The sequence below is a fragment of the Streptomyces sp. BHT-5-2 genome, assembly GCF_019774615.1.
Classification (GTDB): Bacteria; Actinomycetota; Actinomycetes; order Streptomycetales; family Streptomycetaceae; genus Streptomyces.
This window is the reverse complement of record NZ_CP081496.1, coordinates 688,512-803,854: the sequence shown is the minus strand read 5'-3', so window position 1 is coordinate 803,854 and position 115,343 is coordinate 688,512. Positions and strand designations below refer to the sequence as shown.

Genomic DNA, 115,343 nt, shown 5'->3' with positions numbered 1-115,343 from the left:
GCTCATGGTGGTGCTTCCCTCCCTGCAATCCCCCGGTTTGCGGAGGTCAGATTGCCAAATGTGCTGGGTGTTGCGGTAGTCGGACGCGCTGTCGGGGATGTCACTGGGGTGTGACGGTTCGTCGGTTGTCCGGTAACGGGGCTGGTGGGCGGGGTGCGGCCGGGTGGTGCCGGGGGGTGCCGGGCGGAGGGTGACGCGGGGGTGGCGTGGGGCTGACGGTGCGGTGCGGGCACAGGACGGGAGGTGTCGTCGCGGAGCGGTGACGGTGGGGGTTGTGTGGTCGGGCGACGGGCGGGCAGGGGGCTGTTGCGGCACCGCATAGGCTGTGCCCCAAAGCCAGCTTCAGCCAGGGGGCAACCGCGATGACGACAGGTCGGCAAGGACTGGGGACGCACCCCGGCCTCCAGGCCGGAGGACGTCCCGTGCCACCGAACTCGGCCTATGCCGGGCAGGTCGTGCATTTCCCGGATCCGGTGCGTGCCGCGCGGTATCCGGCCGGGGTGCGGATGGACGGGAACGGCTTCCCGGACTTCTCACCGTACGCCCGGGCGGCGGCCGAGATCGCGGAGCCGCCGGAGGGTTTCGGCGTCGACGAGTTGCGGCTGACGGACTTCGTGTCGGCGAACGCGGCGCTGCACGCGCAGGGGCACGAGCTGTGGATAGATGTGCCGGCGGTGGCGACGCCGCACGGCTGGACGTGGCACCACGTGGCGGGGACGCGGCGGATGGAGCTGGTCCCGGTCGAGGTGAAGGCGCTGCTGCGGCACCACGCGGGGCTGGCGACGACGGCGGTGGCGCACGACAAGCGGGGCACCCGGCCGTTGCAGGAGACGCGTCCGGTGCATTTCGGGCTGCCGCGGCGGGAGCTGGCGGTGGGCGAGGAGCAGGTGACGCAGGCCGAGGAGGCGCTGGGGTACCGGCTGCCGGGGGCGTACCGGTCGTTCCTGAAGGCGGCGGGCGGGTGCGCGCCGGTGGGGGCGGCGCTTGACGCGGAGCTGGGGCTTCTGGTGGACCAGCCGTTCTTCGCGGTGCGCGACGACGCCGCGGTCAATGATCTGGTCTATGTGAACAAGTGCCTGCGCGACCATTTCACCAAGGACTACCTGGGGGTGGCGTTCGTGCAGGGCGGTGTGGTCGCGGTGAAGGTGCGCGGTGAGGCGTTGGGCTCGGTGTGGTTCTGTCCGTACGACGACGCCCGGGACCGGGACGGATGGTCGGTGCAGGAGCGGGTGGAGCGGCTGATGTTGCCGTGCGGTGCGGATTTCGATGACTTCCTGCTGCGGCTGGCGGGCGATCCGCCGGAGTTGGAGACGGTGGCGAACCTGATGGTGGACGGCGGTTTCGCGTACGCCGTGCCGGTGGAGGGCTGATCGCGGTGGTGACGTTCGCGCAGGCGCAGGAGCGCGCGGAGCGGTGGGTGAACGGCGAGGTGCCGTCGGAGCTCCACCGCGAGGTGCGGGTACGGGAGTTCACGCTGGGTTTCGTGGCCTGGGCGGAGGACCGTGAGGGCGGTCCGGTCGGTGAGGGCGGCCGCAGCCGGCTGGTGATCGCCCGGGACAGCGGTGAGACGACGCTGTGGCCGGGGCTGCCGGTGGGCGAGGTGATCCGCCGCTACGAGGAGGAGTACGGCGCGCCGGCGGACGGCGGCCAAGGGGCGGCGGAGCCGCCGCAGCGGATCGACCTGGAGGCCACGTCGTTCCTGCTGACGCCGCCGGAGTGGTTGCAGGAGGCGGCGGACGCGATGGGGATCGGCGCGGGGAAGGGGGGCACCGGGGCCGGGGCGGATTCCGGCGCGGCTGCGGCGGCTGCGGCGTCCGGTGGTGCTGCCGGGGGCGGTGCGGTGGACGACACGTCGTGGGCGGCCGCGGACACCACCGCGGGCGGGGACGGCGAGGACCGTTCGGTGGCGCCGCCGCAGACGGTGTTCGCACCGCCGCTCGCCGGTTCCGACGACGAGGACGCCCCGGCGGCGCCGCGGGTGCGGCCCGACGCCAAGACCGAACTGCTACGGGGCGGCAGCCAGTTGCCGCGTACCCGTATCTCGCCCGAGGTGCCGCCGCCGGTCGGCGACGGGGCCGGCCAGTCGGGTGCGGGCGTTCCCGGGGGGCTGCCGCCGATGCCGCCCGCGCCGCCGCCGATGCCGCCCGCGCCGCCCGTTGTGCCACCGGCTCCGCCCGCGTCGTCCGCGTCTTCCGGGGCGCCGGGGGCGCCGGGGGCGACGTCGGGTGCGCTGCGCGACCTGCCGCCGCCGACCGGGGCGCCGATCGCCGATGTGCCGCCACCGCCGGACGCGCGTCCTGGCGACGGCCCGGCGGCTTCGGGTCCGGCGGCTGGTCCGGCGTCGTCCGGGCCGGGTGCGGCCGGCACGCCGGCCGGCGGTTACGTACCGACGCAGCTGGTGTCCCAACTGGACGCTGCCGAGCTGGACTTGAGTGCGGTGGACGGAACCGGTGCGGGGGCGGCCGATGGCTCCGGTGCTGCCGGTTCAGGTTCCGGTTCGACTTCCGGTCCTGGTTCCGCTTCCGGTTCCGGTTCCGGCGCCGGTGGCGCTGAGGGAGCCGGGGCCGCTGGTGGCGCGGGTGGCGCCCGCGGTGGGGTGCACGCTGCCGCGACGATGCTCGCGGACGGTGCGGCGCTTCGGTCGGCCGCGCCCGGGCCGGGCGGAGCGGCGGGGCACCCCGGCACTTCCGGTGGCCCTGGCGGGCCCGGTGGTGCCGGCCCCGGTATGCCTCCGCCGCCTCCTCCTGGGCCGATCGGTGCGCCCAAGCCGCCGGGGGCGTCCGGCAAGCCCGGCGCGGCCGCGGGCGGTCACGGTCCCGGCGGGCAGGACGGGCCGCCTCCGCCGCCCGCGCCGCCGCCGGGTGCTGCCGGCCCCGGCCCCGGGGGCGGGGTGCATGCCGCGGCGACGATGCTCGCGGAGGGTGCCGCGATGTCCGGTGGCCCGGGCGGCCCCGGTGGTCCCGGCATGCCGCCGGCTGCCGGTCCGGGGATGCCGCCCGCGTCGCCGATGGCTCCGCCGGCGCAGGCCGGTCCGCCGCCGGCCCCGGGCCCGATTCCGGCTCCGGGTCCGCCTCCGGCTCCGTCTCCGGGTCCGGCCCCGCAAGGTGCGCCGGCCCCCGGCGCACCCGGGCCGGGCGGTGGCCCGGGCACCCCCGGTGCGTACGGCTATCCGCCGGCGCCCAGTGGTCAGCCGACCGTCGGCCCCGGCTACATGGCCGTCCTGAGCTACCGCGCGCCGGACGGCAGCGAGCAGAAGATCGTGCGCCGGTCGGCGCCGGGCACGCCGCATCCGGAGTGGCAGCTGCTGCACGAACTGCGGGCGATGAACGTGCCGCCGCAGCAGGTGGTGGAGCTGCACACCGAGCTGGAATGCTGCGAGCTGCCCGGCGGCTACTGCGCCCGGATGGTCCGGGAGAACTGGCCGCAGGTGCGGATCAGCCACACCGCCGCCTACGGCACGGACCACGCCTCGCGGCAGCAGGGCGTACGGCACCTGATCGAGCATCAGGGCGAGCTGCACCAGGTCGCCGACGGGCCGGCGCGGCCCGCGCCGGTGCGGGCGCCGCTGCCGCATCCGTCGCAGGTGCAGCCGGCGCCTCCGGTGCCGCCGCAGGCGATCGGACACGAGCTGGAGCAGGCGTTCGGGCCGCAGGGGATCTTCCGCTTCGACCAGCGGGCGGTCTCCCGGCAGGGCGTGCCGGACGTCGTCGCGCAGACGCTGGTGTGGGCCGGGCTGCCGGTCGACTTCGGGCCGTTCTTCTGGGCGCAGGCGCAGCCGGGGCGTCCGGTGCCGACGCTGGCGGAGCTGGCGGCGGAGCGGATGGTCCAGCCGGCGCCGGATGCGGGTTCGTATCTGGTGATGGGCAACGACTTCGGCCGTCAGCTGTGTGTCCAGTACGGGACCGCGAACATCGTGGCGGTGCCGTTGGAGGCAGGGCCGGGCGGGCAGTCCGTCGCGCCGCAGTTCGTGAACACCGGGCTGCCGGAGTTCGTGCGGTGTCTGGCGATGCTGGGGCGGATGTGGCGCCTGCGGTACGGGCTGACGCCCGAGCAGGCCGGTCGCTGGACGGTGGACTTCCAGGCGCAGCTGGTGGCGTTGGATCCGGCGGCGTTGGGGTCGCCGGAGACGTGGTGGGCGGTGTTGCTGGAACAGATGTGGGACGGGCTTTTGTAGGCGTTCCACGCTGAGGTTGCGGCGGGTTCCCTTCCGCCGGACCCGGGCGGTTGGGGGTTGCTCGCCGTGGCGGCGGGGGGTGTGTTCGCGGCCGCCCCGCGCCGTCGGCTTTTTCGCCGTCCCGATGACGGGCGGTCGTGCGGGGCGGCGCGCTCGTAGGGCTCGTGACGCCCTCGTGGGATTCGTGACGCCCTCGTGGTTGGCGTGCCGTTCGTGTGGTTTTTGTGATGCCCCGTTCCCCGGTTGCGGCCTCGCTCGGTGTACGTGGCGGTGAGCGGGGCCGCCGGGGTCGTGGTGCGGGTCCGCCCCCGGTGTTACGGGGGCCGGCAACGTCGGGGTGGGCAAAACCCTCGGGCGGGCGAAGATCCAATTCCGGCTTCTGGTGGCAAATGACGCATCCTTGGGGGAGGGAATGGGCGGAGTGTCGTGTTGGAGCCGCTTCGGGCCGATCCAGAAAGATGTGCGCGGGACTGTGCGGAGGTTTACGGGTCCGCGCGACTGCTGTGCGCAGGGAGAGGGGCTTGAGGGATGAGTACTTCGGTTTCGCCTCACGGATTCGAGACCGTACGGGGGCGCGGCTATCGCCCGGAGGACGTGGACCGGCGCGTCGAGGGGCTCTCGATCGACCGTGACTCCTGCTGGGAGCGGGCCGCCCGGCTGACCGTCCTGTGCAACGAGATGGAGGACGAGCTCACGGAACTGCGTGCCTATGTGGCGCAGTTGCCGGAGCAGACGTACGAGTCGCTCGGTGAGCAGGCCCGGCTGATCCTGACGACGGCGGAGTCGGAGGCGGTGCGGCTGCGGTCGGGGGCCGAAGGGTACGCGGAGCAGGCGCACGACGATGCGGCCGAGTACGCGCAGAAGGTGCAGGGCGCGGCGGACAAGGCGGCGCAGCGGCTCCGGGTGGAGGCGGCGGAGGACGCGCGGCGTACCGGGAAGGCGGCGGCCGAGGAGGCGGCGGGGCTGGTGAAGACGGCCTGCCAGGAGGCCGAGGAGGTCCGGGCGGAGGCGGCGGAGGAGCTGGCGGAGACCCGGCGCCGGGCCGAGAAGCTGCTGAAGGACCAGGAGACCCGGCACACCGAGGAGTGGGACTCCCTGGAGCGGGAACTGGCGCGCCTGGAAACCGAGATGGAACAGCGGGTCGCCGAGCTGGACGCCCATGGTGAGGCGGTGATGGCGGAGCGGCGGCGGCTGACGGCGGAGGTCGAGGAGTCGGCGCGGCACCGGCTGGAGGACGCCGAGGCGCAGGCGGCGGAGCTGCTGGCGCAGGCCCGGGTCGAGGTGGAGCGGATCGAGCGGGCCACCGAGCGGGTGGTGCGGGAGCACGACGAGGCGCGGGAGGAGGTCCGGATCCATATGACGCATGTGCGCAACAGCCTGGCGGCGTTGACGGGGAAGGACCCGGCGGAGTTCTCCGGTTCCGGTCCGGCCTCCGGTCCGACCTCTGGTCCGGCCTCCGGTTCTGCTCCCGGTGCGGCCTCCGGTCCGGCTTCCGGTGCCGGTGGGGAGCCGGAGGCGCAGGGGGACCCGGACAGTGAGCAGACGGTGGAGACGGAGCTGCCGCGGGTGGACCGGGGCGGTCCCGGGGGGCGGCGGCAGACCGGGCGGTGAGCGGGCGGGTCAGCCGGTGGGGCGGTGGTCGGCCGGCGGCTGGGCGTCCGCGCTGTCGGCCGTTCCGGCGGTGCTCCGTCCGGCGGTGTTCCGCGCGGTGGGTGCGGCGTCGGTCGGGGCGGGGTCCGTCTCGGCCCCGGCCGGGCCGGCGTCGGTGTGGACGGGGAAGCGGCGGGGGGCGAGGAGCAGGACGGTGAGGAAGGCGAGCGCGGCGGCGGTCGCGGCGCCCAGGTAGACGTGTTCGACGGTGGTGTCGACGGCGCGGCGCAGGTAGTCGGCGACGCGGGCGGTGAGGGCGCCGGCGTGCTGGAGGGCGCGGGAGACGGCGTCGAGGTCGTGCGGCAGGCCGGTGCGGATGGCGGCGGGGGCGTGGGTGAGGCGGTCGTTGAGGGTGGCGTTGGCGACGGCGCCGAAGAGGGCCGCGCCGAGGGACTGGCCGACCTGGCGGCAGAAGAGGATCGAGGCGGTGGCGGTGCCGCGTTCGGCGTAGCCGACGGAGGACTGGACGCCGATGATCAGCGGGAGTTGGAAGAGGCCGAGCGCGGCGCCGAGGGCGAGCATGAGCAGGGCGGGCTGCCAGGCGGCGCCGGGGTAGGGGAGCAGGGGGAAGGCGAGCAGGACGAGGGCGGCGGCGCCGATGCCGAGGAGGGCGCAGTTGCGGATGCCGACGCGGTTGTAGACGCGGCTGCTGAAGGCGGCGGATATCGGCCAGCTCAGCGTCATGACGGAGAGGACGAAGCCGGCGGCGATCGGGCCGAGGCCGAGGACGGACTGGGCGTAGGTGGGCAGGAAGACGGTCGGGGCGACCATCAGCAGGCCCAGGGCGCCCAGGGCGAGGTTGACGGCGGAGATGGTGCGGCGGCGCCAGACCCAGCCGGGGATGATCGGCTCGGCGGCGCGGCGTTCGATCAGGACGGTGGCCGCGGCGGCCAGGGCGCTGCCGGCGAGCAGGAGCAGGGACGGGGCGGAGAGCCAGGGCCAGGCGGTGCCGCCCTGGACGAGGGCGGTGAGCAGCAGGCCGCCGGTGGCGAAGACGGCGAGGGCGCCGGGCCAGTCGACGCGGGCGCGTCCGGTGGTGGCGGGGCGGTCGCGGTGGGTGTCGTGGAAGTGGCGGAGGATCAGCCAGAGCGCGACGGCGCCGACGGGCAGGTTGACCAGGAAGATCCAGCGCCAGTCGCCGTAGCTGGTCAGGAGGCCGCCCAGGCCGGGGCCGGCGACGGAGGAGGCGGCCCAGACGCTGGAGAGCTTGGACTGGATCTTGGGGCGTTCCTTCATCGGGTAGAGGTCGGCGGCGATGGTCTGGACGGTGCCCTGGAGGGCGCCGCCGCCCAGGCCCTGGAGGACGCGGAAGGCGATCAGCGAGGCCATGTTCCAGGCGCCGGCGCAGGCCAGGGAGCCGAGGAGGAAGAGGGCGATGCCGGTGACGAGGATGGGCTTGCGGCCGTAGGTGTCGGAGAGCTTGCCGTAGACGGGGAGGGTGACGGTGACGGCGAGGAGGTAGCCGGAGAAGAGCCAGGAGAAGACGGCGAAGCCGCCGAGGTCGCCGACGATCTGGGGGACGGCGGTGGCGATGATCGTCGAGTCGAGGGCGGCCAGCGCCATGCCGAGCATGAGGGCGGCGACGACGGGGCCGCGGCGGGCGGCGGGGCCGTCGGGTGGCTGGTTCGTGGTGCCGTTCCGGTCGGTGCTGTTGCTGTGCTGCGTGCTGCGGCTCACCGGGCCCCCTCCTGCGGTGCTGCGCTGCTGCCGACTCCCAGGACGCTGCTGACGGGTATACGTGTAGTCGGCACGGTTCCGGGTCCACCCTTGCACGGGCGGTGGCCCGGCGGAATGGGGTTTCTCGCAGCGTGGGACGGCGGCGGCGCGGCCGTCGGGCGGTCGGTTGTCGGTGGTCCGGCGTAAGGTGGGCAGCCCTGGTCCGTGTGCGCCGTCGGCGCTGCCGAGGGGGCGACGGGCCGGTCGCGTTGTTCGCCTCGCTGGGACGGAACCTTTTCATGAGCCTGAGTGGTCTGCTCGACGCCGTCGTACGGGACCCGGCGCTCGCCGAAGCGGTCAAGGCCGCGGCCGACGGGCACCGGCCGCATGTCGATCTGGTCGGGCCGCCGGCCGCCCGCCCGTTCGCGGTGGCGGCGCTGGCGCGGCGGGCCGGCCGCCCGGTGCTGGCGGTGACGGCCACCGGCCGGGAGGCCGAGGACCTGGCCGCCGCGCTGCGTTCGCTGATGCCGGCCGGCGAGGAGAACTCCGTCGTGGAGTTCCCGTCCTGGGAGACGCTGCCGCACGAGCGCCTCTCGCCGCGGTCGGACACCGTCGGCCGGCGCCTCGCGGTGCTGCGCCGGCTGGCCCACCCGAGCGCCGACGACCCGACGGCGGGCCCGGTGTCGGTGGTCGTCGCGCCGATCCGCTCGGTGCTCCAGCCGCAGGTCAAGGGGCTGGGCGAGCTGGTGCCGGTGAGCCTGCGGACGGGCCAGTCGGCCGATCTCGAGGAGGTCGTCGACGGGCTGGCGGCGGCCGCCTACGCACGCGTCGAACTCGTCGAGAAGCGCGGCGAGTTCGCGGTCCGCGGCGGCATCCTGGACGTCTTCCCGCCCACGGAGGAGCACCCGCTGCGGGTGGAGTTCTGGGGCGACGACGTCGAGGAGATCCGGTACTTCAAGGTCGCCGACCAGCGTTCCCTGGAGGTGGCCGAGCACGGGCTGTGGGCGCCGCCCTGCCGTGAGCTGCTGCTGACCGATCAGGTGCGGGCGCGGGCCGCGGAGCTGGCCGAGCGGCACCCGGAGCTGGGCGAGCTGCTGGGGAAGATCGCCGAGGGGATCGCCGTCGAGGGCATGGAGTCGCTGGCCCCGGTGCTGGTCGACGACATGGAGCTGCTGCTGGACGTGCTGCCGAAGGGCAGCATGGCGGTGGTCTGCGACCCGGAGCGGGTGCGGACCCGGGCGGCGGACCTGGTGGCGACGAGCCAGGAGTTCCTGCAGGCGTCGTGGGCGGCCAGCGCCGGTGGGGGAGCGGCCCCGATCGACGTGGGCGCCGCGTCCCTGTGGGGCATCGCGGACGTCCGGGATCGGGCCCGCGAACTGGGCATGATGTGGTGGTCGGTGTCGCAGTTCACCTCTGGTGGCAGTGGACTCAGCACCTCTGGTGACAGTGGACTCAGCACCTCTGGTGACAGCGGGCACAGCGCCGCCGGCGGGGAGGACGACGCCGACGGGGACACCCTCAAGCTGGGCATGCACGCCCCGGAGACGTACCGCGGGGACACCCAGCGGGCGCTGGCCGACACCAAGGGGTGGCTGGCGGACGGCTGGCGCACGGTGTTCGTCACCGAGGGCCACGGCCCGGCGGCGCGCACCGTCGAGGTGCTGGGCGGCGAGGGCATCGCCGCGCGCCTGGAGGGCGACCTCGGCGAGATCGCGCCGTCGGTGGTGCATGTGGCCTGTGGGTCGATCGACAACGGCTTCGTCGACCCGGGCCTGAAGGTCGCCGTACTGACGGAGACGGACCTTTCGGGGCAGAAGGCCGCGGGCAAGGACGCCGCCCGGATGCCGGCCCGCCGCCGCAAGCAGATCGACCCGCTCACCCTCCAGGCCGGCGACTTCATCGTCCACGAACAGCACGGTGTGGGCCGGTACATCGAGATGGTGCAGCGCACCGTCCAGGGCGCCACCCGCGAGTACCTCCTCGTCGAGTACGCGCCCGCCAAGCGCGGTCAGCCCGGCGACCGCCTCTACATCCCCACCGACCAGCTGGAGCAGGTCACCAAGTACGTGGGCGGCGAGGCGCCGACGCTGCACCGGCTCGGCGGCGCGGACTGGACGAAGACCAAGGCGCGCGCCAAGAAGGCGGTCAAGGAGATCGCCGCCGACCTCATCAAGCTGTACTCCGCGCGGATGGCGGCGCCCGGCCACGCCTTCGGCCCGGACACCCCCTGGCAGCGCGAACTGGAGGACGCCTTCCCGTACGCGGAGACGCCCGACCAGCTCACCACCATCGCCGAGGTCAAGGAGGACATGGAGAAGTCCGTCCCCATGGACCGCCTGATCTGCGGCGACGTCGGCTACGGCAAGACCGAGATCGCGGTCCGCGCGGCCTTCAAGTCCGTCCAGGACGGCAAGCAGGTGGCGGTGCTGGTGCCCACCACCCTCCTCGTCCAGCAGCACTACGGCACCTTCACCGAGCGCTACGGCCAGTTCCCGGTCAACGTCCGGGCGCTGTCCCGCTTCCAGACCGACACCGAGGCGAAGGCGACGCTGGAGGGCCTGCGGGACGGCTCCGTCGACATCGTCATCGGCACCCACCGCCTCTTCTCCTCCGAGACGAAGTTCAAGGACCTCGGCCTGGTCATCGTCGACGAGGAGCAGCGGTTCGGCGTCGAGCACAAGGAGCAGCTGAAGAAGCTCCGCGCCAACGTCGACGTCCTGACGATGTCCGCGACCCCGATCCCCCGGACCCTCGAAATGGCGGTCACCGGCATCCGCGAGATGTCCACGATCACCACCCCGCCCGAGGAGCGGCACCCGGTCCTGACCTTCGTCGGCCCCTACGAGCAGAAGCAGATCGGCGCCGCGATCCGCCGCGAACTGCTCCGCGAGGGCCAGGTCTTCTACATCCACAACCGCGTCGAGTCCATCGACCGCGCCGCCGCCCGGCTGCGCGAGATCGTGCCCGAGGCCCGCATCCAGACCGCGCACGGCCAGATGGGCGAGTCCCAACTGGAGCAGGTCGTCGTCGACTTCTGGGAGAAGAAGTTCGACGTCCTGGTCTCCACGACGATCGTCGAGTCGGGCATCGACATCTCCAACGCCAACACCCTGATCGTCGAGCGCGGCGACAACTTCGGCCTCTCGCAGCTCCATCAGCTGCGCGGCCGGGTGGGCCGCGGCCGCGAGCGCGGCTACGCCTACTTCCTCTACCCGCCCGAGAAGCCGCTGACGGAGACCGCGCACGAACGCCTGGCGACCATCGCCCAGCACACCGAGATGGGCGCGGGCATGTACGTGGCCATGAAGGACCTGGAGATCCGGGGAGCCGGAAACCTCCTCGGCGGCGAGCAGTCCGGCCACATCGCGGGCGTCGGCTTCGACCTGTACGTCCGGATGGTCGGCGAGGCGGTGGCGGACTACCGGGCGTCCCTGGAGGGCGGCGTGGAGGAGCCGCCGCTGGAGGTCAAGATCGAGCTGCCGGTGGACGCGCACGTTCCGCACGACTACGCGCCGGGCGAGCAGCTGCGCCTCCAGGCGTACCGGGCGATCGCCTCGGCCGCCACGGAGGAGGACATCGCGGCGGTCCGCGAGGAACTCACCGACCGCTACGGCAAGCTGCCCGAGCCGGTGGAGAACCTCCTCCTGGTCGCCGGTCTGCGGATGCTGGCCCGCTCCTGCGGTGTCTCCGACATCACCCTCCAGGGCTCCAACATCCGCTTCGGCCCGGTGGAGTTGCGGGAGTCCCAGGAACTCCGCCTCAAGCGGCTGCACCCGCGGACGGTCCTCAAGCCGGCCACCCGCCAGATCCTGGTCCCCCGCCCGACGACCGGCCGCATCGGCGGCAAGCCGCTGGTTGGCCGCGAGCTGCTCGCGTGGGTCGGCGAGTTCCTCACCACGATCTTGTCCTGACCGTACGTTGTCGGCTTTCCCGCCGTGGGGGTTCGCCTGCGGCGGGGCGTCTGTTGGGCGGGGGCGCCCCGGTTTGTCGGTGGTGGGTGCGGGTGCCTGTGGGGTGGTCCTCCGGGGGTGGGTTGTCGGACTGCTGCGCTTTACGTCCGACAACCCACCCCCTACGGCCCACCCCACAGGCACCCTCCCGTAGGTAAGGGGCTCCCGCCCGGTGGGGTGGGGGAAAGACGGGGCCGTTGTGGTGGCCCCGAGACCAGAAGCTCTGCTCATGCGCGAGCACCCCTGACCTTTCCTTCACCCTCCAGGGGCGGGGATCGCCGCCGTCGGACGGGAGGGTGTGGGGCCGCAGGGGTGGGTGTTCGGACGTAAAGCGCAGCAGTCCGAACACCCACCCCGGAGGCCCCGCACCCGCCACCCACCACACAACAGAGGCGGGCCCCGCCCCACGCACACCCCTCCGCCGCAGGCGGAAATCCACCACGGCGGGAAAGCCGACGACGTGGGGGCAACGGCCCTAGAGGGGCCTTACGCGGACGCCGACCCAGAGGACCTCCAGGCCGTCGAGGGCGGTCCGCCACTGTTCCTGGCCGGTGGCGCCGCCGAGGAAGACGTCGTCGATGATGACGCCGGTGCCGGTGCGGGCGATCGCGGCGACGCCGTGGCGCCAGGCGGCTTCCAGGCGGCGGAAGACGGGGCCGACGGTGACCGTGCCGTCGGGGGCCACGTCCAGGCCGTCCGGTGCGGAGGTCAGGGCCGGCGGCAGGGTCTCGACGAAGGCGTCCACGCCGAAGGTGAGCCAGGGGCGGGGGAGGACGTCCTGGAGGGCGCGGGCGAGGGAGGTGACGCCGGCGCTGGAACCGCCGTTGAGGACGATGGCTTGGGTGGTCATCGCGCCACCCTAGGCGGGCCGTTGGCCGCGGGGCCCGGGAATTCTCCGGGCCGTCCCGGCCCGGTCGGCCCGGTCAGCGGGCCGAGGTGCGGCGGAGGACGACGAGGTCCGCGGCGGTGCCGAGCACCACGTACGTGGACCGCGGATGCCGGGCCTCCGCATCGGCCAGCGCCTGCTCGGCCGAGTGGTCGTCATGGAGCTGTGCCGCGATGTAGCCGGGCGCCAGCCCACCGGTGTCGCCGGTCCAGTAGACGCGGGTGCGGCCGGTGAGGCGGCTGAGCGGGCGGATGTCGGACTCGACCGTCGCGCCGTCGGGTATCCGGTCCAGCAGCCGTTCGGCGGCGGGTATTTCCGGGGGCGTGCGGTAGGTGGCGGCCTCGGTCAGCCGGGCCAGCGGCAGCGTGGTGGTCAGTGCGAGCGCGGCGGCCAGTACGGCGGCGGGCAGGTGATGGGCGTAGGAGCGCATCCAGGGCCGGGCGGAGGCGAGGGCCCGCGGCAGGGCGTCGACGAGGGCGAGGAAGACGATGGGCATCAGGACGGCGCTGTAGTGCCAGTCGGTGCCCCAGTAGTGGGGTTCGTGGGAGAGGAAGCGCCAGCCGAGGGTGGGCACGGCCACGAGGAGGAGCGGGGAGCGCAGGGCGAGCAGGCCGGTGGTGGGCAGCAGCGTCCACAGCAGGGTGCGGAGGGCGACGTCGACGGGTATGGCGGGGGCGGCGGCGCCGTGGCCGCCGAGCTTGCTCCAGTAGTCGTAGGAGCCGGAGCCGTTGAAGGCGGGGATGACCAGGCCGAGGGTGACGGCGGTGGCGGTGACGCCGAGGGCGACGAGGGCGAGCGGCAGGGGGCCGGGGCGGCGGGTGCGGAGCAGGGAGAGCGCGCCGATGGCGGCGGCGGTGACGCCGAGGTCCTCCTTGACCAGGACGAGGGGGGCGGCCCAGCACGCCGCGGTGTTCCAGCGGCCGCGCAGGGCGGCTTCGAGGGCGAAGGCGATCAGCGGGACCGCGAAGGCTATTTCGTGGAAGTCGAAGTCGACGGCGCGCTGGATGCCCCAGGACAGGCCGTAGGCGAGGCCGAGGGCGAGCCCGCGCCGGCGGCCGAGGTGGCGGGCGGCGGCGCGGGTGACGGGTATCGCGGAGAGCGCGAACAGCGCGGCCTGCGCGACGAGCAGGGTCAGGGGGGAGGGGAACAGCCGGTAGAGGGGGGCGAGCAGCACCAGGACGGGGCTGAAGTGGTCGCCGAGGATGTTGGTGCCGGGCCCCTTGAGGTCGACTGTCGGCGCCCCTAGGTGGGCGTAGCCGCGGATCGCCTGCTCGAAGATGCCCAGGTCCCAGGAGATGGTGGACATCGTGCGGTAGCGCCAGTACGAGAGCACGGCGTACGCGACGAAGAAGAGGCCGGCGGTCCAGTACGGGTCGAGGCGCGGGGCGCGGAGCGCGGCCCGGAGCGCGGCGGGCCGGGACGGCGCCGGCGCGGTGGTGGCGGGCCCGGCCGACGGGTCGGCGGCGGCGCCGGGGGAGGGCCCGGTGCGGCCGTCCGCCGCCGTTGCTGCGGCCGTGTCCATGGGCGTCCTCACTCTCGATTTCCGAAAAGATATCCGAACCGGGGTGCGGGTCCGTCCGGCATTGCGCCGGCGGGCCCGTCTCCTTGTTCACCTGTCCCGCAACGCTGTTGCCACGCTTTTCGGATCGGACGCCCCACGTGGTACGGATCGCCGCCTCCGCCCGCCCGGCCCCGAGTGCCGTCGGTGCCGGCGGTGCCGCCGGGCAGCGCCCGGAGCGCGCTGGACTCGCTGGCCGTCAAGCGGCCGGGTACGAAGGACGGTTACGCGCGGGACCGCTTCGGTTCGGCCTGGGCGGACACCGACGGCAACGCTGCGGCACCCGGGACGACATCCTCAAGCGGGATCTGCGCGGGACCGCGTTCCGGGACGCGAAGAAGTGCGTGGTGGTGTCCGGGACGCTGCCGAAGGACCCGTACACCGGGAAGTCGCTGCGCTACCAACGGGGCCGCAGCACCGTCGACATCGACCATGTGGTGGCGTTGTCGGACGCCTGGCGGACGGGCGCGCGGCAGTGGCCGGCCCGTAAGGGGGTGGCGCTGGCGAACGATCCTCCCCCATTGCCTCAAGGACATGGGAGGTGCCCCCTTTGCCGGGCGGGGGGGGACCCCTACGGAGGCGCCGGCGAGGTTCACGGCGAAGTAGCCGCGCGCTCGAGGGGGAACGGCCCCGGGCCCGGAGCCGCGGTGGTCGCGGTCCGGGCCCGGGGCCGTCGTGCGGTGGGGTGGGGTCAGCTGGTCGGCAGCTTCCAGAAGACGCCCTGCATGTCGATGTCCGGGGCGACCTCGACGTCGAGTTCCTTGGCGGTGGGCGGGGCGTCGAAGGCGACGTCCACGGTGGCGGCGGAGCCCGGGGCGATGGAGCCGTCGAAGCCGATGCCGATCTTGCCGTCGATGATCTGCTCCGCCTTGCGGCCGTCGGCGCCGGTCTTGGCCTTGATCTGGGTCAGGGCCGGGTTGAAGGCGGCCTTGCCCTTGTTCTTGATCTGCACGGTGACCTTGTACGCCTTGTTGCCCGCGGTGTGGCCGGAGGCGATGTCGCCGACGGTGTACGGGGCGAGCTTGGCGACGCTCACCTCCAGGCCCTTGTCCGGGTAGGTGGCCACGGCGCCCGGACCGTAGCTCCTGTTGCCCTTGCTGCCGTCCTTGGGCTGCGCCTGTGAGCCGTTGACCTGCTTGTTGATCTCGTCGACGGCCTTGTTGACGGCGAGCACGGTGACGATGACGCCGATGACCGCCAGGATCATCGCGAGGGCGCCGAGGACGGTGCCGGTCACCGCCACGCCCTTGTTGGTGGCCTGGCCCTTCTTCACCCGGCTCAGGCCCACGAAGCCGAAGATCAGCGACAGCAGACCGAGCGGGCCGGCCAGCCAGAACAGGACCATCGGGATGCCGCTGAGCGCGCCGATGATGCCGAGGACCAGGGCGGTGATGCCGAGGCCGTTGCGGGCCGCCTGGTGGTGACCGGGGGTCGGCATGCCGGGCGCCCCCTCCGGGACGGGCTGGTACTGCATCTGCTGGGACATGCGAAGGGGCCCCTTCCGGGCGCTGGAGTCGTTCCGTCGAATCGGTGGGTCAATAAGAACAGAGGCTGTGAACTGAGTCAACACGGATTCACGAAACGCAGAGGTTCACGCCGTGAAGGGGTTCGTTCGCAGTGCATGGGTATGCTCCTCGACACAGGAGTCACACAACGGTCACGGGGTCATCGGGACGGGAGCCACACAGGTGCCGGAGAAGGCGACGGACGACAGCGCGGGTCGTGATGTGGCGGGAAGCCGCCCGACCGAGGTGACCGCCGCCGGTATCGCCCGGCTCGCCGGCGTGGGCCGGGCCGCGGTCAGCAACTGGCGGCGCCGCCACGCCGACTTCCCCAAGCCCGTCGGCGGCACCGAGACCAGCCCCGCCTTCGCCCTCCGCGACGTCGAGCAATGGCTCCGCGACCAGGGCAAGCTCGCCGAGGTGCCGGCCCGTGAACGGGTCTGGCAGCAGCTCGTCGGCCACCCCGCCGGCGCCGCCGCCGCGCTCCGCCAGGCCGGCGCCGTCCTGCTGCTCGTCCAGGAGCGCCCCGCCGCCTGGCGCCGGCTCCGCGCCGCCGCCGACGACACCGAACTGACCGGCGTACTGCCCGCCCTGCTGGAATCCGTCCTCACCGGCCGGCTCGGCCCCGAGCACCCGGTGCGCGGTCTGACCCGCGCCGCCCTCGCCCACTCCGCCGCCCTGGTCCGCGCCGCCGGCGACCTCGCCGCCACCGACGGCGCCGCCGAGGCGTACGGCTTCCTGCTCGGCCGCCACCTGGACGCCAATCCCCGCCAGTACACCCCCACCCCGCCGGGGCCGGCCGCCCTGATGGCCGAACTCGCCGCCGCCGCAGGCCCGTTGGGCACCGTCCTGGACCCGGCCTGCGGCGCCGGCGCGCTCCTCACCGCCGTCCGCGACCAGGCCCACCCGTCACCCCCCGGCCACCGCCCCTCAACGGCGCCGCTGCGCGGCGAGCGCCCCTCTGGGGACACCGCTCCCGCCCTCCACGGCCAGGACGTCGACCCCGACCTCGCCGCCCTCGCCGCGCTCCGGCTCGCCCTCCGGGCCCCCGGCGCCGAGGTCCGCGTCCGGGCCGCCGACACCCTGCGCGCCGACGCCTTCCCGCAGCTCGCCGCCGACGCCGTCCTCGCCCACCCGCCGTTCAACGAACGCAACTGGGGCCACGACGAACTCGCCTACGACCCCCGCTGGGAGTACGGCTTCCCGGCCCGCACCGAATCCGAACTGGCCTGGGTCCAGCACGCGTTGGCCCGGCTGCGGCCCGGCGGCACCGCCGTCCTCCTCATGCCGCCCGCCGCCGCCTCCCGCCGCTCCGGCCGCCGGATCCGCGCCGACCTGCTGCGCCGCGGCGCCCTGCGCGCGGTCATCGCCCTGCCCGCCGGCGCCGCCCCGCCCAACAACATCCCGCTGCACCTGTGGGTGCTGCGCAAGCCCGGCGGCCGGACCCCGCCGGTCCCGCAGCTGCTCGTCGTCGACACCGCGGCCCCCGCCGGACCGGGCCGCGACAAGCTCGACTGGCAGTCCGTACGGGCCACCGCCCTGGACGCCTGGCGGGACTTCGACCGCGACGGCGGGATCGAGGAGGTGCCCGGCGTCCGCCGCTCGCTGGCCGCCATCGACCTCCTCGGCGACGACGTCGACCTCGCCCCCGCCCGGCACCTGCCGCCGCCCGCCGCGGCCGGCGGCCCCGCCGAACTCGCCCGCGTCCACGACCGCCTCACCGCGACCCTGGCCCGCACCGCCGAACTCACCCCGCTCCCGGGCACCGACACCACCGCCCCCGGGGCGGCCACCGCCCGCTGGCCGCAGACCACCGTCGGCGAACTCGCCCGCTCCGGCGCCCTCGTGCTGCGCGCCGGCGGCGCCGGCACCGCCGGGCCCGAGCCGGCCCCCGCCGTCCTCACCGACCACGACGTCCTCGGCGGCCTCGCCCCCTCCGGCACGCTCCCCGAAACCCCCGCCGGCACGCCCCCCGAGGAGCCCGTCCTCGTCCAGGAGGGCGACGTGGTCGTCCCGGTCCTGGGCGGCGGCGCCACCGCCCGGGTCGTCGACGAGGCCACCGCCGGCGCCGCCCTCGGCCGCAACCTCACCCTGCTGCGCCCCGACACCGCCGCCCTCGACCCCTGGTTCCTGGCCGGCTTCCTGCGCGGCACCGCCAACAACCGCCAGGCCAGCAGCTACGCCTCCACCGCCACCCGGCTCGACGTCCGCCGCCTCCAGCTGCCCCGCCTGCCGCTGGCCGAACAGCGCCGCTACGGCCGCCGCTTCGCCGACCTCGCCGCCTTCGAAAGCGCCCTGCGACTGGCCTCCCGGCTCGGCGAGCAGCTCGTCCAAGGACTCCACGACGGCCTCACGGACGGCACGGTCGAGCCCGGCTGAGCCCCGGTCGGCACTGGGGACCGGTGGATCGCGGACACATTCCGTACAACCCTGCACGCGGGCGCGGCGTCGTATATACGCTCGCAGACACGTGCGCGCACCGGCCCGGCCGCCGCGGCGCGCAGGCGGCCGCCGAGGCCCGGTCCCCGGCCACGAACGATCCATCAGGAGCAGTGATGCACGGCCCAGTCCCGGCCCCGCCGGTGCACCGTCCCCCGGCGCGCGGGACGGTCCTCGCCCTGCGGGTGGTCTTCGTGGCCGCCACGGTGCTCAGCCTGGGCTTCCTGTCCTGGGCCGCGATGCTGCGGGCCGCGCTCGTGCAGCGCCGGCCGCTGGGCTGGTGGCTGTTCGCCGCCGACCTGGGGCTGTTCCTCGGCACCTCCGTACTGATCGTCAGCTTCCCGGAGGACGACTGGCGCACCAACGTGGGCGTCGCCCTCCTGCTGCTCCAGATAGCCGCCGTCGTGGCGTACTACCTCGTCGTCGACCTCCGCGCCGAACGGGCGCACGCCGCAGGCCCGGTCCTCCCGCCGCCCTACCCGGCAGGGGCCTTCCCCCACCCCTACGCCCCGCCGCCCGTGCACCACCCGCACCCGCCCCTGCACCTCCAGGAGACCCGGCCGCCCTACGCGGCCCCGGGTACCGGGCCCATGGCCGCGCCCCCGGTGAACCCGTACGCCACGACCGCCGGCGCCCGGGCCCACCAGCCGCATCAGCCGCCGCAGCCCCAGCAGCCGTCGCAGCCCCACCCGTCACCCGGACACCGCCCCTCGTCGCCCCAGCGCATCGACCAGGTCCGCGCCGAACTCGACGAACTGAGCGACTACCTCCGCAAGGAGGGCCGGTGAACGGCCGGGTCATCGCCGACCGCTACGAACTCTCCGTCCTGCTCGGCCAGGGCGGCATGGGCCAGGTCTGGATCGGCTACGACCGCCGCCTGGACCGCCGGGTCGGCGTCAAGCTGCTCCGCCCCGACCGGGTCGCCGGCACCCCCGACGGCGAGGAGATGCGCCGCCGCTTCGTCCGCGAGTGCCGGGTCACTGCGCAGGTCGACCACCCCGGACTCGTCACCGTCCACGACGCCGGCAGCGACGACGAGGACCTCTACCTCGTCATGCAGTACGTCGACGGCGCCGACCTCTCCGACCACCTCGCCGAGCACGACCCCTACCCCTGGCCGTGGGCGGTCTCCGTCGCCGCCCAACTGTGCGCCGTACTGGCCGCGGTGCACGCGGTGCCGATCGTCCACCGGGACCTCAAGCCCCGCAACGTCATGATCCGGCCGGACGGCTCCCTGGTCGTCCTGGACCTGGGCATCGCCTCCGCCCTGGACACCGACACCACCCGCCTCACCCACACCGGCTCGCCCATCGGCAGCCCCGCCTACATGGCGCCCGAACAGGCCATGGGCGGCGCCGTCGGCCCGTACACCGACCTCTACGCCCTCGGGGTGCTGCTGCACGAACTCCTCAGCGGCCAGGTCCCGTTCGCCGGTTCCACCGCCCTGGGCGTCCTGCACCGGCACCTCCACGAGGAGCCGGTCCCGGTCCGCCGGCTCCGCCCCGACGTCCCCGAGGCCCTCGAAGCGCTCGTCCTGCACCTGCTCCGCAAGGACCCCCGGGCCCGCCCCGCCGACGCCCAGGAGGTCTACGCGGCCCTCGCCCCCCTCCTGCCCACGTCCTCCGGCGGCCCGCGCGCCCCGTTGGCACCGATGGACCCCACCCGCCCGTTCTGCCAGCCGCACGCCCCCTGGCCGGCCCGTGCCGCCGGCTCCCCGGCGCCCGCGCCCACCCCGACGGTGTTGGCCACCCCACGCGTCCCCGAGCCGGCCCCCGCCCCGGCCGCCCAGGACCCCCGCGCCTCCCTCGCCGGCAACGCCCCCTGGGCCTCCCCGCCGTCCGCACCCCGGCCCCCGGCCCCGCCCGAGCCGGGCGCCGCCCCCGCCGACCCGCGTCCGTCCGCCTCCTCCGGCCCGGACGTCGCCGCCGCCGTCGACGAGGTCAAACTCCTCCTCGACCAGGGCCGCATCACCCGCGCCGTGGACATCCTCGGCGGCATCCTCCCGGCCGCCGCCGAACGCCACGGCCCGCACTCCCCGGTCGTCCGCACCCTCCGCAAGCAGTACGCGGCGACCCTCATGGACGACGGCCAGTACCGCCGCGCCCTGCCCGAACTCCGCATCCTGGCCGAGCAGTACGCCAAGGAGTCCGGGGCCGGCGCCACCCGCCAGGCCCTCCAGTTCCACCACGACGCCGCCCAGTGCCTGGAACAGCTCGGCGAGGTCGCCCAGGCCCTGGAGGAGTACCGCGCCCTCCTCCCGTATTTCGAGCACTACGCCGACGACCCCGTCCGCCCGCTCGAAATCCGCCGCTCCATCGGTCACCTGCTGCTGGCCCAGGGCGAACACGGCGCCGCCAAGGAGACCCTCTCCCGCCTCCTCCACGACGCCGAGCGCCTGCACGGCCCGCACCACGCCTTCCCCACGGAGATCCGCCGGACCCTGTACTGGCTGGCGCAGATGCAGGGTTGACGGGTGCGCGGCGCGGCGGTGCGCCATCCGGGCGGGCCACGCCGGAACCGAGCCCCGTGCGGCTCGTTGCCCGAAGCAGTGGCCCGCGCCACGCCGACTCCCTAGCATCGATCACCGAAGGTCGTACCTAGGTCATCACTCCGTCGCACGATCTGCATCCGCCGGGAGGCCAAGTGTTCCGCCGAAGGACCGCGCTCTCCGTTTCCGCCGCCGCGCTGCTGGCCGCGACCCCGCTGCTCACCGCCTGCGGCACCGACGCCCACCCGGGCGCCGCCGCCATCGTGGACGGCAAGCGGATCACCGTCGCCGCGCTCCAGGGCCGGGTCAAGGACATCCGCGCCGCCCAGGCCGCGTCCCCGCAGGGCAAGGAACTGATCACGAACACCGGCCGGCTCGGCCCCTCCACCCTCAACGGCATGATCTTCGACGAGGTGCTGGCCCGCGCCGCCCGCGACGCCGGGGTCACGGTCACCCGCGCCGACATCCAGAAGGCCCGGGCGGAGGCGGAGGAACGGGCCGGCGGCGCCGCCCGGTTGCGGACGATGTGGCTCCAGCAGGGCACCGCCCCCGACCAGATCGACCAGGTGGTCCGCAACCAGCTCCTCATCGACGGCCTCGCCGAGCACCTGCACGCCGACCGCGGCCGCCCCGACGGCCAGCGCAAACTCGTCGAGGCGCTGTCCAGGACCTCCCGCGCCATGGGCGTCGACGTCAACCCCCGCTACGGCACCTGGGACGACCGGCAGGTGATCCTCGGCGAGACCAGGACGCCGTGGCTGGCGCCGGCGGCGCCGCCGCAGCAGGACGCGTGACCCCCGGCCCCTCGGAGCGGGCGGGGCGGGGAGCGGGCCGCCGGAGCACTGTCGGTGCCGTGCGTTACGTTCATTTACGTGAACGCTGACGCCGCTGACGCCACCCCTGCTGCCGCCGCCCCCCGCCCCGAGGGCGCCGGCACGGACACCGGCCGCCTGGTCCTGCTCACGACCAGCCACCGGGTCGCCCCCGGCCTGCTCTCCTGGCCCGCCTGGCAGGCCCTGCGCACCGCCGACCGCGTACTGTGCGCCGACGCCGACCACCCCCAGCTGCCCTACCTCCGCGAGGCCGGCGTCACGGTGGAGGTCGCCGCCCCGACCGCCCGCGAACTGGTCGACGACATCGTCCCCGGCGCCCGCACCGCCGTCGTCCTCACCTCCGCCGACGGCGAGAGCGCCCTCACCGACGGCCTGGCCCGGCTCGCCGGCTCCGGCCGCGAGACCATGCCCGACCTGGAACTGCTGCCCGGCTCCTACGACCTCCCCGGCGCCCGCCTGCTCGACCTCGTCCAGGTCATGGACCAGATCCGCGCCGAGTGCCCCTGGAGCAGCATCCGCACCCACCGCGACCTCGCCAAGTACGGCATCGAGGAGGCGTACGAGCTGGTCGAGGCCATCGAGGAGGGCGACCGCGACGCGCTCCGCGAGGAGCTGGGCGACGTCCTCCTCCAGGTCGTCTTCCACGCCCGGATCGCCCAGGACGACCCCGACGCCCCGTTCTCCGTCGACGACGTGGCCGGCACCCTCGTCGAGAAGCTGCTCCACCGCCACCCCCACGTCTTCGGCGACGAGGCCGCCGAGACTCCCGAGGACGTCAAGGCCCACTGGCTCCGCACCAAGGCCGAGGAAAAGCAGCGCGACTCGGTCACCGAGGGCATCCCGCTGGCCCAGCCCGGCCTCGCCCTGGCCGCCAAGCTCGCCTCCCGCGCCCGCACGGCGGGCCTGGACGTGCCCATGCCTTCCGGCCCGGGCATCGGCTACGAACTCCTCTCCCTGGCCGTCCGTGCCGAGTCCGAGGGCGTGGACCCGGAGGCGGCCCTGCGCGCCGCGGCCCGCGCCTATCGGGACGCGGTGGTGGCGGCCGAGAGAGGAACCGGTTAGTACCGTTGGGGGGACGGGAGTTGAGGGGGAGGGGCTTGGGTGGACGAGGAGTTGGTGAAGCGGGCGGCGGCGCATTTCGCGGACCCGGCCGGCGGGCCGACCGCGAGGACGGCAGCCGCCCGGCTGGGGCTGGTGGGAAGCCCGCCCGAAGAACCGTCGCAGGCCCGTGGCTGGTGGCTTGTCGTCCTGCGCAGCCGGCTGGAGCGCGACCCTTCGGCCGCCGCTGAACTTCGCTCCCTTGTAGACACGTTGCCCGCGCCCGCTCCAGTTTCCGTGTCCGCAGAGCCTCACGCCCCCACCGGGCGCCCCGCCGCCGTCCGCAACATCGTCTCCGGCGGCACCACCCACGGCCCCGTGATCCAGGCGGACGCCATCAGCGGCATCACCATCACGCATTCCGGCTTCGCCGGCACCCTCCCCGACCCGGAGAGCTGGCCCACGGCAGCGGACCTGGACCCGGTCGCCTTCGGTGTCCGGCCCGCCCACCGTGTTCATGGGCACGCACCCCTTCCTCGCTATGTCCTCCGCGACCGTGATCACGAACTCGACACGGCGCTGGGACAGGCACGGGTGGGCGGCGGCCTGGTGCTGCTGCTCGGCGAGCCGTTCACCGGCAAGTCGCGCGCGGCGCTGGTGGCGATGGCCAGAGGTCCGGCCGGCCGCAGGGTTTTCGCGCCACCCCGCGGCACGGACCTGCGCGGCCTGCCCGCACTGCTGCAAGGCCGCCCGGAGCGCTACCTCATCTGGCTCGACGACCTCGACGAGCACCTCGGCGACGGCGGACTGGAACCGCGCCTGCTCGCCCAGTTGACGGCCCTGAAGGTCGTCGTGGTCGCCACCATGCGGGAGGACGCCTACGACGCCTGCCGCGCCCAGCCCGGCGGCCGGGTCCTCGACTTGGCCCACATCGTCGAACTGGCCCGGGAGTGGAGCCCGGCGGAGCGGGAGCGGGTGGCGAGGGAGGCCGCACGTACTGGGGATCCGCGCCTGATAGGTGCCGTCTCGTCCAGTGGGTCGGAGGGCGTCGCCGCGTACCTCGCCCTGGGCCCCCTCCTCTGGGACGAGTGGTGGCGCGCCCGTCGCGCCGACCGCCACCCGCGCGGCCATGCCCTGGTTCGCGCCGCCCTCGACCTCGCCCGCTGCGGCCTCACCGGCGCCCTTCCCATGGACCTCCTCCTCAAGGTCCACGAGGGGTACGCGGATGTGACCGGCATGGAGCGGGAGTCCGCCGAGGACGCCCTCGCCTGGGCGGTCGAGCGGCGTCACGGCCTGCTGCCGCTTCTCGTCCGCGTCACGGGAGATACCTGGCGGGCCGCGCCCTTTTGCGTGGAGACGGTGTCTCCAGCCCAGGAACTGCCGGACGTCCCCGGCCCGGTATGGGGCTGTGCCCTGGAGGCGGCCCGGTCGGACGCGGCTTACGAATACGCCGACGTCGCGGCGAAGGCACGGGTCGCCTTCCAACGCGCCGCCGACGCCGGAGACACCTCCGCCCTGCACAACCTCGGCCTGCTCGCCGATTCGCTGGGGGAGGGGGACGAAGCCGAACGCTGGTTCCGCCGGGCGGCCGAGGCCGGGGAGCCGCAGTCGGCGGGCCGGCTCGGCCGGATGCTCGCCGAGCGGGGCGAGGGGAAGGCCGCCGAGCCGTTCCTGGAGACCGCCGCCGAAGCGGGCGACGCGGAGGCGGCGACGCTGCTGGGGAAGCTGCTGCGGGCCCGGGCCGAGCACTGGTTCACGGCGGGGGCGAAGGCCGGGAATCCGGAGGCGGCACATCTGCTCGGCGACCTGCTGCTCGGCAAGGGTGACGTCCACGGCGCCTTCGACAGCTACCTGGAGGCCGCCGCCGCCTGCTACGAACCCGTGGCGCGGAACATGGGCGTCATCCACCTGCTGTGGCACGAGGGCAAGGTCGCCGATGTCTGGATGCGCCGAGCGGCCGCGTCGGGCGATGAGTGCGCCGCCGGGTACCTCGACCCCCTCACCGTCGACAATGTCGAGCGTGCTGTGAACTTCTTCCAGGACGAAGCCGAGCGGGGCCGCGGCTTCGACGCGGCCAACCTCGGCACGCTCCTCGAAAAGCACGGCCGCCCCGTCGCAGCGCGCACCTGGTACCTCAAGGGCTACAAGGACGGCGACGCCTATGGCGCGTTCCGCCTCGCCGAGCTGTGCCAGAAGGCCGGCGACGACGCCGAGGCCACGGCCTGGTACCGCAAGGCCGCGGCCCTGGGCCACCCCGGGGCCAGGCGCGCCCTCGGGGAGGCCCCGGCCGCGGAGCCGCGCGGGCCCGGCGATCAGAGCAGGTGATCCGCCTTGCCCGCCTTGATATCCCGAACGAGCGTGCGTAGGGCCTCTATGGAGTCGGTGAGGTAGTGGCCTTCGTTGCCGTTGACGGCGATGTAGGCGTTGCCGTCGGCGTCGGTGCCGAGGCGGAAGCAGGAGTTGCCTTCCGCGCAGAAGGGCTCTTCCCAGGTGATCTTGGACGTCATGGTCGTCTCCTCATAGGTGGTGCGCGATCTCGCCGATGAAGTCACGCGATTGGTCCGGCGGCAGAGCCAACTCTTCCAACCAGTCGAGTTGAGTCCGGTATTTCGCCAACTGCCCCTCGGCGTAGAGGAAATCGGGACCATGCGTGCTGTCCACCTGGACGGTGTCGAGCTGCGGCACGGGGCCTTCGACGTACACGGCGTTCTGTCCGGCGCCAGGGAAGGCGCCGTGAGAGAACGGGATGACGAGGAGAAGGATGTTCTGCCGTTCCGACATGGCGAGCAGGTGCTCAAGTTGCTTGCGTGCGACCGTGCGGCCACCGAACTGCATCCTCAGAGCCGCCTCGTGGATGATGGCAACGAAGGAGGCCGGGGCGTCGCGGGTGATCACTTGTTGGCGCTCGGAACGGTGAGCGAGGCGAAGCCCAACTTCGTGCTCAGGCAGGGCGGGCACGGCGACGCGGAAGACAGCCAGCGCATGGTCGGGAGTCTGGAGCAGCCCTGGGATATGCGCCGTGTTGGCCACGCGCATGCGTACTGCCTGGTCCTCCAACTCCGCGATGTCGAGTAGCCCTTGCGGCAGGCTGCCCCTATATCGCTCCCACCAGCCGTCGCCGTCGGGCTGCGCCATCGCGACCAACGCCTCGATGTACTTCTCGTCGGTGCAACCACAGTTGCACGCGAGCGTCCGCAGGCGCTCGGCGCTGATGCCGCGCACGCCCGACTCCATGTTGGAGATCTTGCCTCGGTCCACGCCCAGCAGGCCGGCTGCGTGCTCAGCGGACATGCCAGCTGCGGTGCGGAGCCGTCGCAGCTCACTTCCCAAGCGCTTCTGTCGTTCCGTCGGGATCGTCCTGGGCGGCATGCCATCCCCTCCAAGCAACGTCGCCCCAGTCCGGTTCCCGGGGAGGCGAGTTCATCAATCCGTGGTGCATTTGCCGACTCAGGTGGCAAATTTACCACCGACTGCTCTACGGTCGGTGTTGCGCAAGATACACACCGCAACTGCCGGAAGCGCACCGCGTGAGCATGCCCGCCTGCCCTGGGGTGGGTGTGCCCGCGCCCAGGGAGGCAGGCCACCGGCGCCGGTGAGAGCGCATACGTAGCAACTCTCCGACGCAAGTGAGGGGTTCCGCCATGCCCGTTATCCCGTTTCCGTCGCCGCCCACACCGCCCGCACCGCCCTCGCCGACCCTGACCGGGCCTCCGGTCCCCGCCGTCCCCTCCCGTTGGGTGTTCCCTGCCACCACCGCCGCCGTGCGGCGCGCCCGGTGGGCCGTGGCTGGGGCGTTGCCCGCCGACTGCTCTCCTCAACTGGCCGACGACCTCGCCCTGTTGACCTCGGAGCTGGTCACCAACGCCGTACGGCACGGGACCCTCCAAGGCGACGACCCAGAGGATCAACGGGTCGAGCTGTTCCTCTGGTCGGCCGATGGGCACTACTGGCTGGCGGTGTCCGACGCGGGAGACGGATGCCCGGTCATCAGTGCATCCGTCCCGGACGACGGTTGCGGTGGTCGCGGGCTGGTCCTCGTGGACGCGATCTCCGCGGTCTGGGTGGTGGTGCCGCGGCGCCCGCGCGGGAAGTCCGTCGTCGCCGGTATGCCGCTGAACAGCAACGGGAGGCCGCCACACGAGAAAGAGAAAGAGGGGCAAGGACTCTAGGGAGAGGGCAGGGAGGGGGGAGGGGCGCGCGGCCGTTCAGCCCCGCGAACCGGCGGGGGCGGCCGCCGCCCGCACCGCCCGCGACCGTCGCGCCCACTCCGCGAACCAGACCACCACCACAGCCCCCGCAATCCCCGCCCCCAGCGCGCACACCCCGCCCCAACCGCCCGCGCCCCAGACCACCGACGTCAGGGCGGAGCCCGCCGCACCTCCCGCGAAGTAGCTGGTCATGTAGGCGGAGTTGAGGCGGTTGCGGGCCTCGGGGCGGACGGCGTAGATCAGGTTCTGGTTGGTGACGTGGACGGCGTGCGCGGCGAGGTCCAGGACGATCACCCCGGCCAGCAGGGCCGCCAGCGACCGGGCGCCGCCCGTGCCGCCGGCCGCCAACAGGCCCCAGGAGACGAGGAGCAGGCCCGCGCCGACGCCGGTGACGCGGTGGGCCAGTCCGCGGTCCGCCAGCCGCCCGGCCGTCGTGGCCGCGAACGAACCGGCCGCGCCGACCAGCCCCAGCAGCCCGATCGTCGATTCCTGCCAGCCGTACGCGGGCCCGGACAGCAGGAAGACCACCGCCGTCCACAGGACGCTGAAGGCGGCGAAGGTCAGGGCGCCGAGGGCCGCGCGCCAGCGCAGTACCGGCTCGTGGGCGAACAGCGCCAGGGTCGAGCGGAGGAGGGCCGGGTAGCGCAGCCCCGCGTTGCTTCGCAGGGTGGGCAGGCGCAGCCGCAGCAGTACGGCGATCAGCAGCATCAGGGCCGCGTTGGCCCAGTAGACCGTGCGCCAGCCGCCGAGTTCGGCCAGCAGGCCGGCGGCCGTGCGGGCGAGCAGGATGCCCAGCAGGAGGCCGGTCATCACCGTCCCGATGGTCCGGCCGCGTTCGGCGGGTGCGGACAGCGTCGCCGCGAACGGCATGACGACCTGGGCGGCGACGGACGTCAGGCCGGTCAGAGCCGTGCCGACGAGCAGCAGCGCGCCGTTCGGGGCGCTTGCCGTCACGGTCAGGAAGGCGGCGGTCAGGGCGCAGAGGACGACCGCGAGCCGGCGGCGTTCCAGGAGGTCGCCGAGGGGGACGAGGAGCAGCAGCCCGAGTCCGTAACCGGTCTGGGCGACGGTGACGACCAGCGCGGCGGTGCCGGCGGAGAGGTGGAGGTCGCGGCCTATGACGTCCAGGAGGGGCTGGGCGAAGTAGTTGCCGGCGACCGAGAGGCCGGCGGCGACGGACATCAGGAGCAGGGTGCCGCGGCCGAGACGGCGCGCCGGCGCCTCGGCTCCGGGGGCGGCGTCGCCTCCGGGGTCCGTCTCCGGGCCGGTCGGTTCTTCCACGCCCGTGCTGGTGGTCGTTCTCGTGCCGGTGGTCGTTCTTGTGCTCGTGCTCGTGTTCGCGCTCGTCCTCATGGGCACAAGGGTCCGGCCTGTGGCATCCATCGGTCCAACACATAGTTTTCATCGCATCGATCGTGATGTGAGATGGAGGCTCCAGGGGCGGGAGGTGCCTACGATCGCGCGCATGGAGCTCCAGCAGATGCGGTACGTCGTCGCGGTCGCCGAGACCGGTGGGTTCACCCGGGCCGCGGAGCGCTGCCATGTGGTGCAGTCCGCGCTCAGCCACCAGATCGCGCGGCTGGAGAAGGAGTTGGGGGCGCGGCTCTTCGACCGGACGAGCCGTAGCGTGCGGCTGACCGCCGCCGGGGAAGCGTTCGTTCCGGTCGCCCGGCAGACGCTCCAGGCCGCCGAACGGGCCCGCGCCGAGGTGGAGGCGGTGACCGGCGAGGTGCGCGGGCGGCTGGCGGTGGGGGCGATCTCCACCGTCGGCGCCGTCGACCTCGCCCGCGAGCTGGGGGCGTTCCGCGCCGCGTACCCCAAGGTGCGGATCAGTCTCCAGATGGACATGAGCGACGCGCTGATCGAGCGGGTGCGGGAGGGTGTGCTGGACGTGGCGTTCGTCGGGCTGGTGCCCACGGCGCGGACAGTCGGTGTACGGGAGAAGGTGCTGGCACGCGGGGAACTGGTGGCGGTGGTGCCGCCGGAGCATCCGCTGGCCGGGCGGGAGTGGACGACGCTTGCGCGGGTGGCCCGGGAGACCTTCGTCGACTACGCGGAGGGCTCGGCGGCCCGCCGGCAGCGCGAGGAGGCGTTCCGGGCCGCTGGGCTGACCTCGGAGGTGGCGTTCGAGGTGACCACGGTGGATTTCCTGGTGAAGCTGGTCGGGGCCGGGCTCGGCATCGGCATGGTGCCGGAGTCGTTCGCCCGGCAGCTGACCGGGCTGCGGAGGGTGCGGGTGCGGCCGGCGCCGGCGCGGACCGAGCGGGTGGTGTGGAGCGGGCTGGGCCCGTCACCGGCCGCGGCGGCCTTCCTGGCGGAGCTGGGGGTGGAGACCGGGTGACCGGATGACGCTCTGGATGTCCTCGGTGGAGGCGGAGGCGGGGTGAGACCTACGGGCCCGGCGGGGCGTGCGCGTCACCGGTTACGGTCGATACGTGCAGCACCACAAGCCCGACGCCCGCCCGGAGACCAGGCCCGACCCCCGCCCGGAGGGCACCCCCGCTCCGCACGCCGGCTGCCCCGTGGCCCCGGCAGGGCCCGTCTCCGCCCCCACCCCCGCCCTCTTCTCCTGGGAGTTCGCCGCCGACCCGTATCCGGCGTACGCCTGGCTGCGCGAGCACGCGCCGGTGCACCGGACCCGGCTGCCCAGCGGCGTCGAGGCATGGCTGGTCACCCGTTACGTCGACGCCCGGCAGGCGCTCGCGGACGCGCGCCTGTCGAAGAACCCGGTGCACCACTCCGAGAGCGCCCACGGCAAGGGCAAGACCGGCATTCCGGGCGAGCGCGGCGCCAACCTCATGACGCACCTGCTCAACATCGACCCCCCGGACCACACCCGGCTGCGCCGCCTGGTCTCCAAGGCGTTCACCCCGCGCCGGGTCGCCGCCTTCGCGCCGCGCATACAGGAGCTGACCGACCGACTCATCGACGCCATGATCGAAAAACAGCACGGCGCGGAGCGGGGGAGCGCGGACCTCATCCACGAGTTCGCGTTCCCGCTGCCGATCTACGCGATCTGCGACCTGCTCGGCGTCCCGCCCGAGGACCAGGACGACTTCCGCGACTGGGCGGGGATGATGATCCGGCACGGCGGCGGGCCGCGCGGCGGAGTCGCCCGTTCCGTGAAGAAGATGCGGGCGTATCTGGCCGAGCTGATCCACCGCAAGCGCGCCGCGCTCCAGGACGGCGCCCCCGGCGACGACCTGATCTCCGGCCTGATCCGGGCCTCCGACCACGGCGAGCACCTCACCGAGAACGAGGCGGCCGCTATGTGCTTTGTATTGCTGTTTGCCGGATTTGAGACCACGGTCAACCTCATTGGCAACGGCACCTACGCGCTGCTCCGCCACCCCGCCCAGCGCGAACTGCTCCAGAAGTCGATCGCGGCCGGCGACGACGAGCTGCTCGCCACCGCCGTCGAGGAACTGCTCCGCTACGACGGTCCCGTGGAGCTGGCCACCTGGCGGTACGCGACCCGGGAGCTGACGCTGGGCGGGCAGCGGATCGCCGAGGGGGACCCGGTCCTGGTGGTGCTGGCCGCCGCCGACCGCGACCCGGCGCGGTTCGACGAGCCGGACGTGCTCGACCTCACGCGGCGTGACAACCCGCATCTGGGATACGGGCACGGCATCCACTACTGCCTCGGCGCACCCCTGGCCCGCCTCGAAGGGCAGACCGCGCTGGCGACGCTGCTGACCCGCCTCCCGGACCTCCGACTTGCGGCGGAACCTGACGATTTGCGCTGGCGCGGCGGGCTCATCATGCGCGGACTGCGCACCCTGCCGGTCGAGTTCACCGTCGAGCCGCCCCGGGCGGGGGTCTGACCAGCGGCGGCCCCGGAATTGACACTTCGTCACATACGTGACCATTGCGTGATCTCCGCTACACCGGCTTGTGACTGCCGGTGACCCCGGCTACCTTTCCTCCGACGATCGGGGGCGGTCCCGGGGTCGCCGCACGGCACCCCTCGCCACCGCCGATCCGACAACTCAACCGCCGCTCGAAAGGCAACCGCATGCGTTCCGGGAACGGTCGGCACCGTCGCCCCCGACAGGCACCGGCCATCTTTGTCACGGCCGGAGTGACCGGCGCGGGCCTGGCCCTGCCGCTGTTCACCGCGGGCGGTGCGCACGCCGCCGACGCCTCGACCTGGGACCGCGTCGCACAGTGCGAGAGCGGCGGGGTCTGGAGCGCCGCCACCGGCAACGGCTTCTACGGCGGCCTCCAGCTCACCCAGGAGATGTGGGACGACTACGGCGGCTCCGCCTACGCCTCCCGCCCCGACCTCGCCAGCCGCGCCCAGCAGATAGCCGTGGCCGAGGCGATACTCCACGACCGCGGCCCGGACGCGTTCCCCAGCTGCGCGCTGCACGCCGGACTGACCAAGGGCGGCCCCGCGCCCAGCGTGGACCCGGGCGCCACCAGCCGCCCGTCGCCGCGCCCGACGCACGGCGGCTCCGACGGCCGCCACTCCGGCACGAAGGGGGACGCGGACGGCGCGGGCCCGGGCACCCCGACCCCCGGGCCGTCCGACGGCGACTCCGGTGCCCCGGCCGACCCGTCGGCCACACCGGACCCGTCCGGCTCGTCCTCCGCCGCCCCCTCGCCGTCCGACTCGGCGTCCCCGTCCGACTCCGGGACCCCGAGCCCCTCCGGCTCCGCGTCGCCGTCGGACCCGGCCCCCGGTACGCCGTCGGCCTCCCCGTCCGACGACCCGTCCGCCCCGGCCGACCCATCGGGCTCGTCCGATCCCACGGACCCGGCGCAGCAGCCGACGCGGCACCCGGCGCACCCCACGGACCCCGCCTCCCCGTCCCCCTCGGACTCCGCCGACCCCACCGGTCCCACCGACACCGACGGCCCCGACAGCCCCTCCCTGCCTCCCGCCACCGGCAAGCACCGCGGTGCGCCGGGCGACGGTGCGGACGACGGGGACTCCCGGGACGGCGGCAGCGGCCGGCACGCCTCGCGCGGCGGGCAGACGCACCGGACGCCCCCGGCGGACGCCGGCAGCTACCGCGTTCGCCCGGGTGACAACCTGTCAGCGATCGCCTCGAGCCATGACCTGCCGGGCGGCTGGCCCGCGCTCTACCACCGCAACCAGGGCGTCATCGGCTCCGACGCCGATCTGATCCACCCGGGCCAGCTGCTCGATCTCGGGCGGAAGCAGGGGTAGTTACCGGCAGTTCGCCGGATTTCCCGCCGTTTCGTAAAAGTGAGATATGGCTCTCGTTGCGGGGGGCGGGGTGCACCCCGCCCCCCGCTCCCATAACGGGGTCTACCTGCGGAAACAGTCCGTGCATTGATCAAAAACGGTCAACTTGGTTCAGAAGATGGGGTTTGAACACCAACAGGGTTACTGCTTACGGTCAGGACCGCTCGCCAAAGCGGGCCCTTCGATCGCACGCCGAGTCCTGCCGGCGGTCGGAGTCGACGACGCGCAAGCGCCGAAGGCAGGAGCGGGGGACCCAAGGTAAGTGCCGGCCCCGCCCGTGAGAACGGGTCGACCGGCTTGGGGTGAAGTCGCGTGTGCAGCACACGCGGCCGGGCAGCTCACACGGCCCGAACCCGACAGCTCACCTCGTAGGCGTCGGTGAGGAAACGAACGCACGATGCTGATCAACAAGGGCAAGCACCGCCGCAGCTCCAAGGCCGTCCGCGTCGCCACCCTGGCCGGTGTCGCCGGCGCCGCCGTGGCCGTCCCGCTGATGGGCGCCACCTCCGCCTCCGCCGCCTCGGTCGCCACCTGGGACAAGGTCGCCCAGTGCGAGTCCGGCGGCAACTGGTCGATCAACACCGGCAACGGCTACTACGGTGGCCTGCAGTTCTCGAACTCCAGCTGGGCCGCCGCCGGCGGTACCAAGTACGCGGCCCGCGCCGACCTGGCCACCAAGTCCCAGCAGATCGCCGTCGCCGAGAAGCTGCTCGCCATGCAGGGCCCGGGCGCCTGGACCTGCGCCCCCGCCGGCGGCCTCACCGCGGGCGGCCCGTCCCCCGACCTCGACACCTCCGGCTCCACCGCCAAGAAGAGCCAGGGCACCGAGACCACCAAGAAGAGCCAGGGCACCACCAAGAAGTCCGCCCCGGCCCGCGAGAAGGTCGAGAAGGCCCAGCCGGCCCCGCAGCACCGCTCCGGCGACACCTACACCGTCAAGGCCGGCGACACCCTCGCCAAGATCGCCAAGGCGCACGGCACCAACTGGAAGGCGCTCTACGCCGCCAACAAGTCCGTCGTCGGCGGCAACCCCAACCTGATCTTCCCGGGTCAGAAGCTCAGCGTCTGAGCCGTACCGGCCACCTGAGAGACCCGCGAGAGCTGCCCCGCCGCGGCGCGTACCCCCGAGCGCGCCACGGCGGGGCTTCTCCGTTCCCGGGCCCGGCCGGCGGCCCGGCGCAGCGTTCCCCGCATAGCGAACATTGCGCGGAAACCTCCCGTGAACTGGGCTTTCGACGCGCTTGTTGGGGTTTTTCGTCCCACGGAGCGGGCCACGGGCGAGCGGATCACGCCAGGGCCGTTAGGCTCATGCCGAGAACTCCAGACACCCATGAAGGAGACAACGTGCCGTCCATCGACGTCGTCGTAGCCCGCGAAATTCTCGACTCGCGAGGTAATCCCACGGTCGAGGTCGAGGTCGGCCTCGACGACGGCAGCACCGGCCGTGCCGCCGTGCCGTCGGGTGCCTCCACCGGCGCCTTCGAGGCCGTCGAGCTGCGGGACGGCGACCCCAACCGCTACCTCGGCAAGGGCGTGGAGAAGGCCGTCCTCGCCGTCATCGAGCAGATCGGCCCGGAGCTGGTCGGCTACGACGCGACCGAGCAGCGGCTGATCGACCAGGCGATGTTCGACCTGGACGCCACCGACAACAAGGGCTCGCTGGGCGCCAACGCCATCCTCGGCGTCTCCCTCGCCGTCGCGCACGCCGCCTCCGAGGCCAGCGACCTGCCGCTGTTCCGCTACCTCGGTGGCCCGAACGCGCACGTCCTGCCGGTCCCGATGATGAACATCCTGAACGGCGGCTCGCACGCCGACTCCAACGTGGACATCCAGGAGTTCATGATCGCCCCGATCGGCGCGGAGTCCTTCTCCGAGGCGCTGCGCTGGGGCGCCGAGGTCTACCACACCCTCAAGAAGGTCCTGAAGAACAAGGGGCTGGCCACCGGCCTGGGCGACGAGGGCGGCTTCGCCCCGAACCTCGGCTCCAACCGCGAGGCCCTCGACCTCATCCTGGAGGCCATCAAGGAGGCCGGCTACGCTCCCGGCCAGGACATCGCGCTGGCCCTGGACGTCGCCGCCTCCGAGTTCTACAAGGACGGCAAGTACCAGTTCGAGGGCAAGGAGCGCTCGGCCGCCGAGATGACCGAGTACTACGAGGAGCTGGTCTCCGCGTACCCGCTCGTCTCCATCGAGGACCCGCTGTTCGAGGACGACTGGGCCGGCTGGAAGGTCATCACCGACAAGCTCGGCACCAAGGTGCAGCTGGTCGGCGACGACCTCTTCGTCACCAACCCCGAGCGCCTGGCCCGCGGCATCGAGGAGGGCTCGGCCAACGCCCTCCTGGTGAAGGTCAACCAGATCGGTTCGCTGACCGAGACCCTGGACGCCGTCGAGCTGGCCCAGCGCAACGGCTTCAAGTGCATGATGTCGCACCGCTCCGGCGAGACCGAGGACGTCACCATCGCCGACCTGGCCGTCGCCACCAACTGCGGCCAGATCAAGACCGGTGCCCCGGCCCGCTCCGAGCGCGTCGCCAAGTACAACCAGCTGCTGCGCATCGAGGAGATCCTCGACGACGCCGCGGTGTACGCCGGCCGCAGCGCCTTCCCGCGCTTCCGCTCCGCGGAATAACGAGCACAGTCGCTCCGCGGAGCAACAGACACAGCCGCTCCGCGGAGCAACGAGCACAGCTGCTCCGCGAACCAGTAAGCACCGCGGGGGCCGACGCCACAGGCCCCTAAGTGCCGCGTCCCCGGCGCCGGTCCCGTACCGTTGCCGGGGACGTACGTCATGACGCCCGCCGTGACGACGTCAGGACGGAAGCTGAAGGGGAGGCGAGACGACGTGCCCGCGGACCGGTCCTCCACCGCGACCCGGCTCAAGGCGCTCGGCGAACAGGCCGCCGCCCGCGTCAACCGCGCCCGGCGGCGGCCCCGCCGCAACCGCCTCACCGGCCGCGCCGCCCTGCTGGCGCTGGTGATGTGCTCGCTGGTGGTCGCCCTGGCCTACCCGATAAGGCAGTACATCACCCAGCGCTCGGACATCGCCGACCAGCGCCGCAAGGCCCAGGAAGCGGCCGCCGCGCTCGACCGGCTGCGCGACGAGAAGGCCCGCTGGCAGGATCCGGCCTACGTCCGGCAGCAGGCCCGCCGCCATCTCCACTACGTCATGCCGGGCGAGACCGGGTACATCGTCCAGGACGGCTCCGGCGTCCGCGCCGCGCCCAAGGGGGCGGACACCACCCAGCGCCCCTGGTACGACAAGCTCTGGGACGATGTCGACCGCACGGACCGGGCCGACGCCGTCCACACCACCCCGGCCGCCGCCGGCGGGCGGTAGCCCGCACCGGCCGGCAGCGGCGAGACTGTACGGGCGGGGCCGCCCCGGCGGTACGGGACGCCACCGGCCCGCCGGCCACCCGGCCCCGTTCGTCCCCCGTCACCGGCCTTCACGAAAGCGCACATGGACACGCCTCCGCCCCAGACCGAGCCCACCGAGCCCACCGCCGCGGACATCGCCGCCTTCAAGGAGCAGCTCGGCCGCCCGCCGCGCGGCCTGCGCACCATCGCGCACCGCTGCCCCTGCGGGCAGCCGGACGTCGTCGAGACCGCGCCGCGCCTGGAGGACGGCACCCCCTTCCCCACGCTCTACTACCTGACCTGCCCGCGCGCCGCCTCCGCGATCGGCACGCTGGAGGCCAACGGCGTGATGAAGGAGATGACCGAGCGGCTGGCGAACGACCCCGAGCTGGCCGCCGCCTACCGCGCGGCCCACGAGGACTACATCCGCCGGCGGGACGCCGTCGAGGTGCTGCAGGGCTTCCCGAGCGCCGGCGGGATGCCCGACCGGGTCAAGTGCCTGCACGTCCTCGTCGGCCACTCGCTGGCCGCCGGTCCGGGCGTCAACCCGCTCGGCGACGAGGCGCTCGCGATGCTGCCGGAGTGGTGGCGCAAGGGCCCGTGCGTGACCCCGTGCGCCGAGGACGGCGGCCGGACCGACGAAGGAGAGTCCGAGTGAAGCGTGTCGCCGCCGTCGACTGCGGTACGAACTCCATCCGCCTGCTGGTCGCGGACGTCGATCCGGCCACCGGCGAGCTGAAGGAGCTCGACCGCCGGATGCAGATCGTCCGGCTGGGCCAGGGCGTGGACCGCACCGGGCGGCTGGCGCCCGAGGCGCTGGAGCGCACCTTCGCCGCCTGCCGGGAGTACGCCGCGGTGATCAAGGGGCTGGGCGCGGAGCACGTCCGCTTCGTGGCGACCTCGGCCTCCCGGGACGCGGAGAACCGCGACGACTTCGTCCGCGGTGTGGTGGACATCCTGGGCGTCGAGCCCGAGGTGATCACCGGCGACCAGGAGGCGGAGTTCTCCTTCAACGGCGCCACCAAGGAGCTGACCGGCCACCCGCACATCGAACTCCCCTACCTCGTCGTGGACATCGGAGGCGGCTCCACGGAGTTCGTGCTCGGCGGTGAGACGGTCCGGGCGGCCCGCTCGGTCGACGTCGGCTGCGTCCGGATGACCGAGCGCCACCTCCTGCACGACGGGCAGATCACCGACCCGCCCACCGTGACCCAGGTCGCCGCGATCAGGGCCGACATCGCCGCGGCCCTGGATCGCGCCGAGGAGACCGTCCCGCTGACCGAGGCCGCCACCCTCGTCGGCCTGGCCGGCTCGGTGACCACCGTCGCCGCCATCTCCCAGGGCCTGGACCACTACGACTCCGCCGCCATTCACCACTCGCGGATCTCCCGGGCCGCGGTCCGCGAGATCACCGAGCGGCTGCTGGCCTCCACCCACGCCGAGCGGGCCGCGATCCCGGTCCTCCACCCCGGCCGGGTCGACGTCATCGCCGCCGGTGCCCTGGTCCTGCTGGAGATCATGGAGCGGATCGACGCCGACGAGGTCGTGGTCAGCGAACACGACATTCTGGACGGCATTGCTTGGCACGCGGCACTCGATGACGAGTGACACTTTGCGGGCGATGCTGGACGGAATCGCCTGGAGCCTCGCCTGACGGCAGGGCCCGCGCACCGCTCGGGACGGTGCCGCAACCTCCGCTCAGAACGGGCGTTTTGAGCGGACGCGGCGCCGTCCGAGCGGGCTTCGGGGGCGCTGGAGGGGTTCCGGAAGGGCCGCCGGAAAAAAGGTTCGTGAAATCCTTCACATGAAAAACCCGCCTCCCGGGCGAACTCGGGGGCCATCCGACCCTCATTCGAAGGTCCTAGGACTCATCTGCCCGAGGACTGCCGGGTCTACGGTGGGTCTCCACCGCGTGACGAGAGTGTCCGCGAGGGGTGTGACAGAGCCGCTCACGAGCGGACAAGCCCTGATCAACAGGGGTGTCCAACGTGTCGCGTTATACCGTGGTTCCCGGAACGCGCTATGGCGTCGGTCACGAAGCCGGCGGAGTGTAGCAGATGCCCTCGTCATTCTTGTGAAGGGGCTCACGAGCGACCCCCCATGTGGGGGTGGATACTCGATTGCATGAGCACCACGGAGCGTCCCAGGATCCTCGTTGTAGGCGGTGGGTACGTAGGTTTGTACGCGGCGCGTCGCATCCTGAAGAAGATGCGGTACGGCGAGGCGACCGTCACGGTCGTCGACCCGCGCTCGTACATGACGTACCAGCCCTTCCTCCCTGAAGCTGCGGCCGGCAGCATCTCCCCTCGCCACGTTGTGGTCCCGCTGCGGCGCGTGCTGCCCAAGGCGGAGGTCCTCACCGGCCGGGTGACCACCATCGACCAGGACCGCAAGGTCGCCACGATCGCCCCGCTGGTGGGCGATGCGTACGAGCTGCCCTTCGACTACCTGGTCGTCGCCATGGGCGCGGTCTCCCGTACCTTCCCGATCCCCGGCCTGGCCGAGAACGGCATCGGCATGAAGGGCGTCGAGGAGGCCATCGGCCTGCGCAACCACGTTCTGGAGCAGCTGGACAAGGCCGACTCCACGACCGACGAGGAGGTCCGCCGCAAGGCGCTGACCTTCGTCTTCATCGGCGGTGGCTTCGCCGGTGCGGAGACCGTCGGCGAGGTCGAGGACATGGCCCGCGACGCCGCGAAGTACTACAAGAACGTCAAGCGCGAGGACATGCGCTTCCTGCTGGTCGACGTCGCGGACAAGATCCTCCCCGAGGTCGGTCCCAAGCTCGGCGCCTACGGCAAGGAGCACCTGGAGTCCCGCGGCGTCGAGGTCTACCTCAAGACCGGCATGAAGTCCTGCGTCGACGGCCAGGTCGTCCTCGACAACGGCCTCGAGGTGCTCTCCAACACCATCGTGTGGACCGCCGGCGTCAAGCCGAACCCGGCGCTGTCCCGCTTCGGCCTGCCGCTGGGCCCGCGCGGTCACATCGACACCGCCGCCACCCTCCAGGTGCAGGGCACCGACTACATCTGGGCCGCGGGCGACAACGCCCAGGTCCCGGACATGGTCGGCCGCCGGAACGGCAACGAGAACGCCTGGTGCCCGCCGAACGCGCAGCACGCGCTGCGGCAGGCCAAGGTCCTCGGCGACAACGTGGTCTCCGGCATGCGGGGCTTCCCGCAGAAGGAGTACAGCCACGCCAACAAGGGTGCGGTCGCCGGTCTCGGCCTGCACAAGGGCGTCGCGATGATCGTCATGGGCAAGATGAAGATCAAGCTCAAGGGTCGTCTCGCCTGGTACATGCACCGCGCGTACCACGGCATGGCGATGCCGACGTACAACCGCAAGATCCGGGTCTTCGCCGACTGGACGCTGGCCACCTTCCTCAAGCGCGAGGTGGTCTCGCTCGGCGCCATGGAGAACCCCCGCGAGGAGTTCTACGAGGCCGCCAAGCCCGCGCCCGCCCCGGCCGCCGCGGCCGACGGGAACAAGCCGAAGGCCAAGGCTTCCTGAGTCACCGGTCGGGTACTCCGACCAGCCCGAAGGGCGTCCGCCATCCGTGGGGCGGGCGCCCTTCGGCGTGCCCGGGGTGTGGCCGAAACCGGACTGCATGTTGTTCTCTTGCTGGCGAACGGGACTATGTGGGCGCCCACTTGACGTTTAGGTGGTGGGTGAAACTTCTTTGCCCGACTCGTCACGACGGAGGTGTGCGACATGGCCGGTGCCGCTGGACGGCTCACCGAGCTCGCCGAGGAGGTGCTGGGGGCCCCGCTCCCGGTGCGGATCCGCGCCTGGGACCACAGTGAGTCCGGCCCCCCGGGGGCCCCTGTGCTCGTCATCCGAAACCGCCGTGCGCTGCGCCGACTCCTGTTCAAACCAGGTGAGTTGGGGCTGGCCCGGGCCTGGGTGGCCGGCGACATCGACGTCGAAGGCGACCTCTACACGGCGCTGGACCTGCTCGCCGGACTGATCTGGGAGCGGGGCGGCGCCGATGCCCCGAAGGCGCCGCGGATCGCCGCGCTGCGTGCCCTGGCCCGACCCGAGATCCGGTCCGCCGCCAGGGAACTGCTGTCCCTGGCCGGCCTTCCCGTCCCGCCCGCGCCGCCCGCCGAGGAGGCCCGCCCGCGCCGCGGGGCCCTGCACTCCCTGCTCCGCGACCGGCAGGCGATCAGCCATCACTACGACGTCGGCAACGACTTCTACGAGCTGGTGCTCGGCCCGTCCATGGTCTACTCCTGCGCCTACTGGCGGCCCGACGGGGAGGCGCCCGGCGGCGTCGCCACCCTGGAGGACGCCCAGCGCGCCAAGCTCGACCTGATCTGCCGCAAGCTCGGCCTGGGGGAGGGGCAGCGGCTGCTGGACGTGGGCTGCGGCTGGGGTTCGATGGTGCTGCACGCGGCCCGCGAGTACGGCGTCCGGGCGGTCGGCATCACCCTCTCCGAGGAGCAGGCCGGCTACGCCCGCAAGCGGATCGCCGAGGCCGGGCTCACCGACCGGATCGAGATCCGGGTGCAGGACTACCGCGAGATCGACGACGGGCCGTTCGACGCGATCTCCTCGATCGGGATGGCCGAGCACGTCGGCCGGGCCCGGTACGCGGAGTACGCGGGACTGCTGCACGATCTGCTGAAGCCCGGCGGGCGGCTGCTGAACCACCAGATCGCCCGGCGGCCACTGGCCGACGAGGAGAGCTACCGCGTCGACGAGTTCATCGACCGCTACGTCTTCCCCGACGGCGAGCTGGCGCCGGTGGGGCGGACGGTCGGCCAGCTGGAGGAGGCCGGCTTCGAGGTGCGGGACGTGGAGGCGATCCGGGAGCACTACGCGCTGACGCTGCGTCAGTGGGTGGCCAATCTGGAGGCCCACTGGGCCGCGGCGGTGCGGCTCACGTCCCCGGGCCGGGCCCGGGTCTGGCGGCTCTACATGGCCGCCTCGGCGCTGTCGTTCGAGCGCAACCGCATAGGGGTCAACCAGGTGCTGGCGGTCCGCACGCCGGCCTCCGGCGCCTCCGGCCTGCCGCTGCGGGCCCGCGACTGGCGGGGCTGAGCCGCCGGGCGCCCATCGCCGAGGGCCCCGTTCCCCCGCCCTGATGCGGGGGAACGGGGCCCTCGGGCCGTCCGGGTGCCGGGCTACTCCGCCTTGATGGCCTGGAGCATGTTGAGCTTCGCCGCCCGGCGGGCCGGCCACAGTGCCGCCAGGACGCCCACCAGCGCGGCCATCGCGAGGAAGACGGCCATCCGGCCCCACGGCATCACCAGCTCGTAGGTCGGCAGCGAACCGCTGATCACCTCACCGGCCGCCCAGCCGAAGAACACACCCAGGCCGACGCCGAGCACCCCGCCGAAGAGCGAGATCACCAGCGACTCCAGCCGCACCATCCGCTTGATGCCGCGCCGGTCCAGGCCGATGGCGCGCAGCATGCCGATCTCCTGGGAGCGCTCGAAGACCGACATCGCCAGGGTGTTGATGACGCCGAGCACCGCCACGATGACCGCCATGGCCAGCAGGCCGTAGAGCATGTTCAGCATCAGCGTGAACATCTTGGCGATGCCGTCGGAGACGTCCTTCTTGTCCGCGACGGTGATCGCCGGGTTCTTGCCGAGGGCCTTGACCAGGGAGTCCTTGGCCTCGGCGGTCGCGCCGTGCGCCGTCTTGACCAGCACCTGCATATCGGTGGCGTGCTTCTGGTGCGGGGCGAGCGTGCCGTTGTCCAGGATGATGCCCCGGATCACCTGGTTGCCCTGATAGACCCCGTCGATGGTCAGCGTGCCCTTCTTGCCGTCCTCGAAGGTCACCGGCAGGCGGGAGCCGGGATGCCAGCCCTGCTCCTTGGCGAGGGTGTCGTCCACGACGGCCCGGTCGCCGGCGAGGGTGCCGAGGGAGCCCTCGGTGAAGTCGAGCCGGGTGAGCTTGCCGAAGTCCTTGCCGTTGACGCCGGTGAGGTACTGGGTGTCGGTGCCGATGCGGGAGGGGGAGTTGCGCAGCGGGCTGGAGGCGGTGACCTCGTCCACGGACGCCAGTTTCTTCGCGACGTCGGGGGAGAGCGGCGTACGGCTCGCCATCGAGACCACGTAGTCGGCCTTCAGCGCGTCGGTGGCCATCTTGTCGATGCCCTTCTGAACGCTGCCCGCGGTCACGGTCATGCCGGTGATCAGGGTCAGCCCGATCATCAGCGCGGAGGCCGTGGCGGCCGTACGGCGCGGATTGCGGACCGCGTTCTGCCGGGCGAGGGCGCCCGAGATCCCGAAGAGCCGCAGCACCGGGGCGGCCACCGCGATCAGCGGACGGGACAGCAGCGGCGCCAGCACGAACACACCGATCATCAGCAGCGCCCCGCCGGTGAACATGAGGGCTTTGCCGTCGGGCATTCCGGTCGCGACCAGCACCGCGGCCGTACCGGAGCCCGCGAGGAGCGCGCCTATGGTGTTGCGGACCACCAGCGACTTGGTGGTGGCGGTGGCGTGCACGCTGTTCATCGCGGCGACCGGCGGGATCTTCGCGGCCCGGCGGCCGGGCAGCCAGGCGGCCAGGACCGTGACGACGATGCCGACCAGCAGCGATATCAGGATCGTGGCCGGCGAGACCACCAGCGGGCCGTCGGGCATCTTGGCCCCGGTGACGCCCATCAGGGCACGCAGTCCGGCGCCGATGCCTATGCCGCCCAGCAGGCCCGTCACCGCCGCCACCGTGCCGACCACGAACGCCTCGGTCAGTACCGAGCGGGTGACCTGGCGGCGGCTGGCGCCGACCGCGCGCAGCAGCGCCAGCTCCTTGGTGCGCTGGGCGACCAGCATGGTGAAGGTGTTGGCGATGATGAACACGCCGACGAAGAGGGCGATACCGGCGAAGGCCAGCAGGCCGGTCTTCATGCCGTCCATGCTCTGGGCGATGAACTTGGCCTGCTCGTCGGCGAGTTCGGTGCCGGTCGTGGCCGTGGCGCCTTCCTTGGGCAGGATCTTCTCGACCGCGCCCTTCAGGGCCGTCTGGGACGTGCCCGGCGCGGCCTTGATGTCGATCTCGCTGAACTCGCCGGGCGCCGCGAACAGTTTCTGGGCGGTGGCGGTGTCGAACAGGGCCAGGCTGCCGCCGGCGCCGACCGCACCGTCATCGGTGGTGAAGGTGCCGGTCAGTTTCTGCTCCCGGACCGGGCCGTCGACGGATATCCGGACGGTGTCACCGACCTTGTAGCCGGCCCGGTCGGCGGTGCGGGCGTCCAGCGCGAACTGGTCCGGGCCCTTGGGGGCGGCGCCGTCCCGCATCGGATAGCGCGCGTCGCTGCCGTCCTTGCCGGGGAAGTAGTTGCTGCCGCTGGTGGAGAAGCCGTCGCCGATCAGCTTGCCGCTCTTGTCGGCGATGGCGGTGAAGCCGGAGACGGTGCCGGTGGCGGAGGCGGCGCCGGGCAGGTGGGCGGCCTTCTCCAGCAGTTCCCGGTCGAGCGCGGAGCGCGCTCTGGGGGCGCCGTCGGTGCGGTCGGAGCCACCGCGCTGGATGGCCACGTCGACATTGTCGAAGCCCTTGCGGGAGGCTGCCTGGGTGGCGTCGGAGAGGGTCGAGGTGAAGACCAGGGTGCCGGAGACGAAGGCCACGCCGAGCATCACGGCGAGCACGGTCATCAGCAGCCGGGCCTTGTGCGCGAGCACATTGCGCAAGGCGGTACGGAACATGGGTGGGTCAGTCCTGGAGGAGTGGTCCGGGGCCGGGGTGTCCGGGTGTCCGGAAGGGGAGGTGGCTGCTGATGGTCAGCTGATGCGGCCCTTGGCGTCGAAGCCCTTCATGCGCTCCAGCACCATGTCGGCGGTGGGGTCGGGCATGTCGTCGACGACCCGGCCGTCGGCGAGGAATATGACGCGGTCCGCGTACGACGCCGCGACCGGGTCGTGGGTCACCATCACCACCGTCTGGCCCAGCTCGCGCACGGAGTTGCGCAGGAAGCCCAGGACCTCGGCGCCGGAGCGGGAGTCGAGGTTGCCGGTGGGCTCGTCGGCGAAGATGATCTCGGGGCGGGAGGCCAGGGCGCGGGCCACCGCGACGCGCTGCTGCTGACCGCCGGAGAGCTGGCTCGGGCGGTGCTTGAGCCGGCCGGACAGGCCGACGGTCTCCACCACCTGCTCCAGCCAGCCGCGGTCCGGTTTCCGGCCGGCGATGTCCATGGGCAGGGTGATGTTCTCCAGCGCTGTGAGCGTCGGGAGGAGGTTGAACGCCTGGAAGACGAAGCCGATCTTGTCGCGCCGGAGCTGGGTGAGCTTCTTCTCCTTCAGCCCGGTCAGCTCGACGTCGCCGATCCGCGCGGACCCGCCGGAGATGGCGTCCAGGCCGGCCATGCAGTGCATGAGGGTGGACTTGCCGGACCCGGAGGGGCCCATGATCGCGGTGAAGTGGGCCTGGTGGAAGTCGACGGAGACCGCGTCCAGGGCGACCACCTGGGTCTCGCCGGTCCCGTAGACCTTGGTGAGGTCCGTGGCCCGGGCGGCCACCGCGGTGCTGCGGCCGGCGACGGTGACGCCGGAGTGGGTGGTGGTCACGGGAAGGGTCTCCTGTCGGACGAGGAACGGGCCGCCTTCGCCGCCGGCTCGGCGGCCGCGGCGGGCGGTGGAACATCGGTTTCCATCGTCGGCCAGCGCACCGTTCCGGACGTCAACCCGTGTGACCGTCCTCGGACCACCCCCAGGGATTAGCTCTCCCCCCTCCCTCATCCCTGGGTATGACGCCGTCCCTGAGACCGGTGCGGCCGCCGGAAGTGCCCGGTGGGCGCCGGCGGAGGCGCCGGGAAGGGCGCGGCGGGGCGGTCGCGGGGGCGTCGAGTTTTCGTCAATTCGGGGTCGAATTCCGTCCGCGCGACCACCGGCGAACATGGGCTCCAGGCATGTGCCGGGGGCCCTGGCGACCACTGATGCACCCTCAGTTGCCAATAAAATAAGACAACCTCGGGATGAGCGGCCGATCTGCTACGTGCCCTGCGGGCTACGCTCGTGCTGCCTTCTAGGAGGCGGCATGGGGGACCCCAAGCCCGGATGGTGGAATGCAGACACGGCGAGCTTAAACCTCGCTGGCCTACGGGCCGTGCCGGTTCAAGTCCGGCTCCGGGCACTTCCCGCGGGCAGCGGGACAAAGACCCGTAAATACCTGAATATTCAACATGCTTGTCGAGGCGCTTGTCGAGCCCGACGAGGAGGGGCCGCCGGGAAAACCCGGCGGCCCCCTCCTCGGTATTGCGCGGTGCCGGCTCAGCGCTCCACGAGCGCGAACAGCGCCTCCCAGCGGCCGACAATCTCGTCGGTGGAGAACCGCTGGATGTTCTCCCGGGCCGTCTCGCCCATCCGGTTCCGCAGTTCCTCGTCCGACATCAGCGTGCCGAGGTGGCGGGCGAATTCGGTGACGTTGCCGGGCGGGGCCAGGAAGCCGTCGGTGCCGTCCGTGATGATCTCGCGGACGCCCGGGGCCACGTCGAAGGCCACACACGGCACCGCGGTGGCCATCGCCTCCATGGGCGCGAGCGGGAAGCCCTCGCCGCGCGAACTCAGCGCGAAGACCGCGCTCTCCCGCAGCGCCCCGGCGACATCGCTGGTCCGGCCCATCCACTCGACCGAATTCGTCACCCCCAGCTCGGCCGCCTGCTTGCGCAGCGCCTCGGCCTCCTCACCGGAGCCGTAGATCCGCAGCGTCCAGTCCGGGTGCTGCGGCGCGACCCTCGCCCACGCCTCCAGGAGCAGGTCGACGCCCTTCTCCTCGTGCAGTCGGCCAATGCTCGCCACGACCTTGCGGGAGCGGTCCGAGGGGACGTCGGGGAAGAACGGCAGCGGGTTCGGCATGAAGCCGACGTTGTCCATCCGCTGCCGGATCCACTTGTCCGCGTCCTCGCGGGTGAGCGGCAGCATCCGGTCGACGTCCTGGTAAAACCGCTTGACGCGGGCGAACCGGGACGACTTGCGGCAGGTCTCGAACGACTCGTGGCTCATTCCGATGACCGCCAGCCCGGCGGTGTCGGCCAGCGCCACCCACTCCATCGCCCACACCTGCGTGACGATCACCACGCCACCCGGACGAGCCGCCCGGAACAGCGCGCTCATCTTGGCCGCCTGCTCGTGCATCCCGGCCTCGCGGGCCGCCCGGCGGCGCTGCTCGACGACGTTCAGCCGGTCCTTCAGGCCGCGCACCGGGCGGACGCTCGGCGGGTGCACGTCATAGAGCGTGGTGGTCTCGTACGGCAGGTCCGGGCCGAGCTCGTGGACCCGGCCCTCGGGGGGCGGCACGATGCCGACGACGTGCACCCGGTGGCCGCGCTCGGCGAACAGGCGCGCCATCTGGTGCGACCAACTGGTGATGCCGCCCAGCTCGTTGACGCTGTTGGAGACGAAGAAGATGTCCCGCGGCTCGGCTGCGTTCGACTTGGTCATCAACGGCTCCACTGCGCAAAGAACTGGTCGACGATGCTCTGTGCGGCGTCGCCCTGGTCGTATTCCCCGAACTTGGCGACGAATTCCTTGCGGTCCTTGGCGTATTCCAGCTGCTGGGACTCGAAAGACTGCATGGCCTCGAAGAAATCTTCCTCGGTGCGCACCACCGGCCCCGGGGCGTGTTCCAGCAGATCGAAGTACGTTCCGCGGCCCTCGTGCACATATTCGTCGTAGTCGTAGGTGAAGAACATCAGCGGCCGGTCGAGCAGCGCGTAGTCGAACATCACCGACGAATAGTCCGTGACCAGGCCGTCGGCCAGCTCCAGGATCGGGGTGATGTCGTGCCGTGCCGAGACGTCGATCACCCGGCCCTGCACGGTCGGCGGCAGCACCACGTGGTTGAGGTAGTGCGAGCGGACCAACAGGACGTAGCGGTCGCCGAACTCGTCGGCGAAGCGCTCCACGTCGAAGGGGAGCGCGAACCGGCCGTGCCGGCCGCCCGCCTTGCGGAACGTCGGCGCGTACAACAGCACCTTCTTGTCCGCGGGGATGCCCAGCTCCGCCGCGAGTGCACCGCGCTCCCGGTGGCCCAGCTCGGTCTCCCTCAGCCGGGCCTTGACCAGCGCGTCGTTGCGCGGGTAGCCCACCCGCAGCAGGGTCTTCTCCTTCAGCCGGAACGCCTTGGCCAGCGTCCGCGCGTCGTGCTCGGTGCGGCACAGGAAGCGGTCGAAGCGGTCCAGCGACGCCTGCTGCTCGGCCTGCTGCTGGCGGGTCTGCGCCTTGAGCGTGGGCTGGTCGAAGCCCATGTTCTTCAGCGCCGAGCCGTGCCAGGTCTGGATGTAGGTGGTCTCGGGGCGCTTGGTCAGCTTCAGCGGGTAGCTCTGGTTGTCCACCCAGTACTCCGCCTGCGCCAGCGCCTTGAGGTACTGCAGCGACCAGCGCTTGACCAGGGTGGCGTCCTTGGGGAAGTCCTTCGGGGACCCGGCGTACGACCAGATCGCCTCGAACTCCAGGCCCTGCCGGCGCATCTCCTCGTAGATGGCGCGCGGGCTGTCGCTGTACTGCTTGCCGAGGTGGCTCTCGAAGACCACCGTCCGCTTCTTGATCGGCAGCCGGCTGAACACCTCGTGGTACGCCCGCAGCTTGGTGTCCCCGGAGGTGAGCGTCTTGCGCAGCGCCTTGGCCTTGCGGTAGCCGGACTTGGCCAGCGCGCCCGGCTTGCCGTGCATGCCCTTGGTGATCAGGTCCTGCACGCGCTCGGCGCCAGGGCTCTCGCTGATCAGCCGGAACGCCAGGTGCCCCTTGGAGGAGACGTGCGGCTCGATGTGGTCGGCGACCATCCGGGTCAGCCGCGGCCGGATCGGCAGCGGGCCGCCGGCCAGCTCGGTGTCGGCCACCGTCAGCCGGGAGGTGGTGGACACCCCGTCGACGTCCAGGCGCAGCCGGACGTCCCAGATGGTGTCGACGATGCCCAGCGGGCGCAGCCGCGCGGTGAGGTCGGCGGCGGTCTCCCACACCACGGTGTCGCCCTCGTGGCGCACCGTCTGCACCGGGAAGGTGAACGACTGCAGGCTGCGGCGGCGGGCGCTGAACTCCAGCTCGGCGCGGAGCGTGGCGCCCTCGGGGATCACGCCGAGCGGGTTGGTGATCCGGCCGGCCAGCGAGACGGTGCTGCCCTCCTCGGAGAACCGGGTGAGCTGGTTGCGCAGGAACAGCTGGTTGACCGGCTTCTCGTGGTAGCCGAGATCAGTGACGTCCAGCACCTCGCGGCCGAACGCGTCGTCGAAGTGGCCCTCGCACCAGTAGATCCGGCCGTCGTGCTGGGCGAGCGGCGAGGAGAGCTTGGCGCGGTTGATGAGGCTGTCGACCGCCGGGATGAGGTTGTCCCAGTCGCCCTTCTGCAGCAGGTAGGCGCAGATGGCCTGGATCGGCTGGACCCGCTCGTACGCCTCGGGCGCGAGGCCGGCGAGGTACTCCTTGGAGAGGGCGGCGAACTCCTGGCGGTACGCCTCGTCGCGGAACGGCAGGTCCCGCAGGTGGAGCACCAGGTCGTGCTTGAGGAACTTGACGTCCTTGGCGAGCTTCATCCCGGTGAGGCCGCGCTCGGCCAGTGCGGCGTCGATCCGCCGGTGGACCTCCAGCCGGTGGATGTAATTCGTCATCTCGTGCCGCCGGTTCGTCACCGACTTCACGGCGGCCTTCTCGAAGACGTTCCAGAAGTAGACCTGATTGGGAATCAGGGTGATGCGGTTCGCCGCGAGATAAGCGTCGGCGATGAACATCAGGTCCTCGTAGAACATCCCCTTGGGGAAGCGGAGTTCATTCTCGATGAGGAATTCGCGGCGGTAGCACTTGTTGGTGGAAAGGGTGTCCCACACAAAAAGGTCCGGCAATTCCGTGACCGATTCGAGGGTGCGGGTCGTGGAATAGAGCCAGGCGTACCACTCGTCCCGCTTCTGGTTCCGGGTGTCCCTGTGGATTCGGACACACAGACCCGAGACGATGTCCGCCTCGGTTTCCTCCGCGGCCTCCAGCAAATTGCGGCAGGCGTTGTGCTCCAGGACGTCGTCGCTGTCCAGGAACATGACGTACTGTCCGCGCGTGTGCTGAATGCCGAGGTTCCGCGGCTCGCCGCCGGCACCGCTGTTCTCCGGCAGCTGGAAGGCTCTGACCCGCTCCGGGTGGGTGGCCGCGAGCGCCTGTGCGACCTCGAAAGAACGGTCGGTGCTGCAGTCGTCGACGATCACCACCTCGACGTCCCGCAGTGTCTGATCCAGTACGGACTGGACCGCGGTCGGCAACCGGTCGGCGTCGTTGTAGACAATGACGACTACTGAGACGTCAGGCACAGGCACCTCAACCCTCTTTCGCTGCTGTTTCCGGCCAGAATAGCCCCATCTGCACAGGGGGTTTACGACCACCCGCACCGGGACCGCTACACCTGGTGACGGGGCACTGTCCGTTGAAGGGCAGGTACCGGCTAGCCAGTATGACGACGCCTCCGGTCAATCGGTTGCGCGGGTGCGGCTCGATCAGACATTTATCGGATTCGGATCATGCCGGTGACCCCGGGGTCCCGGAGTTGACGGGGTGGGGAAATGGCCGTTCGATGGCGGCGGGAAAAGATCGATTACCCGGATTTTGTCCGGACTATCTGGCGGCCCGAACCGTCCGCGGATCGGCCCGCGGAGTGGCACATGACACAGCGGCAGGTGTGACGAACACGGCGCGATCCGACTCCCGGACCGTCCGGCGGGCACCTCCGCACTCCCTCGAACGTCCTCCTTCCAGAGGATGTGTCCGCCCCTGGACGGGGGAAGATCCTGCCCAAGGACGAGAGACGTGTCTTTGCCAAGCCATTACGCTTGCGTCAAGGCCGCGCAGGGCGGCCATGGAGGAGTGAGATGAGGAGCAGCAACCCGGTCTTCTCGCGACGGGGGTTCAGCCGCGGTGCCGGCTATGCGGACTTCAATGCGCCGCCGCAGGCCGGGGGCCCCGCAGCCGCGTACGCCGGAGCCAACCCGTACGCCGGAGCCAACCCGTACGCCACCGAGACGCCGCAGTACGCACCCCAGTACACCCCGCAGACCCGACCCATGACGATGGACGACGTCGTCACGCGCACGGGCCTGACGCTCGGTACGGTCATCGCCGGCGCCACCGTCGGCTGGCTGTTCCTGACCGGCCACCTCGCCTTCGCCCTCGGCGCCGGCCTGGCCGCGACGGTGCTCGGCTTCGTCCAGTCCTTCAAGCGCAAGCCGGTCCCGGCGCTGATCCTGGGCTACGCGGCGCTGGAGGGCGTCTTCCTCGGCGCGCTCAGCGGCTTCATCAACGACCTGCCGAAGATGAACGGCGCCCCCATGCAGGCGGTGCTGGGCACGATGGCGGTGTTCGTCGCCATGCTCGTCGCCTACAAGACCCGCATCGTGCGGGTCACCGAACGCTTCACCCGCTTCGTGATGATCGCGGCGCTGGGCTTCGTCCTGCTGTCGCTGGTGAACCTGCTGTTCATGGTGTTCGGCGGCGGTGACGGCCTCGGCTTCCGCAGCGGCGGCCTGGGCATCGTCTTCGGCATCGTGGGCGTGGTGCTCGGCGCGCTCTTCCTCGCCATGGACTTCAAGCAGGTCGAGGACGGCGTCGCCTACGGCGCGCCGCGCGAGGAGTCCTGGCTGGCCGCCTTCGGCCTGACCACGACCCTGGTGTGGATCTACTGGGAGATGCTGCGGCTGATCTCGATCCTGCGCGACTGACGCGCGAGGACACCCCGCACAGCTGACGAGGGGCCCGTGGGCGACCGCCCGCGGGCCCCTCGCGTGCGTTGGGACTCCTTCTGGTCCGGTCAGAACTTGCGGGCGGCGCGCCGGAGACCGTGTTCGTGGACGATCGCCTTGGCGTGGCCGTAGGAGAGGTTGTGCGCGCCGCGCAGCCAGCTGACCTTTTCGTCGAAGCGGACGAGGGCGGGGCCCTCGTCGACGGTGCGGAGCCAGTCGGAGATGTCCCGGCCGGTGCAGTGCGGGATACGGGAGAGAAGGTTCCGGTGGGTTTCTTCCGAGAAGGACAAGGACATCGGCGCCTCCGGACGCGGTCGATGCTGGTTCTTCCGTTCTTCCGCTCACCGTGCCTGAGGCTTTCGCCGTTGGCAACCACCCGTGTGTTGCCCTTAGGCTCGCGCCGTGCTTGACGTGACGCCTTTGCAGACCGCCGTGGACGCGCTCGCCGACCGCCTCAGGGCCCTGCCGCAGAGCGCCCTGCGCCGCGGCGCCGCGGCCGAAGGGCTGGCGCTGGCACGGGAGTTGGCGGCCCGCGCGCAGCTGATCGAACGGCCCGGGGAGCCGCCCCGGGAGATCCCGGACGCCGGTATCTTCGCGGTCGGCGACCAGCTCGCGGTGGCCGGGCACGACCTCGTCGAGGCGCTCCGGTCCGCCGCCGCGGGCGGGACCGCGGCCGGTGCGGCCGGTGTGGAAGCTGACGTGAAAGCGGCCCCCGCCGAGGAACTGGCGGAGGCCGTGCGCCGGGTCCGGGAGGCGGCTCAGAGCGAGGCGATGACCCGGTCGGCGAGGATGTAGACGCTCTCGTCGCGGCGCTCGCCCCAGGAGAACGTCAGCGCGTAGGCGCCGGAGATGCCCGAGCCGCCCAGCAGCACCGGCGCGTGACCGTCGCGCAGCGCGCCGGCCAGGCTCTCGGCGGTCTCCCGGTGGCCCGGCGTCAGGCAGAGCGTGGTGCCGTCGGCGAAGACGTACACGTCGAGGGTGCCCAGCGGGCCCGGGCGGACGTCGGACAGCGGGGTGGCCTCGCGGGCCAGCTCCGACAGGCGCGCCACGGTGCGCTCGTGGTCGGCGACGGCCGGGGCGGGGGAGAAGTCCGGGTGCGAGGGGTGGCGCCGGCGGGCGGCGGCCAGCTCGGCGGACTCGGCGGGCTCGTTGGGCTCCGCCGGCTCGAACTCCGGCGTGTCCAGGGCCTCCAGTGCCTCGACGGACTCCAGCGCGGGCAGCGGCTCCAGGGCCTCCGGGCCCAGCAGCGACTCCAGTCCGGCCAGGTCCGCCTGGCGCGGCACGAACGGCTGGCTGTCGAACCGATCCAGCTCCAGCCGCTCGGTGGGCTCCCGACGCCCCTCGCGGCCGTCGAGCGGGCCGTCGTCGCCCAGGCCGGGCAGCGGGCCGGGAAGCGACGGGGCGTCCGTCCCGTTGAGGGAGTCCCGGGCCTCCTGCGCGGCCCAGAAGGCGCGCGCCTCGGCCAGCTCCCGCTCCCGCTCCTCGGCGAGCGCCTCCGCGACGGCGGCGCGTATGTCCGCGAGCGGGGTCGCCTCGACGGCCGGGACCCCACGGGCGGCGGGGACCGTAGCGGCGGCCGCCTGCGTGGCCTCGGCGCGGGCCGTGGCGTCGGCACGGGCGGCGACGAGTTCGTCGTGCAGCGCGGCGATCTGGCGGCGCAGCGCACGGGCGGTGCACAGGGCGACGGCGCCCAGCACCACGGCGACCGCCGCGGTCAGCAGCAGGACGAGGGTGGTGACAGTCATGCCGAAACCTCGCTTCGCTCGGCCTCGCGGACACGAGGCGCGCACCTCTCGGTGGTTCGCTCACTTCCGGGCATACGCACACACTGTCGCGGACCGTTCACCGGCGTACTCCCGTTAGCAGATTGTTCTCCGACTTCCTACAACAGCGTGACCGACGTCGGCGACCGTCCGCAGGGTGGTATGTCCTGAAATGGGGTGCACCTGGGGCCTCCTGGGGTGGGGTGGCCCCGGGTTGAGCTGCAAGAACGCTGCTTCCCCGGGATGTTGGTCACAATCCTGGGGGTGATTGGGTCGCGATCTTGTCACCGAGTGGCCCAGGTCACGCGCCGTCGCGTTCGGTGGTCGAACGGCAGCGAAGGGTGCGCGGGGAACGGGAGTTGCCCCGTTTTGTCCCCGCGCACCCTACGTGCCGCGCGTCGCGCGCCGAGCGTCGGCTCCGCTGCGGCTCAGCTCAGCCGCTCGTGCCTGTGGTCGCGCTGAGCGTCGCCTCCGCTGCGGGCGGGTGCCGGACCCTCGTCCCTCGGGCCCGACCCCCACCCTCCGCTGCGGCTCAGCTCAGCCGCTCGATGACCATCGCCATGCCCTGGCCGCCGCCCACGCACATGGTCTCCAGGCCGAACTGCTTGTCGTGCCACTGGAGGGAGTTGATCAGGGTGGTGGTGATCCGGGCGCCGGTCATGCCGAAGGGGTGGCCCACCGCGATCGCGCCGCCGTTGACGTTCAGCCGGTCCAGGTCGATGCCCAGGTCGCGGTAGGAGGGGATCACCTGGGCGGCGAACGCCTCGTTGATCTCGACCAGGTCGATGTCGGAGATCGACAGCCCGGCGCGCTTGAGCGCCTGCTTGCTGGCCTCCACCGGGCCGTAGCCCATGATCTCGGGGGAGAGGCCGGAGACGCCGGTCGCGACGACCCGTGCCAGCGGGGTCAGGCCCAGCTCGCGGGCCTTGGTGTCGGACATGATCACGAGCGCCGCGGCGCCGTCGTTGAGCGGGCAGCAGTTGCCTGCGGTGACCAGGCCGTCGGGGCGGAACACAGGCTTCAGGCCCTGCACGCCCTCCAGGGTGACGCCGGCGCGCGGGCCGTCGTCCTTGGCGACGACCGTGCCGTCGGGCAGCGTGACCGGGGTGATCTCCCGCTCCCAGAAGCCGTTCTTGATCGCCTGCTCGGCGAGGTTCTGGGACCGGACGCCGAACTCGTCCATGTCCTGGCGGGTGACGCCCTTGAGGCGGGCGAGGTTCTCCGCGGTCTGGCCCATCGCGATGTACGCGTCCGGGACCAGGCCGTCCTCGCGCGGGTCGTGCCAGTCGGTGCCCTCCTGCTCGGCGCGGGCCGCGGTGCGCGCCTCGGCGTCCGCGAAGAGCGGGTTGTGGGTCTCCGGCAGGCCGTCGGAGGTGCCCTTGACGCTGCGCGAGACGGTCTCGACGCCCGCCGAGATGAAGACGTCGCCCTCGCCGGCCTTGATGGCGTGCAGCGCCATCCGGGTCGTCTGGAGCGAGGAGGAGCAGTAACGGGTGATGGTGCAGCCCGGGAGGTGGTCCATCCCCATCTGGACGGCCACGATGCGGCCGAGGTTGTGGCCCTGCTCACCGCCGGGCAGACCGCAGCCGAGCATCAGGTCGTCGATCTCGGTCGGGTCCAGCTCGGGGACCTTGGCGAGGGCCGCCTGGATGATCGACGCGGTGAGGTCGTCGGGGCGCAGGTCCTTCAGGGAGCCCTTGAAGGCGCGGCCGATCGGGGAGCGGGCGGCTGAGACGATCACGGCTTCGGGCATCACGGCTCCAAGGGATGAGTAGGTGCGGCGTCCCGACGGTCCCTCGCGTGGTGGTGACCGGGCGGTGGGCGGCGGAACAGGGCGGACCGTCTGGGAAGTTACCTGCACGTAGTGCGAGAGGTCACGGGGTGCGCGCTGTGATGCGGGCCTCTTTTCTAAGCGGGCGCTTATCGCGGCAACGGAAGGGGCGGGGCGGGTATTCCCGCAGGGGCGGCCTCCGCGCACCCTAGGGCCTGTCGTCAAACTCCCGCCCGCCTCGCGACGCCTGGCACGCGCTCCCCCACGCCTTGAGGGCGCGGGGGAACCCCCATCCTGCGTTGTCGGGCTCATCCCGGTACGCCCAGTACCGGGATGACCCTCCGCCTTGAGAGCGCACGCACCAGACGCCGCGAGGCCCGCCCTCCGGGCGGACGACGGAAGTTTGGCGACAGCACACCTAGCCCGTGACCGACGGCCGGTTCGCCGGGGCCTCCTCCACGGTGGGCAGCTGGCGACGGCGGCGGTGCTTGAGGAGGGCCCACGGGGCGCGGGAGGCGGCGACCTCCGTGCCGCCCTCGGAGGCGGCCCGGGCCGCGGCCTGCTCGACGGGGAGCAGGCCCTCGCGCCGGGCGGGCTCCGGCCGCTCCTCCTCGGGCCACAGCCCCAGCGCCGCGCACAGCGTCGGGAACACCGCCATCGCGGCGGTGGCGTACCCCTCCGCCGACGGGTGGTAGTTGTCCGGGCCGAACAGCTCCCGCGGCCGGGCCTCGAACTCCGGGCCGAGCAGCGCGCCCAGCGACACCGTCCGGCCGCCGTTCTCGACCACGCCGATGGTCTGCGCGGCGGCCAGCTGCCGGGAGAGCCGGCGGGCCACCCAGCGCAGCGGCTGGTAGACCGGCTCGATGGTGCCCAGGTCGGGGCAGGTGCCGACGATGACCTCGCAGCCCGCTGTGCGCAGCACCCGTACCGCCTCGGACAGGTGCCGCACCGACTCCGCGGGCGGCAGCCGCCGGGTGACGTCGTTGGCGCCGATCATGATGACGCACAGGTCGGGGGTCTCGCCGTCCCCCAGCAGCAGCTCGACCTGGCGGGGCAGGTCGTCGGAGCGGGCGCCGGGCAGCGCCACGTTGTGCAGGTCGACGGGGAGTTCGGCGAGCGCGGCCAGGCCGGAGGCGAGCAGCGCGCCGGGCGTCTGGGAGGGGCGGTGGACGCCCTGGCCGGCGGCGGTGGAGTCGCCGAGGAAGCCGAGCCGCAGCGGGGGCCGGTCGGTGCGGTGGCCGAAGGCGGCGCCGTAGCGGCCGTCGGCGCAGGGCGGGATGTCGCTGGAGCCGCCGACCGTGCGGCGGGCCAGCCGGACCTCGGTCAGCAGCAGCCCGACCCCGGCCACGCCCAGCAGCCCGATCCCGCCGCCGCCGAACGCGGCCGCCGTCGCGATCCGCCGTGCCACTCGCGCCCTGGACCCCGTCGTCACCGTCGTCGCCATCGGCCGGCACCTCCCCGTGCAGCGCGGACGCGCCGCGGCCCGGGGGCCGGACGCGCTCGTGCGAGGCAAGAACTCCTTCACCGGTTAGGTGCCCGTTCCGGGCCGCCGCGCAACGCACCGGCCCCCCGACGGAGTCCTGCGAACGCACGCGCGAGCCCTCGGCCCGGCAGGGCAATAGGCTGGCCGTACGGGCGCAGGAGAGCGTGCCCCCGACCGCGGAGACCACCGTGCAGTTTTACGAATCGATGATTGAGCTCGTCGGCAACACCCCGCTCGTGCGGCTCAACAACGTCACTCAAGGGATCCAGGCGACCGTCCTGGTGAAGGTCGAGTACTTCAACCCCGGCGGATCGGTCAAGGACCGGATCGCGGTGCGGATGATCGAGGCCGCCGAGGAGTCGGGCGAGTTGCAGCCGGGCGGCACCATCGTGGAGCCGACGTCCGGCAACACGGGTGTCGGATTGGCGATCGTGGCCCAGCAGAAGGGCTACAAGTGCATCTTCGTCTGCCCCGACAAGGTGTCGACGGACAAGATCAATGTGCTGCGGGCGTACGGCGCGGAGGTGGTGGTCTGCCCGACGGCGGTCGATCCCGAGCACCCCGACTCGTACTACAACGTCTCCGACCGCCTGGTGCGCGAGACGCCCGGGGCCTGGAAGCCCGACCAGTACAGCAACCCCAACAACCCGCGCTCGCACTACGAGACCACCGGTCCGGAGCTGTGGGAGCAGACCGACGGGCGGATCACCCACTTCGTGGCCGGCGTCGGCACCGGCGGCACCATCAGCGGCACCGGCCGCTATCTGAAGGACGCCAGCGAGGGCCGGGTCAAGGTCGTCGGCGCCGACCCGGAGGGCTCCGTCTACAGCGGCGGCTCCGGCCGGCCGTACCTGATCGAGGGCGTCGGCGAGGACTTCTGGCCGACCGCCTACGACCGCACGGTCGCCGACGAGATCGTGGCGGTCTCCGACAAGGACGCCTTCCAGATGACCCGGCGGCTGGCCAAGGAGGAGGGGCTGCTGGTCGGCGGCTCCTGCGGAATGGCCGTGGTGGCCGGTCTGCGGGTCGCCGAGCGGCTCGGGCCGGACGACGTGGTGGTCATCCTGCTCCCGGACAGCGGCCGCGGCTACCTCTCGAAGATCTTCAACGACGAGTGGATGGCCGACTACGGCTTCCTGGAGGAGAGCGGTACCGCCGCCCGGGTCGGCGAGGTCCTCCAGTACAAGGAGGGCGGCGCGCTGCCGTCGCTCGTCCACATGCACCCGGAGGAGACCGTCGGCGAGGCCATCGAGGTGCTGCGCGAGTACGGCGTCTCGCAGATGCCGATCGTCAAGCCGGGCGCCGGGCACCCCGACGTGATGGCCGCCGAGGTCGTCGGCTCGGTCGTCGAACGGGAGCTGCTGGACGCGCTGTTCACCCAGCGCGCCTCGCTGTCCGACCCGCTGGAGAAGCACATGTGCCCGCCGCTGCCGCAGGTCGGCTCGGGCGAACCGGTCTCCGACCTGATGGCGGTGCTGGAGAGCGCCGACGCGGCGATCGTGCTCGTCGAGGGCAAGCCCAAGGGCGTGGTGAGCCGTCAGGACCTGCTGGCGTACCTGGCGCACGGGGCCGGGAAGTAGCCGCCGCGTCGGGCGCCGCGCCCGGGGCCGGGGCCGGGAAGCGGCCGTCGCCCTCCGGGCGCCGCGTCCGAGCGGGTGTCAAGTGTCCGTCAGGAAACGGCCCGTCGCCGCAAGATGTACGTATGCGTCACGTGCGCGCAGCACGGGCTTAACACTTCTCCGGCACATTGGTGTGCAGGCGATACGGAACTCCGGAGCGGCTCCCGGACCTCCACGATCGCCAGGATGCGACGGCCGGCCCTGACCCGGCTCGCGTCTCGTGCGGGGACCGCCGTCGTCCCGCCCCCGGCTCCGGCCGGGGTGCGGCGGTCCCCGCGATCATCTTTCCCCGGGGCCGCAGGGCATTTCTACGGGCGCTGACCGCCGGAAGGGCCCTGGTCCCAGTGCTCCTCGCGCCGTGCGAAGCGGTCCGCCAGCAGTCGCTGCAACCCCAGGCCGTGCATGGCGTTGACCCCGACGACGCCGGCCCAGCACACCGCCAGGCCGACCAGTCCGGCGCTGCCGACGGCTATCGCGGACAGCGGGACGGCCAGCACCAGCGAGACCACGGCGACCGCGAACCGCTGCCAGAACTCGCTGCCGCCGTCCGCCCGGCGCGGCGGCAGCGTCCCGCGCGCCACCTGCATCTGCTGCTCGGCCAGTTGACGGCGCAGCCGCCGGTCGACGTTCTCGTCGAGCTTCTCCAGGAAGGACTCCACCAGTTCCGACTCGTACTCCGGCCCCAGCTCCTTGCGGGTCTGGAGGGTGGCGTCGAGTTCCTTCTTCAGGTCAGGGTCGTGTGTCGCCATGGCGCCGAGAGTACGGCGGGGCCGGCGCCGGCGCGGTAGTGCTAGCCCCCGAATCCGGCAACTGCCCGGCCCTCCCCTCCCCGGCCTGCGCTGCCGGTTCCGCCGGGGGCACGGGGGCGGGGCGGGCGGTGAGCCGGTAGAGGACGGCGGGCACCGCCAGCCCGATCAGCCAGGAGACGTCGGCGCCGCCGAGCGGGGCGACCAGCGGTCCGGTGTAGAACGCGGTGGCCAGGAACGGGATCTGGGCGAGGACACCGACCGCGTAGACGGTCAGCGTGCGGACGTTCCAGGCGCCGTACCGGCCCGCCGGGTCGCTGAGCGCCGGGAGGTCGTAGCGCTCCTTGGAGACCAGGTAGTAGTCGACGAGGTTGATCGCCGACCAGGGCGTGAAGAACGTCAGCAGGAAGAGCAGGAAGTCCTTGAAGGAGGTCAGGAAGGAGTCCTTGCCCAGCAGGGCGACGGCGGTGCCGGCCACCATGATCCCGGCGATGTACGCGGACCGGCCGCGCGCCGAGAGGGTCCGTCCCCCGTCCTCGGCCGGACGCGCCCCCGCCCCGCGGAAGCCGCTGACGCTGGTGGCCAGCGACATGAAACCGCCGTAGGTGTTGAGGACGTTGATGGTGAGCTTGCCGAGGGCGATGACGAAGTAGAGGAACGAAGCGATCAGCCCGGTGCCGCCCAGTCCGACGACGTAGCCCACCTCGTGCCCGACGAACGCGCCCGGGGCCGCGGCGGCCGCCAGCGCCCCGAAGGCCATCGACCACTGCGCGCCCAGCACCGAGCCGCCCAGCGTCCACCAGAAGGTCGCCCGGGTCGAGGTGTGCCGCGGCAGATAGCGGGAGTAGTCGGCCACGTACGGGCCGAACGCCAGCTGCCAGGAGGCCGAGAGCGAGACCGCGAGCAGGAAGACCGGCAGCCCGAAGCCGCGGTCGTGCAGCAGCACGGCGAGGTCGGCGCGCTGCAGCAGCCGGATGCCGAGGTGGACGAAGGCCAGTGCGCAGATCAGTCCGGCGATCTTGCCGAGCAGATGGACGAGGCGGTAGCCGACGGCCGCGGCGAGCGCGGTGACCGCGGCGAACAGCACGATCCCGGCCGTCCCGCCCAGGTGCGTCAGCTCGCCCACCGCCTGCCCGGCCAGCACGCTGCCGCTGGCGAAGAAGCCGACGTACATCACGACGACCAGCGCCAGCGGCACCACCGCCCCGCGGACCCCGAACTGCGCCCGCGAGGTGATCATCTGCGGTAGTCCGAGCCGCGGCCCCTGTGCGGAGTGCAGGGCCATCACCGCCCCGCCCGCGAGATTGCCCAGCAGCAGCCCGATGAGGGCCCAGAAGGCGGTGGCGCCGAAGACCACGGCCAGTGCGCCGGTGACGACGGCGGTGATCTGGAGGTTGGCGCCGAGCCAGAGGGTGAACTGGCCGACCGGACTGCCGTGCCGTTCGTCGTCCGGGACGACATCGATCGAGTGCCGCTCGATCATGCCTGCCATGCCTGCCATGGGCGCCGCCTCTTCCGCCGTACTGTATGCATGAATCCATGCAGAATCAGGTCCGGTGAATGGAAGGTCAATAGGCGGGCGGCGATTCAGCTGCCGGCGGGGGTCTCCGGGGCCGGTGTCCGCGACGCGGTCCGGAACCGCCGCCGCCGAGGAATTCCGTACAGTCGGTGCACCGACGTCAAGGCCCCGGACCGGGCCGGGAAGAAGAGGCGATGAGCGCCGGGAAGAAGTGGCGATGAGCGGGGTCGGGGACAACGGCGTTCGCAGCGACGAGGACAGCGGTGCGAGTGTGACGGGGGGTACGGGGGTGGGGTCCATCGCCGGTGCCGGTGCCGGTGCCGGTGCCGGTGTCGGTGCCGGTGCCGGTGTCGGTGTCGGTGGCGGGGCCGCCGCCCGCCTCCAGCGGCTTTTCGAGGGGCACCGGCTGACGCCCACCCAGCGCCGGATCGCCCACTGCATGGTGCGGCGGGCCGCCGACGCACCGTTCCTCTCCAGCGTCGAACTGGCCGAACTGGCCGGCGTCAGCCAGCCGTCCGTCACCCGCTTCGCCGTCGCGCTCGGCTTCGACGGCTACCCGGCGCTCCGCCGCCACCTGCGGGACGTCGCGCCCGCCGGGAAGCCGGGCGGCCCCGGCGCGCACAACGAGTACCAGCAGGCCGTCCAGGCGGAGATCGACAACCTCCGGCACCTCGCCGAGGCCCTCGCCGACCCCGGCCCGGTCACCGAGGCCGGGCGGCTGCTCGCCGCCTCGCGCCCGCTCCCGGTGCTCGGTCTGCGCGCCGCCACCGCCCAGGCCGCCGGTTTCGCGTACTTCGCCCGGAAGGTGCACCCCGACGTCCGGCTGCTCGACGAGGGCGGCACCATGCTCACCGACCGCATCGACGCCGCGGTCCGCGCCGGTGCCACCGCCCTCCTCTGCTTCGCCCTGCCCCGCCACCCCCGCGAGGTGATCGACGCCCTGGCCTACGCCCGCACCGCCGGGCTCACCGTCGTCACCGTCGCCGACAGCGCCTTCGCCCCGGTCGCCCACCACACCGACCTGCTCCTCCCGGCCCCCGTCGGCACCGGCCTGGCCTTCGACACCGCCTGCGCCCCGATGCTCCTGGGCCGTGTCCTCCTGGAAGCGATGTGCGACGACCTCCCCGACGCCCAGTCCCGCCTGGAGGAATTCGACACCAGGGCAGCGGAACGGGGGCTGTTCGTGGAGTGAGGTCCGCGGCGGCTTCCGACGCGTTCCACGGCTGACGTGCTGACGTGCTGACGTGCTGACGGGCTGACGAGGGCTGAGGGGCCCGTGGGCTCCGGCTGCCGCGGCGGCGCCGGTCAGCCCAGGGCCAGCTTCCGCAGGGCGTTGGCGTGTTCGACGCCGCTTTCCGCGGTGAGTTCCTCCAGGGTCTGCGGGGTGCGGACGGTCGCGAAGGCGAACGTGCCGTCGGGGCCCGGGGCGTAGCCGTAAACGCCGGGGCGGGGGAGGGAGTTGTAGGCGAAGTGGGTGGAGAAGTAGTACGCGCCGGTGTCCAGGAGGGCGACGTGGTCGCCGGACTCCAGAAGGGGCAGCGGGCGGTTCTCGGCGACCAGGTCGCCGGCGAAGCAGCACGGGCCGGCGATGTCCTGCGGGACCGGCGCCCCGGTCTTCGGGCGGCCGGCGGCGTCGTACGCCGCCACCCGGATCGGCCAGGACGCGGGCGCGAAGACCGTACGGGTGGCGACCTGCGCCCCGGCGTGGGTGAGGGCGATCGGCCGGCCGCCGGCCCACTTCGCGTACTCGACGCGGGCCAGGACCATGCCGTGCTTGGCCAGCAGTGACCGCCCGAACTCGGTGACCAGGCCGTACCGCCCGGAGAACAGCCCGGGGACCGCCGAGTGGAGCACCGCGGCGTACTCGCGGTAGGTCGGGGTGACGGTGTCCGAGGAGAAGTTGACGGGCAGGCCGCCGCCGATGTCGAGGGTGGTGATCCGGCGGCCGCCGGCCTGCTCGTTGATCTCCTCGGCGAGGTCGTAGAGCGTCCGGACGCCCTCCGCCATCCGCTCCAGCGGCATGCCCTGGGAGCCGACGTGGGCGTGCAGCCGGGTCAGCCAGGGGCGGTCGAGGCAGGCCCGGACGACCCACTCGCGGGCGCCCGGGTCGCGCAGCGGGATCCCGAACTTGGAGGTGTCGGTGGCGGTGCTCATCGCGCCGATGCTGCCGCCGCCGATCTGCGGGTTGACCCGCAGTCCGATCGGTGCGGTGGACGGGGCCGAGGCCATCATCCGGTCGATACGGGAGAGTTCCTCGTGGTTGTCGACGTTGACGGCGATGCCCAGGGCCAGGGCCTCGCGGAGTTCGGGGCGGGTCTTGGCGGGGGAGTCCAGGACGGTGTGCCGGGCCGGGACGCCGGCGGCCCGGGCCAGTGCCAGCTCGCCGGGGCTGGCGACCTCGCAGCCGATGCCCTCCTGTGCCAGCAACCGCAACACGGGCACCAGCGAGGCGGCCTTCACCGCGAACGCGTGCAGCACCTGGGTGCCCGGGGCGGTGAACTCCTCGAAGGCGGCGCGGAGTTCGGCCGCCGAGCGGCGGATGCCGGCGACGTCCAGCAGCCCGGCAACCGGCTGCCGGGAGCCGATCAGCCCCTGGGCGAGGGCGGCCTGAACGGCACGGTCTCGGTCCGTGAAGGTCATGGCTCAACTTCATCATCCGGCGGGGGCCTCGCGCCACGAACAAAGGGGGAGGTCAGCGGCTATCCGGTGGGCATGTTGTGCGGATTCTGTGCCGCCGGCCGTCCGGGGAGTCTCGCGGGTCTCGCGGTCCTGCGATCTCGCCATGAGCTACCCCAGGCCACGGGCCCGGACCACCGCAGCCCCAGTCGTCGCAGCCCCCGTCGTCGAGGTCCCGGGCCGGGGAGGGGCCGGGCCGCTGCGGTCGTCGGCGCGGACCGGTGACCGGCCGGCCGCTGCGACCCTGGCCGCCACGAACCGGGCCACCTCGATGCGGCCGCGCCGTCTCTGGCCCGCCCCGCACCCCCGTCGCGGGGCGGGCCAGAGACGGCGCGGCTCGGGGCCGGAGCCGGCAAGGCGGGAGCTGGGTGCCGTGCCCGATCCCGGTACCCGGCCGACCTACGTGGGTCCCGGGTTTCCCAGCCCTGGTGCCCACCACGCTGCCCGGTGCCTACCGGGCAGCCCCACCCCGTGCCTGCCGGGCTACCCAGCCCCTCGTACCCGCGGGGCCACCCAACCCCCGTCCTCGCCGGGCGGCCCCGCTCGCCCCGTCGCCCTATGCCGCCGGCGCCCCGCTCAGCTGGGCCTTGTTCTGGCGGGCGGTGAGGCGGGAGCCGGATTCGCGGCGGGCGGCGCGGCGCAGGAGCGGGACGGCCAGGAGGAAGCCCAGGACGGCCCAGGCGACCAGGACGAGGGCGACCGTCGGCAGCTGCCAGGAGCCGCTCAGTTCCGCGGCGCGGGCGGCGTCCGGCAGCAGGGCCGCGCGCAGGCCCTGCGCCATCCACCGGAGCGGGAAGACCGAGGCGATGTTCTGGACCACCACCGGCATCTTGGATATCGGGAACATCGCACCCGACGTGACCAGCAGCGCCATCGCGGGCAGCATGATCATCGCCAGCGCCTCGCGCGGGTTGGGGAGCACCGCGCCGATCGCCGCGCCCAGCGGGACGACGGCGAGCAGGCCGAGGGCGGTGACCCACAGCAGCGTCAGCCAGCCGGCGGGGCTGTGCGGCAGCGGGCCGTCGACCAGGACGGCGGCGGAGCCCAGCAGGACCACCAGGGTGGCCAGCGCCATGACCACGATCAGCAGCGACTTGGCGATGAGGTACGCCGGTATGCCGCCGGGGGTGGCCCGCAGCCGCAGCAGGGTGCCCTCCTCCCGCTCGGTCACCAGGATCTGCGGGAGGCTGATCAGGCCGATCTGGAACAGCAGATAGGCGGAGAAGCCGGCGAGGGCCAGCTGCGCCATCGGGATCTTGGTGCCGGGAACGTCGTCGCTGATGAAGCCGGCGAGCGCCAGGGCCACCACGACGTTGCTGACGTACCCCATCAATTCCTTGCGGTTGCGCAGCAGATGGCGGACTTCTATCCCGCCGCGCCGCACCCCCGCCTGCCAGGGGCGGAGCCGCCCGGAGCCGCGGCCCCGCCCCGCCGCGCCGTGGTCCTGCGCCGCCGTGTCCGGACCGGTGTCGGTCGTCGTCGTCATGTCCGTCCCCCTCATGCTGCTGCCTCCCCCGTCGCGCTGTCGGCCGGGAAGTCGGTGTGCTGTTCGTCGTCGACCTGGCCCCGCCGGTGCACCATGTGCAGATAGGTGTCCTCCAGCGTCGGCCGGCGCACCTCCAGATCCGCGATCGGCCCGGCCGCCTCGCGGTGGAGGTCCCAGACCAGACCGGACGGGTCCGCGGTGTGCTCGCGGCGCGGGCTGCCGTCGTCCGCCGTCCAGCGGACCTCGGCCTGCGCGGCGGCCCGCCGGGCGAGTTCGGTCGGTGTGCCGCAGGCCCGGATCCGGCCGTCCACCAGCATCGCTATCCGGTCCGCCAGCCGCTCGGCCTCGGCCAGGTCGTGCGTGGTCAGCAGGATCGTGACGCCCTCCTCGCGGGCCAGGCGCTCGACCAGGTCGTGGAAGTCGCGGCGCGCCTCGGGGTCGAAGCCGGTGGTGGGCTCGTCCAGGAAGAGGAGTTCGGGGCGGCCGACGATGCCGAGCGCGACGTCCACCCGCCGGCGCTGGCCGCCGGAGAGCTGGTCGACCCGCTGCCGCGCCTGCTTGGTGAGGCCGACCAGCTCCAGGAGTTCGGCCGGGTCGCGCGGGTCGGCGTAGTACGTCGCGAAGTGCGTGAGCAGCTCGGCGACCTGCCAGCGGCGGTGGTCCCGCCAGGACTGCAGGACCAGTCCGACCCGGCCGCGCCAGGCGTCGTCGGCGCGTGCCGGGTCGGTCCCGAGGACGCGCACCTCGCCGGCGGAGCGCTGCCGGAAGCCTTCGAGGATCTCGACGGTGGTGGTCTTCCCGGCGCCGTTGGGCCCGAGCAGGGCGAAGATCTCGCCGCGCCGGATGTCCAGGTCGACGCCGCGCAGGACGTCGCGGCTGCCGTAGGACATCCGCAGGCCGCGGGTCTCGACGACCGGCGCGGCGCCGGTCGGGGCGGTGGGTGTGGTGGTCATCGTACTGGTCTCCGGACGTGCGGTCGTGGTCATCGGCCGGCCTCCGCGTGCTGCTGGGGCGCCGCGTGGGCCGCGGTGGGGCCCGCGCCCTCGACGATGGCGCGGAGCGCGGCGACATGGCCTTCGAAGGCGGTGCGGCCGCGGGCCGTCAGCCGCACCCTGGTGCGTCGCTTGCGGCCGCCGCCCTCCTTGCGGATCTCCAGGTATTCGGCCTCCTCCAGCGTGTGGAGCTGTTTGGAGAGCGCGGAGTCGCTGAGCGAGAGGCTGTCCCGGATGAACGGGAAGTCGGCCCATTCCGTGGCGGCCAGCAGGGCCACGACGGACAGCCGGGTGGAGGGGTGGATCAGTTCGTCGAACCCCGAGGGAGTGCTCATGTGCGGACCTCCTCATGGATGGTTCTCAGGGGGCGTTCGCCCAGCCCGCGGCGCCGGAGCGGGCTGACCGCCCAGCGGTTGGCGGGCCCGACGAAGAGCACGAAGGCGCCGGCGGAGACGGTGGCCTGGATCAGGCTGCCGTAGGGCAGGGCCAGCCACTCGGTCAGGAAGCCGGTGAGGACGATCGTGCCGCCGCTGACGACCGCACCGGCGAGGAAGGTGGCGAAGCTGCGCCAGGTGTACCGGGAGCGGTGCAGCCGCACCCGGGACCGTCGGCTGTAGACCACCGCCAGGGAGGTCAGGGCGCCGAGATAGGCGGCGAGGATCAGCAGGGAGCCCCAGAACGGGAGCTTGAGGCCGTAGCTGGCGAGGAAGAGCCACATGATGCCGGCCATCAGATACGTCGACCGCCGATCGCTCTCCGCGCAGCGCTCGACCTCGTCGTACACCCGCTCCTGAGGGACCCTGATGCGCTGGAGATCCTGCCAGGCCCGCTCGGCATCCACTGGTGTCGTCATGTCCTTCGCCTCCCCGTTGGGCGTGCCGGGCTGTCCGTGTCGGACGGACGGAACGGGCCCGTCGGCGGCGCCCCGTTCAACTTTCCCACCAGGAAAGCTAGCACTCGGCTTTCCCGCCCGGCAAGTCGAAAAATCCGGCCTGGGGAAAGCTCCCGCCGCGCCCTGTTGACTAGCGGTATTCAGGGAAGCCAGACTGTGAATAGGTCAATCCATTCACGAGTCAGGGAGGCACGGCCCATGTCGGGACCGCGACCCGTGCGGGCGCCGCGCGGTACGGAGCTGAGCGCGCGGGGATGGCAGCAGGAAGCCGCGCTGCGCATGCTGCAGAACAACCTCGATCCGGAGGTGGCCGAGCACCCGGACAAGCTCGTCGTCTACGGCGGCACCGGCAAGGCCGCCCGCGACTGGCGCTCCTTCGACGCGATGGTGCGCACCCTGACCACGCTCAAGCAGGACGAGACGATGCTCGTCCAGTCCGGCAGGCCGGTCGGCGTGATGCAGACCCACGAATGGGCCCCGCGCGTCCTGATCGCCAACTCCAACCTCGTCGGCGACTGGGCCAACTGGGAGGAGTTCCGCCGCCTGGAGGCACTCGGCCTCACCATGTACGGCCAGATGACCGCCGGTTCGTGGATCTACATCGGCACCCAGGGCATCCTCCAGGGCACCTACGAGACGTTCGCGGCGGTCGCGGCGAAGAAGTTCGGCGGGACGCTGGCCGGCACCATCACCCTCACCGCCGGGCTCGGCGGCATGGGCGGCGCCCAGCCGCTCGCCGTCACCATGAACGACGGCGTCGCGATCTGCGTCGACTGCGACCCGCGCGCCATCGAGCGCCGCATCGAGCACCGCTACCTGGACGTGCGGGCGGACAGCCTCCAGCACGCCCTCCAGCTCGCCGTCGAGGCCCGCGACCAGCGCAAACCGCTCTCCATCGGCCTGCTCGGCAACGCCGCGGAACTCCTGCCGCAGATGCTCGCCGAGGGCGCGCCGATCGACATCGTCACCGACCAGACCAGCGCCCACGACCCGCTCGCCTACCTGCCCGTCGGCATCGACTTCGCCGACATGGCGGCCTACGCGGCCGAGAAGCCCGCCGACTTCACCCAGCGCGCGCGGGAGTCCATGGCCAAGCACGTCGAGGCCATGGTCGGCTTCATGGACGCCGGCGCCGAGGTCTTCGACTACGGCAACTCCATCCGCGGCGAGGCCCAACTCGCCGGGTACGGGCGCGCGTTCGCCTTCCCCGGCTTCGTTCCCGCCTACATCCGGCCGCTCTTCGCCGAGGGCAAGGGGCCGTTCCGCTGGGCGGCGCTCTCCGGCGACCCGGCCGACATCGCGGCCACCGACCGCGCCATCCTCGACCTCTTCCCCGAGAACGAGTCGCTGGCCCGCTGGATCAAGATGGCCGGCGAGCGCGTCCACTTCCAGGGCCTGCCCGCCCGGATCTGCTGGCTCGGCTACGGCGAACGCGACAAGGCCGGCGAGCGGTTCAACGAGATGGTCGCCGACGGCACCCTGAAGGCGCCGCTGGCCATCGGCCGCGACCACCTCGACTGCGGCTCCGTCGCCTCCCCCTACCGTGAGACCGAGGCCATGAAGGACGGCTCCGACGCGATCGCCGACTGGCCGCTGCTCAACGCCATGGTCAACGTCGCCTCCGGCGCCTCGTGGGTCTCGCTGCACCACGGCGGCGGCGTCGGCATGGGCCGCTCCATCCACGCTGGGCAGGTCACGGTCGCCGACGGCACCGCGCTGGCCGGCGAGAAGATCCGCCGGGTGCTCACCAACGACCCCGGCATGGGCGTCATCCGGCACGTCGACGCCGGCTACGAGCGCGCCGAGGAAGTGGCCGCCGAACGCGGCGTCCGCATCCCGATGCGCGAGGGCGAGGGCGAGGACGCGTGACACCCCCCGTGCCGAGCTCGTTCCACGCGATGTGGGAGGAGCTGCGGCCGCTCGGCCGCGACTCCTCCTCCGGGGGCTACCGCCGCTTCGCCTGGACCGGCGCGGACACCGACTGCCGCGCGTGGTTCCGCGCCCAGGCGGAGGCCCGCGGCCTGTCCTACGAAGTCGACCGCAACGGCAACCAGTGGGCCTGGCTCGGCGCCGCCACCTACCAGGACGTGGCCCCCGGCGAGGCCGTCGTCACCGGCTCGCACCTGGACTCCGTCCCGGACGGCGGCGCCTTCGACGGCCCGCTCGGCGTGGTCTCCTCCTTCGCCGCCCTCGACGAACTCCGGGGGCGCGGAGCGGAGTTCACCAAGCCCCTGGCGATCGTCAACTTCGGCGACGAGGAGGGCGCCCGCTTCGGACTGGCCTGCGTCGGCTCCCGGCTCTCCGCCGGCGCGCTGACCCCCGAGGCCGCGCACCGCCTGCGGGACGGCGACGGCATCACCCTCCCGCAGGCCATGGAGCGCGCCGGCCACGACCCCGACGCGATCGGCCCCGACCCGCAACGGCTCGCCGCCATCGGGGCGTTCGTCGAGCTCCACGTCGAGCAGGGCCGCGCCCTGGCTCTGTACGACAGCGGCTCCGCCGCGGGGTCCGGAGCCCCGGTCGGCATCGCCTCCGCGATCTGGCCGCACGGCCGCTGGCGGTTCGACTTCCGCGGCGAGGCCAACCACGCGGGCACCACCCGCCTGGAGGACCGCCGCGACCCGATGCTCTCCTACGCCGCGACCGTGCTCGCCGCCCGCGAGCAGGCCCGGCTGGCCGGCGCCCTGGCCACCTTCGGGAAGATCAGCGTCGAACCGAACGGCGTCAACGCCATCCCCTCGCTCGTCCGCGGCTGGCTGGACGCCCGCGCGGCCGGCCAGGACACCCTGGACACCGTGATCGCCGGGATCGAGCGGGCCGCCGCCGAGCGGGCCGCCCGCGACGGCGTCGACCTGGACGTCGTCCGGGAGTCCTTCACGCCCGTCGTGGAGTTCCAGCACGCCCTGCGGGACGAACTGGGCGCCCTCCTCGCCGAGAAGGGCGAACGGCCCGTACCGGTCCTGGGCACCGGTGCCGGACACGACGCGGGTATTTTGTCCGCAACCGTCCCCACGGCCATGCTGTTCGTCCGCAACCCCACCGGCGTCTCGCACTCGCCCGCCGAAGCGGCCACCGAGGACGACTGCGTCGCCGGGGTCACCGCACTCGCCGACGTACTGGAGGGGCTGGCGTGCCGCTGACGCCGCAGGCAACACCGACGACCTACTGGCTCGAACACGCCTGGCTCGGCGCGCACGTCGAGCCGGGCGTGGCCGTGGAGGTGGCGGACGGGCGGATCACTGCCGTCCGCACCGGGGTGCCCGCCCCGCCGCCGGGCGCCGAGGCGCTGTACGGGCTGACGATCGCGGGCTTGGCGAATACGCACAGCCACGTTTTTCACCGAGCGCTGCGCGGCACCGTCCAGGCAAGTCCCGATGTCACCCTGCCGGGCCTGGCCGAAGCACACAGCCACGCCGGATCACCTCCGCCTTCGCGGAGCAAAGGGCCGGTCGGCGGGCGGGCACCGGACTCATTCTGGACCTGGCGTGAAGTCATGTACGCCGTTGCCGACAAGCTCACCCCCGACACCTACTACGCGCTCGCCCGTGCGACCTACGCCGAGATGGCGCTCGCCGGCATCACCTGCGTCGGGGAGTTCCACTACCTCCACCACGCGCCCGGCGGCACCCGCTACGACGACCCCAACGCGATGGGCCGGGCGCTGCTCGCGGCCGCCGCCGACGCCGGCATCCGCATCACCCTCCTCGACACCGCCTACCTCTCCGCCGGCTTCGGCGCCCCGCCCAACCGGCACCAGCTGCGCTTCTCCGACGGCACCGCGGACGCCTGGGCGGAGCGCGCCGACGCCCTCAAGGGCACCGAGCACGCCCGGATCGGCGCCGCAATCCACTCCGTACGCGCCGTCCCCGCCGGGGAGTTGGGCACCGTCGCCGAGTGGGCCCGGCGGCGGGAGGCGCCGCTGCACGTCCACCTCTCCGAGCAGACCGCCGAGAACGACGCCTGCCGGGCCGCCCACGGCCGCACCCCCACCCAGCTGCTGGCCGAACACGGCGTGCTGGGCCCGCGCACCACGGCCGTGCACGCCACCCACCTCACCGACCAGGACATCGCCCTGCTCGGCGGCAGCACCACCGGCGTCTGCATGTGCCCGACCACCGAACGGGACCTCGCCGACGGCATCGGCCCGGCCGTGGCACTCCAGGAGCAGGGCAGCCCGCTCTCCCTCGGCAGCGACAGCCACGCCGTCGTCGACCTGCTGGAAGAGGCCCGCGCCATGGAGCTGAACGAGCGGCTGCGCACCCGCACCCGGGGCCACTGGACCGCCGCCGCCCTGCTGCGCGCCGCCACCGCCGACGGGCACGCCGCCCTCGGCTGGGACGACGCCGGCACCCTCGCCCCGGGCGCCCTCGCCGACCTCACCACGATCCGGCTGGACTCCGTACGCACCGCCGGACCGCCGCCCCGGCTGGGCGCCGAGACGGCCGTATTCGCCGCCACCGCGGCGGATGTGCGGCACACCATCGTGGCCGGCCGGCAGATCGTCCGCGAAGGGACGCACACCGGCGTGCCCGACGTGCCCAGCGCCCTCGCCGACGCCATCGCCGCAGTGCGCGGCTGACCACGCCCACCCTCCCCACACCCGGCCCGCGCCGCCCGCGGACGAAGGAGAACACCCCCGCGATGACGACGACCTCCGCGCCGACCACCGCCATCACCCACATCGCCCAGCTCGTCACCAACGACCCCTCCCTCGGTGAAGGCCCCCTCGGTCTGATCCAGGACGCGGCGGTCGTCGTCGACGGCGACCGCATCGCCTGGGTCGGTCCCTCAAGCAAAGCACCCGCCACCGACAACGCCGTCGACGCGGCCGGTCGGGCGGGCCTGCCCGGCTTCGTCGACTCCCACTCCCACCTGGTCTTCGCCGGCGACCGCACCGAGGAGTTCAACGCCCGGATGTCCGGCCGCCCTTACTCCGCCGGCGGCATCCGCACCACCGTCGCCGCCACCCGCGCCGCCGCCGACGACGCCCTGCACGCCAACGTCGCCCGCTACCTCGCCGAGGGCCTCCGCCAGGGCACCACCACCCAGGAGATCAAGTCCGGCTACGGCCTCAACGTCGAGGACGAGGCCCGCGCGGTGCGGATCGCCGCCGCCCACACCGACGAGGTCACCTTCCTCGGCGCGCACATCGTCCCGCCCGACTACGCCGACGACCCGGCCGGCTACGTCGAGCTGGTCACCGGCCCGATGCTGGACGCCTGCGCCCCGCACGCCCGTTGGGTCGACGTCTTCTGCGAGCGCGGCGCCTTCGACGGCGACCAGGCCCGCGCCGTCCTCACCGCCGGCAAGGCCAGGGGCCTGGTGCCGCGCGTGCACGCCAACCAGCTCGGCCACGGCCCCGGCGTCCAGCTCGCCGTCGAACTGGGCGCCGCCTCCGCCGACCACTGCACCCACCTGACCCACGCCGACATCGACGCGCTGGCGCAGTCCGACACCGTCGCCACGCTCCTCCCGGGCGCCGAGTTCTCCACCCGCGCCCAGTGGCCCGACGCCCGCCCGCTGCTCGACGCCGGCGCCACCGTCGCGCTCTCCACCGACTGCAACCCCGGCTCGTCCTTCACCAGTTCGATGCCGTTCTGCATCGCGCTGGCCGTCCGCGACATGGGGATGACGCCCGACGAGGCGGTATGGGCGGCGACCGCGGGCGGCGCCCGGGCGCTGCGCCGGGACGACGTCGGCCGGATCGCCCCCGGCGCCCGCGCCGACCTGCTCCTGCTGGACGCCCCGTCCCACGTCCACCTCGCCTACCGCCCGGGCGTCCCGCTGGTGACGGACGTCTGGCACAAGGGCGTTCGCCTCTGAGGACGGCGCGCGGGGCCGCGGGCACACATGGGGCCGGACGGTTCCGACGGACGTCCTGCGGACACACAGAGGGCCCGTCCCGGACGATTCCGGGGCGGGCCCTCGTGTGCACGGGCGTCCGCCGGCCTCGGGGACCGGCCCCGACCGTGGCGGCTATTCCTCGATCATCAGCCCCTTGCGGAGCCGGACGAGGGTGCGGGAGAGCAGCCGGGAGACGTGCATCTGGGAAATTCCCAGTTCGTCGCCGATCTCGGACTGCGTCATATTGGCCACGAATCGCAGCGAGAGGATCTTCCGGTCGCGCGAGGGGAGTTCGGCGATCAGCGGCTTCAGCGATTCGACGTATTCGATGCCTTCGAGGCCGTTGTCCTCATAACCGATCCGGTCGGCCAGCGCGCCCTCGCTGTCGTCCTCCTCGGGCTGGGCGTCCAGCGAGCTCGCGGTGTAGGCGTTGCTCGCGGCCATCCCTTCGACGACCTCGTCCTTGGTGATGTCGAGGCGTTCGGCGAGTTCGCCGACCGTGGGTGCCCGGTCCAGCTTCTGCGCCAGTTCGTCGCCCGCTTTGGCCAGGTCCAGACGGAGTTCCTGAAGGCGTCGGGGAACCCGCACGGACCAGCTCGTGTCGCGGAAGAAACGCTTGATCTCGCCGACGATGGTCGGCATCGCGAACGTCGGGAACTCCACGCCGCGACTGAGCTCGAAACGGTCGATCGCCTTGATCAGACCGATGGTGCCGACCTGGACGATGTCCTCCATCGGCTCGCTGCGGGAGCGGAACCGGGAGGCCGCGAACTTCACCAGCGCGAGGTTCAGCTCGACCAGGGTGTTGCGGACGTACGCGAATTCGTGGGTGCCTTCTTCCAGCGATTCCAGGCGCTCGAAGAGGGTTTTCGACAGGGCCCGCGCGTCCACCGGACCCACTTCGTCGAACGGTGGGATTTCGGGCAGTCCGTCGATGTCGGGCACGCTCACCGGCTCAGCGGCCGCGGCGTGCGACTGGGAAGGAATGTGTCCGGTCACATCGGACCGAGGTGTCGACGATGCGGGGCTCTGCTCGTCCTCGATACGCAATTCGTCGAGCCGGGGTGACATGTGTCTCCTCCATCGTTCTCGGCATATGGCTGCCGAAGCCTCTGCGTGAAGCTGCGGTGTGCGGCGCCTCCAAAGCCGGCCGTTTCGAATGTGTCCTTCTACGCCTACCTGGCTTCGATGGAAGAAGGCAAGTGCGTCTTGTCCACAATCCTTCGCTATGCCCGTTCTACGGCTACCGACGGGCGTCAGGAAGGCGTAGGGTTCGACGCGCGCAGTCATGAGCAAGGTCGTCACCAAAACAGTCGTCTAGGCAGCAAGAGGGGTGCGCTCGCATGGACCGCGGGACGGTCGGCAGTGCAAGCCGGGGTCGGCTTCACGTCGAGATCCGCCATCACGGCGCCAGCGCGGTCGTGACCGTCGCAGGTGAGTTGGATCACCACACCGCGGATCTGCTGCGGGAATCGCTCGAAGGCTGTGTCGACGACGGATACGCACGCCTCGTAGTGGACTGCTCACCGCTCGAATTCATGGACTCCACCGGACTCAACGTCCTGCTCGGTGCGCGACTGAAGGCGGAGGCCGCGGGGGGCGGCGTCCACCTGGCCGGGATGCAACCGGTGGTCGCCCGGGTATTCGAGATCACCGGCGCGGAAGCGGTATTCACCGTGCACGACTCGCTCGACGCGGCCCTGGGAGATTGACCGGCCGCGGCGTCCGGAAGGATACGTTCCGGGCGCGTAGTCGGAGTCACAACTTCCGTCCCCAAGAAGTGGGTGTTCTCACCGTCCGGTCGGGCAGGAGACACCTGAATCCGTTGAATCAGTCAGTTATCTGTTGTCCGTGAACAGGCGAATCGGTGAGGTGAAGCGCTGATGAGCACCACCCGGCCGTACCCGCCGGGCGATCTCGGCCCGGAGCCGGGCGGCGCCGGCGCTTCCGCCGCCGGGCCCTCCGCTGCCGCCGTCCCGTCGGGTCAGATCCGCCGGCTGCGCCTGGCGGGCACCCGGGGCGCCGTGGCGCGGGCCCGCGACTTCGCCCGGGAGGCGTTGCACGACTGGGGCTGGCTGCCGGCCGCGACCGCCGACCAGCGGGCCGCGGCCGAGGACGTCCTGCTCGTCGTCTCCGAGCTGGTCACCAACGCCTGCCTGCACGCCGAAGGCCCCGAGGAGCTGCGGCTGCGGTGCGCGGCCAAGGTGATCCGCCTGGAGGTCAGCGACCTGGGCGCGGGCTCCCCGGCGCCGCGCAGCCCGCACCGCCCCGGACGGCCCGGCGGTCACGGCATGTTCATCGTGCAGCGGCTCTGCCTGGACTGGGGCGTGGTGCGCAACGCCGACGGTGCGGGCAAGACCGTCTGGGCGGAGCTGGCCGCGCCCTCCTGAAGGGGCGGCGAACGGGGAGAGAGTGAGCGCGGGCCCGCGGGCCCGCGCTTCTGCGTTCACGGGGCCGATCGGGGCAGGGGCGGGCCCCCTTCCGGACGGATCCGGCCGCCGCCCGGCATCAGGGCTGTGCGGTGCCTTCCCTCGGCAACCTCCCGGGCGTACCTTGAGCGCCCAATCTGATGTGCCGTCAGTAATATTCGTCGGCGCGCCGAACCGGGAGAAGGGGAACTCGAGGTGGCCCGCTTCCACGCACAGCACGGCAGGCGGCCGCGGCGGGCGGCCGGGCTGGCCGTGGCCGCGGCGGCGGCAGGTTCCGCGGTGCTGTTCACCGCGCCCGCCGCACACGCCGCGGTCGTCGATGTCAACTACCAGTGCAAGACGCCGATCGGCAACAAGGGGGCGGTCTCGCCCATAGACATCAAGGGAACGCCCGCCGGCGGGGCGTACCAGCTCGTGATGTCGTTCCAGAAGGGCGTCTCCTCCAGCCCCGTCGAACTGGGCAAGGGCGCCATGAAGCCCAGCGCGCTGATCCAGCTGGGCGGCGCGGAGCACGGCACCGTACAGGTCACCGGGCCGCCCAACGCCCAGGCGATCCCCGCCAACACGCCGATCAAGATAAGCGACCTCAGCGGTACGTACACCCCCAAGGCGAGCGGGAAGGTCACCTTCACCGCCTCCACGCTCACCATCAAGGCGCTGGGCACCACCACCACCTGTACGCCGAGCAACCACCCCAAGCCCTCGCTGACCCTGGACGTCAAGGGCGGCGGCGGATCCGGCGGTTCCGGTGGCAGCGGTGGCGCCGCGGCGGCCGGCGGTTCGACCGGCGGCGGCCGGCTGCCGCAGACCGGACCGGCGGACTCCGCCCTGGCCCTGGGCACCCTCGGCGGCACCGTGCTGCTCGCCGGCGCCGCCGGAGTCCTCTGGCTGACCCGCCGTCACCAACGCGCCTGACCCGCACCGGGAGCCGCCGATGCCGTTCCGTCCCCGCACCGCGGCCACCGGCGCGGTCCTCGCGGCCGCCGTCGTCCTGCCGGCCCCCGCGGCGGCCGCGGCCGCACCGGGCTGGTCCGCCGCGCCCACCGGGACCGCCCGGACGTCCTTCTACCTGGAGGGCCCGCCGGGCACCGCCCTGACCGACCGGCTGGACGTGCGCAACCCGTCCCTCCGGCCGGTCACCGTACGCCTGGCCGGCGACGGCGGGGACGGCTCCGGGGCGTGGCTCGCCTTCGGCACCCCGGAGGTGACGGTCCCGCCGCGGACCCGGGCCGGTGTCCCGTTCACGGTGGCCGTGCCGCGCACCGCCGTCCCTGGTAGCCACTTAGGCACCCTCACCGTCACCGGGACCGGACCCGGCGCACCGACCCGTATCCCGGTCCGGCTGCGGGTGACCGGCCCCACGCTGTCCGCGCTCACGGTCGAGCAGGTGTCGGTGACCCGGCGGGGGAGCGCCGTGGTGATCCACTACACCCTGGTCAACCGCGGCAACACCGCCCTCCGGCCGCGGCTGGCGGTCCGCGCCGACGGCCTCTTCGGGGCCCTGCTGCGCCGCCCCGCCCACACCCTGCCCGACGTCCTGCCGCCCGGCGCCCGCGCCGACCGGACCGAGACCTGGCCCGATCCGCCCGCCCTGGACCCGGTCGACATCCGCCTCACCGCCACCGCCGCGGGCGGCGCACACGACACCGCGACCGCCTCGTACACCGCCGTCCCCTGGGGCGCCGGGGCCGCGGCCGTGCTCACCCTCCTGGCCGCGGGCGGGGGCTGCTGGGTGCTCGTACGACGGCGCAGACGCACCGGCGGTGCGGGCCGTACGGACGGGGCGCCCGGGTCCGCCGTACCGGGCCCGAGGCAGGAAGCCCCGATGCCGGGCCGCCGGACGGCGGAACCCGGAACGCCGGAATCCGGAGCGACGGACCCCGGCATGCCGGACGACACGACGACCGGCAGCACGGCGGTCACGAGGACGGGATCAGGGGTGCACGGGTGAACGGCGAGAGGTACGACGCGAGCGGGAACGGCGAGAGCGACGAGGCGGGCGGGGGCAGCGGGACGGACAGGACGGAGGGGACAGGCGCGGTACGCGCCAGGGGGCCTGCCCCCACCATCCCCGTCGCTGCCCCCGCCCCCCGCCGCCTCCGCCGCCGTGCCCCCGCCCTGCTCGCCGTCCTCGTCCTGGCACTCCTCCCGGCGCTCCCGCCCGGGCCGCTGGGGCCGTCCGGTCCGGCCGTGGCGACCGCGTACGCCGCGACGGCCGCCGACCCGCCGACCGCGGCGGTCTCGAAGAGCGAGGCGGGCGCCGGCGGCAGCATCACCGTCACCGGGCGGGGCTGGCGCCCGCACACCCTGCTGACGCTGCTGATCTGCGGACAGAACATGATCGGCGGCACCAACTCCTGCGCCAACGGCGACGGCCGGACCGCCACCACCGACGACCGGGGCGCGTTCGCCACCCGGCTGCCGGTCGCCGAACCGCCCAAGCCCTGCCCCTGCGTGGTGCACGTGGCGGCCGTGGCCGGCCCGGCGGCCGCCGCCGACGCCGCGTTCAAGGTGGCCGGGCACCCCGTCGCGCCGCTGCCCCAGGACGTCAGCGCCGGCCGCCTGGCCGTCCTGGCGCAGCCCCGGCTGACCGGCAGCAGCGGACTCCTCACCTGGTTCGGCGCCCCGCCGCAGCGCGAACTGACCGTAACCGTCGGCAACTTGGGTCCGGTGCCGGCCAAGGACCCGGTCTTCCAGGTCGGCACCTCGCACGGCGTCTTCGCGCCCCAGTGGGACGACCAGCGGTGGCGGGGGACCGTCCCCGCCGGGCGGAAGGCCGAGGTGCGGCTCCCGGTGGAGCTGGCCGCCGGGGCGCACGGCGACTATCTGGTCTCCCTCAAGTACGGCGGCAGGCTGCTGGTCGAGCAGCCGTGGGAGGTCGGCCGGCCGTGGGGCGTGACGCTCTTCTGGCTGCTGCTGTGCATCGTCGTCCCGTCGGTGGTGTTCCGGATCGGGATGGCCGTCGTCGACCGCGTCCGCCCGCACCGGCCGGGCGCCCCCGCCGGCCCCCGGAGCGCCCCGGACGGCCGACGCACCCCACGTTCCCCGCGCACCCGTCACGCCCGCCCGGACCGGCAGAAGGACCGGCACCAGGACCGGCGGCGGGACGAGCGCGCCGACGAGCACTACAGGCAACCCGGCACCGGCACCGGCGCCGTACCGGAAGGCGCCGCCGCACTGCCGTGGTTCACCCCGGACACCGCACCGTCCACCACCGCAACCGAACGACCCCCGTCGAAAGGTTCGTGATGACGTTGATGAGGTTGACCAGGCCCGCCGGGCCGACCGGGCAACGAAGAAGAGCGGCCACCGCCGCGGCGGCCGCGCTGGTGCTCGCCGGGGCGGGCGTGGTGAGCGCCGCCGGTCCCGCAGGGGCGGCCGAGGTGGCGTACCGGACGGAGTGTCAGCCGCCGCCGATATCGGGGCTGCCGCCCGTCGAGGGCACCACCAAGGTCGACATCGGCGCGCCCGCGACCGCCAAGGTCGGCGACACGGTCGAGGTGGTCTGGACGACCGTCCAGGCGGCCTCGCAGAACCCCGGCATCCTCGACCTGGACAAGGACACCGTCCAGCCGACCGGAACGCTCGAGGTCGCCGGTGCGCAGACCGGGGACCTGGCGATGCAGGGCCCGCGGCAGAACCCGCCGATCCCGAAGAACAGCCCGATGAAACTGTCCGCCATGAAGGGCACGCTGAAACTCACCGCCCCCGGGGAGGTCACGCTGACGCCCGGCGCGTACAACATCAACGTCAGCAAGCCGATCTCCACGGACACCAAGTGCACGCCCAAGGAGGCGGTGCACCCGGCGGTCACCATCAAGGTCACGGACGGCGGCGGCTCCTCCGGCGGCACGACCGGCGGGGGGACGGGCAGCGGCGGGACGACCGGTGGGGGAACGACCGGCGGGGGAACGGGCAGCGGCGGGACGAGCGCCGGCGGCACCACCTCCGGTGGCAGCACTTCCGGTGGCGGCAGCGGAGGTTCCGGTTCCACCGGCGGCTCCGGCGGCGACCCCGACGGCACCGCCTACAAGGGCAAGGAGGTGCAGGTCCCGTACGCCTGCAAGACGCCCATCGGCGACAAGAAGGCGACCTCGCCGGTCCAGATCAACGGCGTCAAGAAGGGCGGCGGTTACGACCTGACGGTGCACTTCGCCAAGTCCGTCATGGACAGCCCGGCGGACATCCCCAAGGGCTCGGTCAAGCCGTCGATGGACGTGAAGGCGGGCGGCGCCGACAAGGGCGCGGTCGAGGTGGCGGGGCCCACCAACGCCCAGCCCATCAAGGCCGGTCAGCCCATCACGATCCCGGACCTGACGGGCACCTACAAGCCCGGCGCCACCGGCCGGGCCACCCTCACCCCCGGCGTGCTCACCGTCAACGCCCTCGGGACGACCACCACCTGCACCCCGGAGAAGGACCCCGGTGCCTCGCTCACCCTGGACACCGCGGCCCAACCCGGCGGCACCTCGGGCGGCTCGACCGGCGGCACCTCCGGCGGGTCGACCGGCGGTTCGTCCTCCGGTGGCGGCACGGCCGGAGCGTCCGGCGCCTCCGGCAGCGGCAGTGGCGGCGCGGGCGGCCTGGCCCAGACCGGTGCGGCCGACCACGGCGCGCTGACCGCCCTCGGCGTGCTCGCCGGCACCGTCGTCCTGCTCGGCGCCGCGGCCCTCACCTTCACCCCGCGGCGACCGCGCCGCTGACCCGCGGGGCCGCACCTGCCCGCCGGCCCACGAAACCGGCCCCCGGATCCGGCCCACCCAACCGGCATGCGAGAGGGGCCCGGCACGCACCAGCGCGCCGGGCCCCTCTTTCGCTGCTTCTGCTTCCGCTACCGGGAGCGGATCAGTGCACGTCCCCCATGAGCGGGGTGATCTTCTTGCGGTACATGAAGACCGCGAAACCGGCCAGCACGGCCAGCGCGGCCTCGGTGACGAGCACCCCCACACCGCTGAGGTCCGCGCCCCCGATCGACACCAGGGAGATGACGCTGTCGCCCGCGGTGACGGCGAGGAACCAGACACCCATCATCTGGCTGGCGTACTTCTGCGGCGCCAGCTTGGTGGTCACCGACAGACCGACCGGGGACAGGCACAGCTCGCCCATCGTCTGGAGGCCGTAGACGGTGATCAGCCACATCGGGCTGACCTTGGTGCCGTCGGAGGACATGGCGATCGGCACGAGGAAGAAGACGTACGAGGCGCCGATCAGCACCATCGCCATGGCGAACTTCACCGGCGTGCTGGGCTCGCGGTTGCGGCGGGCCAGCGCCAGCCACGCCGAGGCGAAGACCGGGGCCAGCACCAGCACCCACATCGGGTTGACCGACTGCAGGAACGAGGAGGGGTAGGCCCAGCCGAAGACCGAGTCCGCGGTGTTCTTCTCGGCGAAGACGTTCAGGGTCGAACCGGCCTGGTCGAAGATCATCCAGAAGACCGCGGCGGCGACGAAGAACCACACGTAGCTGCTGACCTTGGACTGCTCGGCCGAGGTCAGTTCCTTGTCCCGCTTGATGCGCAGCAGCACGAAGCACGGGACGCAGATGCCGATGACGGCCAGCGGGATCAGCGCCCAGTTGAGCGTGAAGTGACCGGAGCCCGCGACGATGCCGTAGAAGACCGCGGCGACGGCGGCCCAGATCAGGCCCTTGCGCAGCCAGCCGTTGCGCTCCTGCACCGACAGCGGGGTCGGCACCTGGCTGCTCTTGGGGTTCAGGTGCCGGGTGCCGATCAGGAACTGGACCAGTCCCAGCGCCATGCCCAGCGCCGCGGTCGCGAAGCCCAGGTGCCAGTTGATGCCCTGGCCGATGCCGCCGACGACGAGCGGGGCGGCCATGGACCCGATGTTGATGCTCATGTAGAAGACGGTGAAACCGCCGTCCCGGCGCGGGTCCTGCGGGCCGTCGTAGAGGTGGCCCACCATCGTGGAGATGTTGGACTTCAGCAGGCCGGAGCCGCACGCCACCATCGCCAGACCGGCGAAGAACGTCGGGCCGGGGACGGCCAGGACGACGTGGCCCGCGATGACCACGCACGAGCCGACGATCACCGTCTTGCGGGGACCCCAGACCCGGTCGCCGAACCAGCCGCCGGGCATGGCGAGCAGGTACACCAGGGCCATGTAGACGGCGTAGATCGCCGAGGCGGAGACCGCCGTCATGGCCAGACCGCCGCCCTGCGAGCCCACCTTGGCGTCCGCACCACCGGAGATCAGGTACAGGACGAGCAGGGCACGCATGCCGTAGAAGCTGAAGCGCTCCCACATCTCGGTCATGAAGAGAGTGGCCAGGCCGCGGGGGTGGCCGAAGAAGGTCTTGCCGCCGTTCGCAGGGGTGCCCTGCCGGGCGGCGTCCTTCGTCAGGCTGGACGCCATGGTGGTTCCTTGCTTCTCGGGACGCCTCCGAGGACTCGGTGGGCGCCCGGGTGGGGGATGACCGGCACCGTCGCCGTCCTGCCCGCCCTCACGTCCGGAGGGTCGGCGCTCCCGAGGAGGGCCGAGGCAGGGCGAACACCGGATCCACGCCCCCCGTGCCGCGGCGAGGCGGCCGGCGGACCCGGTCGACAGGTCTTGCACCGTGGACGGGGCCGGGGATGCCGGACCCGCACACAACAAGGACCGACGGCGTCAGTTCGGCGCCTCGGATCCCGGGGTGGTGCGTTGGACGTTCCGGACACCATACGTCCGCTCGGCGGCCCGTTGGGAGTGGTGAGAGAACGCTCACACTCCGCCCGGGAACCCTTTACAGCCCTGTTTGCGACCACGCCTGCGCCCGCGCGCCCGCGTCCCGAGCGCGCGAGCCGGGCGCGGATCGGACCCCGCTGTCGCCCATCCGTGCTGGTCCGCCCCTCGCCCTCGGTACATCGGACTACCATCGGCCCATGACCCGTGTACTGCTCGCCGAGGATGACGCGTCCATCTCGGAGCCGCTCGCCCGCGCCCTGCGCCGCGAGGGTTACGACGTCGAGGTGCGTGAGGACGGCCCGACGGCGCTCGACGCCGGTCTCCAGGGCAACATCGACCTCGTGGTCCTGGACCTCGGGCTGCCCGGTATGGACGGTCTCGAGGTCTGCCGCCGACTGCGCAACGAAGGCCATTCCTTCCCCATCCTGGTACTGACCGCCCGCGCCGACGAGGTGGACACCGTCGTCGGCCTCGACGCCGGCGCCGACGACTACGTCACCAAGCCCTTCCGGCTCGCCGAGCTGCTCGCCCGGGTCCGGGCCCTGCTGCGCCGCGGCTCCACCGCCGAGCCCCAGCAGCCGCCCGCCACCCACGGCGTGCGGATCGACGTCGAGTCGCACCGGGCCTGGATGGGCGACGAGGAACTCCAGCTCACGGCGAAGGAGTTCGACCTCCTGCGGGTCCTGGTGCGGGACGCCGGCCGGGTCGTCACCCGCGACCAGCTGATGCGCGAGGTCTGGGACACCACCTGGTGGTCGTCCACCAAGACGCTGGACATGCACATCTCCTGGCTGCGCAAGAAGCTCGGGGACGACGCCGCCAACCCCCGGTACATCGCCACCGTCCGCGGGGTCGGCTTCCGCTTCGAAAAGAGCTAGGGGCCCGTGCGCCGCCGACTGATCAACTCCACGCTCGCCGTGGTGCTCGTCGTCATCGCCGTCTTCGGCGTCTCCCTGGTGATCGTCGAGACCCGCACGATCCAGTCCGGCGCACAGGAGTCCGTGGCGTCCGAGGCGGTCCGGCTGGTCGGGATAGTCGAGAGCCGGCTCGGCAGCAACGAGAAGATCACCCCGGAGATCCTCTCGGAGCAGATCACCGCCCACCGCTACGCCGAGATCAAGGTGCCCGGCAAGCCGAAGATCGAGATCGGCAAGCGGCCGGCCGGCGACGTGATCCGGTCCGAGGTGCGCGGCGACCGCGGCGAGTCGGTCACCGTCCAGGAGTCCCGGGCCACGGTCAGCGCGGAGATCGGCCGGACCCTGCTGGTGATCCTCGCCGTCGCCCTGCTGGCGATCCTGGCCGCGGTGGTGCTCGCCATCCGGCAGGCCCGCCGCCTCACCGCCCCCCTCACCGACCTCGCCGAGACCGCCGAGCGGCTGGGCTCCGGCGACCCCCGGCCCCGGCACCGCCGCTACGGCGTCCAGGAGCTCGACCGGGTCGCCGACGTCCTCGACGCCAGCGCCGAGCGGATCGCGCGGATGCTCACCGCCGAGCGGCGGCTGGCCGCCGACGCCTCCCACCAGCTGCGCACCCCGCTGACCGCGCTGTCCATGCGGCTGGAGGAGATCACCCTCACCGACGACCCGGACACCGTGAAGGAAGAGGCCACCATCGCGCTGGCCCAGGTGGAGCGGCTGACGGACGTCGTCCAGCGGCTGCTGACCAACTCCCGGGACCCGCGCACCGGCTCGGCCGTCGCCTTCGACCTCGACGAGGTCGTCAAGCAGCAGATCGAGGAGTGGCGCCCGGCCTACCGCAGCGCCGGACGGGCCATCGTCCGCTCCGGCAAGAAGGGCCTGCGGGCCGTCGGCACCCCGGGCGCGGTCGCCCAGGTGCTGGCCACCCTGATCGAGAACTCCCTGATGCACGGCGACGGAACGGTCGCCCTGCGCACCCGGGTCACCGGCAACCAGGCCGTCGTCGAGGTCACCGACGCCGGCCCCGGCGTCCCGCCGGACCTCGGCTCCCGGGTCTTCGAGCGGACCGTCTCCGGCCGCAACTCCACGGGCCTCGGGCTCGCCGTCGCCCGCGACCTGGCCGAGGCGGACGGCGGCCGGCTGGAACTCCTCCAGCAGCACCCGCCGGTCTTCGCGCTGTTCCTGGCCCGGGAGGGCGAGCTCACCGAGGAGTGAGCCCGGGGGCTACTTCCGGGAGGCGCCGCTCGGCAGCCGGGAGTCGTCCGTCAGGAACGACTCCGCGGTCTGAACCGCCTCCCGGGCGGGCAGCGCCCGGAAGACCCAGGTGCGGTACGACCAGAAGCGGAAGAGCGTGGCGATGCCGATGCCGAGGAACTTGAAGACGTTGCTCTGCAGCGGGCTGTCCCAGCCGAAGCCGTAGGTCGCGGCGTAGAGGATGCCGTTCTCGATGACCAGGCCGACCACGCTGAACAGCAGGAAGAGCGTCAGCTCCTTGGTGCGCCCCTGCTTGTCGCGGTCCCGGTAGGCGAAGTAGCGGTAGCCGATGTAGTTGGTGCCGGTGGCGACCACCGTCGCCACGATGCTCGCCCGGACGACGGGCAGTTCGGTCAGGTGCCGGACGAGGTTGAAGACCGCGAAGTTCACCACGACCCCCGCGCCGCCGACGGCGCCGAACTTCACGACCTCCCGGACGAGCCCCTCCAACCGTGAGCGCAGCGCGCTCCGTTCACTCATGGTGATCGTTCAGCTCCCCGTCGTGGGCGGTAGGCGGGCCGGCGACCCGGTCGGGCCCCTTCATGCTAACCACGCCCGCCGGAGCGCGGGACCCCGGCGGCCCCTCCCGCGCACCCCCGTACGGATACGGCCATGACGGTCCGCAATCGGCCGTCAGCCCACCGTCACACGGAAGTTGAGGACGCCGGCGCCCGGCTCGTCCGCGGCGCCCGTCGCGCACCGCAGACAGTGCAGCAGCCGCAGGTCGGTGCGGCCCGGGTGGACCGCCGCGAAGTCCAGCGCCCGGGAGTCGTGGCCGGCGGACGGCGGTCCGGCGTCGTCGTCCGGCATGGTCCGCCGCTGTCCGGCGGCCCGCAGAACGGCCGGATCCGGTCGCGGGGCGGCGACGATCCAGTGGTAGCCGTCGCCGGGGTCGTCGGGCACCTCGATGCTGAAGCGGTCGCCGGCGCCGACCGAGATCTCGGTGTCGCCCGGGCCGAACACCTCGGGGCCGGACAGCCGGCTGATCACCGTGTGCAGGGCGATCAGCAGGGCGGCGACCGCGACGACGGTCACCAGTGTCCGGGAGTTCCTCGTTATGTCGCCGCTCTCCATGCGGCCTCCCCTTGTCGCCCGATCGCCCTCGAACGCGTCTCTCGGACGATCCTCCAAGTCCGGGTCGGGTGCACGACCGCCGGGCGGCTACCCTGGGGGCGTGACGTTCCCGGTAGTCGGCATGGTCGGCGGCGGTCAGCTCGCCCGCATGACCCACGAGGCGGGTATCCCCCTCGGCATCAAGTTCAAGCTCCTCAGTGACACCCCGCAGGACTCGGCGGCGCAGGTGGTCGGCGATGTCGTCGTCGGCGACTACCGCGATCTGGACACCCTTCGCGCGTTCGCCCGCGGCTGCGATGTGATCACCTTCGACCACGAGCACGTGCCCACCGAGCACTTGCGGGCACTGGAGGCCGAGGGCATCCCCGTCCGGCCCGGCCCGGAAGCGCTGGTGCACGCCCAGGACAAGGGGGTGATGCGGGCGAAGCTGGACGCCGTCGGCGTGCCCTGCCCGCGCCACCGCATCGTCGCCGACCCGGCCGACGTCGAGCGCTTCGCGGCCGAGGGCACGGGCTTCCCGGTGATCCTCAAGACCGTCCGCGGCGGCTACGACGGCAAGGGCGTCTGGCTGGTGCGATCCTCCAAGGAGGCGCAGGAACCGTTCCTCGCCGGAGTGCCCGTCCTGGCCGAGGAGAAGGTCTCCTTCGTCCGCGAGCTGGCCGCCAACGTCGTGCGCTCCCCGCACGGCCAGGCCGTCGCCTACCCGGTCGTCGAGTCGGTCCAGGTCGACGGCGTCTGCGACACCGTGATCGCCCCGGCCCCCGGCCTCTCCGACGAGCTCTCCACCCATGCCCAGCAGCTCGCCCTGCGGATCGCCGACGAACTCGGCGTCGTCGGGCACCTCGCGGTCGAGCTGTTCGAGGTCCGGGACGCCGACGGCGCCCCCGCCGTCCTCGTCAACGAACTCGCCATGCGCCCGCACAACTCCGGCCACTGGACCCAGGACGGCGCGATCACCTCGCAGTTCGCCAACCACGTCCGCGCCGTCCTCGACCTCCCGCTCGGCGACCCGCGCCCGCGCGCCCGCTGGACGGTGATGGCCAACGTCCTCGGCGGCGACTATCCCGACATGTATGCGGCGTACCTCCATTGCATGGCACGCGATCCGCAGTTGAAGATTCACATGTACGGCAAGGACGTGAAGCCTGGCCGCAAGGTCGGGCACGTCAACACCTACGGCGACGACCTGGCGGACGTGCGTGAGCGCGCCGCGCACGCCGCCGGATACCTGCGAGGAACGATCACCGAATGACGGCAGCAACCAGTGGCCCCCTTGTGGGCATCGTCATGGGCTCCGACTCCGACTGGCCCGTCATGGAGGCCGCCGCCCAGGCTCTGGAGGAGTTCGAGATCGGCTATGAGGTCGACGTCGTCTCGGCCCACCGCATGCCGCACGAGATGATCGCCTACGGCGAGCAGGCGGCCGCCCGCGGCCTGAAGGCGATCATCGCCGGCGCCGGCGGAGCCGCCCACCTGCCGGGCATGCTCGCCTCCGTCACCCCCCTCCCGGTCGTCGGCGTCCCCGTCCCCCTCAAGTACCTCGACGGCATGGACTCCCTCCTCTCCATCGTCCAGATGCCGGCCGGCGTCCCGGTCGCCACGGTCTCCGTCGGCGGCGCCCGCAACGCCGGACTGCTCGCCGCCCGGATGCTCGCCGCCCACGACCCCGAACTCCTCGCCCGTATGCGGGAGTTCCAGCAGGAGCTGAACGACCAGGCCACCGAGAAGGGCCGGCGGCTGCGCAACAAGGTCGCGGGCGCGGCGGGCTTCGGCTTCGGGGGCAACAAGTGACGGCCGCCCTGGACGCCGCCCGGGACCTGCTCGCCCGCTGGCCGGTCGTCGACGGCCACAACGACCTCCCCTGGGCACTGCGCGAACAGGTCCGCTACGACCTCGACCGGCGCGACGTCGCCACCGACCAGAGTGCCCACCTGCACACCGACATCCCCCGGCTGCGCGCCGGCGGGGTCGGCGCACAGTTCTGGTCGGTGTACGTACGCTCCGACTACACCGGTGACCACGCCGTCAGCGCCACCCTGGAACAGATCGACGTCGTACGGCAGTTGACCACCCGCTACGCAGCGGACCTACGCCTCGCGGCCACCGCCGACGACATGGAGGCGGCCCGCGCCGAGGGCCGCATCGCCTCCCTCATGGGCGCCGAGGGCGGCCACTCGATCAACAACTCCCTGGCCACCCTGCGGGCCTTCCACGCCCTGGGCGTCCGCTACATGACGCTCACCCACAACGACAACAACGACTGGGCGGACTCGGCGACCGACACCCCCCGCCACCACGGCCTGTCGGCCTTCGGCGAAGAAGTCGTCCGCGAGATGAACCGCTGCGGGATGCTCGTCGACCTCTCGCACGTCTCGCCCGACACCATGCGCGACGCCCTGCGCGTCACCACCGCGCCGGTGATCTTCTCGCACTCCTCGGCCCGCGCCGTCTGCGACCACCCGCGCAACATCCCCGACGACGTGCTGGCCCAACTCCCCGCCAACGGCGGCGTCGCGATGGCCACCTTCGTCCCGAAGTTCGTGCTGCCCGCCGCGGTCGAGTGGACCCTGCGCGCCGACGAGAACATGCGCGCCCACGGCCTGCACCACCTCGACACCACCGAGCGGGGCATGGCCGTCCAGCGCGCCTTCGAGGCCGCCAACCCCCGCCCGGCGGCCACCGCGGCGACCGTCGCCGACCACCTCGACCACATGCGCGAGGTCGCCGGCATCGACCATGTCGGCATCGGCGGCGACTACGACGGCACGGCCTTCACCCCGTCGGACCTCGCCGACGTCGCGAGCTACCCCAACCTCGTCGCCGAACTGCTCCGCCGCAAGTGGTCGGAGGCCGACCTGGCCAAGCTGACGTGGCAGAACGCGGTGCGGGTCCTCCGCGATGCGGAGGGGGTCGCTCGTGCCGAGGGGTCTCGACGGGGGCCGTCGAATCTGACGCTCGGCTGAGCGGTCCGCTGCGCGGGGGCTGTTCCGGCCCGCTTCGCGGGCGTTGGTTTGCCGCTGCGCGGGGCCGGTCCGCTGCGCGGGGCTGTCGGGTGCGGTGCCGGGCCTGCGGGGGTGGTGTGTCGGACTGCTGCGCTTTACGTCCGACACACCACCCCCTCCGGCCCGTCCCCTCCCGTGGGTGGTCATAAAGACGGTGGGTGGGGGCCAGTCCCAGTGGTCCGCTGACGGTCACCTGTTGACGGCTGACGGTCAGTCGTAGATGCACGCCGCCCCTCAGTCCAGAGCCCGCAGGGACCCGACAACCGGAGCCCCGTCACCGCACCCGACAGCCCCGCGCAGCGGACCGGCCCCGCGCAGCGGACCAACAACGCCCGCGAAGCGGGCCGGAAGCGCGCCGTCAGGCGCAAGCGCGGCGAACCCCTACGGCGGGAAAGCCGAAAAGCGAGGGACGAAATTCTCTACGCAGAGGGTCGGCCAAGGGCTCGATAGAGCCACCCGGCCTTGCGCCACAGCTCCGGGTCGAGGGCGTTGCGGCCGTCCAGGACGCTCCGTTCGGCGACGACCTCGCCGAGTACGCCGGGGTCGAGTTCCCGGAACTCGCGCCACTCGGTCAGGTGCAGGACGACATGCGCGCCGCGCACCGCTTCCAGGGCGCTCTCCGCGTAGCCGAGGGTCGGGAAGACCCGCTCCGCGTTGGCCATGCCCTTGGGGTCGTAGACCGTGACCTGGCCGCCCTGGAGGTGGATCTGGCCGGCGACGTTGAGGGCGGGGGAGTCGCGGACGTCGTCCGAGTCGGGCTTGAAGGTCGCGCCGAGGACGGCGACCCGCTTGCCGAGGAAGCTGCCGCCCACCGCGTCGCGGGCCAGCTCGACCATGTGGCCGCGGCGCCGCATGTTGATCGAGTCGACCTCGCGGAGGAAGGTCAGCGCCTGGTCGGCGCCCAGTTCGCCGGCGCGGGCCATGAAGGCGCGGATGTCCTTGGGCAGGCAGCCGCCGCCGAAGCCGATGCCGGCGCGCAGGAACTTGCTGCCGATCCGCTCGTCGTGGCCGATCGCCTCGGCCAGCTTCACCACGTCGCCGTCGGCGGCCTCGCACACCTCGGCCATGGCGTTGATGAACGAGATCTTGGTGGCCAGGAAGGAGTTGGCGGAGGTCTTCACCAGCTCGGCGGTGGGGTAGTCCATGACGATGAACGGGGAGCCCTCGGCGATCGGGGTGGCGTAGACCTCGCGCAGCAGCGCCTCGGCCCGCTCGCTGGTGACGCCGGCCACGATCCGGTCCGGGTGCAGGGTGTCCTGGACGGCGAAGCCCTCGCGCAGGAACTCCGGGTTCCAGGCCAGCTCGGCGTCGGCGCCGACGGGCGCGGCGGCCGTCAGCCGCTGCGCGAGCCGGGCCGCGCTGCCCACCGGCACCGTCGACTTGCCGACCACCAGCACGGGCCGGGTCAGATGCGGTGCCAGCGCGTCGAAGGCGGCCTCGACGTAGGACATGTCGCAGGCGTACTCGCCGTGCTTCTGCGGGGTGTTCACGCAGACGAAGTGGACGTCGCCGAAGGCCCCGGCCTCCTCGTAGGAGGTGGTGAAGCGCAGCCGCCCGGTGGAGCCCTCGATGCCGGCGACATGGCGGCGCAGCAGCTCCGCCAGACCCGGCTCGTACATCGGCACCTCGCCCCGGCGGAGCGTTTCGATCTTCTCCGGCTGCACGTCCAGGCCCAGCACCTCGAAGCCCAGCTCGGCCATGGCGGCGGCGTGGGTGGCGCCGAGGTAGCCGGTGCCGATCACGGTGATCTTGAGGGCCATTGCGGGGCTCCATGGGTCTGACGGAAAGCAGTGCCGACCGAGCATATCCGCGCACGGAACGGACCCTTCCCGCACGCGGTGCGCCCCTGGGGGACTGTCGGCAACCTCACCTACCGACGGCCCCCGTATCCGCCCTAGAATCCCTTCTCAGTAAGGGTTACTTAACGGTAGTTAGCACTGCCGGCACCTCAGGGGAGTGAGAGACCTTGGCGGGAACCGCTGATTTCGATCTGTACCGGCCGTCCGAGGAGCACGACATGCTCCGCGAGTCGGTGCGCTCGCTCGCCGAGGCGAAGATCGCGCCGTTCGCCGCCGCCGTGGACGAGGAGGCCCGCTTCCCCCAGGAGGCGCTGGACGCGCTGGTCGCCAACGACCTGCACGCCGTGCACGTACCGGAGTCGTACGGCGGCGCCGGTGCCGACGCGCTGGCGACCGTGATCGTCATCGAGGAGGTCGCCCGGGTCTGCGCCTCCTCGTCGCTGATCCCGGCGGTCAACAAGCTCGGTTCGCTCCCGGTGATCCTCTCCGGCGGTGAGGACCTGAAGAAGAAGTACCTGGCGCCGCTCGCCAAGGGCGACGCGATGTTCTCGTACTGCCTCAGCGAGCCGGACGCCGGCTCCGACGCGGCGGGGATGAAGACCAAGGCGGTGCGGGACGGCGACTTCTACGTCCTCAACGGCGTCAAGCGCTGGATCACCAACGCCGGGGTGTCGGACTACTACACCGTCATGGCCGTCACCGACCCGGAGAAGCGCTCCAAGGGCATATCGGCGTTCGTCGTCGAGAAGGGCGACGAGGGCGTCTCCTTCGGCGCGCCGGAGAAGAAGCTCGGCATCAAGGGCTCCCCGACCCGCGAGGTCTACCTCGACAACGTCCGCATCCCCGCCGACCGCATGATCGGCGCGGAGGGCACCGGCTTCGCCACCGCCATGAAGACCCTGGACCACACCCGCATCACCATCGCGGCCCAGGCGCTCGGCATCGCCCAGGGCGCGCTGGACTACGCCAAGGGCTACGTCCAGGAGCGCAAGCAGTTCGGCAAGCCGATCGGCGACTTCCAGGGCGTCCAGTTCATGCTCGCCGACATGGCGATGAAGCTGGAGGCGGCCCGCCAGCTCACCTACGCCGCGGCGGCCCGCTCCGAGCGCGTCTCGGCCGGCGGCAAGGGCGAGGACCTGACGTTCTTCGGCGCCGCGGCCAAGTGCTACGCCTCGGACGCCGCCATGGAGATCACCACCGACGCGGTCCAGCTGCTCGGCGGCTATGGCTACACCCGCGACTACCCGCTGGAGCGGATGATGCGGGACGCCAAGATCACGCAGATTTATGAAGGCACGAATCAGGTTCAGCGGATCGTGATGGCGAGGAACCTGCCGCAGTAGGGTTTTCGCAGGTCAGAGGCCGTTTTCGATGGCTCGCGGGCAGCGATCGGGTTCCGGTCCGTTCGGGTCCGTTTCGGGCTGATCATGGGTGTCATGCTGGGGGAATCCTGGGCTGACGCTGGGCGGTGAACCGCCTCTCACCTGCACAAACACAACGGCCCCCGGCTCTGCGCCGGGGGCCGTTCGCATGGGCTCTGTCAGGCGACTTCCGCCTGTCCCTCTGTGGGGTCGTCCGCGCCGGGCGTCAGCATCGTTGCGATGGCCGCCCGCCCGCGCTGCTCGGCTCCCTCAAAGATGTAGTGGTAGTGCTCGCGCAGTACGTCCGTGCTGCTGTGGCCCATCCAGTCGGCTACGTCGTTCTCGGGGACACCCGCGTACAGAAGTCGCGATCCGTAGTAGTGCCGCATGGAGTGCGGCTTGCAGTACGCCACCTCTTCCTTGGTCAAGGCCACGAGCCAGATCTGCCGGTAGAAGTACGACGCGTACAGGTACCCGGTGCGGGTCACGTTCGGGAACAGCAGACGCTCAGGCCCCCATACGCCGTGGTTCTTGATGTGCCTGCGCAGCTCGAACGCCACGTTGGGCGGCAAGGGCACCACTCGACCCGGTTCCTCCTCGTCACGGGCCTTGATGTGCCGCCGCTGTAGCGCGCTGTTCTTGCCGGACTCTGTTTCGCCGTCCTCCGCGATCTGGAAGTCGACGCGCAGAATTTCGGCCTTGAAGTCGATCTGATCCCGTGAGACGGCCATGGCTTCCCCCAGCCGGAGCCCGCACCCGGCCATCAGCCACAGCATTGCTCGGTACCGCGCCGGAGCGCCGTCGAGCATGGCCAGGACTTCCCGCGTGGTGAGGCGCCGGGCCTTGCTCTTGTGCTCGCGGATCTCCTTGGCGCGGCTTCCGGCGTGCTTGATCTTCTTGCACGGGTTGCGCCCGATGATCTCGTTGACGACGGCCCAGTCCATCATTCCGGAGAAGAACGAGAACCGTTGCCGTCGCGTCCGGGCTGACAGCTTGCGGTCCGTTTCCATCCACAAGAGCCACTGCTCAATGTCCGCCACTTTTAGGGACACGATGGAGCGGGCCTTGAAGAACGGTTCCAGGGTCGTGTTCTGGATCGAGCGGTACTGCTTCTTGGTGCTGTTCTCCAACTTCCTTTGATTCGTCCACTGCTCCCAAACCGCCGTCACGGGCTGTTTTCCCAGCCTGTCGTCCAGGTAGGTCCCGGCGTCTAGTTCCTGCTCCTTCCGCTTCCGGTGGTCGTCGGCGCGCTTCTTGGTCTCGAACGACTTCTGCCGCTGTTTGCCGTCCGGGTCGTACCAGAAGGTTGTCCACTTCTTCGGGTCGTCCGTGGAGCGCGCTATCCATGCCCTTGCCACCAGCGATAGTCCCTGCCGTGATCGGGGCCCTGTCAGCCCCTCTTGCGGCCAGTCTTGGCGTGTCCACCTATGGTTGTCAACTGATGGTGGACCACCATCCGTGGTACCTTCCTTGCATGGCAGATGAGGACGGGTTCGAGATCACCCAGCACCAAGGTGCGTGGGACATCCGCATGTGGTGGCCGAGCGGCGTGGTGACAGGTGGCCCACAGCGCATCACCATCGAGCAGGCGGAGAACGCCCCCGCCCGCGACGTGGCACGCGGGATCTCCACGACGGTGCTCCGCAGGCTCGATCTCGCGGAAGCAGTCCGCGCGATGCAGGAGCACGCTCCGAGCATCGAAGAGGAGGCGCGGGGGATCAGCCAGGCGATTGAGGAAGCGGGCAAGGGGGCCGGGCAGCTACTCGCCCTCCAAGGCGTCTCAGCGCCTTACCTGGTTGTGCTCTCGACCGTGTACGTCCAGATGGCGAATATCGGCGCGACCCGTCCCGTTGATTGGCTGGCGCAGTTGATCGAGCGTCGGCCGGAGACCGTGCGGGATCACCTCAAGAAGGCCCGCAGAGATGGGTACTTGAGCTCCCTTGCCGGGAAGGCCGGCGGGGAGTTGACCGCCAAGGCCAGGTCCGTGCTCGACTCCATGCCGGAGGCGGGAGAGGCTGGGTAGCCCCATTCCTCCGCGCCCAAATGACTACGCCCCCGAGGTCATCGGGGGTTTTCTTTTTCTCGGAGGAATTTTTGACCAAGCTGATGACCGTTGGCGATGTTGCTGACTACCTGAGCGTCCCGAAGTCGTGGGTGTACGACAACTGGAAAAGGCAGACGATCCCGTTCCGGAAGGTCGGCCAGTCGCTCCGATGCCGCCCGGCCGACCTAGAGAAGTGGCTAGACCGCCAGAACTGAACAGCACTTTTAATGACGCCCCCGAGGCAACCGGGGGCTTTTTCATTTCCTGAGAGGGCTATGTGAGCGCTGCGCCAGAGGATTACGTGAACGAGGTCATCCCGCCGTCTGACGAGAAGCGTCGGGGCAGGCTAGAGCGGAAGGCGGACGCCCTTCTGGAGGCGGCTGGCGACGAAACGAGGGACGACTGGCCAGGGGCGTGGACCCAGCGGCCGGAAACGGAGTTCGAGCGGATAGCGGCGGCGTATACCGGAATGGTTCCTTTGATGGTGGCATCGCTGTGCGCTTCGCTACCCGAATTCGCTCCGGAGGCACGGCGTCATGCGGTGGAAAGCATGATGCGGGAGCGCCCGGGGCTGGAGGCGGCGGAACCCGTCGTGCAACTCCTCGATGCGGTAGACGATTCGGCGGCCTTCGGCTCCGGTTTCACGATGGAGCGTCGGAACTTCCCGCCCGAGACGTGCCGATGGAGTTCCTGCCAAGAGCCGCTGTACGCCCCGCAGGCGGCCCGAGGCAGGGGCAACCCCCGCAAGTACTGCAACCCTCACAAGAGGGCAGCCAAGAGCCACACGCAACGCCTCAGGCGCAAGGGAATATACGTCGGCGTTCACCGAAACATGTCCTACCGGCCGGACGGCGAGAAGCCAGCCGTAGCGGCCTGGCTGAAGACTCCGACGATCGGCGGCAAGAGCTCCGACCAGTACCAGCAGTCCCGGGATGTGTGGGAGACGCTGAACGTCCCTCAAGCTCTCTGAAGCATTTATTCAGAGTCTGTGGAGAGGCGTTCTCTCTGGAGCCATGCACACTCGGCGGTGTGCCTCTGGCACGGCCTAGCGGCCGGGCAGTTCCTAAGTCGTCATGAGGCTCTGCGGATACCTCCCTGTGAGGGGGACAACGGAGAGAAAATGCTGACCTCCCTTACTTCCTACTGATCTCGTTCACAGTGGGGGGTAAGGGGGGCAGTGTTTCTCTTACGTTGTCCTCTTGTGAGGTAGAGGGCCGATCTCAAGGCGGCCCAATCTGACTCTACTTCCTAGCTTGATTAGATCTTGAGGAGGTGTCGCCCATGAGCGACGCAGCACAGATTTCCGAGACTCCGGAGAACCCGGCCACTCTCGATGCGGTCGAGGATTTCGAGGCCCAGCCGGCCGAGCCTGAACCCGCCAATATTCCCGACCCTGCCGAGGCGATCCGGGCTGAGATCCAGCAGGAGTATGCGGGGAGGCTGGCCAAGGCCGAACTGAGGGCCGAGGCTGCCAAGGCCGGTGTGGATTTTCCCGACGGGTTCATTGACCTTCTCGACCTCTCCAGGCTCCTCGGGGAGGACGGCGAGCCCGCCGCAGACGCTATCGCGCTGGCACTCAAGCCCTTTCAGGCCGAGCCGGAGCCGAAGTTCCCGCAACTCATGGGCATGGGCCACTACAACGGCATAGGCGCCCGCAGTTCAGTCTCTCTCGACGCTCGTAAGCGCTAACCAGGAGTACCCGTATGACTTTTGCCTACCAGAACCCTGCCACCCACACCTTCGTCCCGGAGATCTGGAATGCCAACCTGCTGACCCAGTTTGACCCGCTGCTGGTATGGGCTTCCCCGATCGTCTCGAATAACAAGTACGAGGGTGATATCCGGAAGAAGGGCGATGTTGTCCACATCAACAGCCTTCTGCGGCCCTCGGTTGGGGATTACAAGCTCCCGGATGGCATGACGGCCCAGCGGCCGGAGACCGTAGACCAGAAGCTCCCGATCACCGAAGCGAAGTACCTTCAGGTGCTCGTGGAGGACGCGGAGCGTGTCCAGCTTGCCAGCGGCCTCGACTCGCCGATCAATCAGCAGATGATCCGGTCCCTTGCCCGCGAGGCCGACACGTTCATGGGTGACGTGATCGCCAAGGGCGCCACGGCTCTGCCCACGGTCAAGGCAACGCCGGAGAACACCCCGCAGGCGCTCTACAGCGCCATCCTGGACATGATGCTGGCTCTGGACGACAACGACATTCCCGCAGGCCGGTACGTGGTCGTCTCGCCCCGTGTGAAGCGGTACCTCATCGAGCATCCGGCAGTTGCCAACGCCGCCGCGTACGGCGAAGGCGGAGTGACTGCACACGGCGTCGTTGCCAAGCTTGCTGGCTTCACGGTGTTGTCCACCACGGCCATGCCGAAGGGCGTGGACATCGTGGCCGGACACAAGGAGTTCGCCACCTACGCGAGCCAGTTCACGGGCTTCCGTGAGGGCCAGTCAGAGAAGTTCCGCGCCGACTACATCGACACTCTCCACCTGTACGGCGGCAAGATCGTGCGATACCCGGAGCTGGACGCCAAGAAGGCCGACAACACCTTCGACGAGAGTAAGCCGACTAAGGGCATTGTCCGCGCGGCTGTGGAATGGGGCACCGCGGCCTGACCCAGGAACATCAGGTCAGCAACCGCGGCAGGGTGCCGGCCGAAGTTCGCGAGGCATACGCCAAGGCCCACTGACCCAGCCAGACAGCGAGAAGCCGCTCCCTGTGAGGGGGCGGCTTCTGGCATGAGGGGCCGAGATGCGAGTGGCCTGTCTCCGGCGGATCCTGCCTTTATGGCAGCACCGATAGTGGTACCCCGGGATCGCCTGAGACTTCTAGTCGGGGGCTGCGTTATCGCCGAGTTCGGTGGTTGGGTACGTTTCATATGCCTCCGCGTCGGCGGCCGCTTCTTCCGCCGTTACACGACTGAATACTGTCCCCGGTGGAAAATTGAAGAATTTCTCCTTCGTTGTCAAGGAATCGGCTTCGTCATTGGCGTCAAAGCTGGCGACGAGCGAGCAGGAGCAGCCGGGAATGGAGACCCCATCCTTCTTAAGGATCTCTTCGGCTACCTTAAACGAGTCATCCTTCGACCGGCCCTGCCGGATGCCCAGCCGATATTGCTTCTCACAGACCTTTAGTGCCACTGTGCTACCGGTTTCCATGCCCATGCCGGGATCAGTCTCACCCTGACCTTCGGTCGTGAACACGTGAACCAAATCGTTGGCCAGGAAATAGTAGTATCCCCAGAACTTACTCCTCGATCCACCCTCATTCAGGCGGAATTCGGCTCGCCTGGAGGGGCAAAGCCAAATAGTTCCAGCGAGGGTCTCGCCGTTTGCAGATTTCGTATCTCCCGACACGTATGCATTTGTGAACCGACGTTCAAAATCATAAGTGCTTCGCTCATCCATAGCGCACCCTTTCCGTTTTTCGTCAGGCCGAGATCGACCTGAGTGATGACTCCCCTCCCTCAGTGCGGATCATGCTCTGTTTCGCCCATATTGGGTAATGATGAAACGATCCCTCGGTGTTTTTGCTCGATTCCGGGTGCTTTGAGTCTTACCTGAGCGGGCCTTCGGCAGGGACGGCCCCCTGGCAAGGGAGGACGAGCTTGGGCCTAGCTGATGGTCCAGTTGGGGAGGCTCGCTTGCAGCAGCATCCACCCCCGCTGAGGGGTAACAACAGGCACGAACACCAGGTGAGGGTATATATAATCCCCGGCACTAAATACGTACCTGTTATCCGCGTGGAACCGTACCGCCACTCCATCAAAGTGAGACCGAGGGCACTGCGGAGGGGGCTGAGTGGACATCTGTCCGCCACTCTGGGGTTCGGATCTTCCAGTTTTCGTGCTCTAAAGACCCCGGGAAGCCCCCTGAAGGGCATTGAGAGCGCACTGCCACTGACATGCACACGGGATCTGGCGAGGCCGCCAGCCGGCCTCCTAGAGATCTCATACCCGTACACGGTTTGAGGAAGGCACCCCCGGTGGGTCCTCATTACTTCTCAATTCGCATTATCCCCGGGTCGCATTCACGAGAGTAACGCTTCAGTTATTCGTACGTTACTGTTCTGTGATTGACGGTTGGCAGAGTTGATCTCGCACCGCAACAACGAATGCGGACGGCCGTTAGAGCAGCGCTCCGGCCACTCACTGAGGCTTCATCTGTCAAGCCCGATTCAAAGGATTTTCGCGCCATGCGTAAGACCGTGCTCATGCCCGTTGAAAAGGTTCTGTGCGACGCCCACATGGCGCGTGACGGTTCCGAGGTAGAAGCAACTGACGCGCTGACGCTGGGGCGCCATTCCTGGGACCTCTGCTTGGAACACAACGTCACCTTTGGCCGCTACCTGTGTGATGCGCTCGGCGCTCCCTCGGAGGGTGAGGGCAAGGCAACCGAGCCTGAGCCGGTGAGTGTCCCGGTTGCTGAGCCTGCCCCGGCGCACGCGGCTGAGCCGTCGCCTGTCGTGACGGAGTGCGATGAACGCGACGTGGGCGGGGAAGCGAGCGAGCCTGAGTCTGTGCGATCCGTCATGATCGCGGGTGAGGTACCGGGGTACGACTGGGACACGGCCCGCGAGGCCGTGCGGAGCCTGGGCTACGAAGTGGTGGGCCGTGCGGATGAGTCCACAGCCCTACTGATCGTGGGCGAGGGTGGCGACCGCAACGGAACCAAGCTGCGAGATGCGCGGGAGCGTGGCATTCCGTGCATGGACGTACGAGTGCCGGGCCGCTTCAAGTCGGCTGTATGCGCTGGTGAGTTGGTCGGCGGAGACTCGCTCCCCGAGCCTGCCAAGGTCGGCCCCAAGGTCATGTCCGAGCGGGAGCGCAACAAGGCCGTACGTACCTGGGCACGGGAGAACGGCTACGTCGTCCCGTCCAAGGGGCGCATCCCCATGCACGTGCGCCACGCCTACGAGCTGGCGCACCGGGACGCGTCCGAGGAAAAAGCAGTAGCGGCCTGAGTGCCGTTTCCCTGGCGGTGCCGCCCCCCGTGGGTGGCGCCGCCAGTTCCCCCGTGCAACAACGTACATCCTTGAGGTAGACACGTCATGACCAGCCCTGTCTTCTACGGTCCCATCGGCCGTGCCGTTCGCCGTATCGCACCGTTCCTCGAAGCGGACCCCTTGGGGGTGTACGTGGCCGCCCTGTCGATGTGGTCGGCCGCCATCGGCGGAACGGTCAAGGTCTCCTCCCGTGGCAGCGCCCGGCCCCTGTTGCTGTGGTCCGCCCTCGTGGCCGGAACGGGCAGGGGGAAGGGAACCGCGCTGCGGGCCGCGCTACACGTCCTGGACAAGCCCCTGGGCCGGTTCCTGGCCACACACACCACGTCCGGAATCACGTCTGGGGCGAGCATGGTCAACCATCTGTGGGAGCAGCAGGAAGCCACGGTGGAGACCGAACACGGTCGGGACGTAAGGACGTTGGTGGTTGAAGAGGAATGGACCGAGGTTTTGAAGCGGGTCAAGCGCGACCCGTCGTTCACCACCAAACTGCGGGCCGCGTGGGACGGGACGACGCTGCGGAACACCACCAAGGAAGAGGCTCAGGAAGTCCGAGACCCGGCCATGGTGCTCCACTCCCACATCACGCCGTCCGATTGGGCCAAGTACGTGGGGGAGTCGGAAGCTGCGGGCGGTTCGTACAACCGCATCCTTCCCTTCCTGCTCGGGTCGGTGCCCATGCTGGATGACGACCGGGTGGCACTGCCGCAGGTGGAGGGGCATGCGCTAACCGATGCCTACGGCTGGGCCACCGCCCGGCCCCGCGTGATCACGCTTGGGGAACGCGCCCGGCCGCTGTGGCGGATCGTAAGGCGGTACGCCCGCATCCTGGGCGAGACCCTGCCGGAGGGACAGGCCGTGTTCATCGAACGGACCGCAGAGCAGACGCTCAGGGTCGCGGCATGCCTGGCTGCCTCCGAGTGCTCCGAGATGATCACGGACGAGATGCTGTCGGCTGCCTTCACTCTGGTTCGCCGGTCGGTTCAGGACGCCGTCAGCATCACGGGAATGGGGGACAAGATGTCACTCATTCGCAAGCGGCAGCCGCTCAGCTTGGCGGAGAAGGTCCGTGCCCGCATCGAACTGCACGGCGGACGGGCCGCGTCCTCTCAGGTTCTCCCGTACGTCGGGGCGACCGCAGCGGAGGTCAAGGCACTGCCGGAAATCGCGGTGACCGTGGAAAAGGAAGGGAAGGCAGGACGGCCGAAGACGATTTTCGCGCTCCGCGGTGACACTTCCCGTCACCCCGAGCCGACGCCGGCCAGCGCGGAGCGTGAGGAGAACCGCGCCACCGTGGTGCAGATGGACGCCTACCGCCCGGCACCCAAGCAGGCCCCGGAACCGGTGAAGCGGCCGGAACCGCTCGCCAGCACCAACCCCTTCATGGCGCTGCTCTGACACGCCCGAAGGAACCAAAGAACACCCCTGCCATTGTCGGCAGGGGCGTTCCTTTGCTGCGGGGAGACTCAGACGAGGCTGATTCCGGCCTGGGCCTTGATGGTGTCCACCGCCTCTTCGGTGAGCCAGCGAAGGGGGACCACGGTCCACCTGTCGCCCTTGCGCATGACCACGGCGTTACCGTCCCTGGTGCGTCCCACGTGAACGAACCCGTGGTCACGCCGCAGATCTTTCGCCAGGTGCTCGCCGTGGATCACGGGCGTTACTTCCCTTCGCGGTCCTCGTCGTCAGCCATGCTGCTGTGGACGTCACCGTTCTGAGAGACCCGGGCGTCGGGGTCTGTGGCCTGCCCCTGGTTTGCCTGCGGGTCCCATTCGTCTTCGTTCTTCTTGCCCATGTTCCCGTGAACCCCTCCTGGTCATCAACACGGAGACCGTCCCCGCGCCGTCGTGCAACCCGCCCCGGTCGCTCGACCTGTCCAGGCCACCGGGGCGGGCGTTTGGGCGCCTCGGCTTCCCTGGGGCCGAAGCGGTTGCCCTCACTGCCCAGGGCAGCACCCCAGTTAAGGGGCGGACCGGGGCGAGAGTCTGAGCACGTCAACTCAGACGGGACACGACCTGTCCCTACTCTGGGCTTGTCCGGTCGGGGGCTATCCGGCTGTCCGCCACGGGGGCAGTGGGCACGCCGGAGCTTTGGAAGGTCAGAAACTCTCAGCCGGGAGCCTGGGGCCCTCGTCGGCGTTCTCCGGGCCGACCCGCGCCAGCGGCAGAGCTTCGAGGAACTTGGTAGCCGCGCCGACTCGCAAGACGCCCATGTCCACGCACGCGCACCCGTTGCCAGTTACCCGGCCGCGCACTTGCGATACGTCATCCTCAGAGAGCCCGGCACGGATGAGGGCGGCCCGGACGAGCGCCGCAATGTGGTCCACCTCAGCACGTGCGCTCTTGTACTGCGCCATGGGGATCACGAGCACCGCCGCTTCTTGTGAGGGTGACTCCGGATCTCTACGTTCACGTCCGAGACCTTGGACATGTTGCCCTCGGCCCGTGCCTCACTACGTTCTTCGCTCAACGCCATGCACACATCGCAGCCCGGTACCGGGGGCGGGTCACTGTCGAGCCTCAGCGGCAGCTCAACGGGCGGAGCGGGATACGTCGTTGGGTTGGTCATGGGTGGACCCCTCGCGTCGTCCTGATGCCGACCACGCTAGGGAGAGCGGAACCTCAACTCATAGGCGATTGCACGAGGTTGCACGCCAATCACCCGAGGGCATCCAAGGCCGACGTGATCAGCGCGCGAGCGGGAGCCCCGTAGACCGCCAGTGCTGCCAGTTCCGCGAACGTCTCGGCGTACAGGGCTATCTCGCTAGGCTGCGTGATCGTGAGGTATCCAGAGATCAACTCGACGTTGACCTGCGCCGCGTCATAGATCCAGAAGCCCTCGGCCGGCCAGCGCTCCCGATCCGGCGTCATGGGCACAACTCCCAGGCTGACGTTGGGAAGTGAGGCAATGGAGACCAGGTGGCCAAGTTGTCCGGCCATGACCTCAGCGCCGCCGATCCCGGTTCGCAACACCGACTCCTCAACGAGGAACGCGAACTGCCGGTCACCCTCGTACAGGACCCGCTGACGCTCCATCCGGGCGGCGACGGCTTCGGCTACGTCGTCCACCAGGCCGCGCCGTTGCTGGATCGCTTGCAAAGCTGCCGTCGTGTACGGCTGCGTCTGGATCATGCCCGGCACGAGCCAGGAGGAGTAGGAGCGGAAACGGCGGGTCCGCCGGTACAGCGGCAGGCGGGCCTCCTGGGCCTGTTTGAGCCCTGCCCGCTCCATGCGTCGCCAGCCAACCCACATGCCCTCGGCCGTCCGAAGCATCGCAATCAGGTCTTCGGCCTGGCCCTCGGCCTCGCACGCCCGGCACCACGCCCGAATGTCGTCGGCGGACGGGGGTGTACGGCCGTTCATGATCCGGGACGACTTGGACCGGCTCCACTCGCAGCGATCAGCAAGTTCGGCCCCGGTCAGCCCGGCATCCCGGCAAAGCTCCCCGAGTCGATCCGCGAGAGCCTGCCGGGCCTCCTGGGCACTGGAAGAAGCAGAGACAGCCATGGTGCGTGATCAGCTCGGCCGGTACTCCGCGTGAGGAATCGCGCGCTCCCACGCTGCCTCGTACGCCGTGACGTACTGCGCGGCCAACGCCGGTTCGTGCAGAACCTCCATGCGCGGGCCGGTCCACTGACCCTCGCCGCTGAAGTGGTGCAGGATCACGGTTTCCTCGTCCATGACCCACCCGTCCAGCACGGGGAGCAGCAGATCACGCGCCCGCGAGCGAGGCAGCCAACGCACGTCCTCACCCGCTGCGACGTTCGTAAACGTGCCGTCGTACTCGTACCGCACGTAGTCACTCAGTGGCTCGGAGACCACGCGCAGCCGCCGCATGACCACACCCCGGCTGGTCGTCTCGGCCACCACGTCCAGCCACGAGCGCCACCACGATTCACGGTCGGCCGGGTCGTACCGGTGCCCCTCCTGCCAGCGGATGAATTCGGGGTCATCCCGCATGTAGCTGTCCCGCATCTCAAGGTGCATCGCTGAGCGCTGCGCCTTCGCGAGAGCCTCACGAACCGCTGTTGCCACCGTTGTCCTCACTGTCCGGGCGGGGGATGAACTGGAGCATGTTTGCGGGCAGCCGGATTACGGTCTCGTGCTCCGGAACGTCCGTGGAGTGGCCGGGCACCGAGCCGACTTCCTGTGCTTGCCGGACGGTCTCCTCGTCCGCCTTCCATGACTGGATGATCAGGTCGCCGGTTGTGTCGTCCAGCCAGATCGTGGGCGAGCCGTCATCGGGGGTGTTGGGCCAAATCCCCAAGAACTTTAGGGCCATTGGGCACTCCTCTACCGAGTCGGTTGCACGGATGTGCACGAGCCTCACTCTTCCGGCTGAGCACCGTCAAGGGGGGCAGGCAGCGGGCCTTAGCCGCGCGAGACTCCATGCACGACCTGAGCAGGGGGAACGCGGTGGCGATCCTGGGGGAATCCTGGGGAGAACTCCTTCAGGAGGGGCATCCATGCAGGTCAGGGCCGTATGGCCTGTAAAGCACGCAGATCTACGAGGGCACGAACCAGGTGCAGCGGATCGTGATGGCGCGGAACCTGCCGTAGGGCGGAGGGTCCTGCGCGGCCCTGTGAGGAGGGGCCCCGACCGCGGTTGCGGTCGGGGCCCCTCCTCGTGGCGGTGCGGTGGCCGGTCCGGTCAGTTGCCGGAGACGGTGACCGGCTCGTCGTTGTTGAGCTCCTGGACGAGCTGCTTGAGCTTGGCCTGGTCCCAGACGAGGTTGCCGCCGACGCTGCCGGAGATCGGCATGTTCATCGACTTGCCGTCGCCGCCGGTGACGCCCTTCATCGCGAAGAACATCTGGCCCAGGTCCCACAGGCTCATGTCCTTGTCCACCTTCAGCGTGTCCAGGCCGGCGCCGAGCGTCGGATAGAACTTGAAGGGGTTGAGCAGGGTGCCCGGCGTGGCGGCCTGCTTGGCGACGGCGGCCAGGAACTTCTGCTGGTTCTTGGTGCGCTGGAGGTCCTGGGAGGCGAAGGCGTGCCGGGTCCGGACGAAGGCGAGTGCCTGCGCGCCGGTGAGGGTCTGGGTGCCGGCCTTGAAGTCGGCGCCGGAGTCCTTGTCCTTGAACGCCTGGGGGATGTCCATCTCCACGCCGCCGAGCGCGTCGACGATGTTGGCGAAGCCGGCGAACCCGATCTCGACGTAGTGGTCGATGTGCAGGTGGGTGTTGTACTCGATGGTGCGGACCAGCAGGGCCGGGCCGTCCTCGGCGTAGGTCGCGTTCAGCTTGGTGTGCCGCCCGCGCGCCGGGTACTGCTTGCCGGACTTGGAGCCGACGTACGAGGGGATCTCGACGTTGGAGTCGCGCGGCAGGGATATCAGCGTCGGGCCGTTGCTGCCGTCGTGCAGGATCAGCATCGAGTCGGTGCGCCCGCTGTCGGTGGGCCCGCCGGTGTGCAGCTTCTGCTTCATCTCGTCGGTCATGCCCTCGCGGCTGTCCGTGCCGACGATGAGGTAGTTGGTGCCGTCGCCGGTCGCGGGGCGGTCGATGACCTTGCTCAGGTCGACCTCGCGGCGCAGTTTGCCGTCCGCCCAGAAGTAGGTGCCGACCGAGGCGACCAGCGCCACCACGACCAGGGTGATCAGCGTCCACTTGATGCGGCGGCCCCAGCGCGGGCGCGGCCGGGCGGCGTAGCCGTCGCCGCCGTGGCCGCCGCCACCGGTGCCGCGGCCGCCCCGGCCACCGCCCCCGTAGACCTGGCCGGTGTTGTAGCCGCTGTCGTAGTCGTCGTAGCCCTGGGACTGCTGCGGCGCGTTCCCGCCGCCGCGGCGCGGGGAGAGCGAGGGCGGCAGCGGGGGCTCGCTGCGCCCGTAGCCGGAGCCTGCGTCGCGCCGTACGTGCGGCATGGCGCGCGCACCCTCCGGCTCGGCACTGCTGCCGCGTCCGTACCGGTTGCCGCTCTGGTCGCCGGACCGTCCTTGGGGCCACTCATTCATACGGGGAAGTGTGCACGCCACGGGGGCCCGCTCCATAGGGCGGGTACGGGATCGGGCCGTGGCTGTTGCAGAGCTGATGCAAAACGACGGAGCCCTAACGGGCCATACCGCGAAGGGCCCGGCGATTCGGCCGCCACCATCGGAAGCATCCATTCCGGATGGTTTCCGGCGGCGGGCGGGAGAGCCATCTCACGTCGGCGGGGAGACCCGGGTCACACCGCCCCGGCCGCTCCCGCCGCCCGCCGCCGTACGGGACCGTACGGCCCCCGCTTACGCTTGGCTCCATGACCGACCTCGTCACCCACCAGCAGGAGGACGCCCCCGCGGGCAAGCCCACCTCCGTCTCCCGCACCACGCTGTCGCACATCATGACCGCAGGCGACACCAACCTCCTCGGGACGGTGCACGGCGGCGTGATCATGAAACTCGTCGACGACGCCGCGGGCGCGGTCGCGGGCCGGCACTCCGGCGGCCCGGCGGTGACCGCCTCCATGGACGAGATGGTCTTCCTGGAGCCGGTCCGGGTCGGCGACCTCGTCCACGTCAAGGCCCAGGTCAACTGGACCGGCCGGTCCTCCATGGAGATAGGCGTCCGGGTGCTCGCCGAGCGCTGGAACGAATCCACCCCCGCCCAGCAGGTCGGCTCCGCCTACCTCGTCTTCGCCGCCGTCGACGAGCACGGCAAGCCCCGCACGGTGCCGCCGGTCGTCCCCGAGACCGAGCGCGACCGGCGGCGCTACCAGGAGGCCCAGATCCGCCGGACGCACCGGCTGGCCCGCCGCCGCGCCATCCGGGAACTCCGCGAGCGGCGCGCCGCCGAGGGCCTCGACGACGCCTGACGGGGCCGGCCCGGGCGCCTCACGCCTCCTCGGGCGCGGGCGCCGCGGCCGGCCGGACCGCCCGGCGGGGCAGCGCCCGGCGGTGCAGCGCCGCCGCCGTCGCCTTCGCCAGCAGCGCCAGCGCCGCGCCCGTCACGGTCCCGGCTGCCGCGCACAGCACATCGTCGATGTCGGCCACCCGCCCGGCCCGCATCAGCAGCTGCGCCACCTCGACGGCGACGCTCAGCCCCACCCCCAGCAGGAACGCCCCGGCCGCCGACCAGCGGGGCGCGGCGAACCGCAGCAGCAGCGGCCCCGGGACGAACAGCGCGGTCCCGGCGATCTGCCGCCGCACCAGCATCGCCACCTCGCCCGGCTCCAGCTGCGCGCCCAGCTCCAGCAGCCCCTCCCCGGGGCGCCACCAGACCGTCGCGTCGCCGGAGCCCACCGGCTGGGTGGGGGCGAGGGTGACCCCCATCACCAGCAGCAGCCAGACCGCGAGCAGCACCCCGGCCGCGGTGCGCGGGGCACGCCGCCCCGGGGCCCGCAGCGCCCACAGCGCCAGGCCCAGCGCCAGCGCCAGCGCCCCGAGCAGGAAGAGCACCACCGTGGTCGGGGTGATCGCCAGGACGACCTGCCACATGCTCCGCACCGCCTTTCCGAAACCCTCCGGACACCGGACACCGGACGCCGCCCGGCCCGGCGTCAGCCGCAGCTCCACTTGGTGACGAAGACCGTCGCGGCGTGCTCCATCACGCCCCGGATGCACTCGTCCGGGAGCATCTCCACCCGCCCGCTCAGCCGGAGCACCCCGCCCCGCGTCCGCCCGGCGCCGAGCCAGCCGGGGAACGCGGTGATCCGGGAGTTCTTGCGCTGGTAGCCGAGCCGGACGGAGATCTCGCCGGGCGCCGGCGCGTCCCGCCGGTAGACGGCCGTGTAGACGCCGGTGGCCCCGACCGGGCCGCGCAGGCACAGCCGGCCGAGCAGCAGCACCCCGCAGCCGGTCGGCGCCGCCGGGGCCGACGGGACGGCCGCCGCGGTCGCCGCCAGCAGGCCCAGCACGGCGACGGCGGCCGCGGCCCGGCCCGTCCGGCGCCGCCGGTCCGGACCGGTCGCCGGCGGCCCCGCGGCGGTGCGGCGCGGTGCGGGCACGGTCATCGGCACACCGCCTGGTCGCCGGTGATCGCCGCCAGGGTGCCAGGGGCCGGCGCCGGCTCCTCGGCCCGCACCGGGCGCACCGCCCGGAAGTCCGCGCCGACCGTCACCCGCATCAGCGGCCCCTGCCCGGCCGTCGGCCGCAGCCGGGCGCCGGGCAGCGCGGCGACCAGCGAGCGCGCCGAGCGGTCCCAGCGCGGGTCGTAGGAGATCACCGTGTGCGGCACCGCGTCTGGCGCGGAGTCGCCGGGCGTGCCGACGGTGGCGAAGCCGGAGTCGTGCAGCTCCCGGGAGACCCGGGCGGCCAGCCCACGCTGCCCGGTCCCGTTGTCCACCCGCACCCGGACCTGCTCGGGCGGGACGTCCACGACCGTCCCGGGCTCCGCCGCGCGCCGGTGCACCGCGAACGGTCGGTCCTCGCGCAGCGCCCGGAACAGCCTCGGCGCCTGCACCGGGTCCCAGCGCACCGTCGAGCCCAGCCCCGGCACGTTCTCCGCCTCGCCCCGCAGCGGCACCGACGCGAACTCCGACGACGCCGGGCCGAAGCCGCGCATCGCCTGCGCCAGATCGGCCAGCTCGCCCGCCCCGAAGCCGTCGTCGGCCCGCACGGACTGCAGCATGGCGTCCGCCACCTCCTTGAAGCGGACCGGGTTCATCAGCACCCCGGACGAGGTGATCCGGTCCAGCAGCGCGGCCAGGAAACGCTGCTGGCGCTGCATCCGGCCCAGGTCCGCGGAGCCGTCCACATGGCGCGAGCGGACGTACTGGAGGGCCTCGCCGCCGTTGAGCCGCGAGGTCCCGGCCGGCAGGTCCAGCCCCGAGTAGCGGTCCCGCAGCGGCCGCACCGTGCAGACCTCCACCCCGCCGACCGCGTCCACGGTCCGCATGAAGCTGGTGAAGTCGATCTCCAGGTAGTGGTCGATGTGCACCCCGGTCATGTGCTCGACGGTGCGCACGGTCAGGTTGGGGCCGCCCTCGGCGTAGGCCGCGTTCAGCTTGAGCGCGTGCCGGGGGTGCCGCCGGCCCTCGGCGTCCTGGTGGGCGGGCACCTCGGCGTAGGAGTCGCGGGGCAGGCTCACCACGCTGGCCCGGCCCCGGTCGGCGGAGAGGTGCACCAGCATCAGCGTGTCGGTGCAGTGACAGGGGTCGCCGCCCAGGTGGTAGCGCTGCTTCTCCTCGTCGGTCAGCTTGTCCCGGCCGTCGGTGCCGACGACCAGGAAGGTCAGCCCCGCGCCGTCCCCGGGGCGGTCGTTGATCCCCTGGAAGGCGTCCACCCGCCCGATCCCGGTCTCCACGTCGGTGACCATGGCGTGCCCCACCCCGCTCGCGGACAGCAGCAGCGCGGTCGCCGCGGCGCTGATCCGCAGTCCCCAGCGCGCCCTCTGGGAGCCCCGGCGCGGGCGGCGCCATCGGGACCGCCGGGGCCGCCGGCCCGGGACGGTGCGCGAGGAGGTCGACGGCGCGGGGACGGGCACGGGCCACCTCCGCGGTGGACGGGGACAGGGGCGGCGGGGCCGGCCGACGGGCCCGGGCGGTGCGCGGACCGGTGCGGTGCGGAGCCCGTCACGGAACGGACCGGGCCACCGTAAACCCGTACGATCTGCATCAAAACGACACACACCGGGCGGTCGGTGTCCGGCCACCCGGTTGCCGTCCGAAGCGGTCCCCCGTTCGCGGTACCGTGAGGCGGAACACCGCAGTCTCCCGGCGGGCGCTGCCGCCCCCCATGGCGGCTCGCCGCGGGCCGTACCCCCGAGGAACCATGCCCCAGCAGCAGCTCCCGGCCGTCTCCGTGATCATGCCGGTGCTCAACGAGGAACGTCACCTGCGCAACGCCGTCCGGCACATCCTGGCCCAGGAGTACGCCGGCGAGATGGAGGTGGTGATCGCCCTCGGCCCCTCCACGGACCGCACCGACGAGATCGCCGCGGAACTGGTCCGTGAGGACCCCCGGGTGCACACCGTCGCCAACCCCACCGGCCGCACCCCCGCCGCCCTGAACGCCGCCATCAAGGCGTCCCGGCACCCCGTCGTCGTCCGCGTCGACGGCCACGGCATGCTCTCGCCGAACTACATCGCCACCGCCGTACGCCTCCTTGAGGAGACCGGCGCCGCCAACGTCGGCGGCATCATGCACGCCGAGGGCGAGAACGCCTGGGAGGAGGCGGTGGCCGCCGCCATGACCTCCAGGATCGGCGTGGGCAACGCCGCCTTCCACACCGGCGGTGCGGCCGGCCCCGCCGAAACGGTCTACCTCGGCGTCTTCCGCCGCGAGGTGCTGGAGCAGCAGGGCGGCTACAACGAGGAGTTCATCCGCGCCCAGGACTGGGAGTTGAACTTCCGCATCCGGGAGGCCGGCGGCGGGGTCTGGTTCTCGCCCGAGCTGAAGGTCCAGTACCGGCCGCGCCCCAGCATCAGGGCGCTGGCCAAGCAGTACAAGGACTACGGCAAGTGGCGGCACGTCGTCGCCCGCTACCACTCCGGGTCGATCAACCTGCGCTACCTCGCCCCGCCGACCGCGGTCTGCGCCATCGCCGCCGGCCTGGTCGTCGGCGCCGCCGTCACACCCTGGGGCCTCGTCGTCCCGGCCGGCTACCTCGCCGCGATCACCGTGGGCTCGCTGCCGGCCGGCAAGGGCCTGTCGCCGAAGGCCCGCGCCCAGGTCCCCCTCGCCCTGGCGACCATGCACATGTCGTGGGGCGTCGGCTTCCTCACCAGCCCCCGCTCCCTCGCGAAGAAGGTCATCGCCAGCCGGCGGCCGGCCGTCAAGACCCCGGCCCCCGCCCCGGTCGCGGAGTAGCCCCCGGGGTGTGCGCCGTCCGTGGTGCGCACCCCGCACCGCGTGCCCCGGCGCGTCAGAACGTGTACTGCGGATTGACCTTCATGCAGGCCGAGGAGTCCTTCTCCGCGTTCAACGCGTCCGCGCTCTTCGGGGCCTGGTGCGCCGGTGCCCCGCCGCCCGCCGCCGCGTAGTCCGTGCCGGTCCGCCAGTCGTTGCCGACGACCAGCCGCACCGTGGCCGCCTCCGGCGACTCCCGCACCGCACCCGCGGGCAGCCCCAGCGCCTTGGCGAGGGCCAGGGCGTCGCCGCGCTGCGCGGCGTCCTTGTAGAGCACGGTCGTCCCCGCCTGGCCGACGAGCCGGGAATCCGTGCGCGTGCCCGTGTAGCCGAGCGCCACCAGCCGTTCCTGGATGTCGTTCGCCCGCCCGGGGGCCGGGCCGCGCGTCCCGTCCGTGCCGTTCTGTACGACAACGGCCAGCTTGTTCCTGGGAGTTGACGGGGACGGGGCCGCCGGCCGCGCCCCGCCGCCCTTCGCGTCCTTGCCCCCCTTGCCGTCCTTGGCGCCCCTGCCGTCCAGCGCCACGTCGTCGCGCAGCATCGCGAAGGTGGCCTCCGCGTCCCCGGGCTTCGGCATGACGTACCGCTCCCCGGGGCCGTACTGCCAGGGCATGGTGACCATCGTGATCCGCCCGGTCGGCACCCGCTGCAGATCGCCCCCCAGGTCGTAGAGCTTCTTGACCGAGCCCAGCCCCTCGTCGACGGTGAGCGCGCTGGTCGCGGACTCCGCCAGGTCCCGCAGCTGCACCGGGTCGGTGAGCTTGGTGCCCTGCTTGAGCTGACGGATCATCGAGTTCAGATACATGTGCTGGGCCTTGGCCCGGCCGATGTCGGTGTTGTCCTCGAAGCCGTAACGGGTGCGCAGCCACTGCAGCGCCTGGACGCCCTTGACCGAATGGGTGCCCTTGGTCAGCCGCAGCCCGCTGCCGTGCCCCCTGCTGTCGTGCGAGTAGACGTTCCGGTCGACGCAGACCGGCACCCCGCCGACCGCGTCGGCCATGTCCACCACCCCGGAGAAGTCGACCATCATGAAGTGGTCGACATAGACGCCGGTCAGCGCCTTCCAGGTGGCGACGGTGCAGCCCGGACCGCCGTGCTGCAGCGACTCGTTGATGGGCGCGGTGGTCTCCGGATAGACGTGGCCGTCCTTGGGGTCGGTGCACTGCGGGATGGTCACCCGGGTGTCCCGCGGTATGGAGATCACCGACATGTTGCTGCGGTCCGCGCTGACGTGCACCAGCATCTGGACGTCCGCCAGCGGCTTGCGGTCCGCGTCCTGGCGGGCCCCGCCCAACTCGATGTTCTTCTCGGTGTTCCGGCCGTCCGACCCCAGCAGCAGGATGTTCATCGGCGTCTGCCCGAACGCGTTCGGCTCCGGCTTCTTCAGCCCGCCCGGACCGAGGTCCAGCGCCGCCTTGCGGAGGTTCGCGTTCAGGTGCTGGTAGTAGAGATAGCCGCCGGCGGCCCCGGCCACCAGGAGCACACCCAGGCTCAACGCCGTCCAGCGCAGCACCCGGCGGCCCGTACCGGCCTTCTTCCCGGCCTGCCCGCCCGTGCCGCCCCTCGCGGCCTTCGCGGCCCTGCGGTCCCGGCGGCGCCCGGCGCGGCCGCCGGCCGGCCCGGCGGACGCACCCTCGCCCGTGCCGCCGGCCGGGCCGCCGACGGCCCCGTCGGCCGCCCAGTCCGGCGCGTCCGGCGGCAGCCCCTTGTCCTCGAAGGCACCGCCCGTCCAGCCGAGCCGCCGCGGCTCCGGCTGCCGCCCCTCATCGCGCACACCGCTCTGCGGCACTCGCCATTCCCCCGTTGTTCCGTTCCGGTGCGCTCGGTATCCCGGCGCAGGCACCGTTCCCCAAGCTCTCAACTCCCCCCCCCACTCTCAACTCCGTTCAAGCGGGGGGGGGACCCCATGAGCAGGGGAGTCCCCACTCGCTGGAGCGGCTCACGCCGCGCGGTCCGTCGTGTGCCCGGCCGCCTTACTTCGCGCAGATGTTCTTGTCATCTGCATTGACGTGCTGAACGCCCTCCGGGGTTTCGGTCGGTGCCTCGATCGGCGAACCCGGCGCGGTGAAGTCCTTGCCCAGCACCAGCTTCATCGGGACCCGCGCACCGGCGTTCGCGCCGGTCTGCTTCAACGCGCTCTTCGGCAGGCCCATCCACTCGGCCAGCGTCGCGGCCTGGTCGGCCTGGTTCGGCGCGAACTCCAGACGCGTCGCGGACAGCTTCTCCGGCGCGTTGCCGGCGTTCGTCGACAGCCGCGCGCCCTTGGTGTTCTGCAGCCAGTCCACGGTCTCCTGGGCCGAGCCGAACGGCCCGCCCCCGTTGGTGACATCGACCCGGACCAGCTCCGCGGGCGCCTTCTTCACCGGCGCGCTCGGCTTGCCGCCCTTGCCCTTCGCGGCCCCCTTGGCCAGCGCGTGGTCCTGCTGCACCATCTTGAACAGCGGTTCGGCCTTCGCCGTGTCCAGGACGACGGTGGCCTTGTCCCGCGGGTTGTCCAGCACCGGCACGGTGGCGAAAGTGATCTTGTTGAGGTCGACCTTCTTCAGGTCGTCGCCGAAGTCCAGTAGCTTGCTCGCGGTACCGATACCGGTGTCCACCGTCAGCGCCTTCGTCGCCGCCTGCGCCACGTCCAGCAGCTTGCCCGGACTGCCGAACGCACTCGACTTCAGCTTCCGGATCAGCGACCCGAGGAACTGCTGCTGCAGCTGAATCCGGCTCAGGTCGCTGCCGGTGCCGACCGAGTGCCGGGTACGGACGAACGCCAGCGCCTGCTCGCCCTTCACGACGTGCCGGCCGGGCGACAGCTTCAGATGCGACTTCGGGTCGTCGATCTCCTTGGCCGCGCACACCTCGACGCCGTCCACCGCGTTCGACAGGTCCTTGACGGCGTTGAAGTCCGCCATCATGAAGTGGTTGATCTTCAGGCCGGTCAGCTTCTCGACCGTCCGCCAGGTGCAGCCCGGATCCCGGCCCTCCTGGCCCAGACTCGTGTTGAACCGCACGTGCCGCTGGCCCGGAACGACCTTCGTCGAACCGTCCGGCTGCTTCGTCGGGCAGTCCGGGATGTCGGTGATCAGGTCACGCGGAATGCTCAGCGCCGTGGCGTTGGTCCGGTCCTTCGACACATGCATCAGGATCGTGGTGTCCGCGTGCCCGACGCTGCCCTGGTCGCCGTAGCCGGTGTCGCCCTTGCCGGTACGCGCGTCGGTACCGATCACCAGGAGGTTCACCGGGCCGTCGGTGACCGCCGAGTTCTCCTCGCCGACGTCGACCTTCTTGATGTTGCCGTCGAGCTGCTGGTAGATCACGAACGCGGTACCGCAGCCGGCGACGAGCACGAAGCCCACCACCCCGGCCGTCCAGTACAGGAACTTCCGCCGCCCCGACGCCTTCGCCTTGGGCTTGCGGCGGCTCGCCGCACCCCCGGCCGCCGTCGCCGCGGCCGCCGACCCGGCCCGGCCGGCCGCCCGGCGCGCCGCCCGCCCGCCCGCCGCGGGCTCCGCGTCACCGTCCTCGCCGCGGCCCCGCTGCACCGGCAGCGGACGGGTGTCGCTGTCGCGGCCGCCCGCACCCGGCCTCCCCGCGGAACGTCTGCCGGGCGCCTTGCGGTCGGCGGGCCGAGCAGGGCCCTGACCCGACGGGTCGAGCCGCAACTCGTAGTTGCCGGTGTTCGGGTTGAACACCCACTGATCGGCGGGGTCGACGTTGTTGTCGCCCGCCTGCCCACGCCCTTGCGCGTCCACGGTGCCTTGAGTCCTCCGTCGGTACCACGCGGCGCCATCCCCTCAAGGCGCTCGGTCGGTCGATCGTGCGTTAGGTGGTTCGGTACTGGGTCAACCGTCGTCGGGAGACGGTGATCGGTCGGCTGGTCGAGCGGACCGGATCGCTCACACTATCCGCCCAGTTCAGCCCCGGGCGACGCCCGTGACAAATTCCACTTCCCTACAACTGGGCAATCCGCCCATTCCCTTCACGGGTTCCCGGCGCTCTTTGCGGCGTTTTTATTCGCAGCCGCCGTGTTCCGCGGTGCTCCCCGGAAAGGCCGGTGCGGAACTCCCGCCCGGCGCCGGCCGGCCGCCGCGCCCGGGGCTCCCAGCCTTGCCGTCCCCGCCGCCGACCGCCTCCCGCGCGGGCGGCTGCGGCACCACCGCCACCGGCCGATCGTCGCGCAACCGCCCGAAGAGCCGATCCGCGTCCGGCTGCACCAGCTGATCGCGATTCGGGTCGTAACGGTACTCGGTACGCGGCACGGTCAGGAACTGCACATGTGCCGTGGGAATGCTCCGCATACTGCGGACCAATTCGTACAAACCCCGGATCGAGGCCAGCCCGGCATCCGTCGTCAGCGAACTCGTCGCGGCATCCAGCACCGGATACAGCCGCATCGGATTGAGCAGCACACCATTGCTCTGCACTTTCCTCACCAGAGCTGCCAGGAACTGCTGTTGCCGCGCCATCCGCTGGGTGTCGCTGCCGTCGCCCAGACTCTTCCGCGCCCGCACGTACCCCAGCGCCGCCTCGCCGTCCAGCGTCTGCCGACCGGCCGGCAGCGACACATGCGCCTCGTCGTCCCGCACCGGACGCGGCAGACACATCTGCACCCCGTGCACCGCGTCCACCATGTTCTTGAAACCGGTGAAGTCCACGACGATGTGGTGGTCGATCCGGATCCGCGTCATCCGCTCCACCGTGCGGATCGCACACGCCGCCCCGCCGAACGCGAACGCCCAGTTGAACTGCACCGTCTGCGGCTCGGACTCCGACCCGTCGGACCGCTTGCAGTGCGGCACCTGCACCATCAGATCGCGCGGCACGCTCACCGCGGTGGCACTGGCGCGGTTCGCCGCCAGATGTAGCAGGATCGTGGTGTCCGACCGCTGGGTGCCGCTGTCCTCCCCGTACTCCCCGTTCCCGCCGCCCCGGTTGTCCGAGCCGATCAGCAGGATGTTCTGCGCGCCCTTCGGACCCGCCGGCGGCCGCTCCGACTCGTACTTCTCCAGCTCCCGCTCCGTCGCGCGGTCCGAGCGGATGTTGCCGTTCAACCGCGTCCACACGGCCCACCCCAGCCCCGCCGAGGCCACCATCGCCACGGTCAGCGCCAGCGCCGCGGCCCGCAGCCGGCGGTGCGGCGGCGTACGCGGCGGCCCCGGCCGGTCGGTCCACAGCAGCCCCGCGGGCCGCTCCGGCCACCCCCGGAACCGCGCCCGCCCGCCGCCCTCGGAACGACGCCGGCGGCCGGGCGGGGTGTCGGGGCTCTCGGTCACGTGGGCGGGCCTCCCTCGGAGTCGGCGGGACACCCCCGCGCCGGGCACCGCCGGGAAGACCGCCGCACCCCGCGCGCCGGGGGTCCGTACGCACCGGGCGTACGTACCCCGAGCATGGCCCCGGCCGGACGAACCGGCCCGCCCGGCGGGAACCGCCCTCCGCCGGACGGGGGAGCCGACACCCCGCCGGCACCCGGGGACGGCCCGGAACGGGCGGGCACGGAACGCGCCGACGAGCCCGGGGAACCGGACCCCGAACGGTCGTCAGGAACGCGACGCCGAACGGCCCTCGGGACCGCCCTCGGGACCGGCCCTCAGGACCGCGGCACCGTGAACGTGACCTTCTCCGTGGCCTCCCGCGCGGCCAGCGCCGCCCCGTCCAGACGATCCAGATGCCGGCACAGCACCACCGAACCGCCCGCCGCCAGCGGCGCGTACAGCCCCGCCGACAACCCCCGCCAACTGTCGTAGCCCAGGCCCGACAACACCCGCGGCGCCGACGGCATCCCGGCCGCCGCGGCGTCCGCCAGCGCCCGCTCCCCGATCCCGGCACCGGTCAGCTCCTCGCCGCCGACCACCAGCGCCGGCGCCCCCGGATCCACCGGGACGAACGGAACGAACCGGTCACCCTGGCCAGGCACCTCCACCGCGAAGTCCGCGAACCCCGCCGGCGGCTGCGGGAACCGGCCGCCCAACGGCCGCAACGCCAGCGCCACCCGCTCCCCGGAACAGGCCCGCGCCGCGTCGAGCCCGTCCGGGCCGCTGACGACCAGATCCGCCCCGCCCGGATCGCCGCCCACCTCCGCGACCACCCCCACCGACGCACACGCCAGCAACCACACCGCGGTCTGCCAGTGCGCGGGCAACAGCAGCGCGAGCCGGTCGCCGGGCTCGGCGGCCAGGTCGCCCTGAAGGTAGTTGGCGGTCTTCGCCACCCAATTGGCGAAGGTCGCGACGGACAGTTCCACCCGCTCGCCGGTGGCGTCGTCGTAGAAGGTCACCAGCGGGCGGGCCGGGTCCGCGGCGAGCGTGGAACCCAGCAGGTCGGCGGGGGTGCGATCGATGGCGTTCATCGCGGCCAGCGTACGCGCGAGGGACCCTGACGGGCAGTCGGGTACGGCCGTACCCACCACCGGTTCGGCCGAAGCCCCACACCACCAGCGATGGCGAGCCGCCCCGGGCCGTCCCAGGATTTCCCCATGCGCCCCATCCTCGCCACCTGTCTAGGCGCCGCGTGCACGGCCGCCCTCGCCCTGCCCCTGGCCCCGCCCGCGCACCCCGCGGAGACGGCCGCCGGGCCCGGCACGGCGAGCGCCGGCGACCTGCCGGGCGCCACCCAGTCCCTGCCCCTGGACGGCCTCGGCCCGACCGGCCCACACGGCACGGCCCGCGCCACCGTCCCACCGCAGGAGAACACCGTCCACGAACTCCCACCCCGCGCCGTCCGCCCGTTCTCCCTCGTCGGCGTCGTCTGGGACGACGCCGCCACCGCCCTCCGCGGCCGCGCCCAGGTCCGCACCCGCGCCCGCGGCAGCGCCCGCTGGTCCGACTGGCAGGACCTCCAGACCGACAGCGACGACGCCCCCGACCCGGGCGGCGAGCCCCAGGGCACCCGCGCCCGCGGCAGCACCGCGCCCCTCTGGGTCGGCGCCAGCGACGCCATCCAACTGCGCCTCACCGTCGCCGACCCGCACCGCGCCGCCGGCGCCCTCCCGCACGGCCTCCGCCTCGAACTCGTCGACCCCGGCCCGGACACCCCCGCCGTACGCGGCGGCCCGCCCCCCACCCCCGCGGCCGTCGCCGGTGCCGGCGCCAACGCCCCCCTCGCGCCGCCCGGCGCCACCGAGATCCCCGCCGCCGACCAGGTCGCCGCCCAGGCCGACATCGCCGCCGCCGGCGGCCACGCCCCCGTCGGACCGGCCCACATCGGCGCCCGCCCGCGCATCGTCACCCGCGTCGGCTGGGGCGCCGACGAGAGACTGCGCGAGGCCCGCCTCGTCTACACCCACACCGTCCGCGCCGCCTTCGTCCACCACAGCGCCACCGGCAACAACTACACCTGCGCACAGGCCCCTTCGGTGATCCGCGGCCTGTACCGCTACCACGTCAAGAGCAGCCACTGGCGCGACATCGGCTACAACTTCCTGATCGACAAGTGCGGCACCGTCTACGAGGGCCGCGCCGGCGGCGTCGCCAAACCCGTACTCGGCGCCCACACCCTCGGCTTCAACAACGACAGCACCGGCATCGCCCTCCTCGGCTCCTTCAACAAGGCCGCCCCGTCACGCGCCGCCGTGGAGTCCCTGGCCCGCCTGACGGCCTGGAAGCTCGGCCTGTACGGCGCCGACCCCCGCGGCCGCGCCCCGATGACCTCCAGCGGCGGCAACCTCTACCGCAGGGGGAAGACCGTCCAACAGCACGTCATCTCCGGCCACCGCGACGGCTTCAAGACCGAATGCCCCGGCACCCGCCTCTACGCCGACCTCCCCGCCGTCCGCCTGGCCGCCGCCCACCTCCAGGGCCGCTGAACCCCTCCGCCGCCCACTCCTGCCGCGCTGCCGGACGGCTCCGCCGCCCCTCCGCCGCACGGTGAAACATCTCACCCGCCGGCCGGCCGCCGCACGGACGCGACCCCCGACGCCGAACCGGCCCGCACGGCCGCTGAACCTATCCCGGCCCCGCCGCGTCCTAGGGACCGCAAGTGCCCTGTCGCCCCGTCACCGGCCCGGGCCGCGTCCCGGCGACCGGGGCCGGCGGACCGTCTGCCTACACTGGTCCGCCGACCGGCCGAACCAGCAGGAACCAGCAGAAAGCAGAGAGGACCACGTGAGCGTCGCACGCACGCAGTGGACGTCGAATGCCGCACTGCTGCGCTGCGCTGCGCGGGCGGAGAAGCGTACAGAGGACACCGTGAGCGTCGCACGTGCAGCCACCGGGCTGTGGTGGACGTCGAATGCCGCACCGCTGCTCCCTCCTTGCCCGCCATCGGGCAGGAGGGGCCCAGCGGGCGGAGAAGCGAGCAGAGGGCACAGTGACTGAAGCGATCCTCCTGGTCGGCGGCAAGGGCACCCGGCTGCGCCCGCTGACGGTGCACACGCCCAAGCCCATGGTCCCGGCGGCCGGCGTGCCGTTCCTCACCCACCAACTGGCCCGCGCCCGCGCCGCCGGCGTCGAGCACGTCGTCCTGGCCACCTCCTACCTCGCCGAGGTCTTCGAGCCGTACTTCGGCGACGGCTCCGCGCTCGGCCTGCACCTGGAGTACGTCACCGAGGTGGAACCGCTGGGCACCGGCGGCGCCATCCGCAACGTCGCCTCCCGGCTGCACTCCGCCCCCGGCGACC

General features: G+C 71.9%; 96 protein-coding genes, 1 tRNA gene, 1 pseudogene and 1 riboswitch (2 of these 99 cut by a window edge). Of the genes and pseudogenes, 54 read left to right on the top strand and 44 right to left on the bottom strand.

Annotation, left to right across the window (positions count from 1 at the left end; translation table 11 throughout):
- Positions 1-6, bottom strand: the start of a protein-coding gene (locus K2224_RS03325) for a YwqJ-related putative deaminase (protein ID WP_221905171.1). Its footprint begins 525 nt before the window's first position; 6 of the gene's 531 nt are visible here — the first part of the coding sequence; it begins with the start codon at positions 4-6; its stop codon lies off the left edge, out of view.
- A gap of 356 nt (positions 7-362) precedes the next feature.
- Here K2224_RS03325 and K2224_RS03320 point away from each other — a divergent pair, with 356 nt between their 5' ends.
- From K2224_RS03320 to K2224_RS03310, 3 genes are all read left to right on the top strand, one after another.
- Positions 363-1,370 carry an HNH endonuclease gene (locus K2224_RS03320; RefSeq protein WP_221905170.1) on the top strand — a complete coding sequence of 336 codons (1,008 nt, stop codon included), beginning with the start codon at positions 363-365 and terminating at the stop codon, positions 1,368-1,370.
- Between the two features lie 5 nt (positions 1,371-1,375).
- On the top strand, positions 1,376-4,174 hold the full coding sequence (locus K2224_RS03315) for an SUKH-4 family immunity protein (RefSeq protein WP_221905169.1): 2,799 nt from the start codon (positions 1,376-1,378) through the stop codon (positions 4,172-4,174).
- Positions 4,175-4,702: 528 nt separating this feature from the next.
- A complete protein-coding gene (locus tag K2224_RS03310; RefSeq protein WP_260693514.1) occupies positions 4,703-5,785 on the top strand; it encodes a cellulose-binding protein in 1,083 nt (360 codons plus the stop codon).
- Positions 5,786-5,794: 9 nt separating this feature from the next.
- Here K2224_RS03310 and K2224_RS03305 read toward each other — a convergent pair whose 3' ends face one another.
- Positions 5,795-7,501 carry an MFS transporter gene (locus K2224_RS03305; protein WP_221905168.1) on the bottom strand — a complete coding sequence of 569 codons (1,707 nt, stop codon included), beginning with the start codon at positions 7,499-7,501 and terminating at the stop codon, positions 5,795-5,797.
- A gap of 278 nt (positions 7,502-7,779) precedes the next feature.
- Between K2224_RS03305 and mfd the strand changes: the two genes are divergently transcribed.
- Positions 7,780-11,391: a transcription-repair coupling factor gene (mfd, locus tag K2224_RS03300; RefSeq protein ID WP_221905167.1), complete on the top strand. Its 3,612-nt coding sequence runs from the start codon at positions 7,780-7,782 to the stop codon at positions 11,389-11,391.
- Between the two features lie 514 nt (positions 11,392-11,905).
- Here mfd and K2224_RS03295 read toward each other — a convergent pair.
- Together K2224_RS03295 and K2224_RS03290 are read right to left on the bottom strand one after the other, a co-directional pair.
- Entirely contained in the window at positions 11,906-12,280 is a 375-nt protein-coding gene (locus K2224_RS03295) for a phosphotransferase-like protein (RefSeq protein WP_221905166.1), read from the bottom strand.
- A 73-nt stretch (positions 12,281-12,353) separates the two neighbouring features.
- Complete coding sequence (locus tag K2224_RS03290) at positions 12,354-13,838, bottom strand: DUF2079 domain-containing protein (RefSeq protein WP_221905165.1); 1,485 nt, start codon at positions 13,836-13,838, stop codon at positions 12,354-12,356.
- 198 nt (positions 13,839-14,036) lie between these two features.
- On the opposite strand from K2224_RS03290, the pseudogene K2224_RS40190 reads away from it, so the two are divergent.
- Positions 14,037-14,389, top strand: a pseudogene (locus K2224_RS40190) (HNH endonuclease family protein); the annotation flags it as partial.
- Between the two features lie 176 nt (positions 14,390-14,565).
- Here the strand turns inward: K2224_RS40190 and K2224_RS03285 are convergent.
- A complete protein-coding gene (locus tag K2224_RS03285; RefSeq protein WP_221905164.1) occupies positions 14,566-15,360 on the bottom strand; it encodes a DUF4190 domain-containing protein in 795 nt (264 codons plus the stop codon).
- A 202-nt stretch (positions 15,361-15,562) separates the two neighbouring features.
- On the opposite strand from K2224_RS03285, the gene K2224_RS03280 reads away from it, so the two are divergent.
- From K2224_RS03280 to K2224_RS03255, 6 genes are all read left to right on the top strand, one after another.
- Positions 15,563-17,755, top strand: a complete 2,193-nt coding sequence (locus K2224_RS03280; RefSeq protein WP_399017562.1) for an N-6 DNA methylase — start codon at positions 15,563-15,565, stop codon at positions 17,753-17,755.
- A gap of 176 nt (positions 17,756-17,931) precedes the next feature.
- A complete protein-coding gene (locus tag K2224_RS03275) occupies positions 17,932-18,603 on the top strand; it encodes a hypothetical protein (protein ID WP_221905163.1) in 672 nt (223 codons plus the stop codon).
- Complete coding sequence (locus tag K2224_RS03270) at positions 18,600-20,285, top strand: serine/threonine-protein kinase (protein ID WP_221905162.1); 1,686 nt, start codon at positions 18,600-18,602, stop codon at positions 20,283-20,285. The genes K2224_RS03275 and K2224_RS03270 overlap by 4 nt, the downstream gene beginning before the upstream one ends.
- A 173-nt stretch (positions 20,286-20,458) precedes the next feature.
- Positions 20,459-21,097 (top strand): SurA N-terminal domain-containing protein, encoded by a 639-nt coding sequence (locus K2224_RS03265; RefSeq protein ID WP_221905161.1) that lies wholly within the window; start codon positions 20,459-20,461, stop codon positions 21,095-21,097.
- Positions 21,098-21,175: 78 nt separating this feature from the next.
- A complete protein-coding gene (locus K2224_RS03260; protein WP_221905160.1) occupies positions 21,176-22,198 on the top strand; it encodes a nucleoside triphosphate pyrophosphohydrolase in 1,023 nt (340 codons plus the stop codon).
- A gap of 273 nt (positions 22,199-22,471) precedes the next feature.
- Positions 22,472-24,499 carry a tetratricopeptide repeat protein gene (locus K2224_RS03255; protein WP_260692320.1) on the top strand — a complete coding sequence of 676 codons (2,028 nt, stop codon included), beginning with the start codon at positions 22,472-22,474 and terminating at the stop codon, positions 24,497-24,499.
- Here K2224_RS03255 and K2224_RS03250 read toward each other — a convergent pair.
- Entirely contained in the window at positions 24,487-24,681 is a 195-nt protein-coding gene (locus tag K2224_RS03250; RefSeq protein ID WP_221905158.1) for a hypothetical protein, read from the bottom strand. The two genes, K2224_RS03255 and K2224_RS03250, sit on opposite strands and share 13 nt — an antisense overlap.
- A gap of 10 nt (positions 24,682-24,691) precedes the next feature.
- A complete protein-coding gene (locus K2224_RS03245; RefSeq protein WP_221905157.1) occupies positions 24,692-25,543 on the bottom strand; it encodes a helix-turn-helix transcriptional regulator in 852 nt (283 codons plus the stop codon).
- A 272-nt stretch (positions 25,544-25,815) separates the two neighbouring features.
- Here K2224_RS03245 and K2224_RS03240 point away from each other — a divergent pair, with 272 nt between their 5' ends.
- Entirely contained in the window at positions 25,816-26,343 is a 528-nt protein-coding gene (locus K2224_RS03240) for an ATP-binding protein (RefSeq protein ID WP_221905156.1), read from the top strand.
- A gap of 36 nt (positions 26,344-26,379) precedes the next feature.
- Here K2224_RS03240 and K2224_RS03235 read toward each other — a convergent pair whose 3' ends face one another.
- Positions 26,380-27,564, bottom strand: a complete 1,185-nt coding sequence (locus tag K2224_RS03235) for an MFS transporter (protein WP_221909403.1) — start codon at positions 27,562-27,564, stop codon at positions 26,380-26,382.
- Positions 27,565-27,847: 283 nt separating this feature from the next.
- Here K2224_RS03235 and K2224_RS03230 point away from each other — a divergent pair, with 283 nt between their 5' ends.
- The 10 genes from K2224_RS03230 (at position 27,848) to K2224_RS03185 (ending at position 40,002) form a co-directional block, all read left to right on the top strand.
- Positions 27,848-28,723, top strand: a complete 876-nt coding sequence (locus tag K2224_RS03230; protein ID WP_221905155.1) for a LysR family transcriptional regulator — start codon at positions 27,848-27,850, stop codon at positions 28,721-28,723.
- A gap of 181 nt (positions 28,724-28,904) precedes the next feature.
- On the top strand, positions 28,905-30,206 hold the full coding sequence (locus K2224_RS03225) for a cytochrome P450 (protein ID WP_221909402.1): 1,302 nt from the start codon (positions 28,905-28,907) through the stop codon (positions 30,204-30,206).
- Between the two features lie 257 nt (positions 30,207-30,463).
- On the top strand, positions 30,464-31,558 hold the full coding sequence (locus K2224_RS03220) for a transglycosylase family protein (RefSeq protein WP_313904746.1): 1,095 nt from the start codon (positions 30,464-30,466) through the stop codon (positions 31,556-31,558).
- Between the two features lie 259 nt (positions 31,559-31,817).
- Positions 31,818-31,987: riboswitch (cyclic di-AMP (ydaO/yuaA leader) on the top strand.
- Positions 31,988-31,994: 7 nt separating this feature from the next.
- Positions 31,995-32,666, top strand: coding sequence for a transglycosylase family protein (locus K2224_RS03215; protein WP_221905153.1), 672 nt, complete (start codon positions 31,995-31,997; stop codon positions 32,664-32,666).
- Between the two features lie 239 nt (positions 32,667-32,905).
- Positions 32,906-34,228, top strand: coding sequence for a phosphopyruvate hydratase (eno, locus tag K2224_RS03210; protein WP_221905152.1), 1,323 nt, complete (start codon positions 32,906-32,908; stop codon positions 34,226-34,228).
- A gap of 213 nt (positions 34,229-34,441) precedes the next feature.
- Positions 34,442-34,936 (top strand): septum formation initiator family protein, encoded by a 495-nt coding sequence (locus K2224_RS03205; protein ID WP_221905151.1) that lies wholly within the window; start codon positions 34,442-34,444, stop codon positions 34,934-34,936.
- A gap of 123 nt (positions 34,937-35,059) precedes the next feature.
- Positions 35,060-35,614, top strand: coding sequence for a DUF501 domain-containing protein (locus K2224_RS03200; protein ID WP_221905150.1), 555 nt, complete (start codon positions 35,060-35,062; stop codon positions 35,612-35,614).
- Positions 35,611-36,564, top strand: a complete 954-nt coding sequence (locus K2224_RS03195) for a Ppx/GppA phosphatase family protein (RefSeq protein WP_221905149.1) — start codon at positions 35,611-35,613, stop codon at positions 36,562-36,564. Before K2224_RS03200 ends, K2224_RS03195 begins: the two co-directional genes overlap by 4 nt.
- Before the next feature lie 516 nt (positions 36,565-37,080).
- The gene (locus K2224_RS03190) at positions 37,081-38,469 is read left to right on the top strand and encodes an NAD(P)/FAD-dependent oxidoreductase (protein WP_221905148.1); all 1,389 of its coding nucleotides are present in this window, start codon (positions 37,081-37,083) and stop codon (positions 38,467-38,469) included.
- A gap of 201 nt (positions 38,470-38,670) precedes the next feature.
- Positions 38,671-40,002, top strand: a complete 1,332-nt coding sequence (locus K2224_RS03185) for a cyclopropane-fatty-acyl-phospholipid synthase family protein (protein ID WP_221905147.1) — start codon at positions 38,671-38,673, stop codon at positions 40,000-40,002.
- Between the two features lie 83 nt (positions 40,003-40,085).
- Here the strand turns inward: K2224_RS03185 and K2224_RS03180 are convergent, their stop codons facing one another.
- Positions 40,086-42,620, bottom strand: a complete 2,535-nt coding sequence (locus K2224_RS03180; RefSeq protein ID WP_221905146.1) for an ABC transporter permease — start codon at positions 42,618-42,620, stop codon at positions 40,086-40,088.
- Between the two features lie 75 nt (positions 42,621-42,695).
- Entirely contained in the window at positions 42,696-43,478 is a 783-nt protein-coding gene (locus tag K2224_RS03175; protein WP_221905145.1) for an ABC transporter ATP-binding protein, read from the bottom strand.
- Between the two features lie 483 nt (positions 43,479-43,961).
- Between K2224_RS03175 and K2224_RS03170 the strand changes: the two genes are divergently transcribed.
- Positions 43,962-44,043: transfer RNA gene (locus K2224_RS03170), tRNA-Leu, on the top strand.
- A gap of 137 nt (positions 44,044-44,180) precedes the next feature.
- Here K2224_RS03170 and K2224_RS03165 read toward each other — a convergent pair.
- A complete protein-coding gene (locus K2224_RS03165) occupies positions 44,181-45,350 on the bottom strand; it encodes a glycosyltransferase family 4 protein (protein WP_221905144.1) in 1,170 nt (389 codons plus the stop codon).
- Complete coding sequence (locus tag K2224_RS03160) at positions 45,350-48,199, bottom strand: CDP-glycerol glycerophosphotransferase family protein (protein ID WP_221909401.1); 2,850 nt, start codon at positions 48,197-48,199, stop codon at positions 45,350-45,352. The genes K2224_RS03165 and K2224_RS03160 overlap by 1 nt, the downstream gene beginning before the upstream one ends.
- A gap of 555 nt (positions 48,200-48,754) precedes the next feature.
- On the opposite strand from K2224_RS03160, the gene K2224_RS03155 reads away from it, so the two are divergent.
- Positions 48,755-49,600, top strand: a complete 846-nt coding sequence (locus K2224_RS03155; protein WP_221905143.1) for a Bax inhibitor-1/YccA family protein — start codon at positions 48,755-48,757, stop codon at positions 49,598-49,600.
- An 89-nt stretch (positions 49,601-49,689) separates the two neighbouring features.
- Here K2224_RS03155 and K2224_RS03150 read toward each other — a convergent pair whose 3' ends face one another.
- Positions 49,690-49,917: a DUF4287 domain-containing protein gene (locus tag K2224_RS03150; RefSeq protein ID WP_018540560.1), complete on the bottom strand. Its 228-nt coding sequence runs from the start codon at positions 49,915-49,917 to the stop codon at positions 49,690-49,692.
- 106 nt (positions 49,918-50,023) lie between these two features.
- Here K2224_RS03150 and K2224_RS03145 point away from each other — a divergent pair, with 106 nt between their 5' ends.
- On the top strand, positions 50,024-50,416 hold the full coding sequence (locus K2224_RS03145; RefSeq protein WP_221905142.1) for a hypothetical protein: 393 nt from the start codon (positions 50,024-50,026) through the stop codon (positions 50,414-50,416).
- Here K2224_RS03145 and K2224_RS03140 read toward each other — a convergent pair.
- The 3 genes from K2224_RS03140 to K2224_RS03130 form a co-directional block, all read right to left on the bottom strand.
- Complete coding sequence (locus K2224_RS03140; protein WP_221905141.1) at positions 50,380-51,366, bottom strand: hypothetical protein; 987 nt, start codon at positions 51,364-51,366, stop codon at positions 50,380-50,382. The two genes, K2224_RS03145 and K2224_RS03140, sit on opposite strands and share 37 nt — an antisense overlap.
- A gap of 550 nt (positions 51,367-51,916) precedes the next feature.
- On the bottom strand, positions 51,917-53,137 hold the full coding sequence (locus K2224_RS03135) for an acetyl-CoA C-acetyltransferase (protein WP_221905140.1): 1,221 nt from the start codon (positions 53,135-53,137) through the stop codon (positions 51,917-51,919).
- Between the two features lie 436 nt (positions 53,138-53,573).
- Positions 53,574-54,599 carry an SGNH/GDSL hydrolase family protein gene (locus K2224_RS03130; RefSeq protein WP_221905139.1) on the bottom strand — a complete coding sequence of 342 codons (1,026 nt, stop codon included), beginning with the start codon at positions 54,597-54,599 and terminating at the stop codon, positions 53,574-53,576.
- Between the two features lie 227 nt (positions 54,600-54,826).
- Here K2224_RS03130 and K2224_RS03125 point away from each other — a divergent pair, with 227 nt between their 5' ends.
- Positions 54,827-56,218: a cystathionine beta-synthase gene (locus K2224_RS03125; RefSeq protein WP_221905138.1), complete on the top strand. Its 1,392-nt coding sequence runs from the start codon at positions 54,827-54,829 to the stop codon at positions 56,216-56,218.
- A gap of 347 nt (positions 56,219-56,565) precedes the next feature.
- On the opposite strand, the gene K2224_RS03120 is transcribed toward K2224_RS03125, so the two are convergent.
- Positions 56,566-57,006, bottom strand: a complete 441-nt coding sequence (locus K2224_RS03120) for a hypothetical protein (protein WP_221905137.1) — start codon at positions 57,004-57,006, stop codon at positions 56,566-56,568.
- Entirely contained in the window at positions 56,987-58,495 is a 1,509-nt protein-coding gene (locus K2224_RS03115) for a cytosine permease (protein ID WP_221909400.1), read from the bottom strand. Before K2224_RS03115 ends, K2224_RS03120 begins: the two co-directional genes overlap by 20 nt.
- A 244-nt stretch (positions 58,496-58,739) precedes the next feature.
- Here K2224_RS03115 and K2224_RS03110 point away from each other — a divergent pair, with 244 nt between their 5' ends.
- Positions 58,740-59,714 carry a MurR/RpiR family transcriptional regulator gene (locus K2224_RS03110; RefSeq protein ID WP_221905136.1) on the top strand — a complete coding sequence of 325 codons (975 nt, stop codon included), beginning with the start codon at positions 58,740-58,742 and terminating at the stop codon, positions 59,712-59,714.
- A 113-nt stretch (positions 59,715-59,827) separates the two neighbouring features.
- Here the strand turns inward: K2224_RS03110 and K2224_RS03105 are convergent, their stop codons facing one another.
- The 5 genes from K2224_RS03105 to K2224_RS03085 all read right to left on the bottom strand — a co-directional run bounded on the left by K2224_RS03105 (position 59,828) and on the right by K2224_RS03085 (position 64,529).
- On the bottom strand, positions 59,828-61,162 hold the full coding sequence (locus K2224_RS03105) for a diaminopimelate decarboxylase (RefSeq protein ID WP_221905135.1): 1,335 nt from the start codon (positions 61,160-61,162) through the stop codon (positions 59,828-59,830).
- A 592-nt stretch (positions 61,163-61,754) separates the two neighbouring features.
- On the bottom strand, positions 61,755-62,684 hold the full coding sequence (locus tag K2224_RS03100; RefSeq protein ID WP_260692319.1) for an ABC transporter permease: 930 nt from the start codon (positions 62,682-62,684) through the stop codon (positions 61,755-61,757).
- An 11-nt stretch (positions 62,685-62,695) separates the two neighbouring features.
- Entirely contained in the window at positions 62,696-63,670 is a 975-nt protein-coding gene (locus K2224_RS03095; RefSeq protein WP_221905134.1) for an ABC transporter ATP-binding protein, read from the bottom strand.
- Positions 63,667-64,011, bottom strand: coding sequence for a transcriptional regulator (locus K2224_RS03090; protein WP_221905133.1), 345 nt, complete (start codon positions 64,009-64,011; stop codon positions 63,667-63,669). The genes K2224_RS03095 and K2224_RS03090 overlap by 4 nt, the downstream gene beginning before the upstream one ends.
- Positions 64,008-64,529 (bottom strand): hypothetical protein, encoded by a 522-nt coding sequence (locus K2224_RS03085; protein WP_221905132.1) that lies wholly within the window; start codon positions 64,527-64,529, stop codon positions 64,008-64,010. Before K2224_RS03085 ends, K2224_RS03090 begins: the two co-directional genes overlap by 4 nt.
- Before the next feature lie 237 nt (positions 64,530-64,766).
- Here K2224_RS03085 and hutU point away from each other — a divergent pair, with 237 nt between their 5' ends.
- From hutU to hutI, 4 genes are all read left to right on the top strand, one after another.
- Positions 64,767-66,437: a urocanate hydratase gene (gene hutU, locus K2224_RS03080; protein WP_221905131.1), complete on the top strand. Its 1,671-nt coding sequence runs from the start codon at positions 64,767-64,769 to the stop codon at positions 66,435-66,437.
- Between the two features lie 8 nt (positions 66,438-66,445).
- On the top strand, positions 66,446-67,708 hold the full coding sequence (locus K2224_RS03075) for an allantoate amidohydrolase (protein ID WP_260692318.1): 1,263 nt from the start codon (positions 66,446-66,448) through the stop codon (positions 67,706-67,708).
- Positions 67,699-69,147 (top strand): formimidoylglutamate deiminase, encoded by a 1,449-nt coding sequence (locus tag K2224_RS03070; protein WP_221905130.1) that lies wholly within the window; start codon positions 67,699-67,701, stop codon positions 69,145-69,147. Before K2224_RS03075 ends, K2224_RS03070 begins: the two co-directional genes overlap by 10 nt.
- Before the next feature lie 62 nt (positions 69,148-69,209).
- Positions 69,210-70,391 (top strand): imidazolonepropionase, encoded by a 1,182-nt coding sequence (hutI, locus tag K2224_RS03065; protein WP_221905129.1) that lies wholly within the window; start codon positions 69,210-69,212, stop codon positions 70,389-70,391.
- Between the two features lie 153 nt (positions 70,392-70,544).
- On the opposite strand, the gene K2224_RS03060 is transcribed toward hutI, so the two are convergent.
- Positions 70,545-71,483: an RNA polymerase sigma factor SigF gene (locus tag K2224_RS03060; protein WP_221905128.1), complete on the bottom strand. Its 939-nt coding sequence runs from the start codon at positions 71,481-71,483 to the stop codon at positions 70,545-70,547.
- A gap of 272 nt (positions 71,484-71,755) precedes the next feature.
- On the opposite strand from K2224_RS03060, the gene K2224_RS03055 reads away from it, so the two are divergent.
- From K2224_RS03055 to K2224_RS03030, 6 genes are all read left to right on the top strand, one after another.
- Entirely contained in the window at positions 71,756-72,124 is a 369-nt protein-coding gene (locus K2224_RS03055) for an STAS domain-containing protein (RefSeq protein ID WP_221905127.1), read from the top strand.
- Positions 72,125-72,295: 171 nt separating this feature from the next.
- The gene (locus tag K2224_RS03050) at positions 72,296-72,802 is read left to right on the top strand and encodes an ATP-binding protein (protein ID WP_221905126.1); all 507 of its coding nucleotides are present in this window, start codon (positions 72,296-72,298) and stop codon (positions 72,800-72,802) included.
- Positions 72,803-73,036: 234 nt separating this feature from the next.
- Positions 73,037-73,756, top strand: a complete 720-nt coding sequence (locus tag K2224_RS03045) for an LPXTG cell wall anchor domain-containing protein (RefSeq protein ID WP_221905125.1) — start codon at positions 73,037-73,039, stop codon at positions 73,754-73,756.
- Between the two features lie 19 nt (positions 73,757-73,775).
- Positions 73,776-74,792: a hypothetical protein gene (locus K2224_RS03040; RefSeq protein WP_221905124.1), complete on the top strand. Its 1,017-nt coding sequence runs from the start codon at positions 73,776-73,778 to the stop codon at positions 74,790-74,792.
- A gap of 116 nt (positions 74,793-74,908) precedes the next feature.
- Positions 74,909-76,090 carry a hypothetical protein gene (locus K2224_RS03035; protein WP_221909397.1) on the top strand — a complete coding sequence of 394 codons (1,182 nt, stop codon included), beginning with the start codon at positions 74,909-74,911 and terminating at the stop codon, positions 76,088-76,090.
- Positions 76,090-77,544, top strand: a complete 1,455-nt coding sequence (locus K2224_RS03030; protein ID WP_221905123.1) for a hypothetical protein — start codon at positions 76,090-76,092, stop codon at positions 77,542-77,544. Before K2224_RS03035 ends, K2224_RS03030 begins: the two co-directional genes overlap by 1 nt.
- A gap of 142 nt (positions 77,545-77,686) precedes the next feature.
- Here K2224_RS03030 and K2224_RS03025 read toward each other — a convergent pair whose 3' ends face one another.
- Positions 77,687-79,213 carry a peptide MFS transporter gene (locus K2224_RS03025; RefSeq protein WP_221905122.1) on the bottom strand — a complete coding sequence of 509 codons (1,527 nt, stop codon included), beginning with the start codon at positions 79,211-79,213 and terminating at the stop codon, positions 77,687-77,689.
- A gap of 506 nt (positions 79,214-79,719) precedes the next feature.
- Between K2224_RS03025 and K2224_RS03020 the strand changes: the two genes are divergently transcribed.
- Both K2224_RS03020 and K2224_RS03015 read left to right on the top strand, forming a co-directional pair.
- On the top strand, positions 79,720-80,400 hold the full coding sequence (locus tag K2224_RS03020) for a response regulator transcription factor (protein ID WP_016575659.1): 681 nt from the start codon (positions 79,720-79,722) through the stop codon (positions 80,398-80,400).
- Positions 80,401-80,406: 6 nt separating this feature from the next.
- A complete protein-coding gene (locus tag K2224_RS03015; RefSeq protein WP_221905121.1) occupies positions 80,407-81,654 on the top strand; it encodes an ATP-binding protein in 1,248 nt (415 codons plus the stop codon).
- 9 nt (positions 81,655-81,663) lie between these two features.
- Here the strand turns inward: K2224_RS03015 and K2224_RS03010 are convergent, their stop codons facing one another.
- Both K2224_RS03010 and K2224_RS03005 read right to left on the bottom strand, forming a co-directional pair.
- Positions 81,664-82,173, bottom strand: a complete 510-nt coding sequence (locus K2224_RS03010) for a GtrA family protein (protein ID WP_221905120.1) — start codon at positions 82,171-82,173, stop codon at positions 81,664-81,666.
- 153 nt (positions 82,174-82,326) lie between these two features.
- A complete protein-coding gene (locus K2224_RS03005; protein WP_260692315.1) occupies positions 82,327-82,767 on the bottom strand; it encodes a protease inhibitor I42 family protein in 441 nt (146 codons plus the stop codon).
- A gap of 100 nt (positions 82,768-82,867) precedes the next feature.
- On the opposite strand from K2224_RS03005, the gene K2224_RS03000 reads away from it, so the two are divergent.
- The 3 genes from K2224_RS03000 to K2224_RS02990 are packed head-to-tail and all read left to right on the top strand — an operon-like array spanning position 82,868 to position 85,730.
- Complete coding sequence (locus K2224_RS03000) at positions 82,868-84,019, top strand: 5-(carboxyamino)imidazole ribonucleotide synthase (protein ID WP_313904745.1); 1,152 nt, start codon at positions 82,868-82,870, stop codon at positions 84,017-84,019.
- Positions 84,016-84,558 carry a 5-(carboxyamino)imidazole ribonucleotide mutase gene (gene purE, locus K2224_RS02995; RefSeq protein WP_221905119.1) on the top strand — a complete coding sequence of 181 codons (543 nt, stop codon included), beginning with the start codon at positions 84,016-84,018 and terminating at the stop codon, positions 84,556-84,558. Before K2224_RS03000 ends, purE begins: the two co-directional genes overlap by 4 nt.
- Entirely contained in the window at positions 84,555-85,730 is a 1,176-nt protein-coding gene (locus K2224_RS02990; RefSeq protein ID WP_221905118.1) for a dipeptidase, read from the top strand. The genes purE and K2224_RS02990 overlap by 4 nt, the downstream gene beginning before the upstream one ends.
- A 458-nt stretch (positions 85,731-86,188) precedes the next feature.
- Here the strand turns inward: K2224_RS02990 and K2224_RS02985 are convergent, their stop codons facing one another.
- Positions 86,189-87,529, bottom strand: coding sequence for a UDP-glucose/GDP-mannose dehydrogenase family protein (locus K2224_RS02985; protein ID WP_221905117.1), 1,341 nt, complete (start codon positions 87,527-87,529; stop codon positions 86,189-86,191).
- A 206-nt stretch (positions 87,530-87,735) separates the two neighbouring features.
- Between K2224_RS02985 and K2224_RS02980 the strand changes: the two genes are divergently transcribed.
- Complete coding sequence (locus K2224_RS02980; protein ID WP_221905116.1) at positions 87,736-88,911, top strand: acyl-CoA dehydrogenase family protein; 1,176 nt, start codon at positions 87,736-87,738, stop codon at positions 88,909-88,911.
- A 197-nt stretch (positions 88,912-89,108) separates the two neighbouring features.
- On the opposite strand, the gene K2224_RS02975 is transcribed toward K2224_RS02980, so the two are convergent.
- Positions 89,109-90,287, bottom strand: coding sequence for a site-specific integrase (locus tag K2224_RS02975; protein ID WP_221905115.1), 1,179 nt, complete (start codon positions 90,285-90,287; stop codon positions 89,109-89,111).
- A gap of 116 nt (positions 90,288-90,403) precedes the next feature.
- Here K2224_RS02975 and K2224_RS02970 point away from each other — a divergent pair, with 116 nt between their 5' ends.
- The 5 genes from K2224_RS02970 to K2224_RS02950 all read left to right on the top strand — a co-directional run bounded on the left by K2224_RS02970 (position 90,404) and on the right by K2224_RS02950 (position 93,588).
- Positions 90,404-90,952 (top strand): hypothetical protein, encoded by a 549-nt coding sequence (locus K2224_RS02970; protein ID WP_221905114.1) that lies wholly within the window; start codon positions 90,404-90,406, stop codon positions 90,950-90,952.
- A gap of 20 nt (positions 90,953-90,972) precedes the next feature.
- Entirely contained in the window at positions 90,973-91,188 is a 216-nt protein-coding gene (locus tag K2224_RS02965) for a helix-turn-helix domain-containing protein (protein WP_313904744.1), read from the top strand.
- An 86-nt stretch (positions 91,189-91,274) separates the two neighbouring features.
- Positions 91,275-91,943 carry a hypothetical protein gene (locus K2224_RS02960; protein WP_221905113.1) on the top strand — a complete coding sequence of 223 codons (669 nt, stop codon included), beginning with the start codon at positions 91,275-91,277 and terminating at the stop codon, positions 91,941-91,943.
- Positions 91,944-92,254: 311 nt separating this feature from the next.
- Positions 92,255-92,662: a hypothetical protein gene (locus K2224_RS02955; protein WP_221905112.1), complete on the top strand. Its 408-nt coding sequence runs from the start codon at positions 92,255-92,257 to the stop codon at positions 92,660-92,662.
- Between the two features lie 14 nt (positions 92,663-92,676).
- Positions 92,677-93,588, top strand: a complete 912-nt coding sequence (locus K2224_RS02950) for a hypothetical protein (RefSeq protein WP_221905111.1) — start codon at positions 92,677-92,679, stop codon at positions 93,586-93,588.
- 213 nt (positions 93,589-93,801) lie between these two features.
- Here the strand turns inward: K2224_RS02950 and K2224_RS02945 are convergent, their stop codons facing one another.
- On the bottom strand, positions 93,802-94,380 hold the full coding sequence (locus K2224_RS02945) for a hypothetical protein (RefSeq protein ID WP_221905110.1): 579 nt from the start codon (positions 94,378-94,380) through the stop codon (positions 93,802-93,804).
- 787 nt (positions 94,381-95,167) lie between these two features.
- Here K2224_RS02945 and K2224_RS02940 point away from each other — a divergent pair.
- Together K2224_RS02940 and K2224_RS02935 are read left to right on the top strand one after the other, a co-directional pair.
- Positions 95,168-95,935, top strand: coding sequence for a histone-like nucleoid-structuring protein Lsr2 (locus K2224_RS02940; RefSeq protein ID WP_221905109.1), 768 nt, complete (start codon positions 95,168-95,170; stop codon positions 95,933-95,935).
- 87 nt (positions 95,936-96,022) lie between these two features.
- The gene (locus K2224_RS02935; RefSeq protein WP_221905108.1) at positions 96,023-97,372 is read left to right on the top strand and encodes a DUF3987 domain-containing protein; all 1,350 of its coding nucleotides are present in this window, start codon (positions 96,023-96,025) and stop codon (positions 97,370-97,372) included.
- A gap of 68 nt (positions 97,373-97,440) precedes the next feature.
- Here K2224_RS02935 and K2224_RS02930 read toward each other — a convergent pair whose 3' ends face one another.
- The 7 genes from K2224_RS02930 to K2224_RS02905 form a co-directional block, all read right to left on the bottom strand.
- Entirely contained in the window at positions 97,441-97,629 is a 189-nt protein-coding gene (locus K2224_RS02930) for a hypothetical protein (protein WP_221905107.1), read from the bottom strand.
- 5 nt (positions 97,630-97,634) lie between these two features.
- A complete protein-coding gene (locus K2224_RS40185) occupies positions 97,635-97,769 on the bottom strand; it encodes a hypothetical protein (protein ID WP_260692313.1) in 135 nt (44 codons plus the stop codon).
- 303 nt (positions 97,770-98,072) lie between these two features.
- The gene (locus K2224_RS02925; RefSeq protein WP_221905106.1) at positions 98,073-98,345 is read right to left on the bottom strand and encodes a hypothetical protein; all 273 of its coding nucleotides are present in this window, start codon (positions 98,343-98,345) and stop codon (positions 98,073-98,075) included.
- Positions 98,346-98,631: 286 nt separating this feature from the next.
- Positions 98,632-99,480, bottom strand: coding sequence for a helix-turn-helix transcriptional regulator (locus K2224_RS02920; protein WP_221905105.1), 849 nt, complete (start codon positions 99,478-99,480; stop codon positions 98,632-98,634).
- 9 nt (positions 99,481-99,489) lie between these two features.
- Positions 99,490-100,008 carry a DUF6879 family protein gene (locus K2224_RS02915; protein WP_352302469.1) on the bottom strand — a complete coding sequence of 173 codons (519 nt, stop codon included), beginning with the start codon at positions 100,006-100,008 and terminating at the stop codon, positions 99,490-99,492.
- Positions 99,989-100,255 (bottom strand): hypothetical protein, encoded by a 267-nt coding sequence (locus K2224_RS02910; protein ID WP_102924224.1) that lies wholly within the window; start codon positions 100,253-100,255, stop codon positions 99,989-99,991. The genes K2224_RS02915 and K2224_RS02910 overlap by 20 nt, the downstream gene beginning before the upstream one ends.
- A 369-nt stretch (positions 100,256-100,624) precedes the next feature.
- Entirely contained in the window at positions 100,625-101,926 is a 1,302-nt protein-coding gene (locus K2224_RS02905; RefSeq protein ID WP_221905104.1) for an LCP family protein, read from the bottom strand.
- A gap of 284 nt (positions 101,927-102,210) precedes the next feature.
- On the opposite strand from K2224_RS02905, the gene K2224_RS02900 reads away from it, so the two are divergent.
- Complete coding sequence (locus tag K2224_RS02900) at positions 102,211-102,765, top strand: acyl-CoA thioesterase (RefSeq protein ID WP_221905103.1); 555 nt, start codon at positions 102,211-102,213, stop codon at positions 102,763-102,765.
- 19 nt (positions 102,766-102,784) lie between these two features.
- Here the strand turns inward: K2224_RS02900 and K2224_RS02895 are convergent, their stop codons facing one another.
- The 3 genes from K2224_RS02895 to K2224_RS02885 all read right to left on the bottom strand — a co-directional run bounded on the left by K2224_RS02895 (position 102,785) and on the right by K2224_RS02885 (position 105,374).
- The gene (locus K2224_RS02895; protein WP_221905102.1) at positions 102,785-103,387 is read right to left on the bottom strand and encodes a VanZ family protein; all 603 of its coding nucleotides are present in this window, start codon (positions 103,385-103,387) and stop codon (positions 102,785-102,787) included.
- A 62-nt stretch (positions 103,388-103,449) separates the two neighbouring features.
- Positions 103,450-103,902, bottom strand: coding sequence for a hypothetical protein (locus K2224_RS02890; protein WP_221905101.1), 453 nt, complete (start codon positions 103,900-103,902; stop codon positions 103,450-103,452).
- Positions 103,899-105,374, bottom strand: a complete 1,476-nt coding sequence (locus K2224_RS02885; RefSeq protein ID WP_221905100.1) for an LCP family protein — start codon at positions 105,372-105,374, stop codon at positions 103,899-103,901. Before K2224_RS02885 ends, K2224_RS02890 begins: the two co-directional genes overlap by 4 nt.
- A gap of 287 nt (positions 105,375-105,661) precedes the next feature.
- On the opposite strand from K2224_RS02885, the gene K2224_RS02880 reads away from it, so the two are divergent.
- Positions 105,662-106,699 carry a glycosyltransferase family 2 protein gene (locus tag K2224_RS02880; protein WP_221905099.1) on the top strand — a complete coding sequence of 346 codons (1,038 nt, stop codon included), beginning with the start codon at positions 105,662-105,664 and terminating at the stop codon, positions 106,697-106,699.
- A gap of 55 nt (positions 106,700-106,754) precedes the next feature.
- Here the strand turns inward: K2224_RS02880 and K2224_RS02875 are convergent, their stop codons facing one another.
- From K2224_RS02875 to K2224_RS02860, 4 genes are all read right to left on the bottom strand, one after another.
- Positions 106,755-108,527, bottom strand: a complete 1,773-nt coding sequence (locus tag K2224_RS02875) for an LCP family protein (RefSeq protein WP_221905098.1) — start codon at positions 108,525-108,527, stop codon at positions 106,755-106,757.
- A gap of 184 nt (positions 108,528-108,711) precedes the next feature.
- Positions 108,712-110,481, bottom strand: coding sequence for an LCP family protein (locus K2224_RS02870; protein WP_221905097.1), 1,770 nt, complete (start codon positions 110,479-110,481; stop codon positions 108,712-108,714).
- 258 nt (positions 110,482-110,739) lie between these two features.
- Positions 110,740-112,002 carry an LCP family protein gene (locus K2224_RS02865; protein ID WP_221905096.1) on the bottom strand — a complete coding sequence of 421 codons (1,263 nt, stop codon included), beginning with the start codon at positions 112,000-112,002 and terminating at the stop codon, positions 110,740-110,742.
- Between the two features lie 314 nt (positions 112,003-112,316).
- Positions 112,317-113,075 (bottom strand): TIGR03089 family protein, encoded by a 759-nt coding sequence (locus K2224_RS02860; protein ID WP_221905095.1) that lies wholly within the window; start codon positions 113,073-113,075, stop codon positions 112,317-112,319.
- Positions 113,076-113,201: 126 nt separating this feature from the next.
- Between K2224_RS02860 and K2224_RS02855 the strand changes: the two genes are divergently transcribed.
- Both K2224_RS02855 and K2224_RS02850 read left to right on the top strand, forming a co-directional pair.
- Positions 113,202-114,530, top strand: a complete 1,329-nt coding sequence (locus K2224_RS02855; protein WP_221905094.1) for a peptidoglycan recognition protein — start codon at positions 113,202-113,204, stop codon at positions 114,528-114,530.
- Between the two features lie 503 nt (positions 114,531-115,033).
- On the top strand, positions 115,034-115,343 hold the 5' portion of the coding sequence (locus tag K2224_RS02850) for a sugar phosphate nucleotidyltransferase (protein WP_221905093.1). The gene runs 773 nt beyond the window's last position; 310 of the gene's 1,083 nt are visible here — the first part of the coding sequence; it begins with the start codon at positions 115,034-115,036; its stop codon lies beyond the right edge, outside the window.

Bases quoted from the DNA above. Each gene is read 5' to 3' on its own strand.
- K2224_RS03320 (WP_221905170.1), top strand. From the start codon at position 363: ATGACGACAGGTCGGCAAGGACTGGGGACGCACCCCGGCCTCCAGGCC.
- K2224_RS03310 (WP_260693514.1), top strand. From the start codon at position 4,703: ATGAGTACTTCGGTTTCGCCTCACGGATTCGAGACCGTACGGGGGCGC.
- mfd (WP_221905167.1), top strand. From the start codon at position 7,780: ATGAGCCTGAGTGGTCTGCTCGACGCCGTCGTACGGGACCCGGCGCTC.
- K2224_RS03295 (WP_221905166.1), bottom strand. From the start codon at position 12,280: ATGACCACCCAAGCCATCGTCCTCAACGGCGGTTCCAGCGCCGGCGTC.
- K2224_RS03290 (WP_221905165.1), bottom strand. From the start codon at position 13,838: ATGGACACGGCCGCAGCAACGGCGGCGGACGGCCGCACCGGGCCCTCC.
- K2224_RS03285 (WP_221905164.1), bottom strand. From the start codon at position 15,360: ATGTCCCAGCAGATGCAGTACCAGCCCGTCCCGGAGGGGGCGCCCGGC.
- K2224_RS03275 (WP_221905163.1), top strand. From the start codon at position 17,932: ATGCACGGCCCAGTCCCGGCCCCGCCGGTGCACCGTCCCCCGGCGCGC.
- K2224_RS03250 (WP_221905158.1), bottom strand. From the start codon at position 24,681: ATGACGTCCAAGATCACCTGGGAAGAGCCCTTCTGCGCGGAAGGCAAC.
- K2224_RS03245 (WP_221905157.1), bottom strand. From the start codon at position 25,543: ATGCCGCCCAGGACGATCCCGACGGAACGACAGAAGCGCTTGGGAAGT.
- K2224_RS03240 (WP_221905156.1), top strand. From the start codon at position 25,816: ATGCCCGTTATCCCGTTTCCGTCGCCGCCCACACCGCCCGCACCGCCC.
- K2224_RS03235 (WP_221909403.1), bottom strand. From the start codon at position 27,564: ATGTCCGTCGCCGCCGGCCTCTCGGTCGCCGGCAACTACTTCGCCCAG.
- K2224_RS03230 (WP_221905155.1), top strand. From the start codon at position 27,848: ATGGAGCTCCAGCAGATGCGGTACGTCGTCGCGGTCGCCGAGACCGGT.
- K2224_RS03215 (WP_221905153.1), top strand. From the start codon at position 31,995: ATGCTGATCAACAAGGGCAAGCACCGCCGCAGCTCCAAGGCCGTCCGC.
- eno (WP_221905152.1), top strand. From the start codon at position 32,906: ATGCCGAGAACTCCAGACACCCATGAAGGAGACAACGTGCCGTCCATC.
- K2224_RS03200 (WP_221905150.1), top strand. From the start codon at position 35,060: ATGGACACGCCTCCGCCCCAGACCGAGCCCACCGAGCCCACCGCCGCG.
- K2224_RS03190 (WP_221905148.1), top strand. From the start codon at position 37,081: ATGAGCACCACGGAGCGTCCCAGGATCCTCGTTGTAGGCGGTGGGTAC.
- K2224_RS03185 (WP_221905147.1), top strand. From the start codon at position 38,671: ATGGCCGGTGCCGCTGGACGGCTCACCGAGCTCGCCGAGGAGGTGCTG.
- K2224_RS03180 (WP_221905146.1), bottom strand. From the start codon at position 42,620: ATGTTCCGTACCGCCTTGCGCAATGTGCTCGCGCACAAGGCCCGGCTG.
- K2224_RS03165 (WP_221905144.1), bottom strand. From the start codon at position 45,350: ATGACCAAGTCGAACGCAGCCGAGCCGCGGGACATCTTCTTCGTCTCC.
- K2224_RS03155 (WP_221905143.1), top strand. From the start codon at position 48,755: ATGAGGAGCAGCAACCCGGTCTTCTCGCGACGGGGGTTCAGCCGCGGT.
- K2224_RS03150 (WP_018540560.1), bottom strand. From the start codon at position 49,917: ATGTCCTTGTCCTTCTCGGAAGAAACCCACCGGAACCTTCTCTCCCGT.
- K2224_RS03140 (WP_221905141.1), bottom strand. From the start codon at position 51,366: ATGACTGTCACCACCCTCGTCCTGCTGCTGACCGCGGCGGTCGCCGTG.
- K2224_RS03135 (WP_221905140.1), bottom strand. From the start codon at position 53,137: ATGCCCGAAGCCGTGATCGTCTCAGCCGCCCGCTCCCCGATCGGCCGC.
- K2224_RS03130 (WP_221905139.1), bottom strand. From the start codon at position 54,599: ATGGCGACGACGGTGACGACGGGGTCCAGGGCGCGAGTGGCACGGCGG.
- K2224_RS03120 (WP_221905137.1), bottom strand. From the start codon at position 57,006: ATGGCGACACACGACCCTGACCTGAAGAAGGAACTCGACGCCACCCTC.
- K2224_RS03115 (WP_221909400.1), bottom strand. From the start codon at position 58,495: ATGGCAGGCATGATCGAGCGGCACTCGATCGATGTCGTCCCGGACGAC.
- K2224_RS03110 (WP_221905136.1), top strand. From the start codon at position 58,740: ATGAGCGGGGTCGGGGACAACGGCGTTCGCAGCGACGAGGACAGCGGT.
- K2224_RS03105 (WP_221905135.1), bottom strand. From the start codon at position 61,162: ATGACCTTCACGGACCGAGACCGTGCCGTTCAGGCCGCCCTCGCCCAG.
- K2224_RS03100 (WP_260692319.1), bottom strand. From the start codon at position 62,684: ATGACGACGACGACCGACACCGGTCCGGACACGGCGGCGCAGGACCAC.
- K2224_RS03095 (WP_221905134.1), bottom strand. From the start codon at position 63,670: ATGACCACGACCGCACGTCCGGAGACCAGTACGATGACCACCACACCC.
- K2224_RS03090 (WP_221905133.1), bottom strand. From the start codon at position 64,011: ATGAGCACTCCCTCGGGGTTCGACGAACTGATCCACCCCTCCACCCGG.
- K2224_RS03085 (WP_221905132.1), bottom strand. From the start codon at position 64,529: ATGACGACACCAGTGGATGCCGAGCGGGCCTGGCAGGATCTCCAGCGC.
- hutU (WP_221905131.1), top strand. From the start codon at position 64,767: ATGTCGGGACCGCGACCCGTGCGGGCGCCGCGCGGTACGGAGCTGAGC.
- hutI (WP_221905129.1), top strand. From the start codon at position 69,210: ATGACGACGACCTCCGCGCCGACCACCGCCATCACCCACATCGCCCAG.
- K2224_RS03060 (WP_221905128.1), bottom strand. From the start codon at position 71,483: ATGTCACCCCGGCTCGACGAATTGCGTATCGAGGACGAGCAGAGCCCC.
- K2224_RS03055 (WP_221905127.1), top strand. From the start codon at position 71,756: ATGGACCGCGGGACGGTCGGCAGTGCAAGCCGGGGTCGGCTTCACGTC.
- K2224_RS03050 (WP_221905126.1), top strand. From the start codon at position 72,296: ATGAGCACCACCCGGCCGTACCCGCCGGGCGATCTCGGCCCGGAGCCG.
- K2224_RS03040 (WP_221905124.1), top strand. From the start codon at position 73,776: ATGCCGTTCCGTCCCCGCACCGCGGCCACCGGCGCGGTCCTCGCGGCC.
- K2224_RS03030 (WP_221905123.1), top strand. From the start codon at position 76,090: ATGACGTTGATGAGGTTGACCAGGCCCGCCGGGCCGACCGGGCAACGA.
- K2224_RS03025 (WP_221905122.1), bottom strand. From the start codon at position 79,213: ATGGCGTCCAGCCTGACGAAGGACGCCGCCCGGCAGGGCACCCCTGCG.
- K2224_RS03020 (WP_016575659.1), top strand. From the start codon at position 79,720: ATGACCCGTGTACTGCTCGCCGAGGATGACGCGTCCATCTCGGAGCCG.
- K2224_RS03010 (WP_221905120.1), bottom strand. From the start codon at position 82,173: ATGAGTGAACGGAGCGCGCTGCGCTCACGGTTGGAGGGGCTCGTCCGG.
- K2224_RS03005 (WP_260692315.1), bottom strand. From the start codon at position 82,767: ATGGAGAGCGGCGACATAACGAGGAACTCCCGGACACTGGTGACCGTC.
- purE (WP_221905119.1), top strand. From the start codon at position 84,016: ATGACGGCAGCAACCAGTGGCCCCCTTGTGGGCATCGTCATGGGCTCC.
- K2224_RS02985 (WP_221905117.1), bottom strand. From the start codon at position 87,529: ATGGCCCTCAAGATCACCGTGATCGGCACCGGCTACCTCGGCGCCACC.
- K2224_RS02970 (WP_221905114.1), top strand. From the start codon at position 90,404: ATGGCAGATGAGGACGGGTTCGAGATCACCCAGCACCAAGGTGCGTGG.
- K2224_RS02965 (WP_313904744.1), top strand. From the start codon at position 90,973: ATGACTACGCCCCCGAGGTCATCGGGGGTTTTCTTTTTCTCGGAGGAA.
- K2224_RS02955 (WP_221905112.1), top strand. From the start codon at position 92,255: ATGAGCGACGCAGCACAGATTTCCGAGACTCCGGAGAACCCGGCCACT.
- K2224_RS02950 (WP_221905111.1), top strand. From the start codon at position 92,677: ATGACTTTTGCCTACCAGAACCCTGCCACCCACACCTTCGTCCCGGAG.
- K2224_RS02945 (WP_221905110.1), bottom strand. From the start codon at position 94,380: ATGGATGAGCGAAGCACTTATGATTTTGAACGTCGGTTCACAAATGCA.
- K2224_RS02940 (WP_221905109.1), top strand. From the start codon at position 95,168: ATGCGTAAGACCGTGCTCATGCCCGTTGAAAAGGTTCTGTGCGACGCC.
- K2224_RS02935 (WP_221905108.1), top strand. From the start codon at position 96,023: ATGACCAGCCCTGTCTTCTACGGTCCCATCGGCCGTGCCGTTCGCCGT.
- K2224_RS40185 (WP_260692313.1), bottom strand. From the start codon at position 97,769: ATGGGCAAGAAGAACGAAGACGAATGGGACCCGCAGGCAAACCAGGGG.
- K2224_RS02920 (WP_221905105.1), bottom strand. From the start codon at position 99,480: ATGGCTGTCTCTGCTTCTTCCAGTGCCCAGGAGGCCCGGCAGGCTCTC.
- K2224_RS02910 (WP_102924224.1), bottom strand. From the start codon at position 100,255: ATGGCCCTAAAGTTCTTGGGGATTTGGCCCAACACCCCCGATGACGGC.
- K2224_RS02905 (WP_221905104.1), bottom strand. From the start codon at position 101,926: ATGAATGAGTGGCCCCAAGGACGGTCCGGCGACCAGAGCGGCAACCGG.
- K2224_RS02900 (WP_221905103.1), top strand. From the start codon at position 102,211: ATGACCGACCTCGTCACCCACCAGCAGGAGGACGCCCCCGCGGGCAAG.
- K2224_RS02895 (WP_221905102.1), bottom strand. From the start codon at position 103,387: ATGTGGCAGGTCGTCCTGGCGATCACCCCGACCACGGTGGTGCTCTTC.
- K2224_RS02890 (WP_221905101.1), bottom strand. From the start codon at position 103,902: ATGACCGTGCCCGCACCGCGCCGCACCGCCGCGGGGCCGCCGGCGACC.
- K2224_RS02880 (WP_221905099.1), top strand. From the start codon at position 105,662: ATGCCCCAGCAGCAGCTCCCGGCCGTCTCCGTGATCATGCCGGTGCTC.
- K2224_RS02860 (WP_221905095.1), bottom strand. From the start codon at position 113,075: ATGAACGCCATCGATCGCACCCCCGCCGACCTGCTGGGTTCCACGCTC.
- K2224_RS02855 (WP_221905094.1), top strand. From the start codon at position 113,202: ATGCGCCCCATCCTCGCCACCTGTCTAGGCGCCGCGTGCACGGCCGCC.